Annotated in this window: 110 protein-coding genes, 4 tRNA genes, 3 pseudogenes and 2 riboswitches (1 of these 119 cut by a window edge); of the genes and pseudogenes, 58 read left to right on the top strand and 59 right to left on the bottom strand. The window is 62.6% G+C overall.

What is annotated here, in order from left to right; all coding sequences use genetic code 11:
• The 5 genes from ACSZPK_RS16340 to ACSZPK_RS16320 form a co-directional block, all read left to right on the top strand.
• Positions 1–183, top strand: partial view of a twin-arginine translocase TatA/TatE family subunit gene (locus tag ACSZPK_RS16340; RefSeq protein WP_437882529.1) — the 3' portion only. The gene continues 63 nt to the left of window position 1, outside the view; the window shows 183 of its 246 coding nt (coding positions 64–246); its start codon lies off the left edge, out of view; its stop codon occupies positions 181–183.
• 78 nt (positions 184–261) lie between these two features.
• A complete protein-coding gene (gene tatB, locus ACSZPK_RS16335) occupies positions 262–690 on the top strand; it encodes a Sec-independent protein translocase protein TatB (protein ID WP_437882528.1) in 429 nt (142 codons plus the stop codon).
• The gene (gene tatC, locus ACSZPK_RS16330) at positions 687–1,463 is read left to right on the top strand and encodes a twin-arginine translocase subunit TatC (protein WP_437882527.1); all 777 of its coding nucleotides are present in this window, start codon (positions 687–689) and stop codon (positions 1,461–1,463) included. The genes tatB and tatC overlap by 4 nt, the downstream gene beginning before the upstream one ends.
• The gene (locus tag ACSZPK_RS16325; RefSeq protein WP_437882526.1) at positions 1,460–2,167 is read left to right on the top strand and encodes a 16S rRNA (uracil(1498)-N(3))-methyltransferase; all 708 of its coding nucleotides are present in this window, start codon (positions 1,460–1,462) and stop codon (positions 2,165–2,167) included. Before tatC ends, ACSZPK_RS16325 begins: the two co-directional genes overlap by 4 nt.
• Before the next feature lie 103 nt (positions 2,168–2,270).
• Positions 2,271–2,765 (top strand): UPF0158 family protein, encoded by a 495-nt coding sequence (locus ACSZPK_RS16320; protein ID WP_437882525.1) that lies wholly within the window; start codon positions 2,271–2,273, stop codon positions 2,763–2,765.
• Between the two features lie 108 nt (positions 2,766–2,873).
• Here ACSZPK_RS16320 and mdoH read toward each other — a convergent pair whose 3' ends face one another.
• From mdoH to pip, 7 genes are all read right to left on the bottom strand, one after another.
• Positions 2,874–5,429, bottom strand: a complete 2,556-nt coding sequence (mdoH, locus tag ACSZPK_RS16315) for a glucans biosynthesis glucosyltransferase MdoH (protein WP_437882524.1) — start codon at positions 5,427–5,429, stop codon at positions 2,874–2,876.
• The gene (locus ACSZPK_RS16310; protein WP_437882523.1) at positions 5,422–6,963 is read right to left on the bottom strand and encodes a glucan biosynthesis protein G; all 1,542 of its coding nucleotides are present in this window, start codon (positions 6,961–6,963) and stop codon (positions 5,422–5,424) included. Before ACSZPK_RS16310 ends, mdoH begins: the two co-directional genes overlap by 8 nt.
• 210 nt (positions 6,964–7,173) lie before the next feature.
• Positions 7,174–7,908 (bottom strand): amino acid ABC transporter ATP-binding protein, encoded by a 735-nt coding sequence (locus ACSZPK_RS16305; RefSeq protein WP_437882522.1) that lies wholly within the window; start codon positions 7,906–7,908, stop codon positions 7,174–7,176.
• Positions 7,901–8,863 (bottom strand): amino acid ABC transporter permease, encoded by a 963-nt coding sequence (locus ACSZPK_RS16300; RefSeq protein WP_437882521.1) that lies wholly within the window; start codon positions 8,861–8,863, stop codon positions 7,901–7,903. The genes ACSZPK_RS16305 and ACSZPK_RS16300 overlap by 8 nt, the downstream gene beginning before the upstream one ends.
• A 117-nt stretch (positions 8,864–8,980) precedes the next feature.
• Positions 8,981–9,772 carry a transporter substrate-binding domain-containing protein gene (locus ACSZPK_RS16295; protein ID WP_437882520.1) on the bottom strand — a complete coding sequence of 264 codons (792 nt, stop codon included), beginning with the start codon at positions 9,770–9,772 and terminating at the stop codon, positions 8,981–8,983.
• Between the two features lie 200 nt (positions 9,773–9,972).
• Entirely contained in the window at positions 9,973–10,410 is a 438-nt protein-coding gene (gene dtd, locus ACSZPK_RS16290; protein WP_437882519.1) for a D-aminoacyl-tRNA deacylase, read from the bottom strand.
• Entirely contained in the window at positions 10,407–11,378 is a 972-nt protein-coding gene (gene pip / locus ACSZPK_RS16285) for a prolyl aminopeptidase (RefSeq protein ID WP_437882518.1), read from the bottom strand. Before pip ends, dtd begins: the two co-directional genes overlap by 4 nt.
• Before the next feature lie 92 nt (positions 11,379–11,470).
• Between pip and ACSZPK_RS16280 the strand changes: the two genes are divergently transcribed.
• Positions 11,471–11,902 (top strand): hypothetical protein, encoded by a 432-nt coding sequence (locus ACSZPK_RS16280; protein WP_437882517.1) that lies wholly within the window; start codon positions 11,471–11,473, stop codon positions 11,900–11,902.
• Here the strand turns inward: ACSZPK_RS16280 and ACSZPK_RS16275 are convergent, their stop codons facing one another.
• Positions 11,903–12,460 (bottom strand): methyltransferase family protein, encoded by a 558-nt coding sequence (locus ACSZPK_RS16275; protein ID WP_437882516.1) that lies wholly within the window; start codon positions 12,458–12,460, stop codon positions 11,903–11,905. It lies immediately after the preceding gene.
• Between the two features lie 96 nt (positions 12,461–12,556).
• Between ACSZPK_RS16275 and ACSZPK_RS16270 the strand changes: the two genes are divergently transcribed.
• From ACSZPK_RS16270 to ACSZPK_RS16245, 6 genes are read left to right on the top strand one after another with little or no spacing between them, the layout of a single operon-like run.
• Positions 12,557–12,964: a beta-hydroxyacyl-ACP dehydratase gene (locus tag ACSZPK_RS16270; protein ID WP_437882515.1), complete on the top strand. Its 408-nt coding sequence runs from the start codon at positions 12,557–12,559 to the stop codon at positions 12,962–12,964.
• A complete protein-coding gene (locus ACSZPK_RS16265; RefSeq protein WP_437882514.1) occupies positions 12,957–13,841 on the top strand; it encodes an ABC transporter ATP-binding protein in 885 nt (294 codons plus the stop codon). Before ACSZPK_RS16270 ends, ACSZPK_RS16265 begins: the two co-directional genes overlap by 8 nt.
• Positions 13,838–15,025 carry an ABC transporter permease gene (locus ACSZPK_RS16260; RefSeq protein ID WP_437882513.1) on the top strand — a complete coding sequence of 396 codons (1,188 nt, stop codon included), beginning with the start codon at positions 13,838–13,840 and terminating at the stop codon, positions 15,023–15,025. Before ACSZPK_RS16265 ends, ACSZPK_RS16260 begins: the two co-directional genes overlap by 4 nt.
• The gene (locus ACSZPK_RS16255) at positions 15,007–15,273 is read left to right on the top strand and encodes an acyl carrier protein (protein ID WP_437882512.1); all 267 of its coding nucleotides are present in this window, start codon (positions 15,007–15,009) and stop codon (positions 15,271–15,273) included. Before ACSZPK_RS16260 ends, ACSZPK_RS16255 begins: the two co-directional genes overlap by 19 nt.
• Positions 15,270–16,379 (top strand): beta-ketoacyl synthase N-terminal-like domain-containing protein, encoded by a 1,110-nt coding sequence (locus ACSZPK_RS16250; protein ID WP_437882511.1) that lies wholly within the window; start codon positions 15,270–15,272, stop codon positions 16,377–16,379. Before ACSZPK_RS16255 ends, ACSZPK_RS16250 begins: the two co-directional genes overlap by 4 nt.
• Positions 16,376–16,927 carry a hypothetical protein gene (locus ACSZPK_RS16245; RefSeq protein WP_437882510.1) on the top strand — a complete coding sequence of 184 codons (552 nt, stop codon included), beginning with the start codon at positions 16,376–16,378 and terminating at the stop codon, positions 16,925–16,927. The genes ACSZPK_RS16250 and ACSZPK_RS16245 overlap by 4 nt, the downstream gene beginning before the upstream one ends.
• 372 nt (positions 16,928–17,299) lie before the next feature.
• On the opposite strand, the gene ACSZPK_RS16240 is transcribed toward ACSZPK_RS16245, so the two are convergent.
• Genes ACSZPK_RS16240 through ACSZPK_RS16225 form a run of 4 tightly spaced genes read right to left on the bottom strand, consistent with a single transcriptional unit; the run spans position 17,300 to position 20,789 of the window.
• Positions 17,300–18,304: a BtrH N-terminal domain-containing protein gene (locus tag ACSZPK_RS16240; RefSeq protein WP_437882509.1), complete on the bottom strand. Its 1,005-nt coding sequence runs from the start codon at positions 18,302–18,304 to the stop codon at positions 17,300–17,302.
• Entirely contained in the window at positions 18,301–18,708 is a 408-nt protein-coding gene (locus tag ACSZPK_RS16235; protein ID WP_437882508.1) for a hypothetical protein, read from the bottom strand. Before ACSZPK_RS16235 ends, ACSZPK_RS16240 begins: the two co-directional genes overlap by 4 nt.
• Positions 18,698–19,855 (bottom strand): beta-ketoacyl-ACP synthase III, encoded by a 1,158-nt coding sequence (locus tag ACSZPK_RS16230; RefSeq protein ID WP_437882507.1) that lies wholly within the window; start codon positions 19,853–19,855, stop codon positions 18,698–18,700. Before ACSZPK_RS16230 ends, ACSZPK_RS16235 begins: the two co-directional genes overlap by 11 nt.
• Before the next feature lie 19 nt (positions 19,856–19,874).
• Complete coding sequence (locus ACSZPK_RS16225) at positions 19,875–20,789, bottom strand: dialkylrecorsinol condensing enzyme (protein WP_437882506.1); 915 nt, start codon at positions 20,787–20,789, stop codon at positions 19,875–19,877.
• A 91-nt stretch (positions 20,790–20,880) separates the two neighbouring features.
• On the opposite strand from ACSZPK_RS16225, the gene ACSZPK_RS16220 reads away from it, so the two are divergent.
• Entirely contained in the window at positions 20,881–21,270 is a 390-nt protein-coding gene (locus tag ACSZPK_RS16220; protein ID WP_437882505.1) for a DUF2141 domain-containing protein, read from the top strand.
• On the opposite strand, the gene ACSZPK_RS16215 is transcribed toward ACSZPK_RS16220, so the two are convergent.
• From ACSZPK_RS16215 to ACSZPK_RS16195, 5 genes are all read right to left on the bottom strand, one after another.
• Entirely contained in the window at positions 21,267–21,824 is a 558-nt protein-coding gene (locus ACSZPK_RS16215; RefSeq protein ID WP_437882504.1) for a lipocalin family protein, read from the bottom strand. The genes ACSZPK_RS16220 and ACSZPK_RS16215 overlap by 4 nt on opposite strands.
• Positions 21,821–22,075, bottom strand: coding sequence for an outer membrane protein assembly factor BamE domain-containing protein (bamE, locus tag ACSZPK_RS16210; protein WP_437882503.1), 255 nt, complete (start codon positions 22,073–22,075; stop codon positions 21,821–21,823). Before bamE ends, ACSZPK_RS16215 begins: the two co-directional genes overlap by 4 nt.
• Before the next feature lie 225 nt (positions 22,076–22,300).
• On the bottom strand, positions 22,301–23,311 hold the full coding sequence (locus ACSZPK_RS16205; RefSeq protein ID WP_437882502.1) for a class 1 fructose-bisphosphatase: 1,011 nt from the start codon (positions 23,309–23,311) through the stop codon (positions 22,301–22,303).
• Positions 23,312–23,526: 215 nt separating this feature from the next.
• Complete coding sequence (locus ACSZPK_RS16200) at positions 23,527–24,882, bottom strand: DUF3999 domain-containing protein (protein WP_437882501.1); 1,356 nt, start codon at positions 24,880–24,882, stop codon at positions 23,527–23,529.
• Entirely contained in the window at positions 24,879–28,475 is a 3,597-nt protein-coding gene (locus tag ACSZPK_RS16195) for a DUF2339 domain-containing protein (protein ID WP_437882500.1), read from the bottom strand. The genes ACSZPK_RS16200 and ACSZPK_RS16195 overlap by 4 nt, the downstream gene beginning before the upstream one ends.
• Positions 28,476–28,764: 289 nt before the next feature.
• On the opposite strand from ACSZPK_RS16195, the gene ACSZPK_RS16190 reads away from it, so the two are divergent.
• On the top strand, positions 28,765–30,054 hold the full coding sequence (locus ACSZPK_RS16190) for an NAD(P)/FAD-dependent oxidoreductase (protein ID WP_437882499.1): 1,290 nt from the start codon (positions 28,765–28,767) through the stop codon (positions 30,052–30,054).
• Between the two features lie 427 nt (positions 30,055–30,481).
• Here ACSZPK_RS16190 and ACSZPK_RS16185 read toward each other — a convergent pair whose 3' ends face one another.
• From ACSZPK_RS16185 to ACSZPK_RS16155, 7 genes are all read right to left on the bottom strand, one after another.
• Positions 30,482–31,072: a carbon storage regulator gene (locus ACSZPK_RS16185; protein ID WP_437882498.1), complete on the bottom strand. Its 591-nt coding sequence runs from the start codon at positions 31,070–31,072 to the stop codon at positions 30,482–30,484.
• 335 nt (positions 31,073–31,407) lie between these two features.
• Positions 31,408–31,539 carry a hypothetical protein gene (locus ACSZPK_RS16180; RefSeq protein ID WP_437882497.1) on the bottom strand — a complete coding sequence of 44 codons (132 nt, stop codon included), beginning with the start codon at positions 31,537–31,539 and terminating at the stop codon, positions 31,408–31,410.
• Positions 31,540–31,990: 451 nt separating this feature from the next.
• Positions 31,991–32,066 (bottom strand) — tRNA-Thr (locus tag ACSZPK_RS16175).
• A 50-nt stretch (positions 32,067–32,116) separates the two neighbouring features.
• Positions 32,117–33,592, bottom strand: coding sequence for a fused MFS/spermidine synthase (locus ACSZPK_RS16170; protein WP_437882496.1), 1,476 nt, complete (start codon positions 33,590–33,592; stop codon positions 32,117–32,119).
• Between the two features lie 32 nt (positions 33,593–33,624).
• Complete coding sequence (locus ACSZPK_RS16165; protein WP_437882495.1) at positions 33,625–34,239, bottom strand: hypothetical protein; 615 nt, start codon at positions 34,237–34,239, stop codon at positions 33,625–33,627.
• Positions 34,226–35,923 carry a phosphoethanolamine transferase gene (locus ACSZPK_RS16160; protein WP_437882494.1) on the bottom strand — a complete coding sequence of 566 codons (1,698 nt, stop codon included), beginning with the start codon at positions 35,921–35,923 and terminating at the stop codon, positions 34,226–34,228. The genes ACSZPK_RS16165 and ACSZPK_RS16160 overlap by 14 nt, the downstream gene beginning before the upstream one ends.
• Positions 35,924–35,988: 65 nt before the next feature.
• On the bottom strand, positions 35,989–36,447 hold the full coding sequence (locus ACSZPK_RS16155) for a pilin (RefSeq protein WP_437882493.1): 459 nt from the start codon (positions 36,445–36,447) through the stop codon (positions 35,989–35,991).
• Positions 36,448–36,676: 229 nt separating this feature from the next.
• Here ACSZPK_RS16155 and pilB point away from each other — a divergent pair, with 229 nt between their 5' ends.
• Genes pilB through yacG form a run of 5 tightly spaced genes read left to right on the top strand, consistent with a single transcriptional unit; the run spans position 36,677 to position 41,276 of the window.
• On the top strand, positions 36,677–38,377 hold the full coding sequence (gene pilB, locus ACSZPK_RS16150; protein WP_437882492.1) for a type IV-A pilus assembly ATPase PilB: 1,701 nt from the start codon (positions 36,677–36,679) through the stop codon (positions 38,375–38,377).
• Between the two features lie 6 nt (positions 38,378–38,383).
• Positions 38,384–39,601 carry a type II secretion system F family protein gene (locus tag ACSZPK_RS16145; protein ID WP_437882491.1) on the top strand — a complete coding sequence of 406 codons (1,218 nt, stop codon included), beginning with the start codon at positions 38,384–38,386 and terminating at the stop codon, positions 39,599–39,601.
• A gap of 3 nt (positions 39,602–39,604) precedes the next feature.
• Entirely contained in the window at positions 39,605–40,477 is an 873-nt protein-coding gene (locus tag ACSZPK_RS16140; protein ID WP_437882490.1) for a prepilin peptidase, read from the top strand.
• Positions 40,474–41,085 carry a dephospho-CoA kinase gene (coaE, locus tag ACSZPK_RS16135; RefSeq protein ID WP_437882489.1) on the top strand — a complete coding sequence of 204 codons (612 nt, stop codon included), beginning with the start codon at positions 40,474–40,476 and terminating at the stop codon, positions 41,083–41,085. The genes ACSZPK_RS16140 and coaE overlap by 4 nt, the downstream gene beginning before the upstream one ends.
• Positions 41,082–41,276: a DNA gyrase inhibitor YacG gene (gene yacG, locus ACSZPK_RS16130; RefSeq protein ID WP_437882488.1), complete on the top strand. Its 195-nt coding sequence runs from the start codon at positions 41,082–41,084 to the stop codon at positions 41,274–41,276. The genes coaE and yacG overlap by 4 nt, the downstream gene beginning before the upstream one ends.
• 60 nt (positions 41,277–41,336) lie before the next feature.
• On the opposite strand, the gene ACSZPK_RS16125 is transcribed toward yacG, so the two are convergent.
• Genes ACSZPK_RS16125 through ACSZPK_RS16115 form a run of 3 tightly spaced genes read right to left on the bottom strand, consistent with a single transcriptional unit; the run spans position 41,337 to position 42,903 of the window.
• The gene (locus ACSZPK_RS16125) at positions 41,337–42,020 is read right to left on the bottom strand and encodes an energy-coupling factor ABC transporter permease (protein WP_437882487.1); all 684 of its coding nucleotides are present in this window, start codon (positions 42,018–42,020) and stop codon (positions 41,337–41,339) included.
• On the bottom strand, positions 42,017–42,484 hold the full coding sequence (locus ACSZPK_RS16120; RefSeq protein WP_437882486.1) for an FAD/FMN-containing dehydrogenase: 468 nt from the start codon (positions 42,482–42,484) through the stop codon (positions 42,017–42,019). Before ACSZPK_RS16120 ends, ACSZPK_RS16125 begins: the two co-directional genes overlap by 4 nt.
• Positions 42,481–42,903: a GNAT family N-acetyltransferase gene (locus ACSZPK_RS16115; protein WP_437882485.1), complete on the bottom strand. Its 423-nt coding sequence runs from the start codon at positions 42,901–42,903 to the stop codon at positions 42,481–42,483. Before ACSZPK_RS16115 ends, ACSZPK_RS16120 begins: the two co-directional genes overlap by 4 nt.
• Before the next feature lie 165 nt (positions 42,904–43,068).
• On the opposite strand from ACSZPK_RS16115, the gene ACSZPK_RS16110 reads away from it, so the two are divergent.
• Together ACSZPK_RS16110 and ACSZPK_RS16105 are read left to right on the top strand one after the other, a co-directional pair.
• Positions 43,069–43,242: a DUF3094 family protein gene (locus ACSZPK_RS16110; RefSeq protein WP_437882484.1), complete on the top strand. Its 174-nt coding sequence runs from the start codon at positions 43,069–43,071 to the stop codon at positions 43,240–43,242.
• 55 nt (positions 43,243–43,297) lie between these two features.
• Positions 43,298–44,593, top strand: a complete 1,296-nt coding sequence (locus ACSZPK_RS16105) for an NAD(P)/FAD-dependent oxidoreductase (protein WP_437882483.1) — start codon at positions 43,298–43,300, stop codon at positions 44,591–44,593.
• Between the two features lie 176 nt (positions 44,594–44,769).
• On the opposite strand, the gene ACSZPK_RS16100 is transcribed toward ACSZPK_RS16105, so the two are convergent.
• The 3 genes from ACSZPK_RS16100 to ACSZPK_RS16090 form a co-directional block, all read right to left on the bottom strand.
• Positions 44,770–44,845: transfer RNA gene (locus tag ACSZPK_RS16100), tRNA-Lys, on the bottom strand.
• A gap of 5 nt (positions 44,846–44,850) precedes the next feature.
• Positions 44,851–44,927, bottom strand: a tRNA-Pro gene (locus tag ACSZPK_RS16095).
• 9 nt (positions 44,928–44,936) lie between these two features.
• Positions 44,937–45,012, bottom strand: a tRNA-Asn gene (locus tag ACSZPK_RS16090).
• A 196-nt stretch (positions 45,013–45,208) separates the two neighbouring features.
• Between ACSZPK_RS16090 and ACSZPK_RS16085 the strand changes: the two genes are divergently transcribed.
• Positions 45,209–47,479: a DUF1631 domain-containing protein gene (locus ACSZPK_RS16085; RefSeq protein ID WP_437882482.1), complete on the top strand. Its 2,271-nt coding sequence runs from the start codon at positions 45,209–45,211 to the stop codon at positions 47,477–47,479.
• Positions 47,480–47,821 (top strand): PilZ domain-containing protein, encoded by a 342-nt coding sequence (locus ACSZPK_RS16080; protein WP_437882481.1) that lies wholly within the window; start codon positions 47,480–47,482, stop codon positions 47,819–47,821.
• Positions 47,822–47,963: 142 nt separating this feature from the next.
• On the opposite strand, the gene ACSZPK_RS16075 is transcribed toward ACSZPK_RS16080, so the two are convergent.
• The 5 genes and pseudogenes from ACSZPK_RS16075 to dinG all read right to left on the bottom strand — a co-directional run bounded on the left by ACSZPK_RS16075 (position 47,964) and on the right by dinG (position 53,519).
• Positions 47,964–48,428 (bottom strand): glycine zipper 2TM domain-containing protein, encoded by a 465-nt coding sequence (locus ACSZPK_RS16075; protein ID WP_437882480.1) that lies wholly within the window; start codon positions 48,426–48,428, stop codon positions 47,964–47,966.
• 106 nt (positions 48,429–48,534) lie between these two features.
• The gene (gene pdxH / locus ACSZPK_RS16070) at positions 48,535–49,182 is read right to left on the bottom strand and encodes a pyridoxamine 5'-phosphate oxidase (RefSeq protein WP_437882479.1); all 648 of its coding nucleotides are present in this window, start codon (positions 49,180–49,182) and stop codon (positions 48,535–48,537) included.
• A 147-nt stretch (positions 49,183–49,329) separates the two neighbouring features.
• Positions 49,330–50,007: pseudogene (locus ACSZPK_RS16065) on the bottom strand (OmpA family protein); the annotation flags it as partial.
• Between the two features lie 57 nt (positions 50,008–50,064).
• Positions 50,065–51,210 carry a serine hydrolase domain-containing protein gene (locus ACSZPK_RS16060; RefSeq protein WP_437882478.1) on the bottom strand — a complete coding sequence of 382 codons (1,146 nt, stop codon included), beginning with the start codon at positions 51,208–51,210 and terminating at the stop codon, positions 50,065–50,067.
• Positions 51,211–51,377: 167 nt separating this feature from the next.
• A complete protein-coding gene (gene dinG, locus ACSZPK_RS16055; protein WP_437882477.1) occupies positions 51,378–53,519 on the bottom strand; it encodes an ATP-dependent DNA helicase DinG in 2,142 nt (713 codons plus the stop codon).
• Positions 53,520–53,608: 89 nt separating this feature from the next.
• On the opposite strand from dinG, the gene ACSZPK_RS16050 reads away from it, so the two are divergent.
• Positions 53,609–54,070, top strand: coding sequence for a CopD family protein (locus tag ACSZPK_RS16050; RefSeq protein ID WP_437882476.1), 462 nt, complete (start codon positions 53,609–53,611; stop codon positions 54,068–54,070).
• A 346-nt stretch (positions 54,071–54,416) separates the two neighbouring features.
• Here the strand turns inward: ACSZPK_RS16050 and ACSZPK_RS16045 are convergent.
• Positions 54,417–54,779: pseudogene (locus ACSZPK_RS16045) on the bottom strand (OmpA family protein); the annotation flags it as partial.
• Between the two features lie 414 nt (positions 54,780–55,193).
• Here ACSZPK_RS16045 and ACSZPK_RS16040 point away from each other — a divergent pair.
• Together ACSZPK_RS16040 and ACSZPK_RS16035 are read left to right on the top strand one after the other, a co-directional pair.
• Positions 55,194–55,691 (top strand): DUF6231 family protein, encoded by a 498-nt coding sequence (locus ACSZPK_RS16040; RefSeq protein ID WP_437882475.1) that lies wholly within the window; start codon positions 55,194–55,196, stop codon positions 55,689–55,691.
• Between the two features lie 5 nt (positions 55,692–55,696).
• Entirely contained in the window at positions 55,697–56,164 is a 468-nt protein-coding gene (locus ACSZPK_RS16035) for a YchJ family protein (RefSeq protein WP_437882474.1), read from the top strand.
• A gap of 90 nt (positions 56,165–56,254) precedes the next feature.
• On the opposite strand, the gene ACSZPK_RS16030 is transcribed toward ACSZPK_RS16035, so the two are convergent.
• Positions 56,255–57,685, bottom strand: coding sequence for a TolC family outer membrane protein (locus tag ACSZPK_RS16030; protein ID WP_437882473.1), 1,431 nt, complete (start codon positions 57,683–57,685; stop codon positions 56,255–56,257).
• 90 nt (positions 57,686–57,775) lie between these two features.
• Positions 57,776–57,882, top strand: a riboswitch (TPP riboswitch).
• Between the two features lie 185 nt (positions 57,883–58,067).
• On the opposite strand from ACSZPK_RS16030, the gene thiC reads away from it, so the two are divergent.
• Positions 58,068–59,951 (top strand): phosphomethylpyrimidine synthase ThiC, encoded by a 1,884-nt coding sequence (thiC, locus tag ACSZPK_RS16025; protein ID WP_437882472.1) that lies wholly within the window; start codon positions 58,068–58,070, stop codon positions 59,949–59,951.
• A 298-nt stretch (positions 59,952–60,249) separates the two neighbouring features.
• Positions 60,250–61,527, top strand: coding sequence for a putative hydroxymethylpyrimidine transporter CytX (gene cytX, locus ACSZPK_RS16020; RefSeq protein ID WP_437882471.1), 1,278 nt, complete (start codon positions 60,250–60,252; stop codon positions 61,525–61,527).
• A 1-nt stretch (position 61,528) separates the two neighbouring features.
• Here the strand turns inward: cytX and ACSZPK_RS16015 are convergent, their stop codons facing one another.
• Positions 61,529–62,275 (bottom strand): RsiV family protein, encoded by a 747-nt coding sequence (locus ACSZPK_RS16015; RefSeq protein ID WP_437882470.1) that lies wholly within the window; start codon positions 62,273–62,275, stop codon positions 61,529–61,531.
• Positions 62,276–62,428: 153 nt separating this feature from the next.
• On the opposite strand from ACSZPK_RS16015, the gene ACSZPK_RS16010 reads away from it, so the two are divergent.
• The 13 genes from ACSZPK_RS16010 to dxs all read left to right on the top strand — a co-directional run bounded on the left by ACSZPK_RS16010 (position 62,429) and on the right by dxs (position 76,368).
• Complete coding sequence (locus ACSZPK_RS16010; protein ID WP_437882469.1) at positions 62,429–63,046, top strand: NUDIX domain-containing protein; 618 nt, start codon at positions 62,429–62,431, stop codon at positions 63,044–63,046.
• Positions 63,037–63,492: a DUF1249 domain-containing protein gene (locus tag ACSZPK_RS16005; protein ID WP_437882468.1), complete on the top strand. Its 456-nt coding sequence runs from the start codon at positions 63,037–63,039 to the stop codon at positions 63,490–63,492. Before ACSZPK_RS16010 ends, ACSZPK_RS16005 begins: the two co-directional genes overlap by 10 nt.
• A gap of 174 nt (positions 63,493–63,666) precedes the next feature.
• On the top strand, positions 63,667–64,482 hold the full coding sequence (gene cpdA / locus ACSZPK_RS16000; RefSeq protein WP_437882467.1) for a 3',5'-cyclic-AMP phosphodiesterase: 816 nt from the start codon (positions 63,667–63,669) through the stop codon (positions 64,480–64,482).
• A gap of 95 nt (positions 64,483–64,577) precedes the next feature.
• Entirely contained in the window at positions 64,578–65,186 is a 609-nt protein-coding gene (locus ACSZPK_RS15995; protein ID WP_437882466.1) for a YqiA/YcfP family alpha/beta fold hydrolase, read from the top strand.
• A gap of 17 nt (positions 65,187–65,203) precedes the next feature.
• Complete coding sequence (gene parE / locus ACSZPK_RS15990) at positions 65,204–67,102, top strand: DNA topoisomerase IV subunit B (protein WP_437882465.1); 1,899 nt, start codon at positions 65,204–65,206, stop codon at positions 67,100–67,102.
• Positions 67,099–68,097 (top strand): esterase-like activity of phytase family protein, encoded by a 999-nt coding sequence (locus ACSZPK_RS15985; RefSeq protein ID WP_437882464.1) that lies wholly within the window; start codon positions 67,099–67,101, stop codon positions 68,095–68,097. Before parE ends, ACSZPK_RS15985 begins: the two co-directional genes overlap by 4 nt.
• Entirely contained in the window at positions 68,094–68,615 is a 522-nt protein-coding gene (locus ACSZPK_RS15980) for a retropepsin-like aspartic protease family protein (RefSeq protein WP_437882463.1), read from the top strand. The genes ACSZPK_RS15985 and ACSZPK_RS15980 overlap by 4 nt, the downstream gene beginning before the upstream one ends.
• A gap of 7 nt (positions 68,616–68,622) precedes the next feature.
• Positions 68,623–70,887 carry a DNA topoisomerase IV subunit A gene (gene parC / locus ACSZPK_RS15975; protein WP_437882462.1) on the top strand — a complete coding sequence of 755 codons (2,265 nt, stop codon included), beginning with the start codon at positions 68,623–68,625 and terminating at the stop codon, positions 70,885–70,887.
• A 127-nt stretch (positions 70,888–71,014) separates the two neighbouring features.
• Positions 71,015–71,722, top strand: a complete 708-nt coding sequence (locus ACSZPK_RS15970; RefSeq protein ID WP_437882461.1) for a PqiC family protein — start codon at positions 71,015–71,017, stop codon at positions 71,720–71,722.
• Positions 71,723–71,772: 50 nt separating this feature from the next.
• The gene (locus tag ACSZPK_RS15965) at positions 71,773–72,012 is read left to right on the top strand and encodes an exodeoxyribonuclease VII small subunit (protein WP_437882460.1); all 240 of its coding nucleotides are present in this window, start codon (positions 71,773–71,775) and stop codon (positions 72,010–72,012) included.
• Positions 72,009–72,896, top strand: a complete 888-nt coding sequence (gene ispA, locus ACSZPK_RS15960; RefSeq protein ID WP_437882459.1) for a (2E,6E)-farnesyl diphosphate synthase — start codon at positions 72,009–72,011, stop codon at positions 72,894–72,896. Before ACSZPK_RS15965 ends, ispA begins: the two co-directional genes overlap by 4 nt.
• A 66-nt stretch (positions 72,897–72,962) precedes the next feature.
• Positions 72,963–74,141 (top strand): 5-demethoxyubiquinol-8 5-hydroxylase UbiM, encoded by a 1,179-nt coding sequence (ubiM, locus tag ACSZPK_RS15955; RefSeq protein WP_437882458.1) that lies wholly within the window; start codon positions 72,963–72,965, stop codon positions 74,139–74,141.
• Between the two features lie 331 nt (positions 74,142–74,472).
• A complete protein-coding gene (gene dxs, locus ACSZPK_RS15950) occupies positions 74,473–76,368 on the top strand; it encodes a 1-deoxy-D-xylulose-5-phosphate synthase (protein WP_437882457.1) in 1,896 nt (631 codons plus the stop codon).
• A 112-nt stretch (positions 76,369–76,480) separates the two neighbouring features.
• On the opposite strand, the gene ACSZPK_RS15945 is transcribed toward dxs, so the two are convergent.
• The 3 genes from ACSZPK_RS15945 to ribA are packed head-to-tail and all read right to left on the bottom strand — an operon-like array spanning position 76,481 to position 78,284.
• Complete coding sequence (locus tag ACSZPK_RS15945; protein ID WP_437882456.1) at positions 76,481–77,257, bottom strand: helical backbone metal receptor; 777 nt, start codon at positions 77,255–77,257, stop codon at positions 76,481–76,483.
• The gene (locus ACSZPK_RS15940; protein ID WP_437882455.1) at positions 77,257–77,676 is read right to left on the bottom strand and encodes an MFS transporter; all 420 of its coding nucleotides are present in this window, start codon (positions 77,674–77,676) and stop codon (positions 77,257–77,259) included. The genes ACSZPK_RS15945 and ACSZPK_RS15940 overlap by 1 nt, the downstream gene beginning before the upstream one ends.
• Positions 77,673–78,284, bottom strand: coding sequence for a GTP cyclohydrolase II (gene ribA, locus ACSZPK_RS15935; protein ID WP_437882454.1), 612 nt, complete (start codon positions 78,282–78,284; stop codon positions 77,673–77,675). The genes ACSZPK_RS15940 and ribA overlap by 4 nt, the downstream gene beginning before the upstream one ends.
• A gap of 312 nt (positions 78,285–78,596) precedes the next feature.
• Between ribA and ACSZPK_RS15930 the strand changes: the two genes are divergently transcribed.
• The 5 genes from ACSZPK_RS15930 (at position 78,597) to ACSZPK_RS15910 (ending at position 82,579) form a co-directional block, all read left to right on the top strand.
• Positions 78,597–79,040 carry a type IV pilin protein gene (locus ACSZPK_RS15930; RefSeq protein WP_437882453.1) on the top strand — a complete coding sequence of 148 codons (444 nt, stop codon included), beginning with the start codon at positions 78,597–78,599 and terminating at the stop codon, positions 79,038–79,040.
• Positions 79,034–79,501 carry a prepilin-type N-terminal cleavage/methylation domain-containing protein gene (locus ACSZPK_RS15925; protein WP_437882452.1) on the top strand — a complete coding sequence of 156 codons (468 nt, stop codon included), beginning with the start codon at positions 79,034–79,036 and terminating at the stop codon, positions 79,499–79,501. Before ACSZPK_RS15930 ends, ACSZPK_RS15925 begins: the two co-directional genes overlap by 7 nt.
• Positions 79,479–79,859, top strand: a complete 381-nt coding sequence (locus ACSZPK_RS15920; RefSeq protein WP_437882451.1) for a hypothetical protein — start codon at positions 79,479–79,481, stop codon at positions 79,857–79,859. The genes ACSZPK_RS15925 and ACSZPK_RS15920 overlap by 23 nt, the downstream gene beginning before the upstream one ends.
• Complete coding sequence (locus ACSZPK_RS15915) at positions 79,847–80,527, top strand: PilW family protein (protein ID WP_437882450.1); 681 nt, start codon at positions 79,847–79,849, stop codon at positions 80,525–80,527. Before ACSZPK_RS15920 ends, ACSZPK_RS15915 begins: the two co-directional genes overlap by 13 nt.
• Before the next feature lie 66 nt (positions 80,528–80,593).
• Complete coding sequence (locus ACSZPK_RS15910; protein WP_437882449.1) at positions 80,594–82,579, top strand: hypothetical protein; 1,986 nt, start codon at positions 80,594–80,596, stop codon at positions 82,577–82,579.
• A gap of 33 nt (positions 82,580–82,612) precedes the next feature.
• Here the strand turns inward: ACSZPK_RS15910 and ACSZPK_RS15905 are convergent, their stop codons facing one another.
• The 8 genes from ACSZPK_RS15905 to ACSZPK_RS15870 all read right to left on the bottom strand — a co-directional run bounded on the left by ACSZPK_RS15905 (position 82,613) and on the right by ACSZPK_RS15870 (position 88,447).
• The gene (locus ACSZPK_RS15905; RefSeq protein ID WP_437882448.1) at positions 82,613–83,263 is read right to left on the bottom strand and encodes a retropepsin-like aspartic protease family protein; all 651 of its coding nucleotides are present in this window, start codon (positions 83,261–83,263) and stop codon (positions 82,613–82,615) included.
• Complete coding sequence (locus ACSZPK_RS15900; RefSeq protein WP_437882447.1) at positions 83,250–84,056, bottom strand: substrate-binding periplasmic protein; 807 nt, start codon at positions 84,054–84,056, stop codon at positions 83,250–83,252. The genes ACSZPK_RS15905 and ACSZPK_RS15900 overlap by 14 nt, the downstream gene beginning before the upstream one ends.
• The gene (gene thiL / locus ACSZPK_RS15895; protein ID WP_437882446.1) at positions 84,049–85,014 is read right to left on the bottom strand and encodes a thiamine-phosphate kinase; all 966 of its coding nucleotides are present in this window, start codon (positions 85,012–85,014) and stop codon (positions 84,049–84,051) included. The genes ACSZPK_RS15900 and thiL overlap by 8 nt, the downstream gene beginning before the upstream one ends.
• A 17-nt stretch (positions 85,015–85,031) precedes the next feature.
• Complete coding sequence (gene nusB, locus ACSZPK_RS15890; RefSeq protein WP_437882864.1) at positions 85,032–85,511, bottom strand: transcription antitermination factor NusB; 480 nt, start codon at positions 85,509–85,511, stop codon at positions 85,032–85,034.
• A gap of 2 nt (positions 85,512–85,513) precedes the next feature.
• Positions 85,514–85,990 (bottom strand): 6,7-dimethyl-8-ribityllumazine synthase, encoded by a 477-nt coding sequence (ribH, locus tag ACSZPK_RS15885; RefSeq protein WP_437882445.1) that lies wholly within the window; start codon positions 85,988–85,990, stop codon positions 85,514–85,516.
• A gap of 220 nt (positions 85,991–86,210) precedes the next feature.
• Complete coding sequence (gene ribBA, locus ACSZPK_RS15880) at positions 86,211–87,296, bottom strand: bifunctional 3,4-dihydroxy-2-butanone-4-phosphate synthase/GTP cyclohydrolase II (RefSeq protein ID WP_437882444.1); 1,086 nt, start codon at positions 87,294–87,296, stop codon at positions 86,211–86,213.
• Positions 87,297–87,309: 13 nt separating this feature from the next.
• Positions 87,310–87,969, bottom strand: coding sequence for a riboflavin synthase (locus ACSZPK_RS15875; RefSeq protein ID WP_437882443.1), 660 nt, complete (start codon positions 87,967–87,969; stop codon positions 87,310–87,312).
• Between the two features lie 13 nt (positions 87,970–87,982).
• Complete coding sequence (locus ACSZPK_RS15870; protein WP_437882442.1) at positions 87,983–88,447, bottom strand: 6,7-dimethyl-8-ribityllumazine synthase; 465 nt, start codon at positions 88,445–88,447, stop codon at positions 87,983–87,985.
• Between the two features lie 90 nt (positions 88,448–88,537).
• Positions 88,538–88,694, bottom strand: a riboswitch (FMN riboswitch).
• 163 nt (positions 88,695–88,857) lie between these two features.
• On the opposite strand from ACSZPK_RS15870, the gene ACSZPK_RS15865 reads away from it, so the two are divergent.
• Entirely contained in the window at positions 88,858–89,547 is a 690-nt protein-coding gene (locus ACSZPK_RS15865) for a helix-turn-helix transcriptional regulator (protein WP_437882441.1), read from the top strand.
• 83 nt (positions 89,548–89,630) lie between these two features.
• Positions 89,631–90,002 (top strand): VOC family protein, encoded by a 372-nt coding sequence (locus ACSZPK_RS15860; RefSeq protein WP_437882440.1) that lies wholly within the window; start codon positions 89,631–89,633, stop codon positions 90,000–90,002.
• A 299-nt stretch (positions 90,003–90,301) separates the two neighbouring features.
• On the opposite strand, the gene ribD is transcribed toward ACSZPK_RS15860, so the two are convergent.
• Together ribD and nrdR are read right to left on the bottom strand one after the other, a co-directional pair.
• Positions 90,302–91,408 (bottom strand): bifunctional diaminohydroxyphosphoribosylaminopyrimidine deaminase/5-amino-6-(5-phosphoribosylamino)uracil reductase RibD, encoded by a 1,107-nt coding sequence (gene ribD / locus ACSZPK_RS15855; protein ID WP_437882439.1) that lies wholly within the window; start codon positions 91,406–91,408, stop codon positions 90,302–90,304.
• Positions 91,405–91,869: a transcriptional regulator NrdR gene (gene nrdR, locus ACSZPK_RS15850; RefSeq protein WP_437882862.1), complete on the bottom strand. Its 465-nt coding sequence runs from the start codon at positions 91,867–91,869 to the stop codon at positions 91,405–91,407. The genes ribD and nrdR overlap by 4 nt, the downstream gene beginning before the upstream one ends.
• Positions 91,870–92,023: 154 nt before the next feature.
• Here nrdR and ACSZPK_RS15845 point away from each other — a divergent pair, with 154 nt between their 5' ends.
• The 3 genes from ACSZPK_RS15845 to trxA all read left to right on the top strand — a co-directional run bounded on the left by ACSZPK_RS15845 (position 92,024) and on the right by trxA (position 94,051).
• A complete protein-coding gene (locus tag ACSZPK_RS15845; protein ID WP_437882438.1) occupies positions 92,024–92,464 on the top strand; it encodes a YbaY family lipoprotein in 441 nt (146 codons plus the stop codon).
• Positions 92,461–93,114 (top strand): class I SAM-dependent methyltransferase, encoded by a 654-nt coding sequence (locus ACSZPK_RS15840; protein ID WP_437882437.1) that lies wholly within the window; start codon positions 92,461–92,463, stop codon positions 93,112–93,114. The genes ACSZPK_RS15845 and ACSZPK_RS15840 overlap by 4 nt, the downstream gene beginning before the upstream one ends.
• 64 nt (positions 93,115–93,178) lie before the next feature.
• The gene (trxA, locus tag ACSZPK_RS15835; protein ID WP_437882436.1) at positions 93,179–94,051 is read left to right on the top strand and encodes a thioredoxin; all 873 of its coding nucleotides are present in this window, start codon (positions 93,179–93,181) and stop codon (positions 94,049–94,051) included.
• Between the two features lie 114 nt (positions 94,052–94,165).
• On the opposite strand, the gene ACSZPK_RS15830 is transcribed toward trxA, so the two are convergent.
• Positions 94,166–94,519, bottom strand: coding sequence for a hypothetical protein (locus ACSZPK_RS15830; RefSeq protein ID WP_437882435.1), 354 nt, complete (start codon positions 94,517–94,519; stop codon positions 94,166–94,168).
• A gap of 126 nt (positions 94,520–94,645) precedes the next feature.
• Here ACSZPK_RS15830 and ACSZPK_RS15825 point away from each other — a divergent pair, with 126 nt between their 5' ends.
• From ACSZPK_RS15825 to ACSZPK_RS15805, 5 genes and pseudogenes are all read left to right on the top strand, one after another.
• Entirely contained in the window at positions 94,646–95,218 is a 573-nt protein-coding gene (locus ACSZPK_RS15825) for a DUF2796 domain-containing protein (RefSeq protein WP_437882434.1), read from the top strand.
• Between the two features lie 111 nt (positions 95,219–95,329).
• Positions 95,330–96,048: pseudogene (locus ACSZPK_RS15820) on the top strand (ABC transporter ATP-binding protein).
• On the top strand, positions 96,039–97,301 hold the full coding sequence (locus ACSZPK_RS15815; RefSeq protein ID WP_437882433.1) for an ABC transporter permease: 1,263 nt from the start codon (positions 96,039–96,041) through the stop codon (positions 97,299–97,301). The pseudogene ACSZPK_RS15820 and the gene ACSZPK_RS15815 overlap by 10 nt, the downstream one beginning before the upstream one ends.
• A gap of 10 nt (positions 97,302–97,311) precedes the next feature.
• A complete protein-coding gene (locus tag ACSZPK_RS15810; protein WP_437882432.1) occupies positions 97,312–97,824 on the top strand; it encodes a DUF3299 domain-containing protein in 513 nt (170 codons plus the stop codon).
• 93 nt (positions 97,825–97,917) lie between these two features.
• A complete protein-coding gene (locus ACSZPK_RS15805; protein WP_437882431.1) occupies positions 97,918–98,598 on the top strand; it encodes an OmpW/AlkL family protein in 681 nt (226 codons plus the stop codon).
• Positions 98,599–98,680: 82 nt separating this feature from the next.
• Here the strand turns inward: ACSZPK_RS15805 and ACSZPK_RS15800 are convergent, their stop codons facing one another.
• From ACSZPK_RS15800 to ACSZPK_RS15785, 4 genes are all read right to left on the bottom strand, one after another.
• The gene (locus tag ACSZPK_RS15800) at positions 98,681–99,610 is read right to left on the bottom strand and encodes an NAD-dependent epimerase/dehydratase family protein (RefSeq protein ID WP_437882430.1); all 930 of its coding nucleotides are present in this window, start codon (positions 99,608–99,610) and stop codon (positions 98,681–98,683) included.
• A 7-nt stretch (positions 99,611–99,617) separates the two neighbouring features.
• A complete protein-coding gene (locus tag ACSZPK_RS15795; RefSeq protein ID WP_437882429.1) occupies positions 99,618–100,502 on the bottom strand; it encodes a sugar nucleotide-binding protein in 885 nt (294 codons plus the stop codon).
• A gap of 88 nt (positions 100,503–100,590) precedes the next feature.
• The gene (locus tag ACSZPK_RS15790) at positions 100,591–100,842 is read right to left on the bottom strand and encodes a winged helix-turn-helix transcriptional regulator (protein WP_437882860.1); all 252 of its coding nucleotides are present in this window, start codon (positions 100,840–100,842) and stop codon (positions 100,591–100,593) included.
• Between the two features lie 15 nt (positions 100,843–100,857).
• On the bottom strand, positions 100,858–101,007 hold the full coding sequence (locus ACSZPK_RS15785) for a winged helix-turn-helix transcriptional regulator (RefSeq protein ID WP_437882428.1): 150 nt from the start codon (positions 101,005–101,007) through the stop codon (positions 100,858–100,860).
• A 99-nt stretch (positions 101,008–101,106) separates the two neighbouring features.
• Here ACSZPK_RS15785 and gstA point away from each other — a divergent pair, with 99 nt between their 5' ends.
• Positions 101,107–101,712: a glutathione transferase GstA gene (gstA, locus tag ACSZPK_RS15780; RefSeq protein ID WP_437882427.1), complete on the top strand. Its 606-nt coding sequence runs from the start codon at positions 101,107–101,109 to the stop codon at positions 101,710–101,712.
• A 98-nt stretch (positions 101,713–101,810) separates the two neighbouring features.
• Here the strand turns inward: gstA and ACSZPK_RS15775 are convergent, their stop codons facing one another.
• Complete coding sequence (locus ACSZPK_RS15775; RefSeq protein WP_437882426.1) at positions 101,811–102,311, bottom strand: single-stranded DNA-binding protein; 501 nt, start codon at positions 102,309–102,311, stop codon at positions 101,811–101,813.
• Positions 102,312–102,320: 9 nt separating this feature from the next.
• Positions 102,321–103,715 carry an MFS transporter gene (locus ACSZPK_RS15770; protein WP_437882425.1) on the bottom strand — a complete coding sequence of 465 codons (1,395 nt, stop codon included), beginning with the start codon at positions 103,713–103,715 and terminating at the stop codon, positions 102,321–102,323.
• Between the two features lie 135 nt (positions 103,716–103,850).
• Between ACSZPK_RS15770 and uvrA the strand changes: the two genes are divergently transcribed.
• On the top strand, positions 103,851–106,685 hold the full coding sequence (gene uvrA / locus ACSZPK_RS15765) for an excinuclease ABC subunit UvrA (protein WP_437882424.1): 2,835 nt from the start codon (positions 103,851–103,853) through the stop codon (positions 106,683–106,685).
• A gap of 48 nt (positions 106,686–106,733) precedes the next feature.
• On the opposite strand, the gene katG is transcribed toward uvrA, so the two are convergent.
• Positions 106,734–108,857 carry a catalase/peroxidase HPI gene (katG, locus tag ACSZPK_RS15760; protein ID WP_437882423.1) on the bottom strand — a complete coding sequence of 708 codons (2,124 nt, stop codon included), beginning with the start codon at positions 108,855–108,857 and terminating at the stop codon, positions 106,734–106,736.
• Positions 108,858–109,081: the final 224 nt, after the last annotated feature.

Here is a 109,081-nt window from a genome sequence, read left to right as displayed (position 1 = left end):
ACCAAGCGTCTGAAGAACCTGGGCTCCGACCTTGGCGAAACCATCAAGGGTTTCCGCAAGGCAATGAACACCGATGACGAGAAACCCGCCGAGCCGGCGCCTGCCAACCCGGACCAACTGCACAAGCCACAGACCATCGACGCCCAGGCGCAACGCGCCGCGGAACCGGCGCGCAAGGACTGACAGCAGTCACCCGGTGAATCTTTCCATCCACCGGCCAGCGCGAGAACGGGCTGGCCGCGTCAATACGAGAACACGCTGATGTTCGGCATCGGTTTTTCCGAGCTGCTGCTGGTCGGCCTGGTGGCGCTCATCGTCTTCGGCCCCGAGAAGCTGCCTGGCGCTGCGCGGACCGCCGGCCTGTGGATCGGCCGCCTCAAGCGCAGCTTCAATGCGATCAAGATGGAAGTCGAGCGCGAGCTGGGCGCCGACGAGATTCGTCGGCAGTTGCACAACGAACGCATCCTGGAAATGGAACGCGAGCTGCGCCAGTCGCTGCAAGCGCCCACGAGCGCCAGCACAACGCCAGAGGCTCCCATTGCATCGCCCGTAGCCGAGCCACTCGCGCAAGAGCGGCCCAACCAGCCAGACGCAGCGCTCGAACCGACCGCGCCCAAGCAATCGAGCCCTCAACCGCCCGTGCAAGAACTGCCGCAACAACCCACCCAGGAACCACCGCGCCAGCCATGAACCAGGATCACGATCAAGACGCCGAGATGCCACTGGTCGCGCACCTCACCGAGCTGCGCTCGCGCCTGCTGCGCTGCGTAGTCGCCGTGCTGCTGGTGTTCGGCGGCCTGTTCTACTTCGCCCAGGACATCTACACCCTGGTCTCGGCGCCGCTGCGCGCCTACCTGCCGGCCGGCGCGACGATGATCGCCACCGGGGTCGCCTCACCGTTCCTCACGCCATTCAAGCTGACCGCCTGGTGCGCCTTCTTCCTGGCCATCCCGATCATCCTGCACCAGGCCTGGGGCTTCATCGCGCCGGGTCTGTACCGCCATGAAAAACGCATCGCCGTGCCATTGCTGATCTCCAGCATCGTGCTGTTCTACGGCGGCATGGCCTTCGCCTACTTCTTCGTCTTCCCGCTGATGTTCCACTTCTTCGCCAGCGCCACCCCCGATGGCGTGGCGATGATGACCGACATCAACGAGTACCTGGATTTCGTCCTGACCTTGTTCTTCGCCTTCGGCGTGGCCTTCGAGATCCCGGTGGCGACCTTCCTGCTGCTGTGGGTCGGCATCGTCGACGTCGCCATGCTCAAGCGTGCCCGGCCCTACGTGGTCGTCGGCTGCTTCGTGGTCGGCATGATCCTCACCCCGCCGGACATCTTCTCCCAGACCCTGCTCGCCGTGCCGATGTGGCTGCTGTTCGAGGTCGGCCTGTTGTGTGGCGCCTTGGTGAAGAAGCCCCGCGAGGCACAAGAACATTCGGATCAACCACCCGCGCCCCTGCCGTGAACCTGCTGCTGCTGGAAGATGCCGACTTCGTCGCGGCGGATCGCGTCGTCCTCGCAGGACGGCGCCTGCGGCACATGCTCGACGTGCATCGCCTGGAGACTGGCGACAGCCTGCGCGTCGGCCGGCTGGGCGGCCTGATGGGCAGCGGCGAACTGCTGGCCCTGGATGCACGACACGCCGAGCTGCGGGTCACCTTCGACCAGGCGCCGCCGGCCAAGCTGCCGATCACCCTGCTGCTCGCCCTGCCAAGGCCGAAGATGCTGCGCCGGGTGTTGCAGACCGTCAGTGCCATGGGCGTGCCACGCCTGATCCTGCTCAACAGCTACCGGGTCGAGAAAAGCTTCTGGCAAACGCCCTTCCTTGAGCCCGAAGCCATTCGCGAGCAATTGATCCTCGGCCTCGAGCAAGCTCGCGATACCCACCTGCCGGAAGTGATCATCGAAAAGCGCTTCAAGCCCTTCGTCGAGGATCGCCTGCCCGCCCTTGCGGCCGATACCCTGGGCCTGGTTGGCCATCCCGGCGATTATCCGGAGTGCCCGCGCACAGTAGGCCAGGCGGTAACCCTGGCCATCGGACCGGAAGGCGGCTGGATTCCCTACGAAGTGGAAAAACTCGCCGAAGCGGGCCTGAATCCGGTACAACTGGGCGAGCGCATCCTGCGTGTCGAGACGGCCGTGCCGGCCTTGCTGGCGCGCCTGTTCTGAAAAGCGACCCGGACCCTGTCGCGCGCAGCGCCATGACGATTGATTGAGCATTCGTCATATTTCGCCGTCAGAGTCTTGAGTGACGAGGGGAGGTCCGAATGCCATGCGCCACCTGACCATCGATATCGAGCAGCTCGAACAGGCGCTCGACGGATATGACAGCGACGACCATTACCTCGACCTGCAAAGCGGCGCCATCCTGCGCGTCGCCCCGCAGGATCCCAGCCCGGGTGAAACCAGCAAATCCCAGGTCGAGCCGCAACGCTACCAGCTCATCGAAGCACTGGACGTCGAGGAGCGCCTGGCGATGCGTACCGACTTCCTCTACAGCCTCGACGATCCCCACGCCCACAGGGTGCTGAGCCATGCGCTCGATGGGCGCCGGCCGCTGAAAACCTTCGACTATCAGTTGGAGCGCTTCCCTTCGGCCCATGCCGCCTGGAAGGCGCATGCGAGCCTCTATCTGCGGGAACTGGCCCTGGGCTGGCTCCAGGAACAGGGAATAGAACCCGGCAGCGGTCCGGCCCTCGGCGACACGTCGGGAATTCCGCGAGATATCCTCCGGCGCTTGTTGAAGGGCGAAGCGCAGCGCCTTTGACCCCAGGGCCTTCGCCCATCGATAAAAGCGCTTGTCCGCAGCCCAAACAAAACGGCCTCCGCCAGATAGCCCTGGCGGAGGCCGTTTTTCAAGGCAGCCAGCCGGTGGTCAGAGCGCAGCCTGAGGCTTGGCCAACGAATCGGCCGTGTGCACGGGCACAGCGGCAGTACGCTCGATGGACCACGGGCTCTCCAGCCAGGCCGGTACACGGTTGCGCCATACCGCGGCATGCAGGCGCGACAGCGCCACCGGGTCACTGAGCAGGAACAGCCGGCGCTTGTCGTCCAGCCCCGTTGGGCCGACTTCCAGCGCCTTGTCCACCTGCGCCTGGCGCTCTTTCTCGATCAGCGCGCTGCTTGCGTGCCGAGCGGTACCCATGGCGCAGGCCAGGGCATTCAGGCGCGGGTTCACCACCGCCTTGATGAAGCCTTTCTGCAGGGCGATCTCGCGATTGTGCTCGTTGTGCGCATCGGTATTGCTGAGTTCCTTGGGCACATCGTATTCCTCGGGAATGAGGAACAACCTGGCATCGCGAGCAGCCAGGCCTGGGCGACGGCGACTGGAAAACACCGAGACCGGGATCGACAGCGTCAATGAGCCGACGATGGGCGCGAGCCACCAGAGGAAATTGGGATTCAACCAGGCCACCAGAGCGGTCCAGCTGATCCCCAGAAGGGTCTGGAAGCCATGGCGACGGATCGCCTCGCTCCACGGCGTGGCATCGTCGTCACGTTGCGGCGACTTCCACTGGGCTTCCCAGCCGAGGAATGCCGCCGTGACGAAGAGGGTGTGGAACACCATGCGCACCGGTGCCAGCAACATCGAGAACAGGGCCTCGAGCAGCATCGACAACAGCACACGCAGGCGACCGCCATATGCCTTGGCGCCTTTTACGCAGATCAGCAACACGCTGAGCAGCTTGGGGAAGAACAGCATGAACATGGTGGTGGAGAACAGCGCGATGGCTTCTTCCGGCTTCCATTGCGGCCACAGCGGGAACAACTGCCGAGGTTGCAGGAAGTACTGCGGCTCCATCAACTGATGCACCGCCAGCAGCGCGGTCGACAGCACCAGGAACAGGAACCACAACGGCGCCGACAGGTAGGACATCACACCGGTGAGGAACACCGCGCGGTGCACCGGGTGCATGCCCTTGACCAGGAACAGGCGGAAGTTCATCAGGTTACCGTGGCACCAGCGCCGGTCGCGCTTGAGTTCATCGAGCAGGTTGGGCGGCAACTCTTCGTAGCTGCCCGGCAGGTCGTAGGCGATCCATACGCCCCAGCCGGCACGGCGCATCAATGCGGCCTCGACGAAGTCGTGGGAGAGGATCGCCCCGGCGAACGAGCCCTTGCCCGGCAACGGCGCCAGGGCGCAGTGCTCGATGAACGGCTTCATGCGGATGATCGCGTTGTGCCCCCAGTAGTGGGATTCGCCCAACTGCCAGAAATGCAGGCCAGCGGTGAACAACGGGCCGTAGACCCGCGTGGCGTACTGCTGCATGCGCGCATACAGCGTGTCCATGCCCGAAGCCTTGGGCGCGGTCTGCACGATCCCGGCGGTCGGGTTGGCTTCCATGATGCGCACCAGGTTGGTCAGGCATTCGCCGCTCATCACACTGTCGGCGTCGAGCACGACCATGTAGCGGTAATCGCCGCCCCAGCGGCGGCAGAAATCGTCGATGTTGCCGCTCTTGCGCTTCACCCGACGCCGGCGCCGACGATAGAACACGTGGCCGAAACCATCGACTTCGCGGCACAGGTCCAGCCAGGCCTGCTGCTCGGCGACACAGACGTCCGGCTGGTTGCTGTCGCTGAGGATGAAGAAGTCGAAGCGTTCGAGCTGGCCGGTGGCCTTGACCGAGTCGTAGGTCGCACGCAGACCGGCGAACACCCGGGCGACGTCTTCGTTACAGATCGGCATCACCAGGGCGGTACGCGCCTCGGCGGCGATCACTTCGTCGCCCTTGATGCTGTAGGAAATGGCGTACTTGTCGCGCCCGCTCATCAATTCCCAGAAGCCCATCAAGGCGGTCCAGAATCCGGCGGCGACCCAGCAGCAGAGCAGCGAGAACAGGATCAGGATGCTGGTCTGCAAGACATAGGGCAAAACCTGCTGCACCGAATCCAGCCAGTGTTGCTCCAGCACTTCGTCCAGATCGACCAGGCCCCAGCCCTGGTAGGGCAGGAGCTTGATCATGTACCAGGTCGCCACGCCGGTCTGGGCCAGCATCAACAGCAACAGGATGAAGCGGCGGAACGCGCCGACCTTGCGCCAGTGCGCGGACTCGTCCGCCTCCACGGGCGGGCGCTCATGTTTTTTCTTGCCGCCGAACAGGTGGTGCCAGCCCCGTACCAGCGGGTTGGTCGCCCAGGGTTCGGGCAGCATGCGCGTGCGTTTCACCGGAGGCACGGCCTTGAGGCAGACACGCTGCCCGGAGTCCTGGACCAGCGCCTCCTCTTTCAGATCCGGCCAACCCAGCTCCAGGCGCTTGCCGACCGAGTCCAGCGCGGCTTCGCCGGTGGCGCCATTCAAGCGCCCGCGATTGGCCAGCCCCCCCAGCAGTACGTCACTGTCGCCTTCTGTATCGCCGTCCAGCTCGACCAGGCCGAGCTGTTCACGGTAGGCGGCCCCGGCCGCAGCGGAATCGGTGATTTTATTCATCGGCAGGAATCTGATAGCTCCAGGTTTCGCTGATGGCCTTGCCATCGCTGGTCAGTGCCGCGCGCATTTCCAGCGGCTCGGCCGGATTCTTCACCTTGAACCGCAGAATCAGGCGCCAGCCCTTGGTCGCCGGGTTGTAGCGCGCGCGGTTTTCCACGATCTCGCCGTTGCCGCCCATGCTGACCTGGGTATTGACCGCCGTATCGGCTGGCAGCTTGGCCATGGCCGGGCCGACGAAGTCGACCAGCAGGCCGATGCTGCCGTCGGTCTCGCGGATCAGGTTGGACTGGCGCACTTCACCCGGGAAACGGCGGGTCTGCATGACCCAGGCGTTGTCATTGGAATGCAGCGCCGGCTCATTGATCGTCCAGTGCTGACGATAGGCCAGTTTCAGCGGCTCGCCAGGCGCGGGCAGCTTCTCGGGGGTCCAGAAGGCGACGATGTTGTCGTTGGTCTCGTCCCGGGTCGGGATCTCGACCAGTTGCACCTGGCCCTTGCCCCATTCCCCCTTGGGCTCGATCCAGGCGCTCGGGCGCAGGTCGTAGCGGTCGTCGAGGTCTTCGTAGCGACTGAATTCGTGGGCGCGCTGGAGCAGGCCGAAGCCTTTCGGGTTTTCCACGGAGAAGGCGCTGACGGAGAGGCGCTTGGGGTTGTTCAGCGGGCGCCAGAGCCACTCGTCGTTACCGGCATGGATCGCCAGGCCATCGGAGTCGTGCAGTTCGGGGCGGAAGTTTTCCACCGGCGACGGCTGGTTGGAGCCGAACAGGTACATGCTGGTCAGCGGGGCGATGCCCAGACGGTTGACCGCCTCACGCAGGAACACCTGGGCCTTGACGTCGACCACGGCATCGTCGCCCGGACGCAGGATGAAACGATAGGCACCGGTGGCCCGCGGCGAGTCGAGCAGCGCGTAGATGGTCAGGTGCTTGTCGCCCTTGTTCGGACGCTCGATCCAGAACTCGCGAAAGCTGGGAAACTCCTCGCCGGACGGCAGCGCCGTATCGATCGCCAGGCCGCGCGCGGAGAGGCCGTAGGTCTGGCCCTTGCCGATCACCCGGAAGTAGCTGGCACCGAGCATGGACATAATCTCGTCCTGCTTGCCCGCCGCGTTGATCGGGTAGATCACCTTGAAGCCGGCGTAGCCGATTTCCTTGAGCGCCTCGGGGCTGTGATCGAGCTTGAGGTCGCCGAAATCGAACAGCGCCGGGTCGTACTTGATCTCCTTGACCGAGGTCGCAGTGACTTCGTTCAGGCGCACCGCCGAGCTGAACTGCATGCCCTGGTGATAGAAACCAAGCTTGAAGGGTGTATCCAGGTCGGACCAGAACGCCTTGTCGGCGCGGAAGTGAATCTGCTGGTACTCGCCGAACTTCAGTTCGCGCAAGGACTTGGGCAGATTGCTCTGCGCCGGCTCGTAATTTTCGCCAGCCAGTTTCTTCGCTTTCGCCGCCACATCATCGATGCTGAACGCGTACACCTGGGTCGCCGAGAAGGAGGCGAACAGCACTGCGCCCAGCATGACAGGGCGAAGCATGTTGGACAAAAAGGCTGATGGAACGGCTTGAAAGCGCACGTAATTCCCTTCTGATCATTGGATTTCAACGAGCCGCGGCTGGCGCGGCAACCCATACAACGACCCCAGCATGTCGCAATGATTCCCCGGAAAAACCGGACTCAGTCCGCAAACAGCTGAAGTGAAGCAAACGCAGGACACGGCTTCAGGCCGCGCTCCGCTTCACGCACATCACAATACCTGACGCAGAAAACTCTGCGCGCGCACATCCTGCGGCAGGGTGAAAAAATCCTCTGGAGAGGCGTCTTCGAGCAACTTGCCATGATCGAAGAACAGCACACGATCGGCCACTTCGCGGGCAAAACCCATTTCGTGGGTCACACACACCATGGTCATGCCTTCGACCGCCAACTGCTTCATCACATCGAGCACTTCGCCGACCATTTCCGGGTCGAGCGCCGACGTCGGCTCGTCGAACAGCATCACCTTGGGTTCCATGCACAACGCCCGGGCAATCGCCACGCGTTGCTGCTGGCCACCGGACAGGCGCGATGGATATTCGCCGGCCTTCTGGCCGATGCCGACCTTGGCCAGCAGCGCCCGCGCCTTTTCTTCGCGCTCGGCCTTGCCGCGCTTGCGCACGACCTTCTGCGCCAGGCACAGATTCTCCAGCACGGTCATGTGCGGGAAAAGATTGAAATGCTGGAACACCATGCCGACCTCACGACGATAGGCATTAATGTCGGTTTTCGGATTGGCCAGGTCGACGCCATCGATACTCACCGAGCCGGAATCCAGCTGTTCGAGGCCATTGAGGCAACGCAGGAAGGTCGACTTGCCGGAACCGGACGGACCGATCACCACCACCACTTCGCCGCGCTTGACCGTGGTACTGACGTCATCGACGGCACGCACCTCATGGCCCTGGGCGTCGAACACCTTGATCAGGTTGCGCACTTCAATCACTTTTCCCGAGCCTCTTTTCCAGGCGGCTGGCGATACGCGACAGCGGCAGGTTGATCAGCAGGTAAAGCCCCGCCACGCAGAACCAGATCTCGAAGGTGGAGAACGAGGTGGTGATCGCTTCGCGGCCGCTCTTGGTCAGTTCGGTGATGGCGATCACCGAAACCAGCGAAGTGTCCTTGACCAGGCTGATGAACTGCCCGGCCAGGGGTGGCAATACACGCCGGAACGCCTGCGGCAGGATCACATGGCGCATCGACTGGCCAGCCGACAGCCCCAGCGAACGCGCCGCCTCGTCCTGGCCACGGGTGATCGACTGCACGCCCGCGCGGACGATTTCGCCCACGTAGGCGCCGGTGAACAGCGCCAGCGCAGCCACCCCGGCGAACTCGCGGGACAGGTTGAGCACGGTGCCGATGAAGAAATAGAAGATGAACAGTTGCACCAGCAGCGGCGTGCCGCGCACCAGTTCGACATAGATGCCGGACACGTCGCGCAGGGTCGGGTTCTTCGACAGGCGGCAAAGCCCGGTCGCCAGACCGATGACCAGGCCGAAGGCGCCGGCCAGCACGGAAATCCACAGGGTGGTCCACAGCCCCCACAGCAGCGGGCCTGCCTGCCAGTGACGGGTCACGCCAACCACATCGCCCTCGGCAACATCGTCGCCCTCCGCCACCTGCAGGCTGTCGCGCTCGACCAGTAAGGCCTGCTCGCCCGCGCTGTCGCCAAGCAGGATCACCTTCGCTTGGCCATCCTGCTCGCCGATGCTCTCGACACGACCGAAATCGGCAGCGCGCTGGGCCTCTTCAGCGTGATAGGCGAAATACTGGGGCACACGATTCCAGCGCCACTCGTAGGAAATCAGGGTGCTGGAATACCAGAGCCCATAGGCAGCGATGACCAGGATCAAACCGGTCACTATGTGCCAGGGCCAGGTACGGCGATGTTTTCTAATCACTATGGGTCACGCTCACGGCCATGCCGTTGAAGGCAGGGACGAGCCTGGTTCCGGGCTCGTCCCTACGACTTGCAGCTTGAAGGGGGCAGCCTTCCGCCTTGTGGCTTGCGACGGGTGTTATTCCATTTCCTTGAGCCAGTTGGTGCTCTTGAACCACTTGGCATGGATACGTTCGTAGGTGCCGTCGTGGTGGATCTGGTGCAGCCAGTTGTTGATCCAGTTGATGCTGTCGTAGTCGCCCTTCTTCAGGCCGAAGGCCAGGGGCTCGTAGGTGAAGGGCTGGTCGAGGAACACCAGCTTGCCGGCGCCGGCCTTGTTCACCGCGACGACGTTGTAGGGCGCGTCATAGATGAAGGCATCGGCCTTGCCGTTGACCACGTCCATCACCGCTTCCTGCTCGTTGTCGAAGCCGTTGTACTTGGCCTGGGCGATCAGCTTCTTGGCGACCATCTCGCCGGTGGTGCCGATCTTCGAGGTGATGCGGTACTGCGGGTCGTTGAGGTCCTTGTAGGACTTGACCTTGCCTTCCAGGTCCTTGCGGATCAGCAGGGTCTGGCCGACCACGATGAAGGGTTCGCTGAAGTTGACCCGCAGGTTGCGCTCCTGGGTCAGGGTCATGCCGGAACCGATCATGTCGAACTTGTCGGTCAGCAGCGCCGGGATGATGCCGTCGTAGCTGGTGGAAACCAGTTCCAGCTTGACGCCCATGGCCTTGGCCATGGCCTTGAGCAGATCGACTTCGAAGCCAATGATCTCGCCGCGCTTGTTGGTCATCTCGAACGGCATGTAGGTCGGGTCCATGCCCACACGCAGGGTACCGCGCTTGACCGCGTCGTCGACGGTGCCGGCATGGGCCAGGCCGCTCAGGGCCCAGGCGGAAAGAATCAGGGAGGCGAAAAACTTCTTCATGGAAAATCCTGGTCTGCAGAGGTGAATGAAGCCGGCAGTAGCCATGGCGGCGCATGCTACCTGCCCGCCCGAGCTATTGCGAGTCGGCACGACGCAAAATCCACACCAGAACAGCGGATTTATTGGTCAAAGTCGGGATAACCGCGTGCGGCGGGCCTCAAGCGGCAAGTCAGGCGCCGAGGACCAGGCGGCCTATCGCGTCAAACCTCGAGCAGAAACGTCACCGGGCCATCGTTGACCAGATGCACCTGCATCTCGGCACCGAAACGACCCGTGGCGACCTGCGGGTGCCTGCCGCGCGCCTGTTCGACCAGCAGGTCGAACAGTTCGGCACCGAGCGCTGGCGGGGCCGCCGTGGAGAAGCTCGGGCGCAGGCCGCTGCGGGTATCGGCCGCCAGGGTGAACTGGGAAACCAGCAAAAGGCCGCCGCCCACGTCGGCCAGCGAGCGGTTCATCTTGCCGTTCTCGTCGGAAAACACCCGGTAGTTCAGCAGCCGATGCAGCAGCTTGTCGACACACGCGGGCGTGTCCTGCGGTTCGACGCCAACCAGCGCCAGCAGGCCCTGGTCGATGGCGCCGAGCGTTTCGCCGGCAACCTCGACCCGCGCCCGACTGACGCGCTGGATCAGCGCCTTCATGCTTCTTCGAGCGGCAGGTCGAGCAGGCGCCGCGCCATGTCGTCGGCAGCACGCACCAAGGCATCGGTGATGCCGACCTCGGAGGCGGCGTGCCCCGCGTCGCGGATGATCTGCAGCTCGCTGTTCGGCCAGGCCTGATGCAGCGACCAGGCGTTGTCCAGCGGGCAGATGGCGTCGTAGCGGCCATGCACGATCACGCCCGGCAGATGGGCGATCTTCGACACGTCACGCAGCAACTGGTCGGGCTGCAGGAAGGCATCGTTGAGGAAGTAATGGCACTCGATGCGCGCGATCGACAGCGCCCGCTGCGACTCGCTGAAGCGTTCGACCACCTGCGGATTGGGGCGCAGCGTGGCGGTACGCCCCTCCCAGGTCGACCAGGCCTTGGCGGCGTGCATCTGGGCGATCTGGTCGGCCCCCGTGAGGCGCCTGTAGAAGGCCTTCATCATTTCGCCACGCTCGTCCTGCGGGATCGGCGCCACGTAGTCTTCCCAGTAATCCGGGAACAGGCGGCTGGCGCCTTCCTGGTAGAACCAGTCGAAGTCCTGCGGGCGGCACAGGAAGATGCCGCGCAGGATCAGCGCGTGCACGCGTTCAGGGTGCGTCTGGGCGTAGGCCAGCGACAGGGTCGACCCCCAGGAGCCGCCGAACAGCACCCACTTGTCGATGCCCAGGTGCTCGCGGATGCGCTCCATGTCGGCGACCAGGTCCCAGGTGGTGTTGTTCTCCAGGCTCGCGTGGGGCACGGAGCGGCCACAGCCACGCTGGTCGAAGGTGACGATGCGGTACAGGTTGGGGTCGAAATAGCGCCGGCTGGCACTGTCGCAACCGGCGCCCGGGCCGCCATGGACGAACAGCACCGGCAAGCCATCCGGCGATCCGCTCTCGTCGATGTACAGGACATGCGGCTCCTGCACGGCCAGCTCGTGGCGGGCGAAAGGCTTGATCTCCGGATACAAGGTCTGCATGGTCACTCCCGAATCTGTGCGCGGGTCCCTATGGAGCGGGACGCCGATCCTCTATCGTGCCAGGCATCATAACCATGAAAACGGAGTTGAACATGTCCACACGGAAATTTGCCCTGACTTTAATCCTGGCAATGGTGTTTCTCGGCGGTTGCGGCAAGAGCGACCCGCAGGCGGCGCTGGAAGCCGCCGTCCAGCAATTGCAGGACAATATAGAAGCCAAGCGCACCAGCGCCGTGCTCGACCAGCTGCACCCGCAGTTCGCGACCATGGAGCAGAACGATCGCGACTGGGCCAAGCGCACCATGACCCTGCTGTTCATGCGCTACAAGAACATCAAGGTGCTGGCCCTGAGCAAGGACAGCCAGGTCGACCCGACCTACAAGGACAAAGGCGCCACCCATGCCCAGGTCGCGCTCACTGGCGCCGAGGGCCTGATCCCGGACAGCGCCCGCCACTACAGCGTGACCCTGGAGTGGCTGCTGGACGATGGCGAGTGGAAATTGTCGCGACTGGACTGGGAGTGATCAGAACAGGAACGGGATGAACATCCGCGTGCGCGCCATGTACTGGCGGTAGGCATCGCCGAAGTACTCCTGGCACTCCGCCTCATCGCGCCTGGCCGCCAGGTACAGCAATATGCTGGCGATCGTGGCCAGGGCGAAACTGGGCAACGTCGGCTGCTTGAAGCAGATGCCCCAGTTGAGCAGTTGCAGCGAGCAGAACAGCGGATGACGGATGAAGCGGTAGATACCGCTGGTGACCAGTTGCGACGTACGCTCGAAGGCATACAGTTCGGCGTCGGCACGCTTGGCCTCGCTCGGTTTGCCATGGCGGCGCAACTGATAGCCACCCAGGACCAGCACCACCACCGAGAGAAACAGCAGCACCCAGGACACATCCTGGTGCAAGGCATAGCGGTCGTCGAACCAGACCGGTGCATTGAGCACCAGCAACAGCAGCATCACCTCCCAGGCGAAGTAACGATAGAAGCCATGGGAACGCGGACTGCTCAAGGCCCGCCAGGAAATTCCCGTCAGCACCACCGATCCCAGCGCGATTGCCAACCACTGCTGCCACATCATCCTTTGACTCCTCCACGACTTACCGGCGGACGGCACGCGCCACGCCACTCACAGCGCTCTGTTACACTGCCGGCCCACTCGTTCCGACTGCACGCAATGGACCGCCTCGACCTGCACAACCTGCTGCCGCACCAGGGGCCCGCGCTCTGGCTGGATGCCCTGCTCGACCACGATGCCACGGACATTCGCGGCCTCAGCGCCTGGCATTACCTGGACGCCTTCGGTCCGAACGCATCGCCATGCCTGCTGTTCGAGGCGGCGGCCCAGTTGTGTGCCGCGCATGGTGCCTTATACGGCGGCGACAACGCCATCGAAATGGCCCTGGTCGGCAAGCTCTCGCAACTGCAATTGCATTACCAACCATTGCAACGCGAAGGCGAACTGCTGGTCAGCGCCACCCAGGAAGCGACCAGCCCCGCTGGCGCCCTGTATGGCTTCAGCGTCCGTGCCGGGCAAGAGCTGGTCATCGACGGCAAGCTGTTGCTGGTGCTCGTCCGTGCTTGAACTGAAAAACCTCGAATACCGTTACCCCGACGCGCCCCGGGCGGCCGTGCAGGGCATCGACCTGCAACTGCAAGCCGGCCAATGCCTGGGCCTGCTGGGCAGCAACGGTGCCGGCAAGACCACCCTGCTGTCATTGCTCAGCGGCGTATTGCAGCCCCAGGGCGGAAACATCACCTGGCATACCGAGCGACGCCTGGGCCTGGTGCCGCAGCAACTGGCGTTCTATACCGGGCTGAAAGTCAGCGAGAACCTCGAACTGTTCGCCGACCTCTACCAACTGCGCGGCACCGAACGCCAGCAGCGCCTGGAACGCTGCATCGCCGCCACCGCCCTGGCCGACAAGCTCGGACGCAGCGCCGGGCGGTTGTCCGGCGGCGAGCAGCGCCGGCTCAATTTCGCCATTGGCCTGCTGCAGCCAGCCGACCTTTATCTGTTCGACGAAGCGACGGTCGGGGTCGACGCCGCCAGCCGGCGGATGCTGCTCGATGCCGTCAGCCAGTTGACCGCCGAGGGCAAAGCGGTGATCTACACCAGCCACTACCTGGACGAAGTCGAGCGTGTGGCCCAACGCATCCTGCTCTTGCACGAAGGCCGGGTCCGCCTGGACATCGACAAGCGCCAGTTGCTCGGCGACCAGCACGGCCTGCTGCTCGAATGGCCTGACGCGCTGCCCGAGGCGCTGCTGTCGCTGCTCGAACGCCTGCACCTGAGCGCCGAGCGCCAGCCCAACGGCGTGCGCATCGAGTCGCTGGATATGGCGCAGCTACAGGCGATCACCCAGTTCCTCGCCGAACAGCCGGTAGCGCCGAGCCTGCTGCGCTTCGGCCGGCCCTCGCTGGAGCAGCTCTACCTGAGCCTCAACGGAGGCCGCTTGTGAGATTGCGCGCCCTGGTCCGCAAGGAAGGCCTGCTGCTGCTGCGCGACCCGCATGCCCTGGCGGTGCTGTTCGTCATGCCGATCCTGTTCCTGGTGATCATGGCCAGCGCCATGTCCAGTTTCCTGCAGGATCGCCCGCCAGCGCTGCGCCTGGTCCTCGAGGCCGCGCAAGACAGCGACGCCAGCCGCTTCTTCCACGACGCCCTGCGGGCACAGTTGCCCGATAGCCAATTGCTCGCCGAAGGCCCCGAGAGCCTGCCGCGCATCAGCCTGGCCAGCGACTTCGCCGACACGCTGCTGGATACGCCACACCAGGGCCCGCTGATCAGCTTCCCGGCCCAGTTCGACCGCCTCGCACGCCAGCGCCTGCATGGCGCGGTGACCATCGCCCTGGCCCAGACCCGCCTGCTCGCTTACCTGGAGGACAGCGGCGCGCTGGATGAAAACCTCAGCCCGGCCCAGCGACTCGAACAGGTCCAGCAACGCACCGAGAGCCACATCGACGAGCGCGAGCGGCTGGCCAGCGGCGACCTCGGCCACCAGGCCAACGCGACGCAGATGAGCGTGCCGGCCTGGCTGATCTTCGGCATGTTCTTCGTCGCCCTGCCGATGGCCGGCAGCTTCCAGCGCGAGCAGCAGAGCGGCGCGCTGCTGCGCTTTCGCGGCCTGGGCCTGGGCTTGCGCACCCTGGCGCTGAGCAAGGTGCTGCCTTACCTGGCGATCAACCTCATGCAGTTCGTGGTGCTGCTCGGCATCGGCATGTACGGCCTGCCCCTGCTCGGCCTGCCCGCCCTGGAACTGGAGGGCGCCGGCAGCGCCTACCTGCTGCTGGCCATCAGCATCGCCCTCGCCACCAGTTGCCTGGGCCTGCTGCTCGCGGCATTGGCGCGCAGTAGTGAACAAGCCCTATTGCTTGGCGGCGGGATCAACATCATCCTCGCGGCTATTGGCGGCATCATGGTGCCCAAGAGCGTGATGCCCGAAGCCATGCGCCATCTGGCGGAAATATCGCCGATGAGCTGGGCGCTCGACGCCTTCCTGACCCTGCTGGTGGGCCACGGCTCACTGGACGACGTAGCCCCCTGGTGCATCCGCCTGCTGCTGTTCGCAGCGCTGGCCGGCGCCAGCGGGTTGTTCCTGTTCCACCGACGAGTACAGCAAACGCAATGGACGACACACTACTAGAAGAAAAACTCAAGCAACTGCTGATTCGCGAGTGCGACAAGGAAGACGACATCGACTGGCAGAGCATCGCCAACGATGAGCCGCTGTTCGGCCAGCAGAGCCGCATCCAGATGGACAGCCTCGACGCGCTGCAGGTCTCCCTGGCCCTGCAGCAGCACTATGGCGTGCGCATCGAGGGTGCCAAGGATGGCCGCCGCATCCTCAACAGCATCGCCAGCATCGCGGCCTTCATCAGGCAGAAAAAGTGACGCCCGTCTATCTCCAGCGCGGCGCCCTGCACAGCGCGCTCGGCGACGACCTGTCCGCGGCCGGCCAGGCCCTGCGTGGCGGCGGCCTGCCGACGGCCAAGCCGTTCCTGCTGCACGAGTTGCAGCAGCCGCGCCCGTTTCTCGGCGTCCGGGCCAGCGCTGAAAGCCGCGAACAGCGCCTCGACCGCCTGGTCGTGGAAACCCTGGGCGACGATGCCGGAGCGCTCGGCGACTGCCTGCTGATCGTCGCCAGCACCAGCCTGGACATCAACGATCTTGAACGGCGCGCGGCCGATGAAGGCGGGTTCCAGCCCGAGCACTCGACGCCCCTCGATCTGGTTGCCGAACAACTGCGCCAACGCTGGGGATTCGCCGATGCCTTCACCCTCAACACCGCCTGTACCAGTGCCGCCAATGGCCTGCTGTACGGCGCGCGCATGCTCGCCAGCGGGTCATTCCAGCGCTGCCTGGTCGTCAGTTTCGAAACCCCGAGCGCCGTCGCCCGCCAAGGCTTCGGCGCGCTCGACCTGACCAGCCCGAGCGGTCGTTATCGTCCGTTCCACCCCGAGCGCGACGGCCTGATCCTCGGCGAAGCCTACGCCGCGACCCTGCTCTCGCTACGACCCGGCCCGGCACCACTGGCCAGGCTGCTTGGCGGCTTCAGCGCCTGCGACACCAGCAACCTGACCACCACCCGCGAAGACGGCAGCCATATCGACTGGGTCATGCGCCGGGCCCTGCACAGCGCCGGCACCTCATCCGCCGGAATCGGACTGATCAAGCTGCACGGCACCGCGACTGGCGCCAACGACCGCGCCGAACACAACGGCGTGCGCCTGCTGTTCAGCGAGCGGTTGCCCGCCCTGTGCGTGCTCAAGCCCTGGCTCGGCCATACCCTGGGCGCCTGCGGCCTCAGCGAAACCCTGCTGCTGGTGGAGAACCTGGCGCGCCTGCCTGGCGTCGACTACGCCGATGAAGCCACCCTGCCCTTGAGCGGCACGCCTTTCAGCGTGGCCGAGGACAGCCTGCTGCTGGCCAACTTCTTTGGCTTCGGCGGCAACAATGCCAGCCTGGTACTGCAACGCTGTGCGGGAGGTGCGGCATGAGCAAGGTGATCGCCGCCTGTAGCGTTCGAGGCAACGCCAGCCACAGCGACAAAGACCTGAAAGCGGCATTGGGCGAATGGCTGAGCGCACCGCCGCGCCGTATCGACCGCCTGATCCTCCAGGCCCTGCTCTGCACTGCACCGCTGAAAGCCCAGGTACGCAGCGACTGTGGCCTCTACCTGGCCTCGCGCCATCCGGCCCGCACCACCATGGGCTCGCTACTCGACACCGTGTGCGTGCATCAACGCCAGCCCAAGCCCTTCGAATTCGTCAACAGCGTGAGCAACGCCGCCGGCTTCCATGTCGCCGCGCAATTGGGCCTGGAAGGCCCGAACCTGTTCATCGGCGCAGGCGCCAACGCCTGGAAGCAGCTCCAGGCATTGGCCACGCAAGACCTTGCCGAAGGGGTGATCAACCAGGCCTTGCTGGTGGTGTTGAACGATGTCGGCGAGTTCACCGCCCAGGCCGTGCTGGTCGAAGGTGCCGGTCAGGCAGACAGCTTCGCGGCAATCACCACGGGAGTCGACGTGATCAACGTCCAGCTTTGAGCAGCGTGCTTGCTCTACTAAGGCATTCTTAGGGTCTGTTGCCGTTTCGTCGCGACCGCGCCGGAGCCAGTTTTTATACGAGGCGAGGCGCGAGATGCGAAGTTTAGTGGGCTAAATGAGCCATCGAGTAACGCTGCATCGTATAAAAACGGGCCCGGCCCTGCGGGTTGTGCGAGAAATAACCCCCGCTGTCGTTGCAGGACTCGGACCATTGCCTGCGTCCTGCGCCTAACCGGGGGCTATTTCTCGCGACAACGCGGCTTGCGCCGAAACGGCAACAGACCCTAGGATGGGTCGAGCGAAGCGATACCCATTCGGGAGACCGATGATGGGTATCGTCGCAGGCTCCTCGCCTACGCGGCCCGCCCCCGTCTACGCGCCGCTTCTCTTGGCCCAGGCCCCCAGTTCCTTCATCAACGCCCGCTCCTGATCGGCGATACCGCGCAACATCTCGGCAATCGGTCTGAAATCAGGTGCGGCGCCCTTGCTGCGGCTGGCCTTGACGCAGGCCAAGGCGAACTGGCGCCAATCGTCGCCAACGGCGGTCAGGCGTGCCGAGGCTTCTTGCAGGTTGGCGTCGCCGATCTTCTCGCCAGCCTCCTGCAAGAAGCTGGCGTACATGAAGCGGAAACCCGCACCGCCGGTGCCGATCTCTTCCTGCATGCGCACGATATGGGTGAGGTAGAGACGGTTGTACTTGCTCTGCGCCGGGTCGAGCGACTCGACGCACTTGGCCAGGTGCTGGATACCGCGCACACCGATCCACGGCAACGGCATGCCGTCGAGAATGCGCGTGGTGGACAGTACGCTCTTGCGGATCAGGCGTTCCCAGTCCTGCTCCGGGGATACGTCGTCGAGGTAGTACATCAAGCCCTTGGCCGCCAATGCGCCCTTGGCGAAACGCGCCTTCTGCAGGTCCTCGGCGGCGCAGCGCACCGGTGCTTCGAACACCGGGTCACTGAGCAGGTATTCGTTGCCCTCGCGGCCGTAGGCCAGCAGGTTGTGCGCGTTGAAATGAAAGCGCATCTCCGGAGGGAAATACGGCAGCCAGAACACCGAGCTCTGCAGTCCCGCCAGGCGCCCGCTGTCCAGCGCGGCATCGAGTGCCAGGCGCCCCTGTTCGGGCTTGGCGAAGGTCCGGGAGGTCAGGCGCACGCCAAGGCGCTTGCTGAGGGTCTTGATCAAGTGCCGGGGCGGCATGCGATAGGCGATCAGCGGCATGCCGCCAAGCTTGACGATCGGCAGGTAGGCAAAGGCCAGGCCGGACGCCAGGCCAAAGGCCATCGGCTCGCTCATCGGCAGGCCGGCGTGGGTCAGCAGGCTGGCCATGACGCCGCTTTCGCAATGGGCGCTCTGGCGATGTACGAAGGCGCTCATGGCAACTCTCTCTGGTAACGACGCAACTCGTCGACAGTCAGGCCGAAGGCCTCGGCGTAGCGCGCCAGCACCGAAGCGCCCAGGCGCCGATAGACAGCGGGGCGAAAGTGACGGCGCACGCGCCACTGCCATAGCCCGGTGATCTGCGACAGCGCCAGCTCATCCATGCGATAGCGATACATCAGGCACTTCAGCGGCGACAGTTCGCCGCTGCGCCAGCCGGCCTCGGCCTCGGCTTCCTGGGCATGCAGCTCGGCAACGGCCAGGTGCGTGGCATAGGACTCCGGCTCCCAACCGGCGCTCTGCGCGCCCTGGTAATGGCCGCCATCGTCGACGGCGTAGAGCAGCTTGCTATGGCCGCCGTAGGCGGAATCCGGGTCCTGGGGAACCTCGTCAAGCTTCATCGCCGACCACCGTCAGATGCATGAAGGCGCTGGAGAAACGCCCACTCTCCGGCACATAACAGAGCAGGCGCTGGCCGCTGCGCAGGTGCCCACCGTTGAACAGCTCGTCGAGGATGATGAAGATCGACGCCGCGCCGGTGTTGCCCTTGCTGGTCAGGTTGGTGAACCAGCGCTCGCCCGGGATCGGCAGGCCGACGTTGTCCAGGCCCACGGCCAGGCGATCGCGGAAGAACTCCGAGGAATAGTGCGGCAGGAACCAGTCGATAGCCTCGACCCGCAGCTCGCGGCGCGCCATGATCCGTCGCAGCGCCTCCTCCACGGTGTATTTGACGATGTTCTCATTGAGCAGCTTGACGTCCTGCTTGACCGCCATCACCGAGCGGCGTGCGCGCGCGTCGGCATCGTAACGGCTCCAGCCCACCAGGCTGCCGTTGTCCATCTCCGCACCGGCGTACATGCAGGCGGGCATGCGGTCGGCGAAGGACAGGATGTCCAGCCAATCGACACGCAGACTCAGGCCGCGGGCGTTGGGCTGCCCCTGCAACAGCACGGCACCGGCGCCATCGGACAGCATCCAGCGCAGGAAGTCCTTCTCGAAGGCTATTTCCGGATGGTTTTCCAGCTCATCGACGCGGCTTTCGTATTCCGCGTCGAAGTTGCGCGCATGCATCAATGTCGAGGCGACTTCAGAACCACAGGCCACGGCATTGCGGCTCTCACCACTGGCCACGCTCATCCAGGCGTATTTCAGCGCCGTCATGCCGCACAGGCAGATACCGGCAGTGGTCGCCACTTCGCAGGGCGGGTTGCCCAGCTCGCCATGCACCATCACGGCATGGCCCGGCATGACCTGGTCAGGCGACGAGGTACTGGCCACCAAGCAGTCGAGCATGTTCAGCTCGAAGCCTTCGCCCTGCAGGCCGCGAATGGCCTCGGCGCTCAACTGGGCATTGGTCATGCTCGCTTCGCCGCTGGCCGGGTCGATGACGTAATGGCGCTGGCGAATGCCATTGCGCCGCAGCACCAGCTTGCGGGCACGCGACGGCTTGCCGCCGACCATGCCCAGACGAGCCTCCATCTGCTCGTTGTCCACAGGGTCGTGCGGCAGGCACGCGTTGATCCGGTTGATGTATACGGGCTGTACCACTGAAACTCCTCGGGTCACATCACTCGCCGGACGGGCCGGCGAAGTAGGCCTTTTCTCGCTGGATTCGCGCCTTGAACAGCGGGGCCAACACCTTTTTCAACAGGGCGCTGATCGGCACCACTGTGAGGATCAGGCAAATCAGGAAGGCGATATACAGCACCAGCCCAATGCCTCGCCGCAGGCTCTGCTGCGGGCCGAGCAGCGACAGCAGCCGGCCCCACAATTTGAAACTGCGATTGCCGACCTTTTCGCTGGCGATGAGTTTTTCATCCACCGTCACCGCACCCAGACCACCGAGCATCGGCGATTCGACCGGACGATCATCGCCAAGCAGGCGACTGGCGATGGCCTCGCCAAAACGGCTGGCAGCGGCGATCTCGCGCTCGTCGATACCGGCGCGCGGCACCCAGCCATAGGGTTTCTGCCGGCCAGTGAACATCCACAGTGGCGTGGCCAGGAAGCTCGCGGCAGTGCCGCAGGCATCGGTCAGCACGATGTTGTCGACCAACCGCGCGCCGAGAGCCTGCAAGCGCAGCTTGACCTTCTCCTGGGCCATCAGCCACATGTTGCGGCAGCCGATCAACGTCACCACCGGAACGCCCTTGAGCAGGCGTGCCGCCTCGGACGAGGCGAGAAAACTGGTGAACGGCAGGGATGGCGAGAGAAACCACACCTGGTAGGCAAGGATCACCAGGTCGTAGCGCTTGTCAGGATCGACCGTCAGCGGCTGCAACGGCTGCGGCTGCATCAGCACTGTTTCCGGGAAGATACGAAAAAACCCGAGGAACGGCCATGGAAAGGGGTATGGTTGCGCAGGCTGCAAGGCCAGGAAATCCACGTGGATGCCGTCGCGCTGCAGTGGCGCACAGACCGACCGAGCCAGACGGCTCAACTGACCGGTTTGCGAATAGTGAACCACCAATACCTGACGCATACGTTGCCGAGTCCCTGCAAAAATGCCGCGAATTATGCCACATACAGTTCGTCAAACCTTCACGAACCACCGCACATACTGCGCATTCGCCTTGCTTTTCGTCGGCGCGCAAGCCTGCGCGGGCGACATTCTGGTCAAGGTGGAAGGCAGACAAGCCAGCGGGGCCGTGCACCTGGCAATGGTCCAGGGCCAGCAGAAGGAATGGCCCGAACAGGTATTGCGGCAGATACAAAGCGACGATGGCGTGCTGCGCCTGCGCAACCTGCCAGCGGGGCGCTACGCCATCCAGGTCTACCAGGACAGCAACGGCAACGGCCGGCTCGACCTCAGCCGTCGCGGCATCCCCCAGGAACCCGTGGGCTTCTCCGGCAATCCGTCGCTGGTCAATGGCAAACCCTCGCCGGAGCGATGCCTGTTCGTCCATGGCAGCGGGGATACGGAGCTGGTGATTCGCCTGCAAGACCCGAAGGCGAAGCGTTAAAGCGGCTTGCCGTTGCTTTCTCGCCAGATCAACTCCCGCGTGTCATACCCCCTCGCCCCTGCCTGCTTGAGCAGTTGCGCACGCGTCTCAGGCGAGACTTCCGGCGTCCGAGAAAGCAGCCACAGGTATTCGCGATTGGGATTGCCGACCAGGGCGACCTGGTAGTCAGGGTCCAGATACAGCACCCAGTAATCGCCACGGGCGACATTCGGGAATAGCCGGCTGAACCAATTGTCGAAGCGCACCGTCAGCTTGTCGGTCTGCCAGGGCTGCAATTCGGCGCGGCCCCTGGCTTCTTCCCATTCGCCATCCTTGGTCAGGCAGCGATTGGTCACCGCGACACGGCCATCGGCCTGCAACTGATAATGCGCTTCGGACTGCGCACAGTTGCGCTGGAAAAACATCGGCAACCGCGCCAGCTCGTACCAGGTGCCCTGGTAGCGTTGCAGGTCGACCTGGCCAGCCGTGCCCGGCACATCGGCGGGACCGTGACTGGAACAACCCGCCAATGCACCCGCCAGGGCGAATGCACTCAAGGCTCGGCGCACGATCATTTCAGCCCCTGGCCGGAATACATGACGACCCGCTCACCGGCGTACTGAACGCTGATGAAGGACTTCTGGTCGCCCCACGTGCAACTGGTCACCCCCACCGCGCCGGAGCACTCCTTGGGCGAACCAAGCAGTTGCTCGACCTCGGGCTTGCTCATGCCGGCCTTGAGCTTGGAATAGTTTTCCTGGTTGACCTTGCTGCACGCAGCGAGCAGGACGACGGCTGAAAACAGGACGAGCTTCTTCAGTGACATGCAACGACTCCCAGGCGAGTGATACGGTCGATGGCGACCTTTCCTGCGCAGTTGGAAAGCGGAATCCCGAGCGGGGTTCCGTCGACAGATCCACAGACGCAAAAAGCGCTGGAGGCCGAAAGGCTTGACGACAAGCGTGCTGCGCACGCCCTTACGTTCAACCTTCCGCCGCCAGCGCTCTTGTGGATGAGGTCGCCACTCCCGCGAAGGCGGTAATCCGGGGCCTCAGCCTTTGTGATAGCCGGTGACGCGCTGGACTTCTTCCTTGGAGCCGAGGAATACGGCAACACGCTGGTGCAGCGACGTTGGCTGGATATCGAGGATGCGCTCGACGCCGTTGGTGGACATGCCGCCAGCCTGCTCGACCAGCATCGACATCGGATTGGCTTCGTACATCAGGCGCAGTTTGCCCGGCTTCTCCGGCTCGCGACTGTCGCGCGGGTACATGAACAGACCGCCGCGGGTGAGGATGCGGTGTACATCCGCCACCATCGAGGCAATCCAGCGCATGTTGTAGTTCTTGCCCAGCGGGCCGTCCTTGCCTTCCAGCAACTCGCTGACATAACGCTGCACCGGCGCTTCCCAGTGACGCTGGTTGGACATGTTGATGGCGAACTCGGCGGTGCTTTCCGGGATGCGGATGTCGTCGTGGGTGAGGACGAAGCTGCCCATCTCGCGATCCAGGGTGAAGCCCTTGACGCCATCGCCCAGGGTCAGCACCAGCATGGTCTGCGGGCCGTAGATGGCGTAGCCGGCGGCGACCTGCTTGGTGCCCTGCTGGAGGAAAGCCTCATCGCCCAGCGGCTCGTTCTGGCTGAACGACTCGCCCGGGCAACGCAGCACGGAGAAGATGGTGCCGACGGATACGTTGACGTCGATGTTGGACGAGCCGTCCAGCGGGTCGAATACCAGCAGGTAGGCACCCTTCGGGTACTTGCCGGGAATCTGGTAGGCATTGTCCATTTCTTCCGAAGCCATGCCGGCCAGGGTGCCACCCCACTCGTTGGCTTCGAGGAGGATTTCGTTGGAGAGCACGTCGAGCTTCTTCTGCACTTCGCCCTGCACGTTCTCGGTGTCCGTGCTGCCCAGCACACCACCGAGGGCGCCTTTGGACACGGCATGGCTGATTTCCTTGCAGGCGCGGGCCACGACTTCGATGAGGAAGCGCAAGTCGGCCGGGGTGTTGTGACTGCGGGTCTTCTCGATCAGATAGCGGCTGAGGGTAACGCGCGACATTGGAATGGCTCCGGGTGAAGTCGGGAGAAAAAGTGCGGGTAAGTCTACCCGTTTGGCGCTCGCGGCGCCTCAACGAGCGGTTGGACCCGTATTGAAGCCCAGTCGTTCGCCTCGAGCGCTCATTGTCATGCAACCAGCACCCATGCCGTGGCTGTTTCCCCCCGCCAGACAGCCCCATGGCCGCAACGGGCACCAGCCACCGGCGCGATCCAGCCCTAACGCTTCTGCCGCAGCAAACTCCCGGCCATCCCACCCAGCAGGGCCACACCTGCCAACAGCACGCCCCAGAGCACCACCCGTTTCCAGTCGAAGCCTTCTGCCTCGGGCGCCTCGGTTTTCGGCTGCGAAGCCTCAGGCAGCCTTTCCGGCAAACTGGCTCGCCCCAGGCTTTCCAGCCGCGCCGGCTCGTAACCGGGAATCAGCATCTGCACCGACATGGCGCCCGAACTCGCTCCTTCGTTCCCGATCGCCAGCCGATACGGCGCCGAGCCACGGGCCAGGAACACCAGTTGGGTGCCACGCATCGCCACTTGCAAGGCTGGTGGCTGTTCGCCCAGGCCGCCACCACGCGGGTCGACTTGCAGGCGCAGTTGCCGAACCGGCCAGCCGAACAGCTCGATCTCATCCTGCAGCACATCCTTGCCGCCCTGAGGCAAGCGATAGAGCAGGCCGTGCGTCAACGATTGCCACGGCGCCTTATCCTCCAGGCGCGACGACAGGGTGACCGGCGCCAGGCGATTACCTTCAGGCAACGCCACACGCACGCGCTCGACAGGCAGGGCCAGCGGCAGGCGCCAGATGAAGGTATCGGCCTTGTCGCCCTTCTCGCCAGCCAGGCTCAGCCAGCTCAAGGGCGGCGCGCTGACTTCACGTCGAATGCCGGTCAAGGTCGCGGCGGTCAAGGTCGGCGCTTTTTGCGGCGCCAGCCAGAGCAGGCGCAAGTATCGCGCCGGCATACCCGGCAGTTCGATATCGCGCTGGTCAATATGCTCGCCAGCGAAGCTCAGGCGGGCGATCTGCCCCTCGCCCCAACTACGCCAATGTTGCAAATCATCGCTGGCCTCGATGGAAAAGCGCTGAAAGCCTTCGCCCTCGCCTTCCCAGTCGAGTTGCAGGCGATGCAAGGGCGCGCCCACCTGGCTGGCATCGAGCAACCAGCCGCGCCGTACCGCCTGGCCGGCGATCGGTTCCTGCGGCGCGACCTCGACCAGTGTGCCGGTGGTGTTGCGCTGCACCCGCACGGCCGGCGCGCCCTGTTCCTGGATGGAGCCATCGAGCGGGAACCATTTGACCAGCACGTCCTGGCGCGTCTCGCTGGATTGCGGATCGTCCTGGATCAGCGCATAGGCCAGCGCCTCGTCTTCGGCGTTGAACACCCGCACGTCGCGCAGATCGGCGTGCCGTGCCTGCACGTGTAGCGCCAGCGGCAGGTCGAGGCGATACCATGGCCCCTCCCCCTGTACCGTCAGCGGCACCTGCAGGGCGAACGCATCCGGACGCTCCTGGGCGCCAGCCAGACCCGACAACAGCCAGACCAGCCCCAGGCTGGCGGACAACCATGTTTTGTTCATTCCTGCACCTTCGATTCTTCCTTGCGCGGCGGCAAGGGCGCGAAATAACCGACCACCAGCAACAGCACGCCCACGCCGATGAACGAAACGATACGCTCCAGGCCGCCACGGTTGCTGAGCTCGACGAAGAACAACTTGCAGACCACCACCGCGATCAGTACCGCACCGACCAGCCACCACTCCCGGCGTACCCGCCGATGGCCGAACACCATCAGGGCCAGGGCGATCAGCGTCCAGACCAGCGACAGACCGGCCTGCACCACCATCGAAGCCTGCAACGCGTATTCGTCGAACGGTACGCCGGCCCAGTGGTGGGCAGTGCGCATGACCGTCGCAGTGAGCAAGGCGAACAACGAAGCCCCCGTCACGATGGTCAGTAGGCGCTCGGCCACGCCACGCTCGACCCCGAGGTCGACCAATCCCGTCTGCGCCCAGGCATGCACGCCAACCAGGGCGAACAGCAACCCCAGCTCCAGTGGATTGACCAACGGCAGGAACGGCAGCGGCTCGGCGAGACCGTCGCTGAAAATGTTGGCCAGCCAGAACCAGCCGAGCATCAACACCGCCAGCGGTGCCGCCGCATACACGCGGTACTCGCGCGGGTAGGCCGCGACCGGCCATGGGCTGCGCCGCATCACGGCCATGGCCAGCAGATAGGCACTCGGCAAGACCGACCAGCCCAGCCAGCGCCAGGCGTTGTACTGCTCGGACAGTTGCATCAGGCCATAACGCAGCTCCAGCGCCAGCACCGCGAGGATCAGCCAGCAGCCCAGCACGTGCGCGGCACTGGCCGGCCCCTTGGGCAACAGTTCGGCAAGCTTGCGCAGCGCCAGCAGATGCACGGCGAACACCAGCGCCCAGGCCAACCAGCCGAAGCGGGCCGCTGGATGATAAAGTGGCTCGAAGACGCTGAGCAGAATCACCCCGGCCAACGGAATCAGGGCCGTGCATAGCAATGCCAGGGTGGTCCAGCGCAGCCGCGCGGCGATCAGTGTCCACAACGCCACGCTGACGGCTGCTGCGCTCAGCAGCAACGTCGCCTGCAATGTCGGCGCAGCGAAACGCGCTACCTCTCCCGCCCAACTCAACGCCCACCAGCCGGCGCCCCACACCAACAGCACCTGCGACAGGCGCTCCAGGCTTAGATCACCCAGCCGTCCAGCCACACCGTGCAAGGCGACATGACGCAGACGCCAGGCCCCGACCTGAGCCGCCAGCGCCAGCACCAGAGGCGTCCAGAAACCTGAATGCGCCAGCGGGCGCAGTCCTTCGCTGGGCAGTGCCCCCAACAGCAGCGGGCTGGCCATCAGGAAAGCGACAGCGCCAATCACCTGCAGGACCAGGCCGAAAAAGAAACTGGCACGCAACTGCAAGTGCAGGCTCAACCAGATCACCAGCAGGCCGCTGCCCGCCCACACCGCACTGGCGCTTGCCCAAGGCAGGACGAACAGCACCGCAAGGTTGATGAACACCAGGCCAACCAGCAATACCAGCGACAGGCCGCGCATCAGTTGGCGATCCTGGCTGACGTGCTCGTCGCGCACCGCCATGATCATGCCGACCACCATCGCCAGGCCAATCAGCGAACAGGTCAGCAAGCCGTGCCAGCCGGAATCCAGCACACCGCCGTCGCCGCCCGCGCGCAGTTGTGCAAGGAAGAGTGCGCCGCCCAGCAGTTGCACGGCAAAGGCGCAGAACAGGAAGGTCCGCGATTGCAGGCGCAGGCCGACGAACAACGTGGCCAGGCCCGCCAGCGCCCAACTGATCGCCGTGCCTTCGGCAGCGAAACACAGCGGTGCGACCAGGAACAGGAAGGCCAGGCCAGTACAGGCCAGTATCGACAGCAGAAAACGCTGGTCCTCGGAACGGTTGACGGCCGAGGCCTGGCGCAGTTGGTAGAAGCTGAACAGCAACGCGGCACCGAGCATCACGGCGCCCAGCGGAGCGCCGCTGAGCACGGTCTGCTCGCCCACGCCCAACTGCCCGAGGTAGGCCACCGCCGCGCCGGCCTGTAGCAACAGGGCGAATGCCTGTGCCAGCCGGCGCTCCTGGCGCAACGCCAGCCAGTAAATACCAGCGCCCTCGACCGCCCAGGCGGCGGATGTCCAACGCGCGTCCAGGCCAAGCGGGATCGCCAGCGTACCGAACACCACGCCCAGCGCCAGGCAGGTTTCCACCAGCATCAGCAGGCGACCGGGGGCGCGACCATGAATGACGCGTGCCAGCGTCATGTACAGCAAGCCCAGGGCCAGCGCGCTGAAAGCCGCAGCGAACTCGATGTGCTGGACCACTCCGAACTGCAGGCCGAAGCCGACCACTGGCGGGCCGAACAGCACGGTGCCATCCACATAGTCCGCCTTGCCGGCCGACCACTTGAGCAGCGCCGAGCGCTCTTCCGGTGCGTCAGCGGCATCCTTGAGCTTGCGCCGGGTGAACAACAGGCCGATGGCGACGTACATAAGGAAGAACAGAATCAGGAACGGCTCGGTGCTCCACAGCAGTTCCGGCTTATAGGAACGCACGCCCCAGGCCAGGCCGATACCGAAGGTGCCGACGAAGCCAACCAGATTGAGCAAGCGCCAGGCCTTGAACCAGGCGATGACGAAGATGCCGCTGTTGAGAAGGATGAAATAGGAGAACAGCGCCACATGGTTGCCGCTGCCGGTGGAAGTCAGGATCGGCGCCGCGAAACCACCCAGCGCCGCCGCCACGGCAAGCCCCAGCGCATCCTGCAACACCGCCAGCATTGCCGAGAACACCGTCACCAATACCAGCAGTCCCAGCGCCATTTTCGGATCGAGCAGCGGATGCAGGCGCATCGCCGCGAACACCGTCAGATACAGCACCGCAATGCCCGTGCCCTGCAGGATCAAGGCGTAGTTACGACTGCGATTGCGCAGCCACCAGCCCAGCCCGAGCAAGGCGATAGCGCTGGCCGCGACACCGGCATAACGCAACTGGATCGGCACCACCACACCTTCGGTGGCATAACGCAGCAGGAAGGCCAGGCCGAGAAACAACAGGACCGCGCCGACGCGCAGCACCGTATTGCCGCCGAACAGCCAGGCCTGGCCGGCATCGAAGGCACGCTCGATCAGATTGGGCTCGCGAGGCGTCGGCGGCATGACCGGCTCGGGCTCTGCCTCGACGATCTCGGTGACCGGTGCCGGTGCCGGTGCCGGTGCCGGTGCCAGTTGAATCTGAGGCAACTCCCATTGCAACTCAGCGTCCGGCTCGACCTGCTCCGCGACAACCGGCGCAGGCTCTTGCGTAACGGAATCAAGATCAGGCGCCGGTTCGGCCATGGTCGGCAATGGATCATCGGCCGCACTGGGTTCCGACTCGGCCCTGGCGCCCTGCGTGGAGCCTTCCAGCACGACCAGGCGCTCATGAATACGCGTGGTGCCACGCTCGAAGCGCTCGGCGAAGCCCTTCAGCTCCTTGCGCAGCTTGGCGTTCTCCCCCTCCAGGCTCTGCAGACGCAGCGCCTGGCCAAGGCCCAGGCCGATCAAACCACCGAGCAACGAGCCACTTACCGACTCCCCGGCAAGCCCGCCCACCACCAAGCCAACCAACATGAAGATCCACTGCATGGGTTTTCCCTGTCCGAAACGACATCAGCAAAATGGCTCGCAGTATATCGAGGCACGCCGCATTCGCTCAGTAGGGCAAATGTGGGGCGTAACACAAAAGCAATATGATCGCCGATAAAGCACGTTCCTCCGTAGAGGATGGCCAACCGGCAAACGAAGTTATTCGACCCACAGCCAGAAAAAGCAGGGGCGACCAGTCGCCGGCAACGCTCTCCCGCAGGAGCTGGCGTGCCTGCCAGCATCGCCCCCTTGGTGTAGAATCCACTGCCCATCCTCACCAGCCTGCACCATGCCCGCATCACGCTCTTCCGCCCACTCCATCGCTGTCATCGGCGGCGGCCCCGCCGGCCTGATGGCTGCCGAAGTGCTGGCGGCCGCTGGTAAGCGTGTCGATGTCTATGACGCGATGCCATCGGTCGGACGCAAGTTTCTTCTGGCGGGCGTCGGCGGCATGAACATCACCCACGCAGAAGCCAAACCCGCGTTCCTTTCGCGCTATGGCCAGCGTGAATCCGAAATTACCCGCCTGCTTGCAGGATTCGATGCCGACACCCTGCGCCAGTGGATTCACGACCTGGGCATCGACACCTTTGTCGGCACCTCCGGCCGTGTATTTCCTGCCGACATGAAGGCAGCTCCGTTACTGCGCGCCTGGCTCAAGCGCCTGCGTGAGAGCGGCGTACAGATTCACACCCGCAGCCGCTGGCTGGGCTGGAACGACGACGGCAGCCTGCGCATGAGCACCACGACGGGCAAGCGCACACTCATTGCCGACGCCTACGTCTTGGCGCTGGGTGGCGGCAGTTGGGCCCGCCTGGGCTCGGACGGTGCCTGGGTGCCCTGGCTGGAACAACGCGGCCTGCGCATCGCCCCGCTGCGCCCGAGCAACTGCGGTTTCGATGTCGCAGCCTGGAGCCCGCTACTGCGCGAACGCTTCGCTGGCGCGCCCTTGAAAAACGTCACCCTGGCCCTCGCCGGGCAGCCGCCTCGACGCGGCGAATTCGTCCTGACCAGCAGCGGCATCGAAGGCAGCCTGGTCTACGCCCTGTCATCTGCCATTCGCGAGCAGATCGAGCAGGCTGGCAGCGCCACCGCTCTCCTTGACCTGCAACCAGAACGCAGCCCGGAAAAGATCGAGACAGCCCTACGCAAACCCCGTGGCTCGCGCTCCATGGCCAAACACCTGCACGGGCAGTTGGGTATCGATGGCGTCAAGGCCGCCCTCCTGCGCGAACTCTGCCCAGCCAATGACTTCGCCGATCCCGCCCGCCTGGCGCGTGCAATCAAAGCCTTGCCGATAACCCTGCTCTCTCCACGCCCGCTGGATGAAGCGATCAGTAGCTCTGGCGGCGTGCCCTTCGCAGAACTTGACCACAACCTCATGCTCCAGCGCCTGCCTGGCGTGTTCTGCGCTGGAGAAATGCTCGACTGGGAAGCCCCTACTGGCGGCTATCTGCTCACCGCCTGTTTCGCCAGTGGACGGATGGCAGCAAAGGGCGTGATGGAATGGTTATCTGACGACACGCTCAGTCTTGATTCGATAGCCACAAGGCCATTTCCGTCAACCGATTGCGGTTGACAAAAAATCAACCAGCCATCGAGGTTGCAAAAAACTCATCAAGGACGGGTATGAGCGTTTTCAGTCTTCGGCCATTCGTGAGCGCGGGCAATCGATATCCAACCAAAGCCGCTGGCCTTCGCGCTGTCCATAAGGCACTCGAAGCCTCCATGGCTCAGACGCCTGAAGAGTTGAAGACAACATTTTCAAGCCTGGACAACTTCGGTAAGCGCACGTTGAGCAGTAAAGACATACAGGCACTGGCTCATCGCGTTCATGTTCGCCCGGACCTGTTCTACCCGGTGACATGAAAGCTTGAGCTACACTTTTGGAACCATGCCTTGCAACGTCTTTGAACAACAGGCGGTGTTCGTGCGAATGCCGAGCTAATTTATGGCCACATAGGTTGAGCGGGCCGCCAGCCCGTTACCTCACCAGAATTGGCAACCTAGCCTACAGTACCTGCCGCCACTTCATCGCGTAGCACACGGATTCCTCGCGGGGCTACGATACCGACCTTGATTTCATTGCCATGGATCTCGCCAATGGAAATCAGGATGCCGTCGTCGCGGAGCCGACGGAACAGTTCGCCACTGTCAACGCCCGGGGCGATCGACAGGCGAAGCGACTCTCCCGAACGTCGAGCCAAGATCAAGCCGCCATCGGAAGGCACGGGTCCCGAATGCTTGGCCAGAAGCAAAAACAGGGTCACACCACTGGTAACGATGTAGAAAACCAGGTTGAACATATTCAGCAGCAGCCCCAGCAACTCGACTCGCCCGATGGGCCCGGTATCAGTGAATACGCCCAGCGAATTACCCACTGACACTGCGACGATGCCCAGAGAGGCAAACAACATCGCACCGACCAGGTAGATCCTGGCGACACGCCAGCCTTCTTCGTCATTCGCATGCAGCAGATGCGACACCACAAAAGTCAGACGCCGACGACCTCTCGGCCCTAAGGGCACATAACGGAAAATGGCTGCCAGGGTCAGCCCTACGACAGCGATCAAAAAAGGCAGGATCGAAAGAAACATCTGGCCTCCATGCACAGCGTGAAAGTTTCTTCATGCGGCCTGACATCAGCCAACCAAAGATAGGATTAGACGCACTACAACAGATTAACCAGAAGCCATTTTCGTAACCGTTATGTCTAGACAATCGAGAAACGGGGGAAAGCAGAGGCAATAAGTGCCCTGCATGCCAGAACTTACGAGGCCTGCCCGCGCGAACCCAGGCATTCATTGCATGCTCGACCAACGAACCAGCCGGAGCCGGCGCGCACATAGGCGCGCCATATCTCGTCCGCCACGCTGAGCAATGGCTCGAAATGAACGATCGGCGTCTTCGGCTCGCGAAATTGCGCACACACCTAGGCAAAAACGATAGCGGCCTGACCAGCAACGCAATAATTCAGCACCACGATGCCATGCTCGGCTAGCTCGGCAACGAGATCCTTGATACTGATTTCTTCGTCGATGACGAAACCGATGCCATCCGCCATTTCTCCTTGTGCCAATTAGTGCGATAGGCCGACAAACAGCAAGCCAAAGCTTGATTTTGACGAAGCGGCTAGGGAAGACTGGATGAGGAGAAGATAGAAAGGACTGTTGACGCTTGATCACGAACGACCTGATAGAACAAGAGCAACCATTCACCTCAGAAGATAATCGTTAACGCTCACCACTCGTCGAGTGATGTTTCTCTTGCCTGTCTTCGTGAGAACAATGGCCATTCCATATGGCGAGTTCGGCAAGGGAAAGAAATGCCCCACCGAATCTCTCTCTCCCTCTGACATCACCAAGAAACGAAACCTTATCTTGATATCCAAGCGTTACTCTCATCGAACCGAGCTCACAGCACGCAGAGAAGCAAGCCACATTCTGTCAAAAAATATGAGACTTGAGTTAGATAGAGAGGACTCGTACTAGAAACGAATGCTCTTTGAACGATATTGGTGCCGGAGACAGGAATCGAACCTGCGACCTTCGCGTTACGAGTGCGCTGCTCTACCGACTGAGCTACACCGGCGTAGAAAAAAACTACCACAACCACAATTAACAAGCAATATTCGATAAAGCCTACAGTCCTAGACCGAACCGAAACTCAGTAATCATATTGTCATCAGTTACTATTTCCAACGGCCTATTCAAATCCTGAGCAGCAACATCTAACGTAACAAACTCCTTGCCAAGCATTACATTAACGGCACGCTCACTCTTCGCATCAGAATAATCCAATAGTACTTCTCCATTAGGCAAAGACAAGTTCATAAGCCGCTCTTTTGCAAAAGCAGCATCAAATTTTCGAAAATCGTAATTTGCCGCATAAATAAAATTACTCCACCTATAGGCATGAGGAAAAACCTCAACAGCCGTACGAAACGCATCTTGAGAACCTGTAGCATTATAAGCCAATATACCACGCTCATTTAAACGCCCATGAGCTAGAGACAAAAACTCATGTGACAGCAAATTTGAGGAATATGTACGCCAGTGGTATGTAGTGTTCATGACGATGAGATCATATTTTTTTTCTGGATTACGTCTCAACCATCGACGTCCATCATCAAAATAAAAATGAATACGGCTATCTTTCAAAATGGGAGATACGACAGAATTCCCCTCCACGACTCTAAGATAATCTGAGTTAATCTCGATCACATCAATATTCTTCACGCCTGGAAAACTACTAATCACTCTAACCCAAGAGCCGCCACTTAGACCAATGACAAGAACATCCTCTACCTTCTCGGTCAAAGCTGATAGCAAATAAACTCTATCAATAAGATTTTCATTACCCCGAATATCTACATTTAACTTACCATCATAAACATTTCCACCATACACAGTCTCAAGTCCTTTATCATTAATAGTAGTGTGGACTACCCCACTACGCCCCTCGATCAAGCTCTTTAGACTTTCTCCTTCGTTAACTTGAGCATAAGCCTCTAGCAGAGAGTGGTCTTGACCTTTGAAAAACACAAGGAAAGACAATGAAAAGAAAAAAATAGCCGCAACAGATAGCGCCTTGTTTATCCAGACGGAAATATAGCAGAGTACAAGAAAGCCTAAACAACCGAACAGAACAAACAAACTCTGAGAAGAAAAATAATTCAGCAAAAAGAAACCGACTAACACAGGGCCAGCAGCAGAACCTAAAATATTTAAAAAATATACTTTTGACAGAGAACGCCCCAGTTGACTAGACAACACACTTCCAAGATGATGGACCACAGGAAAAATCGCTGATTTCAATGCAGCAGAAAGTGTTATCAGTGCGGCTACAAATGGCAGTACATAGTTCCCCCCCGCCACTTTTATCAACAGCCAAGGCACAGACATAGTAAGTAACGCCCCAATAATGACAACCACAAAAGAGCGCTTTAAAGTTTCTACGCTATCAGATGAGCACATCCTACGCCCAAACAATGCTCCTACGCCCACGCCCAGCAGAAAAAATGAAAGTACAAAAGAAAAAGCCTGAGGAACTCCATAGGTAAAAAATGAAAATATACGAACCCACAGAATTTCTTCTGCCAAACTCAGAAAACCCATAGAAAAGGACAACACCCATACATGTGACCCCCTCATTTTACCTCCCACTCTCTAAATCTTATAAAAGCAACCAGTGCAACAAAAAAATTAACATACGAAGAAATTGAAACTATCGTCGGAAGCTCAAAATATTTAAAAAAACAGAACCCAACTAATGCACTACCTACAGAGGCTCCGATAGTATTTAACGAATAAAGTATTCCCGTAGCATCCCCAACACTGCCCCACCGCCTAGCTAAGAAGCTTATTAACACCGGAAGAGTCCCTCCCATCGCAACAGTAGGAATAAAAACCAGAAAAAAGTTGACCACCGCAACGCCTAGCAAAGAAAAATCAATAAAGAGCTGCCCAGCCCAGCGAAATAACCCAACACTAAAAACTCCATAAATGCCTATTGTAAGCTCCGCCAATGCAAAAATAATGAGTGTTAGCCCTGACCAGCGATCAGCAGCCCAACCCCCAAGTAAAGCACCTACTCCAAGGCCAGCCATAAATGCAGAAACAATTACAGTCACTGACTCCAGATCGACACCAAATGAACTGAAAAGCACTCTCTGCCATGCGACTTGGTAAACCAGAGCAGACACCCCAGAAGAAAAAAACAAGAACATAACAAGAGACAGGCCATCCGCCTTATTTTCTTTCACGCTCACTCCTTTTAAGAGGGGATATAATTGCTCTACATTCCCCAACAAATTCTGCCTCATCAAAATCTACACCATTCGACAACCGCCGCTCAGAGGCAACCCAAGAACTACTCGCAAATGAGCTAGTAGGCTTAGAGTACGGAGTTCGAATACCGGCAACGTCTAACATCGTGTCAAAGATATTAGGAGTAAAAAGCTCATCATATTGGTGAGCACCAATATTCGACCATGCCTGAGGATATTTTTTAATCCATTTATCAGACGCCCATGAAAGGGCAGCCACACGAAAATCAAACTCATTATTCCGACCATGCCCTGCTTGAGCACAACCATTGTCAAACAAATTTTCGCCATGATCAGATGAAAAAAACAAAAAAACTGGCACATCCATCTCATCAAGACGAGAGATAACGGAGTCAATAACAAAATCCGAATACAGAATACTATTATCATACGAGTTGGAAAAAAGCTCTTTTTTATCATAATCATACAGACTAACCGCATCAGATTTTTTCAATGAGGGATGAAACACATCGAAACCTTCAGGATAACGATAAGAATAATTAAAATGACTACCTAAAACATGAACAACTATAAAAACACTTCCCTTCTCGTCTTTCAAAACAGTTGTCAGAGCATCTAATACTTTTTCATCATACGCACCACGTCCGTCATAGCTAATCGAGTTCATGAAAAAAACCTTATCCGCTTCCAACGCATAGCTGGATATTACGTTGTCATGTGCGCCGTATCCGCCTTGAGTGCTTATAAAAAATGTCTTATATCCAGCTTCTTTAAACGCACTAAGCAAAGAAGTTCTTTCAGAAAACGGTTTATTAGACAACATCAATGGAACAGATAACCTAGTCGCAGAATATGGCGACACTACATCCCTCAAGAACATTATATTTTTACGATCCTGTAACCTTGGAGTCGTATTTCTATAGTATCCATTAATGCCCCATCGATCCGGACGACTACTTTCACCAATAAAAAGTACGTAGACCTCTCTCTCCCTACGGGTGCCACTTAGTTGCCAAGAAAAATGTTGCCTTAGACTAGAAACATTTGAAATATTTTCTTTTTGGGATACATAGGAATAAACACGTATACCCACATCGAAAGGGAACGCATCGGTGTAGGGATACATCCAGGCCCGAAGCCCATCCCCAAATACGTCTTGGACGGCTGACTTATCCTCATAAAATCGGTCAAAAGAAAAAATCAGTGGAATAAATATTAGTCCGACTGACAGAAAAAAAACATAAATCCTTAATCGACCAGTCCAAATAGCTCGCGGCAGACTTAGAACAACAAAGAACATAACTAGATATAAAGTTATACCCCCTCCTATTACCCACATTCCACGCACAAACTCCCATAACTCCTGACGATTAGTCTCAAGCATAACTCCAACAACATTTGCATCCCACCTAACCCCGTAAGAAATCAAGTACCAACTATCCAAAGCCGCGGCTGGAACAACCATAAGGAGCAATATGCAATTAATCCTTATCCAAGGAAACAATGATAAAAAAAACAGAAAAAAACCTGAAAAAATATAAATCCCATCGTACCGCTTACTCTCTAAATACGAAAAAAAATACGGCGAACTTAATATTAAAAACAAAAAGCACAGAAAAAAATACCAACCCGAATATTTTAATTTTAAAAAAAATTTCATCTAACAACACCTAGTTTTCAATCATAAAAAAACCCGGCATCGCCGGGTTTTTTTAGCTTTTTCTATTAGCTACCGCTACCACTGGTGCTGCGGCATTCAGATGGAACATACTTAGCGTTATCAGCTGAATCAACAGCACATGCCCAAGTAATAGCATCATCAGGCACAGTACCAGCTTCAATAGCGTCATCGCCAGACTTAGGAGTCAGTGTCAACTCAACCTCTTTCGCAGCAGCAGTATATTTCACAGTAATGACACCGGTTTCTCCATCTACTTCGACTGAATCAACGTTGGTTGTGGATGCAGGAGCAGTCCAACCCAAGTCCAGAGAAGAAGCACCATTAGCAGCATTTTCAGCGATTGTCGTTTTCGCAGCAGAAGCCAGAATCAGGCCTTCAGAAACACGAGCACGCACGGTGTAATCTTGATAAGCCGGCAATGCGATAGCAGCCAGAATACCGATGATCGCGACAACGATCATCAGTTCGATAAGGGTAAAACCTTTTTGCATTTGAGCTTTCATCTGCGAAGTCTCCATTTATGAATGAAGGTCTGTTGACCTAGCATCCACTTAGCATTCTGCATGCCAACTTCATAAAGCCCATGGTATCGGGTGTTATCACAGCTTATAAGAACTCAGGAAAGCGACTTGCCGACATAAAGTGACAACCAGCGTCACATCAAAGACGTCCATTTGGAATCATCCTTTGTCTAGGCTATAAGGGCACGTCACGCGGACAAAGACCACGCTTATGAACGATATCGCCCTTACCGGCCTGGCCAAGCAACTGGTGCTGGCCGAGTTGCTCGACGAAAAGACCGCCCAGCAGGCTTACCAACAGGCCCAGCGCAACAAGCTGTCATTGGTGACCTATCTGGTACAGCACAAACTGGTCAAAGGCCGCGACCTGGTGTCGATCAGTTCCGACCAGTTCGGTATCGCTTACCTGGATCTGGCTGCAGTCGATAAGGAAAGCCTGCCCAAGGACCTGGTTTCGGAGAAACTGGTCCGCCAGCATCGCGCGCTACCGCTGTTCCGCCGCGGCAACAAGCTGTTCATCGGCATCTCTGACCCATCCAACCAGCAGGCCATCACCGACATTCAATTCAGCACCGGCCTGAACACCGAAGCCCTGCTGGTCGAGGACGACAAGCTTGGCGACGCGATAGAAAAGCTCTTCGAGAGTGCCGGGCATGACTTCGGCGATATGGGCGATATCGACCTGGATGGGGTAGAGACCGCTGCGGGCGATGAAGACGACAAGAAGGACGCGATTGGCGGTGACGCCGACGATGCGCCGGTGGTGCGTTTCGTCAACAAGATGCTGCTGGACGCGATCAAGGGCGGCTCCTCCGACCTTCATTTCGAGCCTTATGAAAAAACCTATCGGGTACGCTTCCGTACCGACGGCATGCTGCATGAAGTAGCCAAACCACCGATCCAATTAGCCCCGCGCATTTCCGCTCGCCTCAAGGTCATGGCCGGCCTGGACATTTCCGAGCGCCGCAAGCCTCAGGACGGGCGGATCAAGATGAGAATCTCGAAATCCAAGTCCATCGACTTCCGGGTCAATACCTTGCCCACGCTCTGGGGCGAGAAGATCGTGATGCGGATTCTCGACCCCACCAGTGCGCAGATGGGCATCGACGCCCTGGGTTATGAGGAATCGCAGAAGGCGCTGTACATGGCTGCCCTGCAACAACCGCAAGGGATGATTCTGGTAACCGGCCCCACCGGCTCGGGAAAGACGGTTTCTCTTTATACCGGCTTGAACATTCTCAATACCCCGGACGTGAACATTTCCACGGCGGAAGACCCGGTGGAAATCAACCTGGAAGGTATCAACCAGGTCAACGTCAACCCGCGCCAGGGCATGGATTTCTCCCAGGCACTGCGCGCCTTCCTACGCCAGGACCCGGACATCATCATGGTCGGCGAGATTCGCGACCTGGAAACCGCCGAGATTGCGATCAAGGCGGCGCAGACCGGGCACATGGTCATGTCCACCCTGCACACCAACAGCGCCTCGGAAACGCTGACCCGTCTGCGCAACATGGGCGTGCCCTCGTTCAATATCGCCACCTCGGTTAACCTGATCATTGCCCAGCGCTTGGCGCGCAAGCTCTGTAGTACCTGCAAAAAGCCTGTCGAGGTGCCGGAAGAAACCCTGCTGGCGGAAGGCTTCCCTGCCGAGCAAATCGGCAAGTTCAAGCTGTATGGCCCGGTAGGCTGCGAAAACTGCAAGGGCGGCTACAAGGGTCGTGTCGGTATTTATGAAGTGGTTAAAAACACACCTGCCTTGCAACGCATTATCATGGAAGACGGCAACTCCATCGATATCGCCCTGCAGATGCGCAAGGATGGCTTCAACGACCTGCGCACCTCTGGCCTATTCAAAGCCATGCAGGGAGTTACCAGCCTGGAAGAAATCAACCGCGTGACCAAGGATTAACCAGCCATGGCGGAAAAGGCGTTAAAGACCAGCACATTCAGTTGGCAAGGCACAGATAGAAAAGGCGCCAAAGTAAAAGGCGAGCTTGCTGGTATCAATCCTGCACTGGTTAAAGCTCAGTTACGCAAACAAGGCATTAACCCTACTAAAGTCGTCAAGAAATCAAGTTTTTCTTTAGGTGGCGCAAAAAAAATAAAGCCGATGGACATAGCCTTATTTACTCGGCAAATGGCAACGATGATGAGAGCAGGCGTACCTCTACTCACTTCTTTTGACATCATAGGGGAAGGCTCTGACAAGCCACGCCTGCGAACATTGATCGACGAAGTAAAGCAAGATGTTGCAGCCGGAAACAGCTTTGCCTCTTCTTTGCGTAAACGCCCTCTTTACTTCGATGATTTGTATTGCAACCTGGTAGATGCTGGAGAACAATCAGGCGCGCTGGAGACTTTGCTAGATCGCGTCGCGACCTATAAAGAGAAAACCGAAGCACTCAAAGCAAAAATCAAAAAAGCAATGAATTATCCAATTGCGGTAATTATTGTTGCAATGATTGTATCAGCCATTCTCTTGATCAAGGTTGTCCCCCAATTCCAATCTGTATTTTCCAGTTTTGGCGCAGAGCTTCCAGCATTTACTCAACTGGTGATAGCGCTTTCTGTTTTTCTTCAAGAGTGGTGGTTTGTGGTACTGATAGCTCTATTTCTGGCTGCATTTTCACTTAAAGAAGCCCATAAACGATCGGAGAAGTTCCGAGATTGGATTGATAGAACAGTACTCAAGCTCCCAATTGTAGGAGACATAATCTATAAATCATCCGTTGCTCGTTTTGCTCGTACACTTGCAACCACCTTTGCGGCAGGCGTCCCATTAGTAGAAGCTCTAGACTCCGTCGCAGGAGCAACGGGAAACATTGTTTTCAAAAACGCTGTAAATAAAATAAAGCAAGATGTATCTACCGGCATGCAGTTAAATTTCTCCATGCGCACAACTGGCGTATTCCCTACTATGGCATTACAAATGGCTGCCATCGGTGAGGAATCTGGTGCTCTGGATAACATGCTAGATAAGGTCGCGACATATTATGAAGATGAAGTCGATAATATGGTCGACAGCCTCACCAGCCTTATGGAGCCCATCATCATGTCTGTACTTGGCGTCCTAGTTGGCGGACTCGTCGTTGCGATGTACCTTCCAATATTCCAACTCGGCGCCGTCGTTTAAAAAATGGATGTCACCCAATTCCTGGCCGGCAACTTGCCGGCCTTTGTTTTCTGCGTGCTGATTCTTGGCCTGCTGATCGGCAGCTTCCTCAATGTGGTAATCCACCGCCTGCCCAAGATGATGCAGCGCGACTGGCAGGCCCAGGCGCGGGAGATTCTCGAGCTGCCGGAAGAGCCCAAGGGCGAAACCTACAACCTGGTACTGCCACATTCCTGCTGCCCGCATTGCCAGCATGAGATTCGCGCCTGGGAGAACGTGCCGGTCATCAGTTATCTGCTTCTGCGTGGCAGATGCAGCGGCTGCAAAGCCAGGATCAGCAAGCGTTACCCGCTGGTAGAACTGAGTTGCGGCCTGCTGTCGGCTTACGTGGCCTATCACTTTGGCTTCGGCTGGCAGACTGGTGCGGCATTGCTGCTGACCTGGGGCTTGCTGGCGATGAGTCTGATCGACGTCGATCATCAGTTACTGCCTGACGCCCTGGTACTGCCGCTGCTATGGCTGGGCCTGATCGTCAACCACTTCGGCCTGTTCGCCACCCCGGCAGATGCGCTATGGGGCGCGGTTGCGGGCTATCTGAGCCTGTGGTCGGTGTATTGGTTGTTCAAGTTGCTGACCGGCAAGGAAGGCATGGGCTATGGCGACTTCAAACTGCTGGCGCTGCTCGGTGCCTGGGGGGGCTGGCAGGTGCTGCCGTTGACCATTCTGCTGTCGTCACTGGTGGGTGCGGTGCTGGGGGTGATCATGCTGCGCCTGCGCAATGCCGAAACCAGTACGCCGATCCCGTTCGGCCCCTACCTGGCCATCGCCGGCTGGATTGCATTGCTCTGGGGTGATCAAATAACCGGCACCTATCTCCAATTCGCCGGATTTAAATGAGTCAACCCTGGATTCTTGGCCTTACAGGCGGCATCGGCAGCGGCAAGAGTGCTGCCGCGCAACACTTCATAGAGTTGGGCGTGCACCTGATCGACGCCGATCAAGCCGCGCGTTGGGTGGTAGAACCGGGGCGCCCTGCCCTTGCGCGCATCGCCGAGCATTTCGGCGCGGATGTGCTGCTCGCCGACGGCCAGCTCGATCGCGCCACCCTGCGCCAGCGCATCTTCAAGAATCCTGGCGAGCGCCAGTGGCTGGAAGCGCTGCTGCATCCGCTGATCGGTGAGGAGATCGTCGATTATCTTGGCCGCGCGGAGTCGCCCTATGCGATTCTGGTGTCGCCACTGCTGATCGAGTCCGGCCAGACGCGCATGACCCAGCGCGTGCTGGTGATCGATGCCCCGGAAGCGCTACAGATGCAACGCACCATCGCCCGCGACCGCAGCGACGAAGAGCAGGTTCGCGCCATTCTCAAGGCGCAGGCCAGCCGCGAAGAACGCTTGCGTCATGCCAACGATGTACTGATGAACGACCGCGATGCCGTTTGGTTGAAAAACGAAGTCGAACGCCTGCACCGCTTCTACCTGACCCTGAAAGGAGGCCAGTCATGACCACCACCGTGGAGTGCCCGACCTGTGGCGCGCCTGTCGAATGGAGCGCGCAAAGCCCCAACCGTCCCTTCTGCAGCGATCGCTGCAAACTGATCGATCTCGGTGCCTGGGCTGCCGAAAGCCATGCCATCCCGGGTGACCCGCTGGAGGACGAACTGTTCACCGGCCAGTTGCCGCCACGGGAACATTGATGATGACCCGGCTTCGCACCTAAAGCGAAAGCCTCCCTTCAACGCTACAGCGCACAGACATCACTGCTTACCCTCCTTCCAGGGTGCCGACAGGTAACGCGTGCGATTGAAGGTTTCCAGCCAATCCGGGCAAAACACCACCAGGCCGGTCACGACCATGCCGTTGATGAAGGCCTCCGGGAACATCACCAGCCAGAGATAGCCAAAGAACTCTTCCAGCCAGGGCGGCATGACGAAGAGGCCATCGATCCAGAGCAGCGCCAGACCACCCAGCAGGCAAAGCAAAGCAGTCAACGCGGCCGGGAAAAAGCCACAGCAGAAGATGTAGACGAACAGGTTGCGCGGCTGACGGCGCTCGACGAACACGGCACACAGCTCGGCAACCAGCACCGGCAACATGACGAATAGCGCACCGTTGATGCCCAGGGCAAGCCAATCCAGCCGCCCCAACAAGAACAGCCCGAGTTGTGCCGCCATGCCAGCGACCAGCGCCAGAGGCCAGTCCAGCAGCAGGGTGACGGCAGTCATGCCGATGAAGTGATAGGACAGCCCCGAATCGAAGTCACGCCGCACCAGCCACAGCAGGAACAACGACACCGCCGTACCGAAGAACAGATGCTGCCGGCGCCGGTCGCTGATCAGCTCAAGCCAGGGCGAGCGGGACACCGCCCAGAGCAGGGCCGGGACATAGAGCAACCAGCCAAGCCACAGGCTGGTCGCCGAAACCAGTTGTGCCGCGATCACTGCCCAGCCTGTGTCAACGCTTGGCTCAGCGCTGCGGCATCGGTGTAACTGTGCGTGGCCACGACCCCGAGTTTGTCGAGATCGATCCACAGCAGGGCATCGACCTCGGCAGGGTAGCGCGGAGCGACCCGAGCCTGTCGGTCAAGAATCACGCGGTAGTCGTAATGGCGCATCGCGGGAATGGCGAAAAGTGTCGAGACAGGCCCCGGCATGCGACTGATATCGGCCAGGAATACCACCTGCCGCTGCTCCAACGCACCTTTCGGCAGGTCCTGGATCGCCTGCTCGAGCAACTTTGCCGCCTTCATGTTACGTGCCACCAGCAAGACACGCGCCTGCTCGTCGAGGGTATAGGGCTGGTCGAACTGGTCGAGCAACGTCCAGGGCGCCAGGCGCTCTCCCTTCTCCAGCGCGAAAGCAGCGCCGCAGAGCCCGAACAGCAACAACGCAACGAAAAACCTCATGGAACCTCCCGGGTAGAAAAAATGCGAATGTCGTCGCGCTCGCCCCAGGCCTCCTGATCCAGCCAGAACGCCAGGGCCTGCGGCTCATCCTGCAAGACGAAAACGTGGCTCTTGCGAATGCCCAGGGCCGCCAGTTGGCCCAGGGTATGTTGCAGGAGCGCCCTGGCCACGCCCTGCCGACGCCGCTCGGGCTCCACGGCCAGGTGCTGCAGATAACCACGACGGCCGTCATGCCCAGCCATCAGGCAGCCCACCAGCTTGCCGTCGATTTCGACCAGCGAGCTCAGGCCAGGGTTGCGTGCCAGGTAGGCACAGAACGCTTCGAAGCCGTCTTCGTCACGCAGACGTACGCCTGGCGTCCGCTGCCACAAGGCCAGCAGGGCCGGATGATCCTCGACGGTAACGGGGCGGATGAGCATGGAAAGTCCTGAGCGAGAGAGCCGCGAGTGTAAGGCAAGTGACGACAGCCTGCCCGCCTGCACAGCCGAACGCGCCTTTTCCTCACGAAGCCGTTGGTGAACTTTATGCGCTTGCAGGCCTCTGCTTCGAACTTGCAAAATGACCGCCCTGCAACGAGGATCGACATGTCCAACCGCCTGCGTCCGGAAGATCAACAACGCGTCGATGATTACCTGAAAACGTCTCAGCATCAGGTCGAACGCAAGCCCTTTCGCGTCTGGCGCCTGCTTATCGCCATCATCCTTACAGTGATCGCCCTCGGATTGCTCAGCCGATTCATCAGCCGCCTGGCGCTTTGAGCTGCTTCGCGCTCGCCCAGCGGCCCACAGGATTCCTTAGCTATGAGATATCCACATGACACATCGTATCGTGATCGTCGGCGGCGGTGCCGGCGGCCTGGAGCTTGCCACCCGCCTGGGTAGAAGCCTCGGCAAACGCGGCAAGGCCAAGATCATCCTGGCCGACGCCAACCTGACGCACATCTGGAAGCCCCTGCTGCACGAGGTGGCGGCCGGGTCGCTCAACTCCACGGAGAATGAGCTGAACTATGTGGCCCAGGCCAAATGGAACCATTTCGAATTCCAGCTCGGCCGCATGAGCGGGCTCGACCGTGAGCGCAAGGCGATCCAGCTCGCGGCCACCCTCGACGAAGAGGGCCGCGAACTGGTGCCTGCCCGTGAAGTCGCCTATGACACCCTGGTGCTCGCCGTGGGCAGTACCACCAACGATTTCGGCACCGAAGGCGCGGCCAGCCATTGTATTTTCCTCGACACCCGCGAGCAGGCCGAACGCTTCCACAAGAAGCTGCTCAGCCATTACCTGCGCGCCCATGCCAGCGATAACAGCAACGACGAGATCAGCGTGGCCATCGTCGGGGCCGGCGCGACGGGCGTCGAACTCGCCGCCGAGCTGCATCATGCCGCTCATCAACTGGCCGCCTATGGCCTGGACAGCATTCGCCCCGAGAACATGCGCATCACCCTGGTAGAAGCAGGCCCTCGCGTGTTGCCGGCCCTGCCCGAGCGCATCAGTGCCCCCGTGCACAAGACCCTGGAAAAACTCGGCGTGACGGTGATGACCGGCGCCGCAGTCAAGGAAGTGACTGCCGATGGCCTGCTCATCGCCAACGGCGAGCACATTCCGGCCAGCCTCAAGGTCTGGGCCGCCGGCATTCGCGCCCCCGCCTTCCTCAAGGACATCGACGGACTGGAAAGCAACCGGATCAACCAACTGGTGGTCAAGCCGACCCTGCAAACCACCCGCGACGACAGCATATTCGCCTTCGGCGACTGCGCAGCCTGCCCGCAAGGCGAAGAAGGCCGCAACGTGCCGCCTCGCGCCCAAGCCGCACACCAGCAGGCGTCGCTGTTGGTCAAATCGCTGAAGCTGCATCTCGCCGGACAACCACTGCCGGAATATCGCTATCAGGACTATGGCTCGCTGATCTCGCTGTCGAGCTTCAGCGCCGTCGGCAACCTGATGGGCAATCTGATGGGCAGCGTAAAACTGGAGGGCTGGCTGGCACGGATGTTCTACATCTCCCTGTACCGCATGCACCAGATGGCGTTGTACGGCACGTTCCGCACCCTGCTGCTGATGCTCAGCGACCGTATCGGCCGCAGCACCGACCCGAGGCTGAAACTGCACTGATGTGCGCAGCGTATCCGTAGGCGTCAGGCAAGGCCTGGCTCCTACGGTGCGAGCCGACCATGCTGGCGAATCCACAGACGCTCGAAGTAGAACCCTGCCACAGAGAAAACATGAATCGCAGGCAATAAAAAACCCGCACTTGGCGGGTTTTTCATTCCTGGTCAAACCAGGCTGCATGGTGGGTCGTGTAGGATTCGAACCTACGACCAATTGGTTAAAAGCCAACTGCTCTACCAACTGAGCTAACGACCCTGAAATGGTCGGGGTAGGGGGATTCGAACTCCCGACATCCTGCTCCCAAAGCAGGCGCGCTACCGGACTGCGCTATACCCCGAAGGAAGGTTGGCTCCGCGACCTGGACTCGAACCAGGGACCCAATGATTAACAGTCATTTGCTCTACCGACTGAGCTATCGCGGAACAGCTTTACCTCCATCTCTGCTTCAGGTCAGTTTCCGTTCCTGCCTCAGAGGCGCGCCATTTTACGTTTCCAAACGAAGCTGTCAAGCCTGCATTTCATTTAAAGCTCAACGCCGTGCCGTTACGCTTCAAGCTACTATATAGGCCATGTAAATCTATCAATCTGACTCAGCCGGTCAGCGGCGTGGAAACGTCCATGAGCAATACCGACATCCCTTCGGACACGCCGAAGCCTGCGAACTTGGCCGGACGAGGCATTCAGCCGCGCTTCGGCGAACTCGTCCAGGAATGTCGCAAGCTGGTGATGAATCGCCTCGCGGAACAGCTCGCCGAATTGTTCGCCCAGGTCGATGACACGTTGTTCGAGTGCGCCGATAAAGCCGAGAACAATCGTGTGCAAACGCTGTTCTTCGACAACATGCGCGATCTGCGCAAGCTGCGCCCGCAGATCGAACGCAGTTACCACCAACGCATCGCCACGAACTTCGCCGAGTTCCTCGAAGGCAAGGGCGCAGCGCAGAATGCGCCTGTCGAGCTGGATGCGGACGAGCTGTCGCTGGTGCAGAACGAGGATTACGAAGAAAGCCTGCAGGTCACCAACATGGTCAGCCGGGTCAAGGCTCGTGCCGCACAGTCGCTGTTCGCCCTCGAGCAACGCCTGGCGCTGCTCAACAACGGCCAGAAGCTTGGCGAAGACAGCAACCCCTTCGGGCCCCAGGCAATTGCCCAGGCATTTCGCCAGGCCCTGGCGCCTCACCCGTTTCCCCTGCGTATCAAGATGACGCTCTACGTGCTGTTCGATCAACACGTGATGTACAGCCTCGACAAGCTGTACCAGGCGCTCAACAGTCGCCTGATCGAGCGGGGCATCCTGCCCAACCTGAAACTCAACGCCCTGCGCAAGCCGGACTCTTCTCGCCCTGCCACGGCCCCGCCGACACCAACCACGGCCGAGCACGCGGGGCCAGAGGACAGGCCAAGCGTTGACGCCAACCAACTGCTCGACAGCCTGACCATACTGCTCAACGAGCACCGGCAGCGGCAGGCCGGCTCAGCCCTTCTGGGTGGCACCCCAAGCATCACTCACTACGTGCCGCACGCTGAAAGCACTTACAGCCGCAGTGAACTGTTCGAAGCCCTCGATCACCTGCAACGCCAGTCAGCCCGCGAGTTCAGCCGCCTGGTGCAACAACCCAAGGCCGTGGGTGCGTTCAAGGCCGACCTGCAACAGCAACTGAGCGTGGAGAGCAGCAACAAGCCCAAGGCGCTGGCCAATGTGGAGGCGGATGTCATCGACCTGGTCGGCATGCTGTTCGACTTCATCCTCGACGACGACAACCTGCCCGACAGTTTCAAGGCGGCGCTTTCCCACCTGCATACGCCGTACTTGCGCATTGCCCTGCAGGACAGGGCGCTGTTCACCCAGCACCAACACCCGGCCAGGCGGCTGCTCAACGCCATGGCCAAGGCTGGCGTGCTGTACGGTGACGAAGAGAACGAGCGCGGACTGCTGGCGAAGATTCATTGGGTGATCGAACAGATCATCAACAGCTTCGATGGCGACATGCGACAACTGGAGCAACTGCTCGGCGAGTTCAATGAATACCTCGTCACCCTCAGGCACAAGGTCGAACTGCGCGAGCGCCGCGCCATCGAGGCGGCCAAGGGGCGTGACAAGCTGCTCGATGCCCGGCAGCGAGCGGTCGATGTCATCAATCATGCCCTGCATGAACGCAGCGTGCCGGCCATCATCCACAACTTCCTGGAGCTGACCTGGACCGACGTGCTGGTCTTCATTCTGCTTCGCAGCGGCGTAGACAGCGTCGAATGGCACCGCGCTGGCGAGGTCGCCGAACGCCTGGCCTGGAGCGGCACCGTGCTGGACGAAGAAGGCAAGGCAAGACTGCAACAGATTCGCCTACCCCTCCTCGATGACATGCGCCAGGGCCTGGAGCTACTGGGCGGTTACCATGCGGACGGCGTACGTCGACTGCTGCAGGACATCGTCGCCTGTCAGCATGCCGTACAGGCGCAACAGCCGCAGATCGCCGAGCGCCTCAAGGCCAACCTGCCGGAAAGCCCTCTCGGCGCCATGCTCGGCGAGGATGCAGGACCGATCATCTCGCAGACACTGACGCCTCTGTCCCCCCGGCAGCAAGAACTGGTCCGCGAGCTACAGCGCCTGGAGTTCGGAACCTGGTTCGAATTCGTCCTGGGCCAGGAGCGGCGCCAGCTGAAGCTGTCCTGGTTCAGTTCGACAACGCACAACTACATGTTCGTGGACCAGACGGGCCAGCGTGCGGCGATCAAACCGATCAGGCAGCTAGCCTTGGAAATAGAATCGGGCCAGGCGCGCATCCTCACGGCAGAGCGTGAATCCCCGCTGATGGATCGAGCCCTCGGCGCGATCGTTCGCGTCCTGCAACGCTTGACCGGGCGGCCACCGGAAAACAGCCAAGGAGCCTGAATGGAAGACCGTCGCCAACACCCACGCCATGCCCCGGCGCTGACCATGGAACTGCTCGATCTGCACAGCGGTGCCCGCCTGGGGCGGATCGTCGACCTGTCGGCCGAGGGCTTCATGCTGTTCAGTGATACGCCAATGGCCGTGGACTCGGTCTGGGCCTGCCGGCTGGTGCTGGAAACCCCCGTCAACGGCGTGCATGAAATCCAGCTGGGCGCCGACTGCCTGTGGAGCCGCTCCGGCACCAACGGCCAGCATGGCTGGGGCGGCTTTCATATCATCGACCTGGCTGAAGACCAGGCGAAGACGCTGGCGCTTGTATTGGAAAGCCTCCATGCGTCGTAAACATTCACACGCCCCAAGGCGGCAAGAACCTGCCCGTGCTCTCGCGAGCGGCCTTCCGCTTGCCAATCAGCATCCCGCCGCCGTTTAGCCAGCACGCAGCAGAGTGACGAAGGCTGGACTCTGCCAGCCTTCAGTTCATGACTCAGTGGCTGACGCGGCTGGTGCCATCCACGCTCATGATGCGCACACGCTCGCCAACCCGGAAGATCTGGTTCTGCTCAACCTGCTGCACATAGGCACGCATGCTGCCGTCGTCTTCACGCACGGTGATCTCGACACCCTGGGTACGGGTCAGGCCTTCTTCGGTCATCGAGCCCAGCAGACCACCGGCCACGGCGCCAATTACCGCGGCGACCAGCGAACCACGGCCGCCACCGACGGTGCTGCCGGCCACGCCGCCGACCACGGCACCGGCGCCAGCGCCGATTGGCGTCTTGGTGCCTTCGATCTTCACCGGACGCAGGGCCTCGATGGTGCCCATGCGCACGGTCTGCACCCGGCGCGCCTCGTCACGGCTGTAGGTATCGCCACTCAGATCGGAGGCACAGCCACCCAGCAACATGGCGGCAGCGGTGAAGGTGGCGGTCAACAGCATGGAAATACGCATAACAATCACTCCAGATTGGGCAGTAACCAATTAGACTCCGCAGGCTGACGTATGTCACATGCATCCTGTATCCGCACTGCAACATATGACGTCAGGCTATTTCAGCTCAAGGCGCAAGGCGCTCGCGCTGCCAGCCTTGGCCATTGCGGCGGTAATTCAGACGATCGTGCAAACGACTGGCGCGGCCTTGCCAGAACTCGATCCGCTCCGGCGCCAAGCGGTATCCGCCCCAGAACGGCGGGCAGTGCGGCGCCTGGTCGAGAAAGCGCTGCTCGGTTTCCACCAGCAGCGCCTGCAGGACCTCGCGGTCGGCGATCACCCGGCTTTGCGGCGAGGCCCAGGCGCCGAGGCGACTGCCTAGCGGACGTACCTGAAAATACTCGTCGGACTCCTCGGCCGAGACCTGCGCGACCCGTCCTTCGATGCGCACCTGTCGCTCCAGGCTCGGCCAGAAGAAGGTCATGGCGGCGAACGGACGCTCGCTCAACTGGCGCGCCTTGTCGCTCTCGTAGTTGCTGAAGAACGTGAAGCCGCGCTCGTCGACGCCCTTGAGCAACAACACCCGGCAATGCGGCCGCCCTTCCTGGTCCACGGTGGCCAGGGTCATGGCGTTGGGCTCAACGGGCAGTTGCTCGGTCTTCACCGCGTCGGCGAACCACTGCTGGAACAATGGCAACGGCTCGGCCGGCGCCTGGGCTTCGCTGAGGCCGTCGCGGGTGTAGTCACGCCGCATGTCGGCGAGGGATTGGGACATGGTCAGGCTCCGTATGAGAACTTGTCCACGATCTCCTGTCCGTCGGCCATACCGCGTTAAAAACAGGCTCTGGTCCAAAAGATCGTGAACAGGTTCTGAGTAACGCGCGAACGGCGATTCGTCCGCGCGACAGAAAACCGAATCTTACTTGGCCGCGGTTTTCGAGGCTTGATCCACGGCAGGGGCCGTCGCCGGTTGGTTGTAGTGCGCGAGCAGTGCCACCAGGGTGGCCTGCGGCGTGAGCAGCAGCTCGACGCGGCGGTTCAGGGCGCGCCCTTCGGCACTGTCGTTGGCGGCGCGCGGCATATCCGGACCGACCCCCTTGAGCAGCAGGCGGTCGCGCTGCAGGCCGCTGAGACGGAAGATCGCCGCCACCGCCTTGGCCCGGTCCTCGCTCAGCTTGCGGTTGGCCTCGAGCTTGCCGGTGCTGTCGGCATGCCCCAGAACGAGCACGGCGGTCTTCGGGTCCGCCTCGAGCATCTTCGCCACTGCGGTGAATGAACCCAGGGTGGATGGCAGCAGCATATTGGGGCGATCCGGATTGAACGAGCCATCGACCGGCGCGGTGATCGCCAGCACGTTATCGCGCCGTTCCACTTCGAACTTGGTGCCCTTCAAGGACTCACGCAGCTTCGGCTCGTACTCGTCGAGCCAAGCCTGGGTGACCTTCTGGTCGATTTCCGGCGCTTCGGCGGCCTTTTCGGACTTGCCGAACGGCCACCACCAATGCCCGCCGTCGGCGACATCAGCGGTTTTTTCCGATTTGCCGGCACAACCGGCGACAGCGATGCACAGAGCGAAAACGAGGGGTTTGGTCGAGATCATGGGCAGTCCGTCAAAAACAAGAGTGAGTCGGCGAAGTTCGCATCTGCGGGCTTCGGTTCAAAGGCATTCGCCCAGTACGCGCGCCAGTTTTTGCGCGCGCGGGTCCATCAATACATAGGGGCCGAGGCTATTGGTGACGAAACCGAACGCCACCTCACGCTCCGGATCGGCAAAACCGCTGGAGCCGCCCGCCCCGGGATGACCGAATGCCTTGCCGCCCAGGCCGTAGCTGGCATTGGCCACCCGCGGCTGGTCGAGCATGCAGCCCAGCCCCAGGCGCGTGGCCGTCAGCAGGGTCTTGTCATCGCCGAGCGCGTGCTCGCGGGTCATCTCATTGAGCGATTCAGCCTCCAGCAAGCGACCATCGAGCAGCGCCGCGTAAAAACCTGCCAGGGCACGGGCGTTGCCATGCCCATTCGCGGCGGGCTGTTGCATACGACGCCATTCGGGCTTGTTGGTGCTGGTGAGAATCGATGGCGGGTTGGCGAAGGCACGGGTAGTCAGCGCCGTGGGCTCGCTCATCATGCACTTGAGCAGGCGCTGGGCCGCTGCATCGCCCATCTCGCCCTTCTTGCGGGCGATGTGTGCGACGCGGTGAAACTCGCTGTCGTCCAGGCCAATGTGGAAATCCAGGTCGAGGGGTTTGGCGATCCGCGCGACGATGGCATCCCCCGGCATACGGCCATCGACGCGGCGGATCAGTTCGCCGACCAACCAGCCGTAGGTGATGGCCGCGTAGCCATGAGCTTGCCCTGGCGTCCACCAGGGCGCCTCGGCGGCCAGGGCTTCGGTCATTCGCGGCCAGTCATAGAGTGCCTCGGCCGGCAGGGCCTCACGTAGAGCAGGCAGACCGGCGGTGTGACCGAGCAACTGGCGCACGCTGATACGCGCCTTGTCCGCCGCGGCGAACTCCGGCCACCAGCGCGCGACGGGCGCGTCCAGCTCCAGCTTGCCCGCTTCGACCAGTTGCAGCACCGTCACGGCGGCGAAGGTCTTGGTGCAGGAGAACAGGTTGAGGATCGTATCGCTGTGCCAGGCTTCGGCACCGTCCTTGTCGGCGACCCCGGCCCAGAGGTCGACCACGGTTTCCCCGCCAACCTGGACGCAGAGCGCGGCGCCCCGCTCCTGGGGATCGTTGAACAGCTCGGCGAAGGCCTCTTTCAGTGCCTCGAACTGCAGGTCGAAATAACCCTGGATCTGCAAACCTGACTCCCTTTGATGATTGGACCTGGATCGAAACACGATCCATGAATACGAATGACTGGCGATTGTCGCAATGGCTGCCGCGCTTGGGAACAGCGACAGGACGAGCTGTCACGCATCCTTCGGCCTCTCGCTCTCAACGTGCAGCGTGAGGCTTGCCACTGCGATCAACCGATCTCCCGCCTGAACGGCGGCAGTGCGTTGAGGATCGCCTTGCCGTAGCGCTGGGTGACCACGCGGCGGTCGAGCAACGTGATGGTGCCGCGATCCTGCTCGGTACGCAGCAAGCGACCGCAGGCCTGGACCAGGCGCAGCGAGGCATCGGGCACGGCGATCTCCATGAACGGATTGCCGCCACGCGCCTCGATCCACTCCGCCAACGCCGCCTCGACCGGGTCGTCCGGCACGGCGAAGGGGATCTTGGCGATGACCACGTGCTCGCAATAGGCCCCCGGCAAATCGACACCCTCGGCGAAACTGGCGAGGCCGAACAGCACGCTCTCCTCGCCATCATCGACCCGCGCCTTGTGCTTGTTCAGGGTTTCCTGCTTGGACAGATTGCCCTGGATCAGCACGCGTTTGCGCCAGTCGCGTTCCAGGCCGTCGAACACTTCCTGCATCTGCTTGCGCGAGGAGAACAGCACCAGCGTGCCGCGCGAGCCCTTCACCAGGTCGGGCAGGTCGCGGACGATGGCAGCGGTGTGGGCGGCGGCATCGCGCGGGTCGGCCTTCAGGTCCGGCACGCGTAGCACACCAGCTTCGGCGTGATGGAACGGGCTCGGCACCACGGCGGTAACGGCAGCCTTGGGCAAGCCCGAGCGCATGCGGTAACGGTCGAAGCTGTTCAGGGCAGTCAGCGTAGCGGAGGTCACCAGCGCGCCGTAGGCGACATTCCACAGGTTACGACGCAAGGTCTCGGCGGCGAGGATCGGGCTGGCGTTGACTTCTATGTCGTACAGCGCGCCGCCATCGGCCAGGGTCAGCCAGCGCGCCATCGGCACGCTGTCTTGCGGGTCTTCGATGGTAAAGGCCGTCCACAGCTCCCAGTTGCCCTGGGCGCGCGCCAGCAGGCTGCCGAACAAGGGATACCACTCCTCGGCCTGGTGGCTGGCGATGCCGGTGCCTTCGTTGTCCATCGCCTCCTTGAGCAATTCGGTCAGGCGGGTGAACAGGTCGGTGAGCTTGCTGAAGCCCTTCTTCAACTCGATGCCTTGCTCACGCAGATGTTCGGGAATCACGCCGCCTTCGAAGCGGTGACGCGGGCGTTCGCGGCCCTCCATGTCCTCACCGGCGCGGAAATCCGCCAGTTGCTCGCAGGTGGTGAACATGAATTGCTGCTGGGTGCGCAGGTCGCGCGCCAGTTCGGGCACGCCTTCGAGCAGACGGCCGAAGTCGCCCGGCAACGGGTTCTGCGCCAGCAACTTGGCCAGGTTCTTTTCCACCTGGCCGAGCCAGTCGGCGGTGCTGCGCAGGCGGCTGAAGTGGGCGAAGTGGCCGATGGCCTTGTCCGGCAGGTGGTGGCCTTCGTCGAATACGTAGAGGGTTTCGCGCGGGTCCGGCAGTACCGCGCCGCCGCCCAGAGCCAGGTCGGCGAGGACCATGTCGTGGTTGGTGACGATCACGTCGACCTTGCCCATGCCCTCGCGCGCCCGGTAGAAGGCGCATTGCTGGAAGTTGGGGCAATGCCGCGTGGTGCACTGGCTGTGGTCGGTGGTCAGGCGCGACCAGACCGGGTCTTCCAGTTCTTCCGGCCAACTGTCGCGGTCGCCGTCCCAGCGGTTGCCGGCCAGCTTCTCGATCATGCTGGTGAACAGCTTCTGGCTCTTTTCGTCGACTTCGATGTTGAAGCCTTCATCGGCGAACAATTGCGCCGTGGCGCCCTGGGCCTCGCCTTCCTGCAACAAGGTATCGAGCTTGGACAGGCACAGGTAGCGCCCGCGCCCCTTGGCCAGGGCGAAGCTGAAGCTCAGGCCGCTGTTGCGCATCAGGTCCGGCAGGTCCTTGTGCACGATCTGTTCTTGCAGGGCGACGGTCGCGGTGGCGATCACCAGGCGCTTGCCGGCAGCCTTGGCCGTGGGGATGGCAGCCATGCTGTAGGCCACCGTCTTGCCGGTCCCGGTCCCCGCCTCCACGGCTACCACGGCGGGCTCGCCATCGCGCTGGCCTTCGTCGTTCTGCTTGATCGCACCGAGCACCTTGGCGATCTCGGCGATCATCAGCCGCTGGCCATAACGGGGTTTCAGGCCCTTGGCTTCGAGAAAACGGCTGTAGGCGCCCTGGATCTGGGACTTGAGTTCGGTGCTGAGCATGGGCGCAAAAGGCTGGATAAATTTTCAGTGGTTCGACCGGGCGGCTATCATAGCGCGCGATTCGCTGACCGCCACCGGAGATTGACCGAATGACCGTTTTCGCCCTCATCTATGCACTGCATGCCTTGGCCGCCATGGTCTGGGTCGGCGGCATGTTCTTCGCCTGGATGGTCCTGCGCCCGGCCTCGACCGTGCTGCCGGCAACTGAACGCCTGAAGCTGTGGAGCGAGGTGCTGCGGCGCTTCTTTGCCTGGGTGTGGCTGGCGGTGATCGTGCTCGCCGTAGGCGGTGTGGGCCTGTTGCACCTGCGCTTCGCCGGCCTCGACGGCGCGCCGCGCTACGTGCAGATCATGATGGGCCTGGGCATCGCCATGCTGGCGCTGTTCGTTCGCATCCAGGCGCTGCAACTGCCTGCCCTGCGTCGCGCGGTCGAGGCCCAGGACTGGCCGGCTGGCGGCCAGGCGATGGGGCGCATCCGCCGCCTGGTCGGCATCAACCTGCTGCTGGGCCTGAGCGTAGTGGCGATTGCCGCCGCGCGGCCGATGTTCTAAGAGCCTGTGCACGATCTCGCGAGCTCGTTCGACTGGCTGCGTCGAGGCAAGAGCGGACGTTCTACGAACGCCCGGTACACCCTCAATCGTCATTCCCGCGCAGGCGGGACAGCGACTCCATCGCTGAACAGCGCTTGCGCTGGCCCGAAGGGGAATAATCGAGAAGACCAACGCATTTGGATTCCCGCCTTCGCGGGAATGACGGCTAAACATACTGCGCAATAACGTTCATCGCCCGAAGGTCCGCCCTCGAAGCCGCCATTCGAACAGGAAAGATCGTGAACACGTTCTAATAAAAAAAGCCGGCGCCCTGATTGGGACGCCGGCCTTCTCATTTTCACGAGCCTTATGGGCGCGCTTCGACCTGCGCCTCCACACGACGATTGATCGCCCGGCCTTCCTCGGTCGCGTTGTCAGCCACCGGCCGGCTCTCGCCATAGCCCACCGAGCTCACCCGCCCCGCATCGAGGCTGTACTGCTCGACCAGTACGTCACGTACCGCATTGGCACGGCGTTCGGAGAGTTTCTGGTTGTAGGCGTCGGTACCGACCGAGTCGGTGTGCCCCTCGACCACCGTGCTGGTCTGTGGATACTGGCTCATGAAGTCGGCCAGGGCCTTGATGTCGCCGTAGCTCTCCTGCTTGACCACCGACTTGTCGAAATCGAACTTCACGTCCAGCTCGACACGTACCGCCTCGGCGGTTTCCGGCGCCGGCGCGGCAGGCTCTTCGACCACTGTCGTCTCGGTCTGCTCGACCACGGCGACGCGCTCGCCCTCACCATGGACCCAGCAATACGCAGCGCCAAGCCCGGCCCCCAGGGCGGCGCCACCGCCCGCCCAGGAGGAACTCTCGATGGCGCCCAGCGCGGCACCGCCAACGCCACCGACCGCGGCACAGGTGGGCCAGTCGTTTTTCTGGATACCGGCACAGCCCGTGACCAGACCGCAGGCCAATACCACGGGTACAGCTTTCCTTATGGTGCTCATTTCAGGTCTCCTGTAGAAATCGGCATCAAACCGACAACAAGGGATTAAAGACACCCGTTGTGCAATCCGCCATCGACCGGCACTTCTTATCCCCCACGGCCTTTAGTCTTGGTTCCATCGCCAGAGATTCAACAAATGATTCAGAGTTTTTCCGCGCGTACACCGCAGCAGGCGCTGGCCGCACTGCTCGACCACCATCAGCCACAGCGCCTGCTGCTCGTGGGCGCCAGCCAATTACCCGCGCTAGACGCCTTCGTCCAGGCGCACCCGCAAACCACACTGGCCCATGCTCCCGCGGGCCTGCTTCCCGACGCACTGGCCGCACAGCGTTTCGACCTGGCCCTGGTGATCGACTGCCTGGAGCACCTGCCCAAACGCCAGGGCCTGGAACTGCTCGGCGGTATTCGTAACCTCAACGCCAGCCGTATCGCCGTGCTGGCCGACCTGCAGGCCTGCGCCTGGCAGGAAACCGATTTCTTTTCCCTGGCCCTGCAAGCCAACGAGCGCTTCAGCCGCGACGCGCAGACCCTGACCCTGTTCACCTACGATATACGTGACTACAAACAAGTCCCGGACTGGCTGAACGCCAAGTTCTGGGCCAACCCGGAAAACTTCGGCAAATACTGGTGGTAACTCCGATGGCTGTGACCTGCCCCTGCGGCAGCGGCGTTTCCCTCGAACACTGCTGCGGCCATTATCACGACGGCGTGCCCGCACCGAGCGCCGAGCTGCTGATGCGCTCGCGCTACAGCGCCTATGTGCTGGGCCGCATCGATTACCTGGTCGCCACTACCCTGCCGGCCCAGCAAGGAGCCCTCGACGAGGCGGCGATCCGGGCCTGGAGCCTGGGCAGTACCTGGCTCGGCCTGGAGGTGGAACAGGCGGAAGTGATCGGCGCCCAGCCCGAACACGCCCTGGTCACCTTCAACGCCCGCTGGCATGACGCAGATGGCGAACACCGCCACCACGAGCGCTCGGCCTTCGTGCAGATCGACGGGCGCTGGTACTTCATCGACCCCAGCGCACCGTTGAAAGCGGCGCGCAACGATCCTTGCCCCTGCAACAGCGGGCAGAAGTTCAAGAAGTGCTGCTCGGGATACCTGTAGAGCAAGCGGCCTTCGCTCGAAGCGCTGGAGGCGGCTTGCCGGGGAAGGGTCAACAATCCACCGGCCTGCCGTCCAGCATCCAACCTTTCATCAGCGCGCCACTCGGCCCTCGGCCGCCCTGGCCAGGTCGGGCGGCAGGAAGTCGCGGTCCGGGTCGTAGTCGGGCTTGAGGTAGGCGGACAGCGCTTGCAGGTCGGAGGGAGCGAGGGTGCCGGCCGCCTGCTTCAGGCGCAGGTTGTTGAGGATGTAGTCGTAGCGGGCGTTGTTGTAGTTGCGCACCGCGCTGTACAGCTGGCGCTGGGACTCGAGCACGTCGACGATGTTGCGCGTGCCGACCTGGTAGCCGATCTCGGTGGCCTCCAGGGCGCTCTGCCCGGAGATGATCGACTGGCGTCGCGCCTGCACGGTCTCCATGTCGGTATTCACCGCGCGGTGCAGGTTGCGGGTGTTTTCCACCACCTGGCGGCGCATGCTCTCGCGCTGCTGCTCGCTCTGGTTCAGGCGCTGGTACGACTCGCGTACCTGGGAACTGGTCAGGCCGCCGCTGTACAGCGGAATGTTCAGTTGCAGGCCGATGGAGCTTTGCTCGACGTCACCGCGATAGACCGGATCGCCCGGCACGCCGGTGTTGGTGAAGCCCAGCGAATCGTTATCGCCGCGTTGATACTGGGCCACCGCGTCCAGCGTCGGCGCGTGGCCGGCCTTGCGTTGACGCAGGGTTTCCTCGGCAGCGCTGACCGCGTAGTTACTGGCCTGCAGATTGAGATTCTGCCGCGCGGCGGTATCGACCCAGGACTTGGCATCGTTGGGCACCGGCGCCAGGATTGGCAGGCTGTGCTGCACGCCCTCGATAGCGCTGTGCTCGGTATTGGTCAGCGTCACCAGCGCCTGGAAGGCATCCTGCACGTCGCGCTCGGCGAGAATCCGGCTGGCCCGCGCGTTGTCGAAACCGGCCTGGGCTTCGAGCACATCGGTACGGTCGGAGAGACCGACGTCGAAGCGCTCGTTGGCCTGGTCCAGTTGGCGTTGGAACGCCGCCTCCTCGGCCTTGGTCGAGGCCAGGTTGTCCTGGGCCCGCAAGACGGCGAAGTAGGCTTCGGCGCTCTGCAGGATCAGGTTCTGCTCGGTCGCCGACAACTCCAGGGCCGCCTGCTCGCTGACATCCCTGGCCGCCTGGTACTGGAACCAGCGGTCGGCACGGAACAACGGCTGGCTGAGGCTGGCACGGAACAGGTTGCCGCTGCGGTTGATCTTCGCCGCCGGCTGGTCGAGCACGGTGCGATTGTGATTGATGTCCACACCGCCGGACAGGTTCGGCAACAGACCGGCGCGCGCCTGGGGCACGGTCTCGATTCGCGCCAGGTAGTCCGCTCGCGAGGCGGCCAGGTCGGCATTGTTCTTCACCGCCTCGTCGTAGATGGCGACCAGCCCGGCCTTGCCACCCGACAAGGTTTCATCCGCCAGGCAAATCCCGGAGGCGGCAACGGCGATAGCGATGGCCAGTGAGCATCGGCGCAGCATGATGAATCCTTTCGTGTCGGCGGGTAGCGGGCAAGGCTAAGGGAGGTACGAGTCCCTTGGCAATCAATAGCGCAGCCCGTAGACTCGGCAACGTTCTTGTCGGGGTGCCCAGAAGCATGGGCTGAGATCGGAAAGTTCCGGATCCCGTTGAACCTGATCAGGTTAAGGCCTGCGTAGGGAACAAGAGGTATCCGCCCCGCTCGTTGACATGCAACGACGCATCCAGCGGATTTCCCCCACACCGCGTTCGTGGTGTGCCCGCGCCCTGGCTGTCGATCATGCCGGCGCTCACTGTGACTCCTGCATGAACCGGCAGCTCTGGCGCGGTGTTGCTTCGTCGCATCTTCAGGTTCGCTCCGACATTCACCCAGGAGCCGAGCCGATGAGCATCAAACAACAACAGAATCTCAGTGAGTCCGCCCAGGTCGACCAGCAGTCGATCCAGCCGTTCCCGCGTTCGCAAAAAATCTACGTGCAGGGTTCTCGCCCGGACATCCGCGTGCCGATGCGCGAGATCAGCCTGGATGTCACGCCCACCGACTTCGGCGGCGAGATCAACGCGCCGGTCACCGTCTACGACACCTCCGGCCCGTACACCGATCCGAACGTGACCATCGATGTGCGCAAGGGCCTGGCCGACGTGCGCAGCGCCTGGATCATCGACCGCGACGACACCGAGGTGCTGCCAGGGCTGACCTCGCATTTCGGCCAGCAGCGCCTGGCCGATGCCGAGCTGACCAAGATGCGCTTCAATCACGTGCGCAACCCGCGCCGCGCCAAGCCCGGCAAGAACGTCAGCCAGATGCACTACGCGCGCCAGGGCATCATCACCCCGGAGATGGAATACATCGCCATCCGCGAGAACATGAAGCTCGCCGAGCACCGCGCCGCCGGCCTGCTCAAGGAACAGCATGCTGGCAACAGCTTCGGCGCCAGCATTCCCAAGGAAATCACCCCTGAGTTCGTTCGCGACGAAGTGGCCCGTGGCCGCGCCATCATTCCGGCGAACATCAACCACACCGAGCTGGAGCCGATGATCATCGGCCGCAACTTCCTGGTGAAGATCAATGGCAACATCGGCAACTCGGCGCTGGGCTCTTCCATCGAAGAAGAAGTGGCCAAGCTGACCTGGGGCATTCGCTGGGGCTCGGACACGGTGATGGACCTGTCCACCGGCAAGCACATCCACGAAACCCGCGAGTGGATCATCCGCAACTCGCCGGTGCCGATTGGCACCGTACCGATCTACCAGGCGCTGGAGAAGGTCAACGGCGTGGCCGAGAACCTGACCTGGGAGCTGTTTCGCGACACCCTGATCGAGCAGGCCGAGCAAGGCGTCGACTACTTCACCATCCACGCCGGCGTACTGCTGCGCTACGTGCCGCTGACCGCCAAGCGGGTCACCGGCATCGTCAGCCGCGGCGGCTCGATCATGGCCAAGTGGTGCCTGGCCCATCACCAGGAGAACTTCCTCTACACCCACTTCGAGGAAATCTGCGAAATCATGAAGGCCTACGACGTCAGCTTCTCGCTGGGCGACGGCCTGCGTCCCGGCTCCATCGCCGACGCCAACGACGCCGCCCAGTTCGGCGAACTGGAAACCCTCGGCGAGCTGACCAAGATCGCCTGGAAGCACGACGTGCAGTGCATGATCGAAGGCCCCGGCCACGTGCCGATGCAGTTGATCAAGGAGAACATGGACAAGCAGCTGGCGTGCTGCGACGAGGCACCGTTCTACACCCTCGGCCCGCTGACCACCGACATCGCACCGGGATACGACCACATCACCAGCGGCATCGGCGCGGCGATGATCGGCTGGTTCGGCTGCGCCATGCTCTGCTACGTCACGCCCAAGGAACACCTGGGCCTGCCGAACAAGGATGACGTCAAGACCGGCATCATCACCTACAAGATCGCCGCCCATGCCGCCGACCTCGCCAAGGGCCATCCCGGTGCGCAGATCCGCGACAACGCGCTGAGCAAGGCGCGTTTCGAATTCCGCTGGGAAGACCAGTTCAACCTCGGCCTCGACCCGGATACCGCGCGCGCCTTCCACGACGAAACCCTGCCCAAGGATTCGGCCAAGGTCGCCCACTTCTGCTCCATGTGCGGGCCGAAGTTCTGCTCGATGAAGATCACCCAGGAAGTGCGCGAGTACGCCAGGGAAAACGGCCTGACCGACGAACAGAAGGCCATCGAGGCGGGATTCGCCGAGCAGGCCGAGCGCTTCAAGGACGAGGGTTCGGTGATTTATCGGCAGGTGTGACACACGCCGAAAACAGCGCTGGAGGCTCGGGTATGTTCCCATTTTGCAGGCAGCTATGAGGCAGGAGCGGACGCTTACGTTCATCGTCATTCCCGCGCAGGCGGGAACCCAGAAGCGCTTTTTATTTGGGCTCCCGCCTTCGCGGGAGTGACGGTAAGTAATCTCGGTGTCCACTTTTGCCTCAATTCAGCCAGCCAAGCTGAAACGGGAACAGGTCCTGGAGGCTGAACGAATTCGCCTGTCGTTCAACCTTCGGTTTCCAGCATCATCTCAATCTTCCTGCCTGGATGTATTAACAATGCCCCTACCCGCCTCAACCTATTCACCCAGCGCCGCCGTCCCCGCCGATAAGCGTGTGCTCGGTGCCCGCGATTTCGCTTCGCTGTGGTTCTCCCTCGGCGTCGGCCTCATGGTCCTGCAACTCGGTGCGTTGCTGGCGCCGGGGCTGGGTATGAGCGGCGCGCTCATGGCGATTCTCTGCGGTACCCTGGTCGGCGTATTGCTGCTCGGCTCGGTGGCGGTGATCGGCACGGACAGCGGCCTGTCGGCCATGGCCACGCTCAAGCTCAGTCTCGGTCGACATGGCGCGGCGCTGCCCGCCCTGCTCAACCTGCTGCAGTTGGTCGGTTGGGGCGCGTTCGAGATCATCGTCATGCGCGATGCCGCCAGCCTGCTCGCCGGCAAGGCCTTTGGCGAGAGCAGCGCGCTGACCGGCCCATGGTTGTGGACCCTGCTGTTCGGTGCCCTGGCCACCCTGCTCGCAGTCGCCGGCCCGCTGACCTTCGTTCGTCGGGTGCTGCGCAAGTGGGGCATCTGGCTGCTGCTCGGTGCCTGCCTGTGGCTGACCTGGAACCTGTTCGACAAGGCCGACCTGGCCGTGCTCTGGGCCACCCGTGGCGATGGCTCGTTGTCCTTCGCCCTGGGCTTCGATATCGCCATCGCCATGCCGCTGTCCTGGTTGCCACTGATCGCCGATTACTCGCGCTTCGGCAAAGCCGCCAAGGGCGTGTTCGGCGGCACGGCGGTTGGATTCTTCTGCGGCAACGTCTGGCTGATGAGCCTGGGCGTGGCCTACACCCTGGCCTTCGTCCCCAGCGGCGAGGCCAATGCCCTGCTGCTGGCCCTGGCGGGTGCGGGCATCGGTATTCCGCTGCTGTTGATCCTGCTCGACGAGTCGGAAAACGCCTTCGCCGACATCCACTCGGCGGCCGTATCGGTCGGCATCCTGCTACCGATCAAGGTCGAGCGGCTGGCGTTGGCCATTGGCGCGCTGTGCACCTTGGTTGCCCTGCTCGCACCGCTGGCCGAGTACCAGAACTTCCTGCTGCTGATCGGTTCGGTGTTCGCACCGCTGTTCGGCGTGGTGCTGGTCGATCACTTCATCCTGCGTCGCCGGCGCACCGATCTTGCCGCTGCGCCAGACCTGCGTTGGGACACGCTGCTGGCCTGGGGTTGCGGTATCGCGGCCTATCACGCGCTGGCGACCTTCGCTCCAGACGTCGGCTCGACCCTGCCAGCGCTGGCCCTGGCCGCCATCCTGCAACTGCTGCTGGGAATGACGGTGCGTCGCCGCTGAATCAGCCGCGCCCAGGGAAGTACTGCGGCTTGACGATGCCGTTGAGCCGCGGATAGGGAATCTTCAGTTCCGGGTGGCCGACCGTGTAGGGCGCGATACGGTCGACATCGTACTTGAGCAGCACACTGCCATAGTTGAAGGCGATGTTGTCGGTGCGCTCGAACGGCCAGGTCTCGATGTACTCACGGTCGTCGGCGTGTCCGTTGGCCACCAGCCAGGCCTGGTGCGCCAGCCTGGCGGTCTGCCAAAACGTTTCCTCTTCGCCCGGCACCAGAATGTCTTGCAGGGTCAGGACTTTCTTCAACCGGGTGTCGTAGTTGATATAGGAACGGCCGGGAATGCCATGGGCCCCGCCGTCGAAACGGTAGCTGGACAGCTCGATGATCATCAGGCGGTCATGCTGTTCGAGGATCTTGGCCTGCAGGTAGCTGCTCCAGCCCGGTTTGGCCCGTGCCAGGAAATCCTGCTCGTAGACCTGCAGCGAAGGCGGCGACGGATCGCCCGGTAACTCGCGAGTCAGCGCCAGCAGATCGCGCAGGATACGAGCGTTCAACGTAGCGTCGCCCTCGGGCAACTGCAGTTCGACATTGACCAGCGGGCAATCGCTGGCGCTGCAGCCGGCGGGCCGGTGTTCCCACTTCTGCGTGGTCGAAGCGATAGGCTGTTTGTCATCGGGCTTGAACAGACTCTGGCAGGCGCCTATGTTCAGGGCGAGCGTAGCGAGACCGATGACTTTCAAAAGACGCATGGGTTTTCCTTCGTGCAAGGCGGCTGGCGATTCGACTGTATGTGGCCGGGAGCGTTCCCGCCGTAGTCTGCCAAGTCCGCGTTCGACGCGCGAGGGCTGCATCGTGCGCGTCACCACGCTAGGATGGCGCGAAATTCAGTTGAGTGCATTCGCATGCCAGAAACCTACACCCCCGGCCCCGATGCCGTAGAAATCATCAAACGCGAGTCCTGCTTCAAGGGCTTCTACAAGCTCGACCGCCTGCATGTGCGCCATCGCCTGTTCTCCGGCGAGATGGGCCGGGTCCTGACCCGCGAACTGTTCGTGCGCCATGATGCCGTGTGCGTACTGCCTTACGATCCGCAGCGCGATTGCGTGGTGCTGATCGAGCAGTTCCGCGTCGGCGCCATGCACAAGGCCGAGAACCCCTGGATGATCGAGCTGGTCGCCGGGCTGATCGACAAGCAAGAAGAACCCGAGGAAGTCGCCCGCCGCGAAGCCGTCGAGGAAGCCGACCTGACCCTCGGCACGCTGTGGCCGATCACCCGCTACTTCCCATCGCCAGGCGGTTCGGACGAGCACGTACACCTGTACCTGGGCCGCTGCGACAGCAGCAACGCCGGCGGCGTGCACGGCCTGGAAGAAGAAGGCGAGGACATTCGCGTGCAGGTCTGGCCGCTGGAAGACGCCCTGCAAGCGGTGAAGGATGGGCGCATCTGCAATGCCGCCAGCATCATCGCCCTGCAATGGCTGGCCTTGAACCGCAGCGAAGTACGAGGGCTATGGACGTGAACCTGCTGCGCGAGCGCTATCGCGTCGACCTGGTCGAGCTGCAAGCCGCTTGCGAAGCCAACTACGCCCGTTTGCTGCGCTTGCTGCCGAGCATGCGCGATGGCCAGGGCGAACGCCGCGTCGCCCTCAGCCAGGGCGACCTGATGACGGGCGTGCTGGTGCTGCAAGTGGTGGAAACCTGCCCCTACACCAGCACCCTGCAGGTGCGCCAGGAACATAGCCTGCCCTGGCTGCCGGTGCCGACCATGGAGGTGCGCGTCTACCATGACGCGCGCATGGCCGAGGTGACCAGCGCGCAGAATGCCCGGCGCTTTCGCAGCATCTATGCCTATCCCAATGCAGCCATGCACCAGCCAGACGAGAAAAGCCAGCTCAATCTGTTCCTTGGCGAGTGGCTGAGCCATTGCCTGGCCTGTGGCCATGAAATAGCCAGCATTCTCGAGTAAGATCCCGGCACGTGAGGGCAAGAGGCTTCTGCAAACGTGAACTGATTACCTTTCCCGGGTTTACCCTCGCGGCGTTCAACTACCATAATTCGTCAACATCCTCATTGTTCGTGCGAGCCGGCAGACCTTGCAGGCTCGCCACGATCACTCCGTGAAACTGCCAGGAGCCGATGCGTGTCGAGCCCCTCTCATCCCACCGTCGAGCAATCGGTGCTGGTCGTCCAGATCACCGATAGCCACCTCTTCGCCGAGGTGGATGGCCAATTGCTGGGCATGAACACCTGCAACAGCCTGCAACACGTGGTCGATCGGGTGCGCCAGGAACAGTCCGGCATCGATCTGATCCTGGCCACCGGCGACATCTCCCAGGATGGCAGCCTGGCGTCCTACCAGCGCTTCCTTGAAATCAGCGCAGGCCTGGCGCCTTCTATGCGCTGGTACGCTGGCAACCACGACGAACGCACGGTGATGCGCGAGGCCAGCACTGGCAGCGACCTGCTCGACCCGGTGCTCGACATTGGCAACTGGCGCATAACCCTGCTCGACTCCTCGGTGCCCGACGCCGTGCCCGGCTACCTTGACGATGGCCAGTTGGCCCTGCTCGAACGGGCCTTGGGCGAAGCGCCCGAGCGCCATCACCTGGTCTGCTTCCACCACCATCCGCTGCCCATCGGCTGCGCCTGGATGGACCCGATCGGCATCCTCAATCCCAATGCGCTGTTTGCCGTCCTGGACCGCTTCCCCCAGGTCAGGGCCCTGCTCTGGGGCCATGTGCACCAGGAGTTCGACCAGATGCGCAATGGCGCAAGGCTCCTGGCCTCGCCGTCGACCTGCGTGCAGTTCGCCCCCGGCAGCGACGACTTCAAGGTGGGCGACCAGGCCCCCGGCTATCGCTGGCTGCGCCTGCACCCGGATGGCCGCCTGGAAACCGGCGTCTCCCGCGCCACCGGCATCGACTTCCAGATCGACTACAGCGTTCAGGGGTATTGATTAGCGTCAAGAGCATGCGGCTCCACGCCTCCGGCCCCTGGCTTGAAGCTCGCAGCTTGCTACGAAGGGCTTGTGCCGAGTAGCCTCCCCACCCCATGACCACATCCATTCTTTATATACACGGCCTGAACAGTTCGCCGGCGTCGCAGAAGGCGCGCCAGTTACAGGCTGCCATGCAACGCTTCGGCATCGCCGGGCGCCTGGCTGTGCCCGCGCTGCACCATCATCCGCGCCAGGCCATCGCCCAGTTGCAGGCCGCCATCGGCGAACGGGGACGCCCGCTGTTGGTGGGCAGTTCCCTCGGCGGTTACTACGCCACCTACCTGGCCGAACAGCATGGCCTGGATGCCCTGCTGATCAACCCGGCAGTGCGTCCGCACAAGCTGTTCGACGGTTTTCTTGGCGCGCAGACCAACCATTACAGCGGCGAAACCTGGCAATTGACCCCGGACCACATCCAGGCACTTGCCGAGCTGGACGTACAGCACCTCGCCGATCCCAGCCGCTACACGGTGTGGCTGCAGACCGCCGACGAGACCCTCGACTACCGCCGCGCCGCGACGTATTACCAGGGCAGTCACCTGGACATCCAGCAAGGCGGCGACCATGGCTACCAGGGCTTCGCCCTGCGCATTGCGGAAATCCTCGAGCTGGCCGGCTTCGCCCCGGCGCTCTGGGCGGATTTCGACTTTTCAACACTTTGAAGAAGACTGACGAGCTTATGGCCCAGCAGAACGCCTACAACGCAGACGCCATCGAAGTCCTTTCCGGCCTCGACCCGGTACGCAAGCGCCCGGGCATGTACACCGACACCACGCGCCCCAACCACCTGGCCCAGGAAGTCATCGACAACAGCGTCGACGAAGCCCTGGCCGGCCACGCCAGGTCGGTGCAGGTGATCCTGCATGAAGACAACTCCCTGGAAGTGACCGACGACGGGCGCGGCATGCCGGTCGACATCCATCCCGAAGAGGGCGTGCCGGGTGTCGAGCTGATCCTCACCAAGCTGCACGCCGGCGGCAAGTTCTCGAACAAGAACTACCAGTTCTCCGGTGGTCTGCATGGCGTCGGTATCTCGGTGGTCAACGCCCTGTCGACCCGTGTCGAAGTGCGGGTCAAGCGCGATGGCAACGAATACCTGATGACCTTCGCCGACGGCTTCAAGGCCAGCGACCTGGAAGTGATCGGCACGGTCGGCAAGCGCAACACCGGCACCAGCGTGCATTTCTGGCCGGATGCCAAGTATTTCGACTCGCACAAATTCTCGATCAGCCGCCTCAAGCATGTGCTCAAGGCCAAGGCCGTGCTCTGCCCCGGCCTGGCGGTGACCTTCATCGACAAGGCCAGCGGCGAGAAGAGCGAATGGCACTATGAAGACGGCCTGCGCTCCTACCTGGCCGATTCGGTCAGCGAGCATGCGCGCCTGCCCGACGAACCGTTCGTCGGCAACCTGGCCGGCAACAAGGAAGCCGTGGACTGGGCGCTGCTGTGGCTGCCGGAAGGCGGCGAGAGCGTGCAGGAAAGCTACGTCAACCTGATTCCCACGGCCCAGGGCGGCACCCACGTCAACGGCCTGCGCCAAGGCCTGCTCGATGCCATGCGCGAGTTCTGCGAATTCCGCAACCTGCTGCCGCGCGGCGTCAAGCTGGCGCCGGAAGACGTCTGGGAACGCATTGCCTTCGTCCTCTCGATGAAGATGCAGGAGCCGCAATTCTCCGGGCAGACCAAGGAGCGCCTGTCCTCCCGCGAGGCCGCCGCCTTCGTCTCCGGCGTGGTGAAAGACGCCTTCAGCCTGTGGCTCAACGCGCACCCGGAACTGGGCCTGCAACTCGCCGAACTGGCGATCAGCAACGCCGGGCGCCGCCTCAAGGCCGGCAAGAAAGTCGAGCGCAAGAAGATCACCCAGGGCCCCGCGCTGCCCGGCAAGCTGGCCGACTGTGCCGGCCAGGACCCTATGCGTGGCGAGCTGTTCCTGGTCGAGGGTGACTCGGCCGGCGGTTCGGCCAAGCAGGCGCGGGACAAGGAATTCCAGGCGATCATGCCGCTGCGCGGCAAGATCCTGAATACCTGGGAGGTGGACGGCGGCGAAGTACTGGCCAGCCAGGAAGTCCACGATATCGCCGTGGCCATCGGCATCGACCCGGGCTCCCAGGACCTCAGCCAACTGCGTTACGGCAAGATCTGCATCCTCGCCGACGCCGACTCCGACGGCCTGCACATCGCGACCCTACTCTGCGCCCTGTTCGTCCAGCACTTCCGCCCGCTGGTGGACGCTGGCCATGTGTATGTCGCCATGCCGCCGCTGTACCGCATCGACCTGGCCAAGGAGATCTTCTACGCCCTCGACGATGCCGAGCGCGACGGCATCCTCGATCGCCTGAGCGCCGAGAAACGTCGTGGCAAGCCCCAGGTCACCCGCTTCAAGGGCCTCGGCGAGATGAACCCGCCGCAACTGCGCGAAACCACCATGGACCCGAACACCCGGCGCCTGGTGCAACTGACCCTGGACGACTTCGAAGGCACGCGTGAAGTGATGGATATGCTGCTGGCGAAAAAACGCGCTGGCGACCGCAAATCCTGGCTGGAGTCCAAGGGCAACCTGGCCGAGGTCCTGGCATGAGACTGACGGCCCTCGTGGCTGGCCTGTTTCTCGCCACTTCGCTGCACGCCGCCCAGGACATAGCCCCGACCGAGCCGGAAGAGCTCAAGCTGCTCGCCGAGTTGCCCGTCGATGACCTGCCCGCCGGCAACCTGTCGGGGCTGGCCCGTTGTGGCAGTGAGTTGCTGGGCATTTCCGACCGCGACGACGACCGTCTCTATCGCCTGCAGGAAAAAGACGGTGCCCTGCAAGCCACGGCCGAACTGTTCGAGGCGCCTTCCGCTCCTGCAAGTGGCCTGCCCTGGGGCGTGCGCATGCGTACCTGGGCCTCCGGCCTGTTCCGTGGCGGTAATCTCGACTTCGAAGGCCTCGCCTGCGATGGCGCCGGCAACCGCTACCTGGTCAGCGAAGCCAATGCCAGCGTGCTGCGCGTCAGCGCCAGCGGTAGCGCCGAATGGCTCAACCTGCCCCCCAGCCTGGTGCGCCAGGCCCGTGCCAGCGGCATGTTGCTCAACTTCAACGCGCTGTTCGAAGGCATCGCCATCGACGCCAAGGGCGAGCGCCTGTGGCTGGCCGCCGAACGTGAACGTCGCGGCCTGCTGCTGTTGCACAACAAGGAGGGGGGCTGGCGCTGCAATGACGGCTGCGTGCTGCTGTCCCAGGCGGGCCAGGAATTGTCGCGAGTCGACCCGGCAAGCGGCGTGAAGCTGTCACGCGACTTCGCCGACCTCGCACTGTTCGACGGCAAGCTGTTCACCCTGGAGCGCTCGGCACATCGCATCTGTCGCCGCAACGCCGACGACGGCAAGCTGGAAAAATGCTGGTCGTTCCTTGCCGAAGCAATGATCGACGGGCGCCGCTACCCTGGCCCCTACGGTACCGCCGAAGCCTTGTCGATGGACGCCGACGGCGCCTGGGTCGGCCTGGACAACAACGACCAGGCCCGCGCCGATGGCGAAACTCGCCCTATCGTCTGGCACTTCGCCGCGCCCAAGGGCGGCTGGAGCGCGCCGTGAGCGAACAGCCCGCCGGCAAACGCGCCGGACGCGTGATGATGATCCTCGCCTGGGCAGCGGCGATGGTGCTCGCCACCCACTACTTCGGTGGCTGGGAAGATCGTCGCGAGAACCCCAACGGGCAACCCAAGTCGGTACGCGGCGACGGCTACATCGAAGTGCGCCTGCTCAGCGGGCGCAGCGGCCACTACCTGGCCGACGGTCGTATCGACGGCCAGGACGTGAGCTTCATGCTCGACACCGGCGCCACCGCCGTGGCGATTCCAGCCGGGGTCGCCGAGCGCCTGGGCCTCAAGCGCGGCGCGCCGATCGGCCTGCGCACCGCCAACGGCAGCACCACCGGCTACCGCACGCGCCTGGCCAGCCTGGAACTGGGCGAGATCCGTCTCGCCGATATTTCCGCGGTGATCATGCCGGACATGGATGGCGAAATCCTGCTCGGCATGAGCGCCCTGAAACAACTCGAATTCACCCAGCGCGATGGCACCCTGGTGCTGCGCCAATTCACCCAACCATGAGGCCCGCATGAGCGAATCCCTCGACCTGAGCCTGGATGGCGTGGAACGTCGGTCACTTGCCGACTTCACCGAGCAGGCTTATCTCAACTACTCCATGTACGTGATCATGGACCGTGCCCTGCCGCACATCGGCGACGGTCTGAAGCCCGTGCAGCGGCGCATCGTCTACGCCATGAGCGAACTGGGCCTGGACGCCGACTCCAAGCACAAGAAGTCGGCGCGCACCGTCGGCGACGTGCTCGGCAAATACCACCCGCATGGCGACAGCGCCTGCTACGAAGCCATGGTGCTGATGGCCCAGCCGTTCAGCTACCGCTACCCGCTGGTCGATGGCCAGGGCAACTGGGGCGCGCCGGACGATCCGAAATCCTTCGCCGCCATGCGCTACACCGAGGCGCGCCTGTCGCGCTACTCGGAAGTGCTGCTCAACGAGCTGGGCCAGGGCACCGTGGACTGGGTGCCGAACTTCGACGGCACCCTGAACGAGCCGGCGACCCTGCCGGCGCGCCTGCCCAACCTGCTGCTCAACGGCACCACCGGCATCGCCGTGGGCATGGCCACCGACGTGCCGCCGCACAACCTGCGCGAAGTCGCCGCCGCCTGCGTGCGCCTGCTCGACGAGCCGGGCGCCACGGTCGAACAGCTCAGCGAGCACATTCCCGGGCCGGACTTCCCCACCGAGGCGGAAATCATCACCCCGCGCGCCGACCTGCTGAAGGTCTACCAGACCGGCCGCGGTTCGGTGCGCATGCGCGCCGTGTACCACGTCGAGGATGGCGACATCGTCGTCACCGCCCTGCCGCACCAGGTCTCCGGCTCCAAGGTGCTGGAACAGATCGCCGCGATGATGCAGGCCAAGCCGTCCAAGGCGCCGCAGATCGCCGACCTGCGCGACGAGTCCGACCACGAGAACCCGTGCCGTATCGTGATCATCCCGAGCAGCAGCCGCATCGACCACGAAGCGCTGATGCAGCACCTGTTCGCCAGCACCGACCTGGAGTCCAGCTACCGGGTCAACACCAACGTCATCGGCCTCGACGGCAAGCCGTCGGTCAAGGACCTGCGCACCCTGCTCGTCGAGTGGCTGCAATACCGCGTCGGCACCGTGCGCCGTCGCCTGCAGTTCCGCCTGGACAAGGTGGAGAAACGCCTGCACCTGTTGGAAGGCCTGTTGATCGCCTTCCTCAACATCGACGAAGTCATCCGCATCATCCGCAGCGAGGACCAGCCCAAGCCGGTATTGATGGAAACCTTCGGCCTGACCGAGATTCAGGCCGACTACATCCTCGACACCCGCCTGCGCCAACTCGCCCGCCTGGAAGAAATGAAGATCCGCGGCGAGCAGGACGAACTGGCCAAGGAGCGTGAAAAACTGCTGGCCCTGCTCGGCAGCGAAGCCAAGCTGAAGAAGCTGGTGCGCAAGGAAATCATCGAAGACGCCGAGAAATACGGCGACGACCGCCGCTCGCCGATCGTCGAACGTGCCGAGGCCAAGGCCCTGTCCGAGCACGACTTGCTGCCGAACGAGAAGATCACCGTGGTGCTCTCGGAAAAAGGCTGGGTGCGCTCGGCCAAGGGCCACGACATCGACGCCACCGGCCTCTCCTACAAGGCTGGCGATGGCTACAAGACTGCTGCGCCAGGGCGTTCGAACCAGTACGCGGTGTTCATCGACTCGACCGGCCGCAGCTATTCGCTGCCCGCGCACACCCTGCCCTCGGCACGGGGCCAGGGCGAGCCGCTGACCGGCCGTCTGCAACCGCCGCCCGGCGCCAACTTCGAATGCGTGCTGCTGCCGGAAGACAATGCGCTGTACGTGATCGCCTCCGACGCCGGCTACGGCTTCGTGGTCAAGGGCGAGGACCTGCAAGCCAAGAACAAGGCCGGCAAGACCCTGCTCAGCCTGCCCAACGGCGCCCTGGTGGTGCCGCCCAAGCCGTTGAACGACCTGGAGCAGGACTGGCTGGCCGCCGTCACCACCGAAGGCCGCCTGCTGCTGTTCCCGGTGCGCGACCTGCCGCAACTGGGCAAAGGCAAGGGCAACAAGATCATCGGCATTCCCGGCGAGCGCGTCGCCAGCCGCGAGGAATACCTCACCGATCTGGCAGTCCTGCCCGTGGGGGCGACCTTGGTCCTGCAGGCCGGCAAGCGCACCTTGTCGCTCAAGGCCGACGACCTGGAGCACTACAAGGGCGAGCGCGGCCGGCGTGGAAACAAGCTGCCACGGGGCTTCCAGCGGGTCGATGCGCTGCTGGTCGAAACGCCGGCCTGAAAGCGCAGCAGCGCCCCGGACTGGAGTCCGCGGGCGCTTTAGCGGATGATAACCAGCCCGGCAGGACAGACCTGCCGTCGTTACCGATTGCCAGCCGCTCACGAGGCGGCTCTTGCAGGTGAATTTGATGACTGTGTTGCGCCTTCCCATTGTGATGCTCATGAGCAGCCTGCTCGGGTTGGGGGGTTGTGTGGCGCACAAGCCCATACCGCTGTATCAACTCGATGGCGGCAGCCCCAGCGTACCGAAACAGGAAAAAGGCCTGGCCGTGCTGCTCGGTCCGGTGTCCATCGCCGACTACTTGCAGCGCGAAGCCTTCCTCCAGAGGCAGAACGACGGCAGCCTGATGCCGGCCGACGACGCCCGCTGGGCTGGCAGCCTGGCCTCGGACATCGACCAGTTGCTGATGCGCCAACTGGCCTCGCGCCTGGACAGCCAGCGCCTGGTCCTGGCCCCGGCCACCCCCGGCTTCACGCCGGACGTGCAGGTGCTGCTGACCATCAGCCGCCTGGACTCCGGCCCGCATCATCCGGCCGTACTGGAAGCCCAGTGGCGCCTGATCGACCGCGCCGGCCAACTGCGCGGCAGTCGCCTGGTGCACTTGCAGGAAGTCCACAGCGGCACAGCGGCCGACCAGGTCCAGGCCCAGAGCCGCCTGTTGCGCCAATTGGTCGAGCAACTGGCCGAGGCCATCGAGCCGCTGCGCAACCAGCCGATTGCCGAGGCGGTGACCAAGCCGGCCACGCCGGCGCCGAAACCCGCGAGCAAACCGGAGAAACCCGCGATCCCGTTGATCGAGCCGGTCCGCAACAGCAACGAAGTCCTACGATTCTGACCCCCGATGCGGCCCCGTGCGGGCCGCATGCGTTACCGGAGCTCTGGCCCATGGCCCGCAAGAAAGCCGTCGATTTCGAACAATCCCTCAGTGAACTGCAGCAACTGGTCGAGCGCCTGGAAGGCGGCGAACTGTCGCTGGAGGATTCGCTGACCGCCTTCGAACAGGGCATTCGCCTGACCCGCGATTGCCAGGCCGCTCTGGCCCAGGCCGAGCAGAAGGTGCAGATCCTGCTGGAACGTGACGGCGAACTCGAGGAAGCGCCTTTCGACGCGCCAACCCAAGCATGATCGCCACCTACCAACAGCGCAGCCAGGCACGGGTCGACGCGGCGCTGGAACAACTGTTCAGCGCTACCCGCCCCGAGCTGACCCGTATCTACCAGGCAATGCGCTACAGCATCATCAATGGCGGCAAGCGTGTGCGCCCGTTGTTGGTCTACGCCGCGTGCGAGGCGTTGCACGGCGATCTCGACCAGGCCGATGGCGCCGCCTGCGCGGTGGAACTGATCCACGGTTATTCGCTGGTCCACGACGACCTGCCGGCCATGGACGACGATGACCTGCGCCGCGGCCAGCCAACCACTCACAAAGCCTTCGACGAAGCCTGCGCGATCCTCGCCGGCGACGGCCTGCAGAGCCTGGCCTTCGAGGTGCTGGCCGCGCCCCGGCACAACCCGGACGACGCCGGGCTGCGCCTGTCGATGATCGCCACCCTGGCCCGCGCCGCCGGGCCAGCCGGCATGGTCGGCGGGCAGGCCATCGACCTCGAGTCGGTCGGCCATAGACTCGACCAGGCCGCCCTGGAAACCATGCACCGGCACAAGACCGGCGCCCTGATCGAGGCCAGCGTGCGTCTCGGCGCCCTGGCCAGCGGCAAGTCCAGCGAACCGGACCTGAACGCCCTGCAGCACTATGCCCGGGCCATCGGCCTGGCGTTCCAGGTACAGGACGACATTCTCGACGTGGAAAGCGACACCGCCACGCTCGGCAAGACCCAGGGCAAGGACCAGGCCCATGACAAACCGACCTACCCCGCACTGCTCGGCCTCGACGCGGCCAAGACCTATGCCCTGGACCTGCGTGACCAGGCGCTGCATGCCTTGCGCGCGTTCGGTGACAGTGCCGAGCCGTTGCGGGCGCTGGCCCACTACATCGTCGAGCGGCACAACTGATCCGCAGCAAAGAGCTGGGTGCCGTCAACGTCTAGACTGCTGCGGATTCGAACTCGGGAGCTGTCAATGAACGTCGATATCGCCATCGTCGGTGCGGGTCCAGCCGGTCTGTGCCTGGCTCGTGCGCTATCCGGCCACGGCCTGTCCATCGCCATCCTCGAACAGCAACCCCGCGCGGCATTGGCCGAGCCGGCATTCGACGGCCGCGAGATCGCCCTGACTCCGGCCTCCAGCGCCGAGCTGCAACGCCTGGGCATCTGGTCGCATATCGCCGCCGAAGACATTGCCCCGCTACGCGACGCCCAGGTGCTCAACGGGCCCTCGCCGTTCGCCCTGAAGATCGCCGCCAACCTTGCCGGCCAGTCACGTCTCGGGCAACTGGTGGCGAATCGGGCAATCCGCCGCGCCGCCTATCAGGTCATTGCCGATTGCAGTGACGTGACGTTGCTCGACGAACGCCGGGTCATTCATCAGCACACCTCGCCCACGGGCGTGAAGTTGCGCCTAGACGACGACAGCAGCCTGGACTGTCGCCTGCTGGTCGCCGCCGACAGCCGCTTCTCGCAAACCCGTAGGCAGCTCGGCATTCCGGCCAGCCAGCGCGACTTCGGCAAGAGCATGCTGGTCTGTCGCATGCAGCACGAACTGCCGCACCACAGCGTGGCCTGGGAATGGTTCGGCTACGGCCAGACCCTGGCGCTGCTGCCGCTCAACGGCGACCAATCCTCGGTGGTGCTGACCCTGGAGCCCAAGGAAATCGAGCGCCTGCAACATCTCGAAGCACACGCCTTTGCCCAGGAAATCGAGCAGCGTTTCGACAAGCGCCTGGGCAGCATGCAACTGCTCAGCAGTCGCCACGTCTACCCGCTGGTCGGCGTGCACGCCCAGCGTCTGTGGGCACCCCGCGCGGCGCTGGTCGGCGATGCCGCCGTCGGCATGCACCCGGTCACGGCCCACGGCTTCAACTTCGGCCTGCTCAGCCAGCAACGCCTGGCCAGGCTGATCCTCGCCGCCCACGCCAAGGGCCAGGACATCGGTGCCAGCAGCCTGCTACAGCGCTACAACCGCGAACAACAACTGGCGACCTGGCCGCTCTACCAGTTCACCAACCTGCTGGTCGGCCTGTACACCGACGACCGCTTGCCCTCGCGCCTGCTGCGCAACGGCGCCTTGCGCCTGGCCCAGGGGCTGAAGCCATTGCGCGGGGCGATAGCCAAGCATTTGACCAAGCCGGCGGGTGGCTAGGGCTTGTTCCCGCTTCGTTTTGAAGGGCTGCTTCGAGGCAGGAGCGGACGTTTCGGTTCACCGTCATTCCCGCGAAGGCGGGAATCCAAATAAAAAAGCGCTTCTGGATTCCCGCCTTCGCGGGAATGACGATTGACGGTAGACCGGGCGCTTGCAGGATGTCCGCTCCTGCCTCGAAGCAGCCCTTCAAACCGAAACTCTACAGCCCTCGAAATTACCCCCTGCAACGCTTTTTCTGCCTGCTTTGGGCTTCAGGCTGCCAGCTCGCTTGGGCAGTTCCCGGCGCTTCGGGTAAACTGCCGCATCTTTAAAGACCTATAACGATAGCCTGATGCCCACGACGTTCCACGAGTTCCCCCGCGTACGCCCGGATACGCCGCTGCTCGACCGTGCCGAGAACCCGGCCGGCCTGCGCCGCCTGGCGGAAACCGAGCTGGAAACCCTCGCCGACGAGCTGCGCCAGTACCTGCTCTATTGCGTAGGCGTCAGCGGCGGGCATTTCGGCGCAGGTCTGGGCGTGGTCGAACTGACCATCGCCCTGCACTACGTCTTCGATACCCCGGACGATCGCCTGGTCTGGGACGTCGGCCACCAGGCCTATCCGCACAAGATCCTCACCGGTCGCCGCGAGCGCATGACCACGTTGCGCCAGAAGAGTGGCCTGGCCGCCTTCCCGCGCCGCAGCGAAAGCGAGTACGACACCTTTGGCGTCGGCCACTCCAGCACCAGCATCAGCGCCGCCCTGGGCATGGCCATCGCCGCCCGCATGCAGGGCAGCAAGCGCAAGAGCGTGGCGGTGATCGGCGATGGCGCGTTGACCGCCGGCATGGCCTTCGAGGCGCTGAACCATGCCTCCGACGTCAAGGCCAACATGCTCGTGGTGCTCAACGACAACGACATGTCGATCTCGAAGAATGTCGGCGGCCTGTCCAACTACCTGGCCAAGATCCTTTCCAGCCGGACCTACGCCAACATGCGCGAGGGCAGCAAGAAAGTCCTGTCCAAGCTGCCCGGCGCCTGGGAAATCGCGCGCAAGACCGAAGAGCACGCCAAGGGCATGCTGGTTTCCGGCACGCTGTTCGAGGAGCTGGGCTGGAACTACATCGGCCCCATCGACGGCCATGACCTGCCGACACTGCTGGCGACCCTGCGCAACATGCGTGACCTGGAAGGCCCGCAGTTCCTGCATGTGATCACCAAGAAGGGCAAGGGCTTCGCGCCAGCCGAGGCCGACCCCATCGGTTACCACGCGATCACCAAGCTGGAACCGCTCGATCCGCCTGCCGCTACGCCGCAGACGCCAGCCGGTCCCAAATACTCCGCGGTATTCGGCCAATGGCTATGCGACATGGCCGAGGCCGACGCGCGCCTGGTCGGCATCACCCCGGCGATGAAGGAAGGCTCCGACCTGGTGGCGTTCAGCGAACGCTTCCCCGAGCGTTATTTCGACGTGGCCATCGCCGAGCAACATGCGGTGACCCTGGCTGCCGGCATGGCCTGCGACGGCGTGAAGCCAGTGGTGGCGATCTACTCGACCTTCCTCCAGCGCGCCTACGACCAACTGATCCACGACGTGGCGGTGCAGAACCTCGACGTGCTGTTCGCCATCGACCGCGCCGGCCTGGTCGGCGAAGACGGCCCGACCCACGCCGGCAGCTTCGACCTCTCCTACCTGCGCTGCATCCCCGGCATGCTGGTGATGACCCCGAGCGACGAGAACGAACTGCGCCAGATGCTCAGCACCGGCTACCACTACCAGGGTCCGGCGGCGGTGCGTTATCCACGTGGCAGCGGCCCCAACGCGGCCATCGATCCGCAGCTCGAAGGCATTGAAATCGGCAAGGGTGTGATCCGCCGCGCCGGTAGCAAGGTCGCCCTACTGGCTTTCGGCGTGCAGTTGAGCGAAGCCCTCAAGGTGGGCGAAACCCTCGACGCGACCGTGGTCGACATGCGTTTCGTCAAACCGCTGGACGAGTCTTTGGTGCGTGAACTGGCTGCCAACCATGAGCTGCTGGTGACCATCGAAGAGAACACGATCATGGGTGGCGCTGGCGCGGCAACCAGCGAGTTTCTTGCTCGTGAGAACATCCTCAAGCCGGTGCTGCATCTGGGTTTGCCGGACAGCTACACGGAGCACGCCAAGCCGGCGCAGATGCTGGCCGAGTGCGGGCTGGATGAAGCGGGGATTGAGCGGGCGATCCGCAAGCGCTTGGCGTCGGGCGCCTAACGGCAAGAGCAAGGGCAGAGATGGGCGGCCGGTCATTGAGGGGGGCTGGGCAGAGGCGGCAGCTTCAAGCAGCACGGCACAAGCCATGCGTTGCTCACACGACGATCTCTGCTCACAGGCTCTGACAAAGTTTCTCCACTGCCCCCAACATCTGAAAACTCGGCCGCTCGATGCCCTTGTCCGGTACCACGACCAGCTTCGCCTGCAACTGCGGGAATGCCCGCCACTGCGCCAACTCAGCTTCGCTGCCGCCGACGATCACCGCCGGCTCCCGCGCCAGCACCGATTCGACGCCAACCTGTGGCGCAGGAATCTTCAACTCCTCGAACACATTGCGCGCCCCACAGACCCGCAACGCATCACTGATGATCTGCCCACCACCGATGGTATACAGCGGCTGGTTCCACACCTGATAGAACACCGGCAGCAACTCATCGCGGAGATAAGTCCGGCGTAGACGTGACAAACCATCCCGAAAACGCTGTTCCAGCACCCGCCCCTCCGATTCGCGGCCGACCTGCCGGCCAATCTCACCGAGCTGGCCCGCCAACTGCTCCAAGTCGTGGGGCTCCGCCTCGTAAAGCGCGATACCGGACTCACGCAGTTGCTCGCGCTGCGCAGGCGAGACGGCGCCCGGCCATAGCAGGATCAGGTCCGGCTGCACGCTGAGCAGGGTTTCCAGGTCGAGCTGACCGTAGCGTCCGACCGAGGGCAGGTCACGCAACGCCGTCGACCGCTCGCCGCCATCCAGCACGCCGACCAGCAGATCCTCGGCCTGCAGCTCGACCATGATCTCGGTCATCGACGGTGCCAGGCTCACCACCCGCCGTGCAGCCGAGGCCGGCAAGGCCAGGACAACGACGAACAGGAACAGCAGCCAGCGGCGCATCAGCCGAGCTGGGCAGGAATGCGATAGAGAAAGAAGATCGCCACACTGGAGAATGCCAGCAGCACCAACGCTGCTGCATTCAGGCCGCTGAACACCGCAACGGCAGCGATCCAGGCCGGCAGGCCCGCGGCCAGGAAGCCGAGGCGCCGGCGGCGCGCCAACTCGATCCAGGCGCTGGCTTCTTCCTGCGTGTCGAGTGCCTCGCCGGTGGCGATCAGGCTGCGCTTGTAGGCGTTGAACAACGGCAGGGTAATGAACATCGAGGCCATGCCGGCGATGAACAGCGGCACCTCGATCACCGGCAAGGGCGCCTCGCCACCACCGAACAGAAAACAGAAGAGAAACAGAGGCGCGATGGCAAAGCCGAGGTAACGCCACCATTCGAGGCTGAGTCGATGGCGAACCTCGGCGCGGGTCATTCGAGTTCCGCCTGGTGCCGGGCGCCCAGCAGATGGCCAAGCTTGCCCGCCTTGGTCGCCAGGTATTTGCTGTTGTAGGCGTTGTGTCCAGCCTGCAAGGGCTTGCGCTCGGCGACCTTGATACCGAAGGCCTCCATCGCGTTGACCTTGCGTGGGTTGTTGGTCATCAGTTTGAGCGACGAAATGCCCAGGTGATCAAGCATTGGCAGGCAGATCGAGTAATCCCGCATGTCGGCGGCGAAGCCCAGGCGCTCGTTGGCTTCCACCGTATCCGCCCCGGCGTCCTGCAGCTCGTAGGCGCGAATCTTGTTCAGCAGACCGATGCCACGACCTTCCTGGCGCAGGTAGAGCAACACGCCACGCCCCTCGAGGGCAATTGCCCGCAGGGCCGCTTCGAGTTGCGCACCGCAGTCGCAGCGTTGGCTGAACAGCGCATCGCCGGTCAGGCACTCGGAATGCAGGCGTCCAAGTACAGGCTGGCCGTCATCCACCTTGCCGAGGGTCAGAGCCACATGCTCCTTGCCGGTCTCCTCGTCGAGGAAGCCATGCATGGTGAACACCGCGAACGGTGTCGGCAGTTGGGAAGCGGCGACGAAGACAACGGACACCGATTGCTCCTGTTGAGTCGAAAGAGCGGCAATTGTAACAGCAGCGCCGGCCGATCGCGCAGCGTGAATTGGTCCGCCAAGGGGGATGTTTTTCAGCCCTGCGCCAGGCGGGCGGATGCAATGTAGCCAAACCTGTTGAGCAGTATGGAAAAGGATACATTGATCCAGGTCAAAGAGGCTCTGGATCAATGGTTTAAGCGATTTTTATCGGCTTTATCCCGACTCCTGTCCCATGCCACAATCCGCGCCTGGATCGTGAAGTAGTTCGCTGTTCGAACTTGCAGTGAAAGCGCCGAGGAAGGAGTAGTACCCATGGACGCCACGAGTACGCGGGATCAGGCCGCCTTCACCCTGATAGAACTGATGGTCGCAGTGGCCATCATCGCCATTATCGCGGCCATCGCGCTGCCGGCCTACAACTCATACATCCTCAGGGGCAAGGTCAAGGCCGCCCAGGCGGATCTGGTGGCACTGAGCCTGAACCTGGAAAACCAGTATCAGCGCCAACTCTCCTACCCCACCACCAGCACCGACAACACGGCCGCCACCAAGGCCCTGTTCAGCGGCTGGAGTCCGGCCCAGAGCAAGGATTTCGACTACAGCCTGAACAGCCACGACGGCTTTTCTGCCAGCGGTTCGAACTACCTGGTGGCAGCCATCGGCACCAGCAATGGCCTGAGCGCCTGCGTACTGACCCTGGAAAACGACAACACTCGCACTGCCGTCAGTTGCCCCGGCGTCGACTCGACATGGTGAGGGCACACGGCTTCAGCCTCATCGAGTTGCTGGTGACCCTGGCCCTGCTGGCCTTCCTGCTGATGCTCGCCGTGCCCTTCACCAGTGCCTGGAGCAGCAGCGCCAAGCTGCGTGATACGGAAAACCTCTTGCTGCAAGGGGCCGGGCGGGCCAAGGCCCTGGCCCAGCGCAACCACTACGGGATGACCGGCAACCAGGTGGCCGCCCGCCTGTGTTTCGACAGTCAGGAGCTGAAGCTGCAGCTCTACCAGGCCAGCAGTTCCGACGAAGCCAGTTGCAGCGGCACCCCCATATGGAGCGCCGCCGTACCGCAGGGCGCGACGATCAAGGACGGCAGCACCGACTTCGCCTGCCTGGCGATGGACAGCCGCGGCCTCCTGCTGGCCAAGGACAGTTGCAGCACGACGACCAGCTACACCCTGGAAGTGGGGAGCGAAAATGTCGTTACCACGATCATCTGAGCCTCACTGCCAGCGCGGTGACATCCTCCTCGAATCGCTGATCGGCATGCTGCTGATGTCGATCATCGGCCTGGGCCTGGTCTACACCACCTCACGCGTATCGGTCAGCCAGAAGGACATGAACCTGCACAACCTGGTGGTCAGCAAATTGCGTGAGGAACTGCAGGCAGGCAACTGCGCATCAAGCAGCTTCAAGCCAGTCGCCAGCGGCGAGACCTTCGCGATCCAGGCGCACTCGCGCAATGTTTCGCTGAACATCGACAGCAGCACCATCGACCAGACCCTGTGCTCGCTGTCGGTGAATGCCGAAAGCCTGGGCGGCACGATCTGCGTGGGAGCCACAGCATGCGAAAGCTGAACGCTCAACGCGGCATGACCCTGGTCAGCCTGATGATCGGCTGCGTGCTGTCGATGTTGACCATCCTGGCCATGCTGGCGCTGTACAAGAACCTCATCCAGGTGGCGGTGGTGGCGACCAAGGATGCCAACCACGACGGCCAGTTGGCCTCGGCCCTGCTGGTCGCCCAGCTCGAACTACAAGGCGCCGGCTTCGGCCTGGAAGGCAGCGCCAGCAACATGCTCTATCTGCCCACCGATACGCCAGCCCTGCTCTGGCGCTATCGCACCGACCCGGACGACGCCTCGACCAACTGGTGCATGGGCCTGCTCGAACGCTCGTCCAGCGACGGCTCGCGAACCCTGACCCTGCTCAAGAAGTCCGCCTGCAGCGCCAACCTGGCCAGCCTGTCACTGGCGGATGAAACAGACACGCTGAAGAGCGCCTGGCAGGAAGACGGTGTCATCGATCTTGCCACGCTGATGCCTGGCAGCAGCGGCACCCTGTTGACCATCGAGCAGAACGCCTCGACCAACTGCAACGCCTACAGCAGCGGCGACGGCACCCTGCACCCGCAGATCACCCTGACCGCCCAGAGCGCCTCCGGCCTGGCCAGTGCCGCTGCGGGCGCTTCGATCACGCCGATCAGCTACCGGGTCTGCCTCTCCAACATCTCCGCGTCATCCTGAGCAAAGGGTTCTTTTATGAGTGCAGTTGCAAGAAGCCACATCGGCCTGCGCACCCGACAACGCGGGATGGCAACCATCCTGATCGTGCTGCTGGCCGGCATGGCCCTGACCGTCACCACCCTGGGCATCATGTATTCGGTCAGGACCGCTCAGGACAAGCAGGTCACCGTGCATGCAGCGACCCATTCCCAGGCCGGCGCCTGGATCGCCGTGGAGGCGATCCGTCAGTACCTGCAGACCCTGGACAAGGATGCCCTCGATGCACTGGCGGCATCCGCCCAACTCACCTTCGATATCGGCGACAACAAGGTCATCGCGCACAATTTCTCCCTGGCGGCGATCGCGGGTGACGCAGACAACACCCACCGCCTGGGCACCGACATCAGCTACCAGGATGTCGCCGCCCGTTCGACATCGACCATCAACGTGGTCTACAACGTGGTACCGGCCAGCACTTCGGGGACGCAGACCAACAACCCGTTCAATCAAACCCTGAACATCTACGACGACCTGAACATGACGGGCGGTATCTCAATACTCGGCGGCGATGTCTCCAACTTCAACGTCGATGGTTCGGTCAACCTCAGCAACGCCTCGGTCACCGGTATCAATACGCTAAAGGCGACCGGTGATATCAGCATCAACAGTGCCATATCGGTGGTCACCCTCTATTCCAATGGCGACATCACCCTGTCCGGCTCGGCGACCGCTGGAACCGCCTCTGCACTGGGTGACATCACCATCAATAGCGGCGGCAGCCAAGGCACGCTGAATGCCAATGGCAATATCGTCATTACCAACGGCAGCACCACCACAGCCAACGCCATCGGCTATATCACCACGAACAGTGGCGGCACCCATGGCACATTCACCGCAGGCAAGACCATCGCCGTGAGCAATGGCACCCTTGGCAGTGCCAATGCGGTTGGCGACATCACCATCAGCAACTGGCCAACCGTCACCACCTCGCTCAGCCAGGGCTCGGTCACCTGCCCTTCGCAATACTGGAGCAACTTCACCAACATTCAGGCCGGCGTCACCACCCACAATTGTCCGACGTCAACCAAGATCACCGCTCCAGCCGCAGTATCGGTCAGTACCATGACCGCGCTTTCCGAGTTCACCCTGACCCGGCCGAATGTCGACGCCTACCAGTTGAAGGGCTCCGCCAACTACATCTTCACCTACGCAGACGGCAAGATTCAGGTCACGGTGAACAGCGTCAACGGCATCACGGCCGGAACCTATCGCATTGGCAAGACCAAGAAAGACTGGAACGACAAATGGGGTTACCTGTGCAGTGACCTGGACAGCAGCGGCTACTGCAAGACCGAGTGCGCCGAACAAACCAATGGCAGTTGCACCGGCTCGGGAGCCAGCGCCCTGCAAAAGATCTGCGAGGGCACCTGGGCCGGCGCCGAGTGCATCGCCTATTCCAGCAACAGCAAAACCTGGACCCTCAACGGCCAGTCCGGCAATACCGTGGTCGCACCCGGCGTGCTCTGGTTCGAAGGTGATCTCGCGCTGCAATCCGGCTATTTCCGCAACAGCGTCATCGCCACGGGCTCGATAACCACCTCAGGCAGCGACAAGGTTTCGGCGGTCAACTACAACGGCTACAGCCTGACCTGCGAGAACACTACCTTCCCGAATCTCTACCCAACCAACTTCTGCGACAAGAGCAGCGCCAGCCTGATCAGCAATTCGGTCGGCAATATCGGCCTGCTCGCCGGAGGTTATGTCGATGGCGTATTCAGTGGCGGAGTGATCAGCCTGGGCGCATCCACCGAGATATTCGGCAGCGTGATCGCCGGCGATACGCTGCTCACCAGCGGCAGCAGTACCGTACACGGCTACGTCACCGCCGTAGGCCAAGGCAGCGGCACGGTGAACAACTGGACCGGCAGCCTGGTCATCGACCTCAACAACCTGCCGGAGGACTACACCCCCGGCGACATTCCCGACATGACCGGCAGTTGCGACAGTGACGACTGCGATACCCAGACGACCTGGCCGGGCCAGGCCAAGGTGCTGTGGTCGAGGTATCTGTAGGAGTTGCAGCGGCTCGAGGCTTGCCCCGGCACTTCAGCTACGCGTACTGATCTTCATGACGGCACCTTCCTCACGCCAGTCGACGCGTGACAGGAAGCTCATGCCCAGCAGCACATCCATGGGCGACTCGCCTTCCAGCACCAGTGCATCGACATCGGCTACATCCAGCGTTCCGACGCTGACCTTGTCGAGCCGAACCTTCCAGGCATTGACCACACCGGCAGCGGTACTCACCTGCAAGCGCTCACCGGCCTGGTAGTCCAGGGACATGCGCCGCGCATGTGCCTCGCTCAGGGTCACATAGGTCGCGCCGGTGTCGAGAAGAAACTGGAAGAAGGTCCCGTTCAGGGCGCCCTGTGGCCAGTAATGCCCACCCGGACCACGAGCGACCGTGTAATGAGTAGACGCCGACTGGGCAACGACCATGCCGCCCACCTCGCGGGTCAGGCTGTAGGGGCGTTCCACGCCATCGACACGCAGGACCGCGCCCTTGCTGCTGGCGCTGACCACCAGAACACCTCCCGGGCCACTCTGGCCCGCGCGCACCAGCTTGCGCTCCCCGTCGACCACCAGCACCGCGGCATTGGGAAACAGCCCCACTACCTGCACCTGGGTCGCTGCATGCAGGGCGTCGCTGGCACTACCCAGCAGCAGGCTCGCCACCAATAGCTCAATGCCCCGCATCGATATGCTCCGGATACTTGTCGAACAGATAGGGTTGTTCCCAGCGCTGGTACAGGCGGCGCAGGCTGCCGTCCTTGCTCACCTGCGCCAGCCGCCGGTCATACAAGGCGGCGAACGCACGACCACGCGGAGTATCGGCAAAGCCCGGGTACATCGGCAATCCCGTCAGTTCGGTTATGCGAAAGCGGTCAGGCTCCGGACTGCTGGCAAGCACATCGGCGATGTCCGGGAGCGCATCGATATACAGGTCCAGGCGGCCCCGCTCGAACATCGACAGCACGCCGGAGCGCCTCTCGATCTCACGGAAACCGGTTATCCCCGGCAAGAAACGCTCATAGCCATACCCCCGCATCCAGGCGACACGATAATTGCCCAGGTTCGCCAGGGTCGGCACGGGCCTGCTGCGCAGGCTCAACCCGGAAACCGGATCGATGGCATAGCTGCGACGGGGGTAGAACACGCCCTTGAAGCCCTCGCTGCTGCCGTAGGAGCCCAACCAGGCATCGGCGTCACCGCGCCGTACCAGGCCGACGCTACGGGTGTAGACCTCGCTGCGGTGTTCGAGCCTGACCCCGGCGGGTTCGAACAGCAGGCGCATGATTTCCCAGCCCAGGCCGCTGCCATCGGCATTCGTATAACCGGGCCATATGTCACTGACCACACGAATCCTGTCTGGCAAGGCTTCGTTGGCCTGTGCCGGAGCGGCACCACCCAGCGCCAGCCAAAGGCTCAGACCGAATGCTCGCCATTGCCAGGCGAAACGACGACTTCGCGGGCGCCCCAGCTTAATCATGGGCAGGTCCGAAATGCTGGTAGCCCGAGCGCGGCGGATCGACCGCCTGCCCTGCCGCGTCGAGCACATGCACGCCCTCGCCGGCGGTGACCCGGCCAATGACCTGTACCGCCGGCCATTGCGCCCGCAGGTCGGCCAGCCTCGCCGCAGGCAGGGTGAATGCGAGCACATAATCGTCGCCGCCAGCCAGCGCACACGCCAGCGCATCGACCTGATCGAAACGGCGCAACGCAGCGGAGAGCGGCAGTTCCTGGCATTCGATCTGCAAAGCCACGTTGGACGCACGGGCGATATGCCCGCAGTCGGCCAGCAGCCCATCGGAAATATCCAGCACGGCAGTGGCACGACCACGCAGCAATTGCCCCAATGCCAACTGTGGCGGCGGTGACCAGTAATGCGCCAGCAGCGCCTCAGCGATTGCCGGCTCGGCCACGCACTGGCCCAGCACCAGCGGCAAAGCACCCGCCGCATCGCCCAGGTTGCCGCCGACACACAGCAGATCGCCAACCTGCGCACCGCCACGGGTCAGCGCCTGGCCATGCGGCACGCGACCGAATACGGTAACGGTCAGGCTCAGCGGACCACGAGTGGTATCGCCACCGATAAGCACCAGCGAACAGCTCGCGGCCATCTGCGACAAGCCACGGCTGAAGCCATCGAGCCAGGACTCGTCAGCCTCGGGCAGAGTGATCGCCAGGGTGAAACCGAGCGGGTCGGCGCCCATGGCCGCCAGATCGCTGGCCGCCACCGCGAGGGTACGCTGACCGAGCAGGAAGGGATCGGGGGAGTGCGGGAAATGCACTCCGGCGACCAGGGTATCGGTGGACACCGCCAACTGCTCGTCTGCCGCCAGTTGCAACAGTGCGCAGTCGTCGCCGATCCCCAGGGCAACGGCCGGTGCCGCCTGCGCACAAGGCGCGGCGGCGAAGAAGCGACCAATCAGTTCGAACTCACCCATGACGGGCCCGCCACGACTCAGCGCTTGTTGGCACTGACTTCGGCGGCACGCAGGCTCGGCGCCAGCTTGTCCAGCACACCGTTGACGAACTTGTGCCCGTCGGTGGCGCCGAACACCTTGGCCAGCTCGATGCCTTCGTTGATCACCACGCGATAGGGCACGTCGACGCGGTTCTTCAGCTCCCAGGTGGACAAACGCAGAATCGACAGTTCGACCGGGTCCAGCTCTTCCAGCGGAATGCTCAGCAACGGCGTGAACGCCTGGTCCAGCTCCGACTTCTGGGTGGCAACGCCGGAGAGGATCTCGCGGAAGTACACGCCATCGACGCCACTGAAGTCATTGTCCACACGGAACTGCGCTTCGATCTCGTTCAGCGATTGACCTGCCATGTGCCACTGATACAGCGCCTGCATGGCCAGGCTGCGCGCGACACGGCGGGTCGCGATCTTGCCCTTGGCCTTGGGCTGCGGAGCGTCCTGGCTGTCGTCGTGATTCAGACTCACTTGGCCTCCAGGGCAGCCAGCAGGCTGACCATTTCCAGGGCGGACAGGGCGGCTTCGGCACCTTTGTTGCCAGCCTTGGTGCCGGAACGCTCGATGGCCTGCTCGATGGAGTCGACGGTCAGTACGCCGAAGGCGACCGGCACGCCATATTCCATGGAAACCTGAGCCAGGCCCTTGGTGCACTCGCCGGCGACGTATTCGAAGTGCGGGGTGCCGCCACGGATCACCGCGCCAAGGGCGATGATCGCGGCGAATTCGCCACGCTGGGCGACTTTCTGGGTGACCAGCGGGATTTCGAAAGCGCCCGGCGCCCGGATGATGACGATATCGCTCTCGCTGACGCCATGGCGAACCAGCGCGTCGACCGCGCCACTGACCAGGCTTTCGACGACGAAGCTGTTGAAGCGGCCGACTACGAGGGCGTAGCGGCCTTGGGGTGCGATGAAGGTGCCTTCGATGGTCTTCAGGGTCATGGCGAGTCTCAGTCTGTATAAAGAGCCGAAGCGCCAGAAGCGCTTCGTTGTAAAAATAGGGTGACGCCCACTCGTGGCTTATGACCGCGGTCAAAGGCTGCGAGCTAGAGCCAGACTAGGCGGAAATGGCCGAGGGAGCGGAGTTTACTCTAGTAAATGAGCATCCCGCGGCCATTTCCAACGACGTATGGCCGACGCGCAGCAGTCTTTGGGCAGGGTCTTACTCTGCGGGCAGGTATTCTACTACCTCCAAGTCAAATCCGGATATCGCATTGAACTTCATCGGCGAGCTCATCAGGCGCATCTTGCGCACGCCCAGGTCGCGCAGGATCTGCGAGCCGGCGCCTACGGTGCTGTAGGTACTCGGCGCCTTGGCCGCGCCTTCGGCCTCGCGGATGTGCGCCAGCACTTCGTCGCCATCCAGCGAGTGGCCCAGCAACAGCACCACGCCGCTTCCCGCCCTGGCCACTTCGGTCATCGCCGCACGCAGGCTCCAGCGCCCAGGCTGACGCACCATCAGCAGGTCACGCATCGGGTCCATGTTGTGCACCCGCACCAGGGTCGGGTTCTCCGGACAGATGGTGCCCAGGGTCAGGGCCATGTGCACGTCGCCCTCCACCGAGTCGCGGTAGGTCACCAGGTTGAACGGGCCGACCTCGCTGTCCAGCGGCTGCTCGGCGATCCGCGTGACCGTGCGCTCGTGGAGCATGCGGTAGTGGATCAGGTCGGCGATGGTGCCGATCTTGATGCCGTGCAGTTGGGCGAACTCTTCCAGTTCCGGGCGACGGGCCATGGTGCCGTCGTCGTTCATGATTTCGCAGATCACCCCGCTCGGCTCGTAGCCGCCCATGCGCGCCAGGTCGCAGGCCGCCTCGGTGTGGCCGGCACGCGCCAGCACGCCGCCCGGCTGGGCCATCAACGGGAAGATGTGGCCGGGGCTGACGATGTCTTCGGCCACCGCGCTCTTCGCCGCGGCGGCCTGCACGGTGCGTGCGCGGTCGCTGGCGGAAATGCCGGTGGTCACGCCTTCGGCGGCCTCGATGGAGACGGTGAACTTGGTGCCGAAGCCCGAACCGTTGCGCGGCGCCATCAGTGGCAGCTTGAGGGTTTCGCAGCGCTCGCGGGTCATCGGCATGCAGATCAGGCCACGGGCGAAACGGGCCATGAAGTTGATGTGTTCGGCGGTGACGCACTCGGAGGCGATGATCAGGTCGCCCTCGTTCTCGCGGTCTTCGTCATCCATCAGGATGACCATCTTGCCGGCACGGATGTCTTCGACGATTTCTTCGATGCTGTTGAGAGCCATGGTGGACCGTTCCTTACTTCAGGTAGCCGTGCTCGGCCAGGAAACTTTCGCTGATGCCGCCGGCATTCGGCTCGGCGGCCTTGTCGCCGAGCAGCAGGCGCTCCAGGTAACGCGCCAGCAGGTCGACCTCGAGATTGACCTGCCGCCCCGGGCGGTAGTCGGCCATGATGGTTTCGACCAGCGTGTGCGGGACGATGGTCAGCTCGAACTCGGCGCCATTCACCGCGTTGACCGTGAGGCTGGTGCCATCGACGGTGATCGAGCCCTTGAGCGCGATGTACCTGGCCAGTTCGCGCGGCGCGCGGATGCGGAACTGCACGGCACGGGCGTTTTCCTCGCGGGAGACGACTTCGCCGACCCCGTCGACGTGGCCGCTGACCAGATGGCCGCCAAGCCGGCTGGTCGGCGTCAGGGCCTTCTCCAGGTTGACCGGGCTGCCGCTCTTGAGGTCGACGAAGGCGGTGCGGGTCAGGGTTTCGCGGCTGACGTCGGCCCAGAAGCCGTCACCCGGCAACTCGACCGCGGTCAGGCACACGCCGTTGACCGCGATGCTGTCGCCCAGCACCACGTCACCCAGGTCGAGCTTGCCGGTCTTGACGTAGACGCGCACGTCGCCGCCCTTGGGGGTGATCGCGGCGATGCTGCCGATGGCGGCGATGATTCCAGTGAACATGACGGGCTCCTTCTCAGGCCGGCAATTCTACGAGCTTGCGGATCGTATCCGCACAGGTGCGAGCGGCTTCCGCGCCCTTGACCTTGAAATGCTCGCGGAAATAGGTCTGGTGTTCTTCGCCAGCATGGAAGTGATGCGGCGTCAGCACGGCCGAGAACACTGGCACGTCGGTCTCCAGTTGCACCTGCATCAGCCCTTCGATGACCGCCTGGGCGACGAACTCGTGACGGTAGATGCCGCCATCGACCACCAGGCCGGCAGCGACGATGCCAGCGTAGCGACCGCTACGGGCCAGGCGCTTGGCATGCAAGGGGATCTCGAAGGCACCGCCGACTTCGAACAGGTCGATATCGCTGCGGGCATAGCCGTGGTTCTGTATCTCGGCCAGGAAAGCATCACGCGACTGATCGACGATGTCTCGATGCCAGCAAGCCTGGATGAAAGCGATGCGAGGACGCTCGGAAAGAATCTGGGACATGGGTACGAACTCCTGTTTATGGATAAAACAGGGCAAGCTGGATCGATAGGGATTATCGAAGGCGCGCCAAGACGGCGCCCTGGGAAGGAATCCCGCTCTCTCTTCATCCGGACTGTAACCGTCGGCCCCGGAATCACACCGGGTCTGCTGGACCTTGCCGCCCTTGGCCGGGTGGGCAAGCGCTCGCGGGCTAGGCCATCGGGCCATCACCGCCGGTGGGGAATTGCACCCCGCCCTGAGAACGTTGCGGCTCAAGGCCGCGCCGAGCTTTTTACCACAAAATCCGCGCACGTAAATATTTTGTGACGGATGTTCGACCAAGGTCGCTGCATCCCGGCGAAGCTGGGCGCCGGTTGTCCTCGGCACGAGTCCTGTGAAACCCTGCCGCCCCTTCCTGTGAATACTTATCGATGTCTCGCTCCCAACGCCTGCTGACCTTGATCGAAATACTGCGTCGCCATCGTTTCCCCGTGGCGGGCGCAGTGCTGGCCGACGAACTTGGCGTAACCCTGCGCACCCTTTACCGCGATATCGGCACCCTGCGCGAACAGGGCGCGAATATCGAAGGCGCGGCGGGCCTGGGCTTCGTCCTGCGGCCGGGCTTCATGTTGCCGCCCTTGATGTTCAGCGAAGACGAACTCGAAGCGCTGGTGCTGGGGTCGCGCTGGGTGGCGCAGCGCACCGATGAACGCCTCGGGCTAGCCGCACGCAACGCGCTCGCCAAGATCAGCAGCGTATTGCCACGGGCGCTCAGGGATGAACTCGAAGCCAACTCGCTGCTGATCGGCCCTGGCGCGTCGCGCCCTCCGGAATCGATTTCCCAGCCGCTCATCCGCCAGGCGATCAAGACTGAGCGCAAAGCCCGGATCAATTATCAAGACTTAGGTGGCAACGCATCCGAGCGCACGATCTGGCCCTTTGCCCTCGGCTACTTCGACGACGTGCGTGTGCTGGTGGCCTGGTGCGAACTACGCGATGGCTTTCGCCATTTCCGCACCGACCGCGTCAGTGCCTTCGAGGTCATGCAAGAGCGTTATCCACGCAGGCGGCAAGCGCTGCTGAAGGACTGGCGCCGGCAACACAACATCGCCGAGCAGTAGGCGATCACTGCTGACAGAAATGGGTAGGGACCTCCGTAGGATGGCCTCGCGCCGTTGAGCGCAGCACCTTTCAGGAGTCAGTCATGCTCACACCCAATTTCTTCATCCTCTACGTCAACGACCCACTGGCCAGCGCAGACTTCTACGCCGGCCTGTTCGGCAAAGCCCCGGTCGAGGCCGCACCGACGTTCGCTCTGTTCGTCCTCGATGCGGGGCTCAAGTTCGGGCTCTGGTCAAAACGTGACGTAGAGCCGGCGGTAAACGCCATCGGCGACCTTGGCGAGGTGGTGTTTCCTGTCGCTGATCGGGCAACGGTCGACACGACCCATGCCAATTGGCTGGCCAAGGGGATCCGCGTGGCCCAGGCACCGGTAAAGATGGACTTCGGCTACACCTTCGTCGCCCTAGATCCGGATGGGCATCGTTTGCGGGTGTTCGTAGCGGAGCACAGTTGATCTGCTGACACCGAAAGGCCAGGTAGGATGACCCTAGGGTCTGTTGCCGTTTCGTCGCGACCGCGCCGGAGCCAGTTTTTATACGAGGCGAGGCGCGAGATGCGAAGTTTAGTGGGCTAAATGAGCCATCGAGTAACGCTGCATCGTATAAAAACTGGCCCGGCCCTGCGGGTTGTGCGAGAAATAACCCCCGCTGTCGTTGCAGGACTTGCCAAGGGAATAACCATTGCCTGCGTCCTGCGCCTAACCGGGAGTTATTTCTCGCGACAACGCGGCTTGCGCCGAAACTGCAACAGACCCTAGCCTTTCGGCCTCGCCACGATCAGCCAGTCATCGCCCACCGCGCGGATATCGCTGATGCGCAGCTCCGGCGCATCGGCCATGCGCTGCAACGGCCAGTCGAGCAATGGGCGAGCAGCGGAGCCAAGGAACTTGGCGGCCATGAATATCTGGTACTCATCGACCAAACCGGCACGAGCGAAGGCGCCGGCCAGACTCGGGCCGGCTTCCACCAGCACTTCGCTGGCGCCACGCGACGCAAGTTCACGCAGCAAACGCGGCAGATCGACATGGCCACCGTCACCAGGGAGTGCCAGCACCTCATGACCGGCCTGTTGTCGCTCGCCGTCGCCCACTGCGTTGGCGACAACCAGGGCCGGCCCCACCTGGAAAAACGCCGCCGACAGCGGCACCCGCAAACGGCCATCGACCAGCACCCGCAGCGGCGCGCGCTCAGTCGCCAATGCCGTGGTCTCGGCATCCAGCCCCAACTCATCGGCACGCACGGTCAGTCGAGCCTGATCCGTCAGCAGCGTATCGGCTCCGGTGATGATCACGCTGGATTGCGCACGCAGGCGCTGCACCGCCGAACGCGCCGCCGGGCCGGTGATCCACTGGCTCTCGCCACTGGCCATGGCCGTGCGCCCATCCAGGCTCATCGCCAATTTGACTCGCACGAACGGCAGGCCGTGCTCCATGCGCTTGATGAAACCGGGATTGATCGCCCGCGCCTCCGCCTCCAGCACGCCACTGGTCACGGCAATGCCGGCCTCGCTCAGGCGCTTGAGACCATTGCCGGCCACTTGCGGATTGGGGTCCTGCATCGCCGCGACAACCCGGGCAACCCCAGCGTTCACCAACGCATCGGCGCACGGCGGCGTGCGGCCGTGATGGCTGCACGGTTCGAGGGTGACGTAGGCCGTCGCGCCACGCGCCTGGTCGCCCGCCTGGCGTAGCGCATGCACCTCGGCATGGGGCTCGCCGGCGCGTACGTGCCATCCCTCGCCGACCACCTCGCCCGCACGCACGATGACGCAACCGACGCGCGGATTGGGATGGGTCGAGTACAGCCCCTTGCGCGCCAATTCGAGGGCGCGGGCCATGTAGTGCTGGTCGGTCTGGTTCATGCCTTGCCCGGCTCGCGGGACAGACGCTCGATTTCCTCGCGGAACTCGTTGAGGTCCTGGAAGCGACGATAGACCGAGGCGAAGCGGATATAGGCGACCTCGTCGAGTTTTTGCAGCTCCAGCATCACCAGTTCGCCGAGCACCAGCGACTTGATCTCGCGCTCGCCGGTGGCGCGCAGCTTGCTCTTGATATGGGCGATGGCCTCTTCCAGGCGCTCGATGCCTACCGGACGTTTCTCCAGCGCGCGCTGCATGCCGGCGCGCAGCTTTTCCTCATCGAACGGCTGGCGGCTGCCGTCCTGCTTGATCAGACGCGGCATCACCAGTTCGGCAGTCTCGAAGGTGGTGAAACGCTCGCCACAGGCCAGGCATTCGCGCCGACGGCGAACCTGCCCGCCCTCGGCGACCAGGCGCGAGTCGATGACCTTGGTGTCGTTGGCGGCACAGAACGGACAGTGCATGAGGAAATGGCTCACGAAGAAAGGGGCTCATGGTAGCGCATGGAAATACAGCGGCAAGTGCAACGTATGGCATGAACATGCATCGGTTTTCTTTGCATCTGCCTGGCGCTGCTGGGAAACTTCCAGCCCCTGTCTCCGCTATCCGGTAAGTCCCATGTCCCTGCGACTCATCGCCCTGTCCAGCCTGCTCGTCCTGCTTAGCGCCTGCGCCAGCACCGAAGAACCGCAACCCAAACCCGCCGAGCCGGTCAAGTCGATCAAGCTTCCCGAATCCTCGCCCACCGCGTTCTTCCATGAATTGCAGGGCAAGCTGCTCGGCGTGCCCGCCAAGGCCGAAGTGGAGCTGGCGCTGCTGCAAGTGGACGAGCGCGGCCGACCGCAAAAACTGATCGCCAGTGTGATCCTGAATGGCACCGGCACACCGCTGCCGTTCCGCCTGGGTTTCAATCCAAAGTCCTTTGCCCAGGGCCAGCGTGTGGAGTTGCGCGGCCGTGCCAGCCAGTCCGGGCAATTGATCCTGCATCTGCCGGCGCGGACGATCCAGAGTGCCGACTCACAATCCCTGGGTGAGCTGCAGTTCGTTCCGGCGCCATGAACCACTTGCAGGACGCCCTGCAAGCCTTGCTTGGCGATGCACGCCTGGTCGCCGAGCCCCTGCCCGGCACCGATCTGCGTTTATGGCTGATCGATGCGGCCAACATGGACCGCTGCTTCAGCCCGGAAGAAACCCGCCTGATTCTCGAAGAGCCGCCCTACTGGTGCTTCTGCTGGGCCAGCGGCCTGGTGCTGGCGCGCTGGCTGGCGCAAAACCCAGAGCGGGTGCGTGGCAAGCGCGTGCTGGATTTCGGTGCCGGCTCCGGTGTTGCCGCCATCGCCGCCGCCAGAGCGGGCGCCGCCGAAGTGGTCGCCTGTGATCTCGACCTGCTGGCCCTGGAAGCCTGCCGGGCCAATGCCGAGCTGAACGGCGTGACACTCGGTTATTCCAACGACTTCTTCGCCGAGGCTGATCGCTTCGACCTGATCATCGTCGCCGACGTGCTCTACGACCGCGCCAACCTGCCACTGCTCGACCAATTCCTCAGTCGTGGCCACGCTGCCCTGGTCGCCGACTCCCGCGTGCGCGACTTCCAGCACCCGCTGTACCAGCGCATCGGCCAGTTCGACGCCTGCACCTGGCCGGATCTGGCCGAACCGGCGGAGTTTCGCCGCGTCAGCCTCTATCACGCCCAACGCCAGCGCTCTTGAAGACAACTCGCTACGCCCGCATCTATAGTGACTCCCTTTTTCGCCCCGATCCCGCGAGACGACCATGAGCGATTCCCCGTACATCTTCGACATTTCCGGCACCGCCAGCTTCGAGCAACTGGTGATCGAGAACTCCTTCCACAAACCGGTGCTGGTGGACTTCTGGGCCGAGTGGTGCGCACCGTGCAAGGCGCTGATGCCGCTGCTGGCGAAGATCACCGAGGAGTTCCGTGGCGAACTGCTGCTGGCCAAGGTCAACTGTGACATCGAGCAGGACATCGTCATGCGCTTCGGCATCCGCAGCCTGCCGACCGTGGTGCTGTTCAAGGATGGCCAGCCGGTCGATGGCTTCGCTGGCGCGCAACCGGAGTCGGCGATCCGCGAAATGCTCAAGCCTCACGTCGCCGAGCCGGCGCCGGAAGCGGCCGATCCGCTGGAAGCCGCCCAGGCACTGTTCGCCGAAGGCCGCATCGGCGATGCCGAGAGCCTGCTCAAGCAAGTGCTGAGCGAGAACAACGAAAACGCCGCCGCGCTGATTCTCTATGCGCGCTGCCTGGCCGAACGCGGCGAACTGGGCGAAGCCGACGTGGTGCTGGGCGCGGTCAAGGGCGACGAACACAAGCAGGCCCTGGCCGGCGCCAAGGCGCAACTGACCTTCCTGCGCCAGGCCGCCGACCTGCCGGACAGCGCCGAGCTGAAATCGCGCCTGGCACAGAACGCCGAAGACGACGAGGCGCAGTACCAGCTCGCCATCCAGCAACTGGCGCGCCAGCAATACGAAGCGGCCCTGGATGGCCTGCTCAAGTTGTTCGTGCGCAATCGCGGCTACGCCGAGGGCCTGGCGCACAAGACCCTGCTGCAAGTGTTCGACCTGCTCGGCAACGACCACCCGCTGGTGACCCTGTATCGCCGCAGGCTGTACCAGGCGATTTATTGATAGGGGCTGACCGGGACGCTCAGACCACCGGGACACGCAGTCAACGCGAGGCTTGTCCACCAGGCCAGGCCTCAGATAAGCACGCGGGTTCAGTGCGGTCGATGGCCTGCGCGCTTATCCCACCCACCGATAAATCGGCGCATGCGCACCGCTCTCCAGCTTCACCAGCGGACTGTGGCGCAGCCGGACCAGCAGCCGTTTGCCGGCCCCCTCACCGCCAGCCAGTGCCGCCAACTCGGCCAGCAGGCGCGGACCTTCGATCTCTCCGGCGTTCTGCAACAACGTCAGGGCGGTTTCCCACAAGCCATCCTGGACCGGACGCGCGACTGCGGCTGCAGCAGGATTCGGCCCCGCTGCGGCGAGAGTCCCGGCCGGCAGATGCGCCGCCAATTGCTTCCAGTCTTGCGCATCCATCTCGATGGTCAGGTCCACCGGCCAGTCGCCGACCCGCCCTTTGATTCGCAGCATCTCGCACCCCTCTTCATTCGTGGGCGCATGCTGCCATGCCATCAACCGTACGCCAAACAGCTCTGGCACTGGACGGCAATTTCTTGTTATAACATAACCATCAAAATCCCTCCCGGAGTCCACCTCATGCGTCGCATCCTGCTTGCCCTGCCTTTTGCCCTTTTGCCGCTGGCCGCCGCCCAGGCGCACGAGCATGATCACGAGGAACATGGCAGCCTCGGCAAGCACGAGCATGGCGTGGCCTCGCTCAACGTCGCTCTCGATGGCCGCACGCTGGAAATCGAACTGCAAAGCCCGGCAATGAACATCGTCGGCTTCGAACACGCCGCGACCAGCGATGCCGACAAGGCCAGCGCGGCCGCCGCCAAGGCGCGCCTGCAAAAACCACTGGAGCTGTTCGCACTCTCCGCAGCGGCCTGCACCATCCAGGAAAACCAGGTGAAGAGCCCGCTGTTCGGCGACAAGGCCGAAGCGCATGAGCACGAGCACGCCGACGAACACGAACATGCCCATGAGCATGCCGATGTCGATGCCGACTACGCCTTCACCTGCGACAAGGCGGACGCCCTGAAGACCCTGGACCTGAGCGCCTTCTTCCTGCAATTCCCGGCGACCGAGAAGATCAACGTGCAGTTGATCGGCCCAAGCGGCCAGAAAGGCGCGCAACTGACCAAGACAGAACCGCGCCTGGCGTTCTGAGTCTCCGTTTCAATGCGATGGCCGGCATGGACGCGCCGGACCGTCGCCTCGGTTTCCCCGTAGCCGGCTAACTGCCCTATCCTGTCCTCCTTTCGCGCATCACGGCCCGCCATGTCCACTCCATTGATCGAACTCACCGACCTCGGCTTCGCCTGGCCCGGCCAGGCCGAGTTGCTGGATATTCCTGCCTTCACCCTCAATCGTGGCGAAAGCGTGTTCCTCAAAGGTCCCAGCGGCAGCGGCAAGACCACGCTGCTTGGCCTGCTCGGCGGCGTACAGAAGCCCGGCCGTGGCCAACTGCGCCTGCTCGGTAGCGACTTGGCGCAATTGTCCGCCGGTGCCCGCGACCGCTTTCGTGTCGACCACACCGGCTACATCTTCCAACAGTTCAACCTGCTGCCGTTTCTCTCGGTGCAGGACAACGTCGAGCTGCCCTGCCGTTTCTCGAAAAGCCGTCGCCAGCGCGCCGAACAACGTTACGGCGATGTGGCCAAGGCCGCGCGTCACCTGCTCAGCCACCTTGGCCTGAAGGACGAACTGTTCGCGCGCCGCGCCGACTCGCTGTCCATCGGTCAGCAGCAACGGGTCGCCGCCGCTCGCGCGCTGATCGGCCAACCCGAGCTGGTGATCGCCGACGAACCGACCTCGGCGCTGGACGCCGACGCCCGCGAAGCCTTCCTGCAACTGCTGTTCGCCGAGTGCCGCGAAGTGGGCGCCAGCCTGCTGTTCGTCAGCCATGACCAGAGCCTGGCACCGCTGTTCGACCGCAGCCTGTCGCTGGCCGAGCTGAACCGCGCCAGCCACGCCCCGGAGGCCTGACATGCACCTGATCCGCATCGCCCTGGCCAGCCTGGGCAACCGTCGTTTCACCGCCTTCCTCACCGTGTTCGCCATCGCCCTGTCGGTGTGCCTGTTGCTGGCCGTGGAGCGCGTGCGTACCGAAGCCCGCGCCAGCTTCGCCAGCACCATCAGCGGCACCGACCTGATCGTCGGCGCCCGTTCCGGCAGCGTGAACCTGTTGCTGTACTCGGTGTTCCGCATCGGCGACGCCACCAACAACATCCGCTGGGACAGCTTCGAGAAACTCGCCGAGCACCCGCAGGTGAAATGGGCGATCCCGATTTCCCTCGGCGACTCGCATCGCGGCTACCGGGTGATGGGTACCGACACCGGTTACTTCGAGCATTACCACTACGGTCGCGGGCAAAGCCTGGCACTGGCCGAGGGCAAGCCATTCGACGACCTGTTCGACGTGGTGCTCGGCGCCGAAGTCGCCGAGGCCCTGCACTACAAGCTCGGCGACCATATCGTGCTGGCCCATGGCACCGGCACCATCAGCCTGGTCAACCATGCCGACAAACCCTTCGTGGTCACCGGCATCCTCGCTCGCACCGGCACACCGGTGGATCGCACCCTGCACATATCCCTGGAAGGCATGGAGGCGTTGCACGTCGACTGGAAGAACGGCGCGCCGGCCCGTGGCGCCGGCAAGGTCTCGGCCGAACAGGCGCGCGAAATGCACCTGCAGCCGACCGCCATCACCGCCATGCTGCTGGGTCTGAAAAGCAAGGTGGCGACCTTCGCCGTACAGCGCGAGGTCAACGAATACCGTGGCGAGCCGCTGCTGGCGATCCTGCCCGGCGTGGCCCTGCAGGAACTGTGGAGCCTGATGGGCACGGCGGAGAAAGCGCTGTTCGTGGTTTCGCTGTTCGTGGTGATCACCGGGCTGATCGGCATGCTCACGGCGATCCTCACCAGCCTCAACGAACGCCGCCGGGAAATGGCGATCCTGCGCTCGGTGGGCGCACGGCCTTGGCATATCGCCAGCCTGCTGATCCTCGAAGCCTTCGCCATGGCCGTGGCCGGTGCGGTGGTCGGTGTCGGCCTGCTGTACCTGGGCATCGCCGCCAGCCAGGGCTACGTGCAGAGCAGCTATGGCCTGTACCTGCCGCTGAACTGGCCGACGGCCTATGAGTGGACGCTGCTTGGCGCTATCCTTGGCGCCGCGCTGTTGATGGGCTGCGTGCCCGCCTGGCGCGCCTATCGGCAGTCATTGGCCGACGGCCTGTCCATCCGCCTGTGAGGTAAGCCCGATGTCCCGCGTCCTGTTCGCGCTGCTGTTGTTGTGTGCTTCCCCGCTGTGGGCGGCCGAGCCGCGCGACCTGACCTGGAGCGAGCTGATCCCGCCGGACGCGCCGCCCCAGGAAGTGGACATGACGCCACTGCACGACATGTCGCAGTTGGCCGACGCCCTCGCCGCCGAGAACGCACCAGCCGCCAGGCAGCAATTGCCCGCCGCGCCGGTGGTCAAGGCGCTCGATGGGCAACAGGTGAAGCTGCCGGGCTATATCGTGCCGCTCGACGTGACCGAGGAAGGTCGCGTCGTCGAATTTCTCTTCGTACCCTACTTTGGCGCCTGCATCCATGTCCCGCCGCCCGCCTCGAACCAGATCGTCCACGTCACCACCGAGCTGGGCGTGCAGATGGATGCGTTGTACCAGCCGTTCTGGATCGAGGGCGCGATGCAGGTGAAATCAAGCAACAGCGAACTGGCCACCGCCGGCTACCAGATGGAAGCCCAGAAGATCTACCCGTACGAAGGTTAACCGCCCCAGCCATTGAGCTGAGTCAAAAAAACCTTCAAGTGCCTGTTCGACAATTCGTTCATCACACGAACTCACAACGATCGGAGCAAATCAATGAAGAAGTCCTTGCTGACTGCCGCCCTGTTTGCCGTTGCAGCAGCCGCACCACTGGCTCACGCCCACCAGGCCGGCGACATCCTCGTCCGTGCCGGTGCCATCACCGTCGACCCTCATGAAAACAGCAGCGACGTATCGGTCGCCGGCCTGGGCGGCAAGGTCGCCGGCACCAAGGCAACCCTGGATAGCGACACCCAGTTGGGCCTGAACTTCGCCTACATGGTCACCGACCATGTCGGTATCGAACTGCTGGCGGCCACACCGTTCAGCCACGACGTCGGCGTGAAGGGCTTTGGCTCGCCCATCGATGGCAAGCTCGGCAGCCTCAAGCAACTGCCGCCGACCCTGAGCGTGGTCTACTACCCACTGGATCCCAAGTCCGCCCTGCAACCTTATGTCGGCGCGGGCATCAACTACACCTGGTTCTACGACACCAAGCTCAGCAGCGCCGCCGAAGCCAACGGCTTCAGCGGCCTGGACCTCAAGGATTCGTGGGGCCTGGCAGCCCAGGTGGGCCTGGACTACATGCTGACCGACAACCTGCTGGTCAACGCCCAATTGCGCTACATCGACATCGACACCACCGGCACCACCCAGCTCAATGGCGCAGGCAAGGTCAAGGTCGACGTGGATGTCGATCCATGGGTGTACATGGTCGGCATCGGCTACAAGTTCTAAGCCTCGAGACAACGCCTCAGCCAAGCAAAAGCCCCGCGATCATCGCGGGGCTTTTGCTTTTACTGCTGGGTTGCCACTGCCATCAGCGCCCCATCAGTTGCGCCAGGCCCTTTTCCAGCGGTGTGGCCTGTGCGAGGTCGAAGCGTTCGCGCAACAGGTCGTTGTTGGCTCGCGAATGACGGATATCGCCAGCTCGCGCGCTGCCATGGCTGACCTCCGGCAATTCGCCGAGCACCCCCTTGATCGCCGCCAGCAACTGGTTGAGGCTGATCGACTGGTTGTGCCCCACGTTCACCGCGCCAGCCAGCACCTGTTCCTTGCGTAGGCCTTGCACCAACAGCGGCACAAGGTCGGCGACGAAGAAGAAGTCGCGGGTCTGCTCGCCATCGCCGAAGACAGTGATCGGCCGCCCGTCCTGGGCGCGCTGGGTGAAGATGCTGATGACCCCGGAGTAAGGCGATGACGGGTCCTGGCGCGGCCCGAAGATGTTGAAGAAGCGGAAGATCGCCGCTTCCAGGCCATGTTCACGGCGATAGAAGTCGAGGTAGTGCTCGCTGGACAGCTTGTCCGACGCATAGGGCGTCAGCGGTGCCTTGGCGGTGTCCTCGCCGACGGCCACGCCCTCGCCATTGTTACCGTAGACCGCCGCGCTGGAGGCGAACACCACGCGCTTCACGCCGGCCTCACGCATCGCTTCGCAGACATTCAGGGTGCCGACGAAATTACTCTGGTGGGTGGCCACAGGATCGTCCACCGACGCCTGCACCGAGGCCACCGCCGCCAGATGCGCGACGGCCTGGCAGCCAGCGACGGCGCGCTTGACCAATTCAGCGTCGGCGACGTCACCCTCGATCAGCTCCAGGCGCGGGTTATCCAGCGCCAGGTTTTCGCGCTTGCCAGTGGACAGGTTGTCCAGCACGCGTACGCGATAACCCGCCGCGAGCAAGGCATCGCTCAGGTGCGAACCGATGAAACCGGCTCCACCGGTGATCAGGATTGGAGAGTCGGACATGTCATCCTCATGTACGTCGGTAATAACGGTCCAGCAACACCGCGAGCCCGGAACGCCAGGCGCGCGGCTTGATGCCGAAAGTGTGCAGAATCTTCTTGCAGGCGAGCACCGCGTGCTGCGGTTCTTCAGCGGCATCCGCCAAGGCGGCGTGGGCCTGGGGCAAGACGTCCTGGAGCGCCAGCGCTCTCAGCCCACGCGCCTCGCCGAGCAAGGCCTGCCCCAGCGCCAGCGGCGTGGTCGCCTCATGGCCGCCATAGTGATAGGTGCCCCACAGCGGGCTCTGGCAATCGAGCTGCTTGATCACCGCGATGATCACCCGCGCGGCATCGTCGACCAGGGTCGGATTGCCGCGACGGTCATCGGCCAGGAACAGTTCCTGATCCTGTTCGGCATGGCGCAGGAAACGCCCGAGTACGCCATCGGGACTGTCGTCCAGCAACCAGCCGAAACGCAGCAGTACATGACGTGGCGCGGTGGCCCGCACACATTGCTCGATACGTAGCAGGGCCTGGCCGCGCTGGCTCAAGGGTATCGGATCGTCTTTCTCGCTGTAGGCGGTAGCCCGTGAGCCATCGAACACCCGATAGCTGGAAGGCTGGACCAGCATGATGTCGTGGTGCTGACACAGCTCGGCGAGTCGTTCGACAGCCCGCTCCTGCTGGTCGAAACGTGCGTCATCGACACTCGACGCCTGGAACCAGTCGAAGTAATAGGCGAGGTTGATCACCGCGTCAGGGCGGGTTTCATCGAGTAGCAGAGTCAGTTCGGGCACGTTCCAGCCGCCCTCTGGCGGGCGTGGCGCGAGGAAACCGATATCGTCTTCGGCCCCAAGGCGGATCAGCGCCTGCCCCAAGGCATTGCCGCCGCCCAGCAGCATCAGGCGCATGCGCATGGTGGTTCGGGTAACTCCAGTGGAAATTCGAAGGCTGCCCACACGGCAGCCGCAATGGCCCGTATTCTGCTGGTTTTGCCGAGTGCCGTCACCCTGCAATCGTTGAACATTCGGCTTGCACCGCCTCATCCAGGCCATCGAACTCCCGCTGGGCCCGGCCGATCTCGGCGATGTTCGACTCGACCCAGTGGTCCAGGGCGCGGATGGGATCGCTCAGGGAATAGCCCAAGGCCGTCAACGAGTATTCCACCCGCGGCGGTACCTCGGGATAGGCCTGGCGCGCGACCAGGCCAAAGCGCTCCAGACGGCGCAGGGTCTGGATCAGCATCTTTTCGGAAATACCGTCGACACGGCGTCACAACTCAGCGGTGCGCAGGGTACCGCCATGGGCCAGGGCATGGATGAGCAGCAGCGACCATTTGTCGGCAATCACCGCCAGCACATGGCGCGCCGGGCACACGCCGCTGAATACGTTGCCGGGGCGATAGCCACTGTCGACACTCATGGAAAGACACCTCGAGACTTACCAAAAGGTAGGTACTTGCCTGAAAGGCAGCGAAGAGTAAGCTCTTTCTCGCTTTCCCACCAGACAAGGACTCCACGCATGAAGCTGTATTACAAAGCCGGTGCCTGCTCGCTCTCCCCGCACATCGCCCTGCTCGAAGCAGGCCTTTCCTTCGAGCTGGAAGCGGTCGACCTGCAGACCAAGCGCACCGCTTCGGGCGCCGACTTCACCGCGATCAACAGCAAGGGCTATGTGCCTGCCCTGGCATTGGACAACGGCAAGGTGCTGACCGAAGGCGCTGCGATCGTCCAGTACATCGCCGACCTCAAGCCGCAAAGCGGCCTGGCCCCGGCCAACGGCAGCGAGGCGCGCTACGAGTTGCAAAGCTTGCTGGGCTTCATTTCCTCCGAGCTGCACAAACCAATCGGCAGCCTCTTCAATCCAGCCCAGAGCGAGGATTGGAAAGCAGCCGCCAAAGCCCTGATCGGCAAGCGCCTCGATTGGCTGGCCGCGCAACTCGGCAACAACGAATACCTGCTGGAAAACCGCTTCAGCGTGGCCGACGGCTATTTGTTCACCGTCCTCGGCTGGACCGATCACGTCGGTTTCTCCCTCGACCAATGGCCAACCCTGCAGGCCTACCGCAGCCGCATTGGCGCCCGCCCCAAGGTCGTCGAAGCGCTCAAGGCCGAAGGCCTGATCTGAAATCGGCGGGCAGCGCCATGCGGCCCGTTCGCTTACGCCATAAAGAAAAACCCCGAAGCCAGGGCTTCGGGGTTTCGAGGTATCGCAACAGGGACGAATCAGAACGGAATATCGTCGTCGAAGCTGTCGTAGTCCGGCGCCGGCTGCTGGGCGGCTGGCTGGGGAGCCGGGCGCTGTTGCGGTGCGGACTGTTGCGGAGCCGGGCGCGACTGCTGCTGGCGCGGCGCGTATTCGCCGCCACCTTCGTTGTTGCCACCACGGCCGCCGAGCAGTTGCAGGGTGCCGTTCATGTCGACCACGATCTCGGTGGTGTAGCGCTTGACGCCGTCCTTTTCCCACTCGCGGGTCTGCAGGCGTCCTTCGATGTAGCACTGACCGCCCTTGCGCAGGTATTCGCCGGCGATTTCCGCCAGCTTGCCGAAGAACACGATGCGGTGCCATTCGGTACGGTCCTGCTGCTGGCCGGTCTGCTTGTCCTTCCAGCTATCGGTGGTGGCGAGGGTGATGTTGGTCACCGCGTTGCCATTGGGCAGATAACGGGTTTCCGGGTCGCCGCCGACGTTGCCGATCAGAATGACTTTGTTAACCCCACGGGCCATTTCGTTCTCCTAAGCTGAATGCGTCTCCGCGGCCTCTTCGAGCACCTGCTCGAGCAACACGCGGTCCAATTGTTGGGTATCCACTTTGATGTACAGCGCGGCCTCTTCCGCGACCACTACCGCGTCGCTGACGCCTGGTACGGTCAGGAGGCGCGCCACGAGCGTGTCGTCCGCCAAAGCACGAGAGCCGAGCGGCCGACGCAGACTGGTCACATAAGGCGGCTCGCGCATAGTACCAGCTGCAGCCAGCCAGAAAAGAGCAAGCAACGCACATCCGATGAACACACCGTTCAGGCCGCCGTGCTGATACAACCAGCCGCCAAGCATGCCCCCCAGCGCCGCACCGAGGAACTGGCTGGTGGAGTAGACCCCCATGGCCGTGCCCTTGCCGCCAGCGGGCGAAACCTTGCTCACCAGCGACGGCAGCGAGGCTTCGAGCAGATTGAATGCGGTGAAGAACAGCACGATGCCGATCATCAGCGGATAGAAACCATGGCCGAACAGCCAGAAGTACAGCTCGCAGATCAGCAACACCGCGACCGCGCCGCTGAGCACACGCTTCATCCGCCGCATCTTCTCGCCATAGATGATGAACGGCACCATACCGAAGAAACCCAGCAGCAAGGCACTGAGATAGACCCACCAGTGCTCTTCCTTGGGCAGCCCACCCTGCTCCACCAGTGCCAGCGGCAGGGCGATGAAGCTGGCCATGAGGATCGCATGCAAGGCGAAGATACCGATGTTCAGGCGCAGCAGTTCGACATTGCGCAAGGTCGGCCCAAGCGCCTGGCGGGCGACACCGGACTCGCGGTGCTGCAGGGTGCGCGACGCGCGCGGCACCAGGCTGGCGATGATGACGATGCCGAGCAGCGCCATGCCGGCGGTGACCCAGAACAGGCCGGACAGGCCGTAGGCACGGGTCAACAGCGGCCCGACGACCATAGCCACGGCGAACGACAGACCGATACTCATGCCGATCAGGGCCATGGCCTTGGTCCGGTGCTGCTCGCGGGTCAGATCGGAGAGCAGTGCCATGACGGCCGCCGAGATCGCCCCCGCGCCTTGCACTATGCGTCCTGCTATCACCCCCCAGATCGAGTCGGCATTCGCGGCCAGTACCGCGCCAGCGGCGAAGATCACCAGACCGAGATAGATCACCGGCAGGCGACCGATGCGGTCGGAAATAACGCCGAAAGGAATCTGCAGCAATGCCTGGGTCAGGCCATAGGCACCAATGGCCAGGCCGATCAGTGCCGGCGTGGCGCCTGCCAGGTCCATGCCGTAGGTGGCCAGGACCGGCAGAACCATGAACATGCCCAGCATACGGAAGGCAAAAACGAGTGCCAGGCCACCCGCCGCGCGGGTTTCGCCGGCGCTCATGCGCTCGCCGTGGGAATCGTGCATCGTCAGGACCGAAGGTAACTAAAACCGGCGGCGATTCTAGCAGTCGAAACCACCACGGCACAGCAGCGGCGCTTTGCCGCATCACTGCCGCGAGCCGTATACTCGACCGTTTCCCGCCCGCCACGCGAGGCCGTTTTGGACAAGATCCTGATCCGGGGTGCGCGCACCCACAACCTGAAAAACATCGACCTCACCCTGCCCCGCGACAAATTGATCGTGATCACCGGTCTTTCCGGCTCGGGCAAGTCGTCGCTGGCGTTCGACACGCTCTACGCGGAAGGCCAGCGCCGCTACGTGGAATCGCTGTCGGCCTACGCCCGGCAATTCCTGTCGATGATGGAAAAGCCCGATGTCGATACCATCGAAGGCCTGTCGCCGGCGATCTCCATCGAGCAGAAGTCGACCTCGCACAACCCGCGCTCGACGGTCGGCACCATCACCGAGATCTACGACTACCTGCGCCTGCTCTACGCCCGCGTCGGCATTCCGCGCTGCCCCGACCATGACTTGCCGCTGGAGGCGCAGACCGTCAGCCAGATGGTCGACCAGGTACTGGCCTTGCCGGAAGGCAGCAGGCTGATGCTGCTGGCGCCGGTGATCCGCGAACGCAAGGGCGAGCATCTGTCGGTGTTCGAAGAGTTGCGCGCCCAGGGTTTCGTCCGCGCCCGGGTCAACGGCAAGCTCTTTGAGCTGGACGAGTTGCCCAAGCTGGACAAACAGAAGAAGCACAGCATCGATGTGGTGGTCGACCGCTTCAAGGTGCGCGCCGATCTGCAACAGCGCCTGGCCGAATCGTTCGAGACCGCGCTGAAGCTGGCCGACGGCCTGGCCCTGGTGGCGCCGATGGACGATCAGGAAGGCGAGGAGATCATCTTCTCCGCGCGCTTCGCCTGCCCGGTCTGCGGCCATTCGATCAGCGAGCTGGAGCCCAAGCTGTTCTCCTTCAACAACCCGGCCGGCGCCTGCCCGACCTGCGACGGCCTGGGCGTCAAGCAGTTCTTCGACACCCGTCGCCTGGTCAATGCCGAGCTGACCCTGGCCGAGGGTGCGATTCGCGGCTGGGACCGGCGCAACGTCTACTACTTCCAGATGCTCGGCTCGCTCGCCGCGCATTATGGCTTCGATCTGGAGGCGCCCTTCGGCGAGCTGTCCAAGGAGCACCAGCAGGTACTGCTCAATGGCAGCGGCAAACAGAACGTCGAGTTCCGCTACCTCAACGACCGTGGCGACATCGTCAAACGTGCCCATCCGTTCGAAGGCATCCTGCCGAACCTGGAGCGGCGTTATCGCGAGACCGAATCGCAGACCGTACGCGAAGAGTTGGCCAAATTCCTTGCCACCCAGCCCTGCCCCGACTGCATGGGCACACGCCTGCGTCGTGAGGCGCGGCATGTATGGGTTGGCGAGAAGACCCTGCCGGCAGTGACCGGCCTGCCCGTAGGCGATGCCACCGACTACTTCACCAACCTGACCTTGACCGGCCGACGTGGCGAGATCGCCGCGAAGATTCTCAAGGAAATCCGTGAGCGCCTGCAGTTCCTGGTCAATGTCGGCCTCGACTACCTGACCCTGGACCGTAGCGCCGACACCCTCTCGGGCGGTGAGGCCCAGCGCATTCGTCTGGCCAGCCAGATCGGCGCCGGCCTGGTCGGCGTCATGTACATCCTCGACGAGCCGTCCATCGGCCTGCACCAGCGCGACAACGAACGCCTGCTCGGCACCCTCACCCACCTGCGCAACCTCGGTAATACGGTGATCGTGGTCGAGCACGATGAGGACGCGATTCGCCTCGCCGACTACGTGGTCGACATCGGCCCCGGCGCCGGTGTGCATGGCGGTCAGATCGTCGCCGAGGGCACGCCGGACGAAGTCATGGCCAACCCCGATTCGCTGACCGGCAAGTACCTGTCTGGTCGCGAGAAGATCCGTTATCCGGAAAAACGCACCCCGCGTGACAAGAAGAAGCTGCTCAAGCTCAAGGGCGCGCGCGGCAACAACCTACAGAACGTCAACCTGGAAATCCCGGTCGGCCTGCTCACCTGCATCACTGGCGTGTCCGGTTCCGGCAAGTCGACGCTGATCAACAATACCTTGTTCCCGATCACCGCCACCGCGCTCAATGGGGCGACCACCCTGGAAGTCTCGCCTTACGATTCGTTCGACGGCCTGCAGCACCTGGACAAGGTGGTCGATATCGACCAGAGCCCGATCGGCCGCACGCCACGCTCCAACCCGGCGACCTATACCGGCCTGTTCACGCCGATCCGCGAACTGTTCGCCGGCGTGCCCGAGTCCCGCTCACGCGGCTACGGGCCGGGGCGCTTCTCGTTCAACGTCAAGGGCGGGCGCTGCGAGGCCTGCCAGGGCGACGGTATGATCAAGGTCGAGATGCACTTCCTGCCGGACATCTACGTGCCGTGCGACGTGTGCAAAGGCCAGCGCTACAACCGCGAAACCCTGGAAGTAAAGTACAAGGGCAAGAGCATCACCGACGTGCTAGGCATGACCATCGAAGATGCCCGCGAGTTCTTCGATGCCGTGCCGGCACTGGCGCGCAAGCTGCAGACGCTGATAGACGTTGGGCTGGCCTATATCAAGCTCGGCCAGAGCGCGACCACCCTCTCCGGCGGCGAGGCACAACGGGTCAAGCTGTCCCGTGAACTTTCCAAGCGCGACACCGGCAAGACCCTGTACATCCTCGATGAGCCGACCACAGGCCTGCACTTCGCCGACATCCAGCAACTGCTCGACGTCTTGCATCGCCTACGCGACCACGGCAACACCGTGGTGGTGATCGAGCACAACCTGGATGTGATCAAGACCGCCGACTGGCTCGTCGACCTCGGCCCCGAGGGCGGCTCCAAGGGCGGGCAGATCATTGCCACCGGCACGCCGGAAGATGTCGCGGCAGAGAAGAAGTCCCACACCGGGCACTTCCTCAAACCGCTGCTGGAGCGCGATCGCAAATGAAACGACAAGGCCCCCGCATCTGCGGGGGCCTTGTTCATTGCAGGGTGTTTATTTCAGATCGAAGCGGTCCAGGTTCATCACCTTGGTCCAGGCCGCGACGAAGTCCTTGACCAGCTTCACCTTGCCATCGGCGCTGGCATAGACCTCGGCGTAGGCACGCAGCACCGAGTTGGAACCGAACACCAGGTCGACACGAGTAGCCGTATACTTCTTGATACCCGTTCTGCGGTCGATACCATCGAACTTGTCGCCATTGGGCTTCCACTCGTAGGTCATGTCGAGCAGATTGACGAAGAAGTCATTCGACAGCGCCCCCACCTCGTCAGTGAACACGCCATCATGGCCACCATCCCAATTGGCACCCAGCACGCGCAGGCCACCAACGAGTGCGGTCATCTGCGGTGCGCTCAGGGTCAGTTGTTGAGCCTTGTCGATCAGCAGCACCTCGTCGCTGACCGCGACGCCACTGGCCTTCCAGTTACGGAAACCGTCAGCGAGCCCCTTGAGATACTCGACGCTCGGTACATCCGTCTGCGCTTGCGAAGCATCGACACGACCAGCAGCAAAAGGCACATCGACGGTAAAACCGGCAGCCTTGATGCCCTGTTCGACGCCCAGGTTGCCAGCCAGGACGATCAGGTCAGCCAAGGAAAGCCTGGTCGCAGGCTGGATGGCTTCGAGCCTAGCTAACGCATTGACAGCAATCTGATTGACCTCCCAGCCACGCTGGGGCTGCAAGGCCAGGCGCGCACCATTGGCACCGCCACGCTTGTCGCCACCGCGGAATGTGACAGCCGAAGCCCAACCCAGGGATACCAGTTCGGCAGTGCCGAGTCCCAGCGCCTCGATCCTGGCCTTGGCATCGGCAATTTCAAAGGCGCTTGGCAGCGCGCCGGCAGCGGGAAGCGGGTCCTGCCAAATCAGGTCTTCATGCGGAACCTCTGGGCCAATGTAGCGTGCTTTCGGCCCCATATCGCGGTGGGTCAGCTTGAACCAGGCACGAGCAAACGCATCGTTGAAAGCCTGCGGATCATTGAGGAACCTACGCGAAATCCTTTCAAAATCCGGGTCGAAGCGCAAAGTCAGATCCGTGGTGAGCATGGTCGGTTTGCGTTTCTTCGACGGGTCGAAGGGATCGGGCATGATCTCGGGAGCATCCGTGGCCTCCCACTGAATCGCACCGGCAGGCGAGCGCGTCTGTACCCATTCGTACTTGAACAGGTTCTCGAAGAAGTAGTTGCTCCATTGCGTCGGTGTCTGAGTCCAGATCACCTCGATACCGGAAGTGATCGCATCCTTGCCTTTACCGCTGCCATGCCCACTGATCCAGCCCAGGCCCATCTGCTCGATCGGAGCGCCTTCAGGATCGGGGCCGATCGTGTCACCCAGCACCGCACCATGGGTCTTGCCCAGGGTATGACCACCGGCAATCAGCGCTACGATCTCCTCGTCATCCATTGCCATATTGCCAAACGTGGCTCGAATGAAAGGCGCAGCCGAGAGGGGGTCACCGCTAGCCTCAGGGCCTTCGGGGTTGACGTAAATCAGGCCCATTTCCGTGGCGGAAAGCGGACTATCCTTGAGTGCCTCGGATTGACGGTGCTTCAGCCACTCCTTTTCAGTCCCCCAGTTGACGTCGTTATCCGGCTCCCAGCTATCGACACGACCTGCTGCGAAGCCAAAAGTACGGAAACCGGATGCTTCCAATGCAATATTGCCAGCAAGAACGAAAAGGTCGGCCCAACTGATCTTCTGACCGTACTTCTGCTTGACCGGCCACAGCAAACGGCGGCTCTTATCCAGATTGGCGTTGTCCGGCCAGGAACCCAGAGGCGCGAAACGGTGTTGACCTCGACCTGCACCACCACGGCCGTCAACCAGACGATAGGTGCCGGCAGCATGCCAGGCCATCCGAATGAAAAGACCGCCGTAACTTCCCCAGTCCGCAGGCCACCACTCCTGAGAGTCCGTCATGACCTTGCGGATATCAGTCTTGAGCTCAGCGTAATCGATCTTCTTGAACTCTGCGGCGTAGTTGAAGCCATCGTCCAGCGGGTTGGATCGCTCGGAATGCTGATTCAGCAAATCGACACGTAATTGATTCGGCCACCAGTCCAAATTGGTCGTGCCCACACCAGCAGGGTGAAACGGACACTTACTTTGATTCGTCATGCCTTTCTCCTTCTCCTCATCAAGTCGGTCCTATTCACTACGGCCGACAATGAGACAAGACTAGACAGGCTTGGACGCAGCAACCAATGCATTGAAAGCAACGCATCGATAGAAATTATCTTTCAAAGTAACGCCATGAAAACGCAGGATCGGGTAGGAGGCGGGGTCGCCCCCGCCGTCCTCCCACACCACCGTACGTACGGTTCCGTATACGGCGGTTCAGG

The sequence above is a fragment of the Pseudomonas sp. LRF_L74 genome, assembly GCF_965644255.1.
Lineage (GTDB): Bacteria > Pseudomonadota > Gammaproteobacteria > Pseudomonadales > Pseudomonadaceae > Aquipseudomonas.
The sequence above is the reverse complement of the archived record's forward strand: the minus strand, read 5'-3'. Positions and strand labels throughout refer to the sequence as shown.

What these genes read in the sequence shown, in the direction of transcription:
- tatB (WP_437882528.1), top strand. Translation starts at nt 262, where the DNA reads ATGTTCGGCATCGGTTTTTCCGAGCTGCTGCTGGTCGGCCTGGTGGCG.
- tatC (WP_437882527.1), top strand. Translation starts at nt 687, where the DNA reads ATGAACCAGGATCACGATCAAGACGCCGAGATGCCACTGGTCGCGCAC.
- ACSZPK_RS16320 (WP_437882525.1), top strand. Translation starts at nt 2,271, where the DNA reads ATGCGCCACCTGACCATCGATATCGAGCAGCTCGAACAGGCGCTCGAC.
- mdoH (WP_437882524.1), bottom strand. Translation starts at nt 5,429, where the DNA reads ATGAATAAAATCACCGATTCCGCTGCGGCCGGGGCCGCCTACCGTGAA.
- ACSZPK_RS16310 (WP_437882523.1), bottom strand. Translation starts at nt 6,963, where the DNA reads ATGCTTCGCCCTGTCATGCTGGGCGCAGTGCTGTTCGCCTCCTTCTCG.
- ACSZPK_RS16295 (WP_437882520.1), bottom strand. Translation starts at nt 9,772, where the DNA reads ATGAAGAAGTTTTTCGCCTCCCTGATTCTTTCCGCCTGGGCCCTGAGC.
- dtd (WP_437882519.1), bottom strand. Translation starts at nt 10,410, where the DNA reads ATGAAGGCGCTGATCCAGCGCGTCAGTCGGGCGCGGGTCGAGGTTGCC.
- pip (WP_437882518.1), bottom strand. Translation starts at nt 11,378, where the DNA reads ATGCAGACCTTGTATCCGGAGATCAAGCCTTTCGCCCGCCACGAGCTG.
- ACSZPK_RS16280 (WP_437882517.1), top strand. Translation starts at nt 11,471, where the DNA reads ATGTCCACACGGAAATTTGCCCTGACTTTAATCCTGGCAATGGTGTTT.
- ACSZPK_RS16275 (WP_437882516.1), bottom strand. Translation starts at nt 12,460, where the DNA reads ATGATGTGGCAGCAGTGGTTGGCAATCGCGCTGGGATCGGTGGTGCTG.
- ACSZPK_RS16270 (WP_437882515.1), top strand. Translation starts at nt 12,557, where the DNA reads ATGGACCGCCTCGACCTGCACAACCTGCTGCCGCACCAGGGGCCCGCG.
- ACSZPK_RS16255 (WP_437882512.1), top strand. Translation starts at nt 15,007, where the DNA reads ATGGACGACACACTACTAGAAGAAAAACTCAAGCAACTGCTGATTCGC.
- ACSZPK_RS16245 (WP_437882510.1), top strand. Translation starts at nt 16,376, where the DNA reads ATGAGCAAGGTGATCGCCGCCTGTAGCGTTCGAGGCAACGCCAGCCAC.
- ACSZPK_RS16240 (WP_437882509.1), bottom strand. Translation starts at nt 18,304, where the DNA reads ATGAGCGCCTTCGTACATCGCCAGAGCGCCCATTGCGAAAGCGGCGTC.
- ACSZPK_RS16235 (WP_437882508.1), bottom strand. Translation starts at nt 18,708, where the DNA reads ATGAAGCTTGACGAGGTTCCCCAGGACCCGGATTCCGCCTACGGCGGC.
- ACSZPK_RS16225 (WP_437882506.1), bottom strand. Translation starts at nt 20,789, where the DNA reads ATGCGTCAGGTATTGGTGGTTCACTATTCGCAAACCGGTCAGTTGAGC.
- ACSZPK_RS16215 (WP_437882504.1), bottom strand. Translation starts at nt 21,824, where the DNA reads ATGATCGTGCGCCGAGCCTTGAGTGCATTCGCCCTGGCGGGTGCATTG.
- bamE (WP_437882503.1), bottom strand. Translation starts at nt 22,075, where the DNA reads ATGTCACTGAAGAAGCTCGTCCTGTTTTCAGCCGTCGTCCTGCTCGCT.
- ACSZPK_RS16205 (WP_437882502.1), bottom strand. Translation starts at nt 23,311, where the DNA reads ATGTCGCGCGTTACCCTCAGCCGCTATCTGATCGAGAAGACCCGCAGT.
- ACSZPK_RS16200 (WP_437882501.1), bottom strand. Translation starts at nt 24,882, where the DNA reads ATGAACAAAACATGGTTGTCCGCCAGCCTGGGGCTGGTCTGGCTGTTG.
- ACSZPK_RS16195 (WP_437882500.1), bottom strand. Translation starts at nt 28,475, where the DNA reads ATGCAGTGGATCTTCATGTTGGTTGGCTTGGTGGTGGGCGGGCTTGCC.
- ACSZPK_RS16190 (WP_437882499.1), top strand. Translation starts at nt 28,765, where the DNA reads ATGCCCGCATCACGCTCTTCCGCCCACTCCATCGCTGTCATCGGCGGC.
- ACSZPK_RS16185 (WP_437882498.1), bottom strand. Translation starts at nt 31,072, where the DNA reads ATGTTTCTTTCGATCCTGCCTTTTTTGATCGCTGTCGTAGGGCTGACC.
- ACSZPK_RS16180 (WP_437882497.1), bottom strand. Translation starts at nt 31,539, where the DNA reads ATGGCGGATGGCATCGGTTTCGTCATCGACGAAGAAATCAGTATCAAG.
- ACSZPK_RS16170 (WP_437882496.1), bottom strand. Translation starts at nt 33,592, where the DNA reads ATGGGTTTTCTGAGTTTGGCAGAAGAAATTCTGTGGGTTCGTATATTT.
- ACSZPK_RS16160 (WP_437882494.1), bottom strand. Translation starts at nt 35,923, where the DNA reads ATGAAATTTTTTTTAAAATTAAAATATTCGGGTTGGTATTTTTTTCTG.
- ACSZPK_RS16155 (WP_437882493.1), bottom strand. Translation starts at nt 36,447, where the DNA reads ATGAAAGCTCAAATGCAAAAAGGTTTTACCCTTATCGAACTGATGATC.
- pilB (WP_437882492.1), top strand. Translation starts at nt 36,677, where the DNA reads ATGAACGATATCGCCCTTACCGGCCTGGCCAAGCAACTGGTGCTGGCC.
- ACSZPK_RS16145 (WP_437882491.1), top strand. Translation starts at nt 38,384, where the DNA reads ATGGCGGAAAAGGCGTTAAAGACCAGCACATTCAGTTGGCAAGGCACA.
- ACSZPK_RS16140 (WP_437882490.1), top strand. Translation starts at nt 39,605, where the DNA reads ATGGATGTCACCCAATTCCTGGCCGGCAACTTGCCGGCCTTTGTTTTC.
- coaE (WP_437882489.1), top strand. Translation starts at nt 40,474, where the DNA reads ATGAGTCAACCCTGGATTCTTGGCCTTACAGGCGGCATCGGCAGCGGC.
- yacG (WP_437882488.1), top strand. Translation starts at nt 41,082, where the DNA reads ATGACCACCACCGTGGAGTGCCCGACCTGTGGCGCGCCTGTCGAATGG.
- ACSZPK_RS16120 (WP_437882486.1), bottom strand. Translation starts at nt 42,484, where the DNA reads ATGAGGTTTTTCGTTGCGTTGTTGCTGTTCGGGCTCTGCGGCGCTGCT.
- ACSZPK_RS16115 (WP_437882485.1), bottom strand. Translation starts at nt 42,903, where the DNA reads ATGCTCATCCGCCCCGTTACCGTCGAGGATCATCCGGCCCTGCTGGCC.
- ACSZPK_RS16110 (WP_437882484.1), top strand. Translation starts at nt 43,069, where the DNA reads ATGTCCAACCGCCTGCGTCCGGAAGATCAACAACGCGTCGATGATTAC.
- ACSZPK_RS16105 (WP_437882483.1), top strand. Translation starts at nt 43,298, where the DNA reads ATGACACATCGTATCGTGATCGTCGGCGGCGGTGCCGGCGGCCTGGAG.
- ACSZPK_RS16085 (WP_437882482.1), top strand. Translation starts at nt 45,209, where the DNA reads ATGAGCAATACCGACATCCCTTCGGACACGCCGAAGCCTGCGAACTTG.
- ACSZPK_RS16080 (WP_437882481.1), top strand. Translation starts at nt 47,480, where the DNA reads ATGGAAGACCGTCGCCAACACCCACGCCATGCCCCGGCGCTGACCATG.
- ACSZPK_RS16075 (WP_437882480.1), bottom strand. Translation starts at nt 48,428, where the DNA reads ATGCGTATTTCCATGCTGTTGACCGCCACCTTCACCGCTGCCGCCATG.
- pdxH (WP_437882479.1), bottom strand. Translation starts at nt 49,182, where the DNA reads ATGTCCCAATCCCTCGCCGACATGCGGCGTGACTACACCCGCGACGGC.
- dinG (WP_437882477.1), bottom strand. Translation starts at nt 53,519, where the DNA reads ATGCTCAGCACCGAACTCAAGTCCCAGATCCAGGGCGCCTACAGCCGT.
- ACSZPK_RS16050 (WP_437882476.1), top strand. Translation starts at nt 53,609, where the DNA reads ATGACCGTTTTCGCCCTCATCTATGCACTGCATGCCTTGGCCGCCATG.
- ACSZPK_RS16040 (WP_437882475.1), top strand. Translation starts at nt 55,194, where the DNA reads ATGATTCAGAGTTTTTCCGCGCGTACACCGCAGCAGGCGCTGGCCGCA.
- ACSZPK_RS16035 (WP_437882474.1), top strand. Translation starts at nt 55,697, where the DNA reads ATGGCTGTGACCTGCCCCTGCGGCAGCGGCGTTTCCCTCGAACACTGC.
- ACSZPK_RS16030 (WP_437882473.1), bottom strand. Translation starts at nt 57,685, where the DNA reads ATGCTGCGCCGATGCTCACTGGCCATCGCTATCGCCGTTGCCGCCTCC.
- thiC (WP_437882472.1), top strand. Translation starts at nt 58,068, where the DNA reads ATGAGCATCAAACAACAACAGAATCTCAGTGAGTCCGCCCAGGTCGAC.
- cytX (WP_437882471.1), top strand. Translation starts at nt 60,250, where the DNA reads ATGCCCCTACCCGCCTCAACCTATTCACCCAGCGCCGCCGTCCCCGCC.
- ACSZPK_RS16015 (WP_437882470.1), bottom strand. Translation starts at nt 62,275, where the DNA reads ATGCGTCTTTTGAAAGTCATCGGTCTCGCTACGCTCGCCCTGAACATA.
- ACSZPK_RS16010 (WP_437882469.1), top strand. Translation starts at nt 62,429, where the DNA reads ATGCCAGAAACCTACACCCCCGGCCCCGATGCCGTAGAAATCATCAAA.
- ACSZPK_RS16005 (WP_437882468.1), top strand. Translation starts at nt 63,037, where the DNA reads ATGGACGTGAACCTGCTGCGCGAGCGCTATCGCGTCGACCTGGTCGAG.
- ACSZPK_RS15995 (WP_437882466.1), top strand. Translation starts at nt 64,578, where the DNA reads ATGACCACATCCATTCTTTATATACACGGCCTGAACAGTTCGCCGGCG.
- parE (WP_437882465.1), top strand. Translation starts at nt 65,204, where the DNA reads ATGGCCCAGCAGAACGCCTACAACGCAGACGCCATCGAAGTCCTTTCC.
- ACSZPK_RS15985 (WP_437882464.1), top strand. Translation starts at nt 67,099, where the DNA reads ATGAGACTGACGGCCCTCGTGGCTGGCCTGTTTCTCGCCACTTCGCTG.
- parC (WP_437882462.1), top strand. Translation starts at nt 68,623, where the DNA reads ATGAGCGAATCCCTCGACCTGAGCCTGGATGGCGTGGAACGTCGGTCA.
- ACSZPK_RS15970 (WP_437882461.1), top strand. Translation starts at nt 71,015, where the DNA reads ATGACTGTGTTGCGCCTTCCCATTGTGATGCTCATGAGCAGCCTGCTC.
- ACSZPK_RS15965 (WP_437882460.1), top strand. Translation starts at nt 71,773, where the DNA reads ATGGCCCGCAAGAAAGCCGTCGATTTCGAACAATCCCTCAGTGAACTG.
- ispA (WP_437882459.1), top strand. Translation starts at nt 72,009, where the DNA reads ATGATCGCCACCTACCAACAGCGCAGCCAGGCACGGGTCGACGCGGCG.
- ubiM (WP_437882458.1), top strand. Translation starts at nt 72,963, where the DNA reads ATGAACGTCGATATCGCCATCGTCGGTGCGGGTCCAGCCGGTCTGTGC.
- dxs (WP_437882457.1), top strand. Translation starts at nt 74,473, where the DNA reads ATGCCCACGACGTTCCACGAGTTCCCCCGCGTACGCCCGGATACGCCG.
- ACSZPK_RS15945 (WP_437882456.1), bottom strand. Translation starts at nt 77,257, where the DNA reads ATGCGCCGCTGGCTGCTGTTCCTGTTCGTCGTTGTCCTGGCCTTGCCG.
- ACSZPK_RS15940 (WP_437882455.1), bottom strand. Translation starts at nt 77,676, where the DNA reads ATGACCCGCGCCGAGGTTCGCCATCGACTCAGCCTCGAATGGTGGCGT.
- ACSZPK_RS15930 (WP_437882453.1), top strand. Translation starts at nt 78,597, where the DNA reads ATGGACGCCACGAGTACGCGGGATCAGGCCGCCTTCACCCTGATAGAA.
- ACSZPK_RS15925 (WP_437882452.1), top strand. Translation starts at nt 79,034, where the DNA reads ATGGTGAGGGCACACGGCTTCAGCCTCATCGAGTTGCTGGTGACCCTG.
- ACSZPK_RS15920 (WP_437882451.1), top strand. Translation starts at nt 79,479, where the DNA reads ATGTCGTTACCACGATCATCTGAGCCTCACTGCCAGCGCGGTGACATC.
- ACSZPK_RS15915 (WP_437882450.1), top strand. Translation starts at nt 79,847, where the DNA reads ATGCGAAAGCTGAACGCTCAACGCGGCATGACCCTGGTCAGCCTGATG.
- ACSZPK_RS15910 (WP_437882449.1), top strand. Translation starts at nt 80,594, where the DNA reads ATGGCAACCATCCTGATCGTGCTGCTGGCCGGCATGGCCCTGACCGTC.
- ACSZPK_RS15905 (WP_437882448.1), bottom strand. Translation starts at nt 83,263, where the DNA reads ATGCGGGGCATTGAGCTATTGGTGGCGAGCCTGCTGCTGGGTAGTGCC.
- ACSZPK_RS15900 (WP_437882447.1), bottom strand. Translation starts at nt 84,056, where the DNA reads ATGATTAAGCTGGGGCGCCCGCGAAGTCGTCGTTTCGCCTGGCAATGG.
- thiL (WP_437882446.1), bottom strand. Translation starts at nt 85,014, where the DNA reads ATGGGTGAGTTCGAACTGATTGGTCGCTTCTTCGCCGCCGCGCCTTGT.
- ribH (WP_437882445.1), bottom strand. Translation starts at nt 85,990, where the DNA reads ATGACCCTGAAGACCATCGAAGGCACCTTCATCGCACCCCAAGGCCGC.
- ribBA (WP_437882444.1), bottom strand. Translation starts at nt 87,296, where the DNA reads ATGGCTCTCAACAGCATCGAAGAAATCGTCGAAGACATCCGTGCCGGC.
- ACSZPK_RS15875 (WP_437882443.1), bottom strand. Translation starts at nt 87,969, where the DNA reads ATGTTCACTGGAATCATCGCCGCCATCGGCAGCATCGCCGCGATCACC.
- ACSZPK_RS15870 (WP_437882442.1), bottom strand. Translation starts at nt 88,447, where the DNA reads ATGTCCCAGATTCTTTCCGAGCGTCCTCGCATCGCTTTCATCCAGGCT.
- ACSZPK_RS15865 (WP_437882441.1), top strand. Translation starts at nt 88,858, where the DNA reads ATGTCTCGCTCCCAACGCCTGCTGACCTTGATCGAAATACTGCGTCGC.
- ACSZPK_RS15860 (WP_437882440.1), top strand. Translation starts at nt 89,631, where the DNA reads ATGCTCACACCCAATTTCTTCATCCTCTACGTCAACGACCCACTGGCC.
- ribD (WP_437882439.1), bottom strand. Translation starts at nt 91,408, where the DNA reads ATGAACCAGACCGACCAGCACTACATGGCCCGCGCCCTCGAATTGGCG.
- nrdR (WP_437882862.1), bottom strand. Translation starts at nt 91,869, where the DNA reads ATGCACTGTCCGTTCTGTGCCGCCAACGACACCAAGGTCATCGACTCG.
- ACSZPK_RS15845 (WP_437882438.1), top strand. Translation starts at nt 92,024, where the DNA reads ATGTCCCTGCGACTCATCGCCCTGTCCAGCCTGCTCGTCCTGCTTAGC.
- ACSZPK_RS15840 (WP_437882437.1), top strand. Translation starts at nt 92,461, where the DNA reads ATGAACCACTTGCAGGACGCCCTGCAAGCCTTGCTTGGCGATGCACGC.
- trxA (WP_437882436.1), top strand. Translation starts at nt 93,179, where the DNA reads ATGAGCGATTCCCCGTACATCTTCGACATTTCCGGCACCGCCAGCTTC.
- ACSZPK_RS15830 (WP_437882435.1), bottom strand. Translation starts at nt 94,519, where the DNA reads ATGCTGCGAATCAAAGGGCGGGTCGGCGACTGGCCGGTGGACCTGACC.
- ACSZPK_RS15825 (WP_437882434.1), top strand. Translation starts at nt 94,646, where the DNA reads ATGCGTCGCATCCTGCTTGCCCTGCCTTTTGCCCTTTTGCCGCTGGCC.
- ACSZPK_RS15815 (WP_437882433.1), top strand. Translation starts at nt 96,039, where the DNA reads ATGCACCTGATCCGCATCGCCCTGGCCAGCCTGGGCAACCGTCGTTTC.
- ACSZPK_RS15810 (WP_437882432.1), top strand. Translation starts at nt 97,312, where the DNA reads ATGTCCCGCGTCCTGTTCGCGCTGCTGTTGTTGTGTGCTTCCCCGCTG.
- ACSZPK_RS15805 (WP_437882431.1), top strand. Translation starts at nt 97,918, where the DNA reads ATGAAGAAGTCCTTGCTGACTGCCGCCCTGTTTGCCGTTGCAGCAGCC.
- ACSZPK_RS15800 (WP_437882430.1), bottom strand. Translation starts at nt 99,610, where the DNA reads ATGTCCGACTCTCCAATCCTGATCACCGGTGGAGCCGGTTTCATCGGT.
- ACSZPK_RS15795 (WP_437882429.1), bottom strand. Translation starts at nt 100,502, where the DNA reads ATGCGCATGCGCCTGATGCTGCTGGGCGGCGGCAATGCCTTGGGGCAG.
- ACSZPK_RS15785 (WP_437882428.1), bottom strand. Translation starts at nt 101,007, where the DNA reads ATGAGTGTCGACAGTGGCTATCGCCCCGGCAACGTATTCAGCGGCGTG.
- gstA (WP_437882427.1), top strand. Translation starts at nt 101,107, where the DNA reads ATGAAGCTGTATTACAAAGCCGGTGCCTGCTCGCTCTCCCCGCACATC.
- ACSZPK_RS15775 (WP_437882426.1), bottom strand. Translation starts at nt 102,311, where the DNA reads ATGGCCCGTGGGGTTAACAAAGTCATTCTGATCGGCAACGTCGGCGGC.
- ACSZPK_RS15770 (WP_437882425.1), bottom strand. Translation starts at nt 103,715, where the DNA reads ATGCACGATTCCCACGGCGAGCGCATGAGCGCCGGCGAAACCCGCGCG.
- katG (WP_437882423.1), bottom strand. Translation starts at nt 108,857, where the DNA reads ATGACGAATCAAAGTAAGTGTCCGTTTCACCCTGCTGGTGTGGGCACG.